General features: G+C 69.2%; 75 protein-coding genes. 61 read left to right on the forward strand and 14 right to left on the reverse strand.

What is annotated here, in order from left to right; translation table 11 throughout:
• Positions 1-1,130: thioesterase domain-containing protein (locus AC1DWC_RS17790; protein ID WP_477910137.1), on the forward strand; the 1,130-nt coding region annotated here is incomplete at its 5' end.
• A 62-nt stretch (positions 1,131-1,192) separates the two neighbouring features.
• Complete coding sequence (locus tag AC1DWC_RS17795; RefSeq protein WP_072845963.1) at positions 1,193-1,414, forward strand: MbtH family protein; 222 nt, start codon at positions 1,193-1,195, stop codon at positions 1,412-1,414.
• Positions 1,415-1,501: 87 nt separating this feature from the next.
• Here the strand turns inward: AC1DWC_RS17795 and AC1DWC_RS17800 are convergent, their stop codons facing one another.
• Both AC1DWC_RS17800 and AC1DWC_RS17805 read right to left on the reverse strand, forming a co-directional pair.
• Positions 1,502-2,203 (reverse strand): GntR family transcriptional regulator, encoded by a 702-nt coding sequence (locus tag AC1DWC_RS17800; RefSeq protein ID WP_477910139.1) that lies wholly within the window; start codon positions 2,201-2,203, stop codon positions 1,502-1,504.
• Between the two features lie 47 nt (positions 2,204-2,250).
• The gene (locus tag AC1DWC_RS17805) at positions 2,251-3,396 is read right to left on the reverse strand and encodes an acyl-CoA dehydrogenase family protein (RefSeq protein WP_477910141.1); all 1,146 of its coding nucleotides are present in this window, start codon (positions 3,394-3,396) and stop codon (positions 2,251-2,253) included.
• A 196-nt stretch (positions 3,397-3,592) separates the two neighbouring features.
• Here AC1DWC_RS17805 and AC1DWC_RS17810 point away from each other — a divergent pair, with 196 nt between their 5' ends.
• The 3 genes from AC1DWC_RS17810 (at position 3,593) to AC1DWC_RS17820 (ending at position 7,257) form a co-directional block, all read left to right on the forward strand.
• On the forward strand, positions 3,593-5,119 hold the full coding sequence (locus AC1DWC_RS17810) for an aldehyde dehydrogenase family protein (protein WP_477910143.1): 1,527 nt from the start codon (positions 3,593-3,595) through the stop codon (positions 5,117-5,119).
• A gap of 10 nt (positions 5,120-5,129) precedes the next feature.
• The gene (locus AC1DWC_RS17815; RefSeq protein WP_477910145.1) at positions 5,130-6,032 is read left to right on the forward strand and encodes an oxygenase MpaB family protein; all 903 of its coding nucleotides are present in this window, start codon (positions 5,130-5,132) and stop codon (positions 6,030-6,032) included.
• 103 nt (positions 6,033-6,135) lie between these two features.
• Positions 6,136-7,257, forward strand: a complete 1,122-nt coding sequence (locus AC1DWC_RS17820; protein WP_477910147.1) for a lipid II:glycine glycyltransferase FemX — start codon at positions 6,136-6,138, stop codon at positions 7,255-7,257.
• 127 nt (positions 7,258-7,384) lie between these two features.
• On the opposite strand, the gene AC1DWC_RS17825 is transcribed toward AC1DWC_RS17820, so the two are convergent.
• Positions 7,385-8,605, reverse strand: coding sequence for a TetR/AcrR family transcriptional regulator (locus AC1DWC_RS17825; protein ID WP_477910149.1), 1,221 nt, complete (start codon positions 8,603-8,605; stop codon positions 7,385-7,387).
• 564 nt (positions 8,606-9,169) lie between these two features.
• Here AC1DWC_RS17825 and fadD5 point away from each other — a divergent pair.
• The 14 genes from fadD5 (at position 9,170) to AC1DWC_RS17895 (ending at position 57,291) form a co-directional block, all read left to right on the forward strand.
• The gene (gene fadD5 / locus AC1DWC_RS17830) at positions 9,170-10,756 is read left to right on the forward strand and encodes a fatty-acid--CoA ligase FadD5 (RefSeq protein WP_477910151.1); all 1,587 of its coding nucleotides are present in this window, start codon (positions 9,170-9,172) and stop codon (positions 10,754-10,756) included.
• 175 nt (positions 10,757-10,931) lie between these two features.
• Positions 10,932-11,741 (forward strand): ABC transporter permease, encoded by an 810-nt coding sequence (locus AC1DWC_RS17835; protein WP_477910215.1) that lies wholly within the window; start codon positions 10,932-10,934, stop codon positions 11,739-11,741.
• Positions 11,741-12,598, forward strand: a complete 858-nt coding sequence (locus AC1DWC_RS17840; RefSeq protein WP_072845956.1) for an MlaE family ABC transporter permease — start codon at positions 11,741-11,743, stop codon at positions 12,596-12,598. The genes AC1DWC_RS17835 and AC1DWC_RS17840 overlap by 1 nt, the downstream gene beginning before the upstream one ends.
• Entirely contained in the window at positions 12,598-13,821 is a 1,224-nt protein-coding gene (locus tag AC1DWC_RS17845) for an MCE family protein (protein ID WP_477910153.1), read from the forward strand. Before AC1DWC_RS17840 ends, AC1DWC_RS17845 begins: the two co-directional genes overlap by 1 nt.
• The gene (locus AC1DWC_RS17850; RefSeq protein WP_477910155.1) at positions 13,818-14,864 is read left to right on the forward strand and encodes an MCE family protein; all 1,047 of its coding nucleotides are present in this window, start codon (positions 13,818-13,820) and stop codon (positions 14,862-14,864) included. The genes AC1DWC_RS17845 and AC1DWC_RS17850 overlap by 4 nt, the downstream gene beginning before the upstream one ends.
• A 39-nt stretch (positions 14,865-14,903) precedes the next feature.
• Positions 14,904-15,950 carry an MCE family protein gene (locus AC1DWC_RS17855; RefSeq protein WP_477910157.1) on the forward strand — a complete coding sequence of 349 codons (1,047 nt, stop codon included), beginning with the start codon at positions 14,904-14,906 and terminating at the stop codon, positions 15,948-15,950.
• Complete coding sequence (locus AC1DWC_RS17860) at positions 15,947-17,092, forward strand: MCE family protein (RefSeq protein ID WP_477910159.1); 1,146 nt, start codon at positions 15,947-15,949, stop codon at positions 17,090-17,092. The genes AC1DWC_RS17855 and AC1DWC_RS17860 overlap by 4 nt, the downstream gene beginning before the upstream one ends.
• Entirely contained in the window at positions 17,089-18,054 is a 966-nt protein-coding gene (locus tag AC1DWC_RS17865; protein ID WP_477910161.1) for an MCE family protein, read from the forward strand. The genes AC1DWC_RS17860 and AC1DWC_RS17865 overlap by 4 nt, the downstream gene beginning before the upstream one ends.
• Positions 18,051-19,268, forward strand: coding sequence for an MlaD family protein (locus tag AC1DWC_RS17870; protein ID WP_477910163.1), 1,218 nt, complete (start codon positions 18,051-18,053; stop codon positions 19,266-19,268). The genes AC1DWC_RS17865 and AC1DWC_RS17870 overlap by 4 nt, the downstream gene beginning before the upstream one ends.
• Complete coding sequence (locus tag AC1DWC_RS17875) at positions 19,258-19,851, forward strand: mce associated protein mas1a (RefSeq protein ID WP_477910165.1); 594 nt, start codon at positions 19,258-19,260, stop codon at positions 19,849-19,851. Before AC1DWC_RS17870 ends, AC1DWC_RS17875 begins: the two co-directional genes overlap by 11 nt.
• Positions 19,852-19,891: 40 nt before the next feature.
• A complete protein-coding gene (locus AC1DWC_RS17880; protein ID WP_477910167.1) occupies positions 19,892-20,773 on the forward strand; it encodes an oxygenase MpaB family protein in 882 nt (293 codons plus the stop codon).
• Between the two features lie 419 nt (positions 20,774-21,192).
• Positions 21,193-25,146 (forward strand): amino acid adenylation domain-containing protein, encoded by a 3,954-nt coding sequence (locus AC1DWC_RS17885; protein WP_477910169.1) that lies wholly within the window; start codon positions 21,193-21,195, stop codon positions 25,144-25,146.
• A complete protein-coding gene (locus tag AC1DWC_RS17890) occupies positions 25,119-30,707 on the forward strand; it encodes an amino acid adenylation domain-containing protein (protein WP_477910171.1) in 5,589 nt (1,862 codons plus the stop codon). Before AC1DWC_RS17885 ends, AC1DWC_RS17890 begins: the two co-directional genes overlap by 28 nt.
• A gap of 256 nt (positions 30,708-30,963) precedes the next feature.
• Positions 30,964-57,291 (forward strand): non-ribosomal peptide synthase/polyketide synthase, encoded by a 26,328-nt coding sequence (locus AC1DWC_RS17895; RefSeq protein WP_477910173.1) that lies wholly within the window; start codon positions 30,964-30,966, stop codon positions 57,289-57,291.
• Positions 57,292-57,891: 600 nt separating this feature from the next.
• Here AC1DWC_RS17895 and AC1DWC_RS17900 read toward each other — a convergent pair.
• Genes AC1DWC_RS17900 through AC1DWC_RS17910 form a run of 3 tightly spaced genes read right to left on the reverse strand, consistent with a single transcriptional unit; the run spans position 57,892 to position 60,577 of the window.
• Positions 57,892-58,758 carry an ABC transporter permease gene (locus AC1DWC_RS17900; protein WP_477910175.1) on the reverse strand — a complete coding sequence of 289 codons (867 nt, stop codon included), beginning with the start codon at positions 58,756-58,758 and terminating at the stop codon, positions 57,892-57,894.
• A complete protein-coding gene (locus AC1DWC_RS17905; RefSeq protein ID WP_477910177.1) occupies positions 58,755-59,612 on the reverse strand; it encodes an ABC transporter permease in 858 nt (285 codons plus the stop codon). The genes AC1DWC_RS17900 and AC1DWC_RS17905 overlap by 4 nt, the downstream gene beginning before the upstream one ends.
• On the reverse strand, positions 59,609-60,577 hold the full coding sequence (locus AC1DWC_RS17910) for an ATP-binding cassette domain-containing protein (protein ID WP_477838409.1): 969 nt from the start codon (positions 60,575-60,577) through the stop codon (positions 59,609-59,611). Before AC1DWC_RS17910 ends, AC1DWC_RS17905 begins: the two co-directional genes overlap by 4 nt.
• A gap of 533 nt (positions 60,578-61,110) precedes the next feature.
• Between AC1DWC_RS17910 and AC1DWC_RS17915 the strand changes: the two genes are divergently transcribed.
• On the forward strand, positions 61,111-61,902 hold the full coding sequence (locus tag AC1DWC_RS17915; protein WP_477910179.1) for an oxygenase MpaB family protein: 792 nt from the start codon (positions 61,111-61,113) through the stop codon (positions 61,900-61,902).
• 24 nt (positions 61,903-61,926) lie between these two features.
• Here the strand turns inward: AC1DWC_RS17915 and AC1DWC_RS17920 are convergent, their stop codons facing one another.
• Positions 61,927-62,415, reverse strand: a complete 489-nt coding sequence (locus AC1DWC_RS17920; RefSeq protein ID WP_477838405.1) for a hotdog fold domain-containing protein — start codon at positions 62,413-62,415, stop codon at positions 61,927-61,929.
• A gap of 521 nt (positions 62,416-62,936) precedes the next feature.
• On the opposite strand from AC1DWC_RS17920, the gene rpsJ reads away from it, so the two are divergent.
• From rpsJ to AC1DWC_RS18045, 25 genes are all read left to right on the forward strand, one after another.
• On the forward strand, positions 62,937-63,242 hold the full coding sequence (rpsJ, locus tag AC1DWC_RS17925; RefSeq protein ID WP_003938093.1) for a 30S ribosomal protein S10: 306 nt from the start codon (positions 62,937-62,939) through the stop codon (positions 63,240-63,242).
• A 20-nt stretch (positions 63,243-63,262) separates the two neighbouring features.
• On the forward strand, positions 63,263-63,919 hold the full coding sequence (gene rplC, locus AC1DWC_RS17930; RefSeq protein WP_072845943.1) for a 50S ribosomal protein L3: 657 nt from the start codon (positions 63,263-63,265) through the stop codon (positions 63,917-63,919).
• Entirely contained in the window at positions 63,916-64,596 is a 681-nt protein-coding gene (gene rplD, locus AC1DWC_RS17935) for a 50S ribosomal protein L4 (protein ID WP_072845942.1), read from the forward strand. The genes rplC and rplD overlap by 4 nt, the downstream gene beginning before the upstream one ends.
• On the forward strand, positions 64,593-64,898 hold the full coding sequence (rplW, locus tag AC1DWC_RS17940) for a 50S ribosomal protein L23 (RefSeq protein ID WP_072845941.1): 306 nt from the start codon (positions 64,593-64,595) through the stop codon (positions 64,896-64,898). Before rplD ends, rplW begins: the two co-directional genes overlap by 4 nt.
• Before the next feature lie 39 nt (positions 64,899-64,937).
• Entirely contained in the window at positions 64,938-65,777 is an 840-nt protein-coding gene (rplB, locus tag AC1DWC_RS17945; protein ID WP_072845940.1) for a 50S ribosomal protein L2, read from the forward strand.
• Positions 65,778-65,795: 18 nt separating this feature from the next.
• Complete coding sequence (rpsS, locus tag AC1DWC_RS17950; protein ID WP_003940820.1) at positions 65,796-66,077, forward strand: 30S ribosomal protein S19; 282 nt, start codon at positions 65,796-65,798, stop codon at positions 66,075-66,077.
• Entirely contained in the window at positions 66,074-66,478 is a 405-nt protein-coding gene (gene rplV, locus AC1DWC_RS17955) for a 50S ribosomal protein L22 (RefSeq protein WP_072845939.1), read from the forward strand. The genes rpsS and rplV overlap by 4 nt, the downstream gene beginning before the upstream one ends.
• Positions 66,478-67,284 (forward strand): 30S ribosomal protein S3, encoded by an 807-nt coding sequence (gene rpsC, locus AC1DWC_RS17960; protein WP_477838401.1) that lies wholly within the window; start codon positions 66,478-66,480, stop codon positions 67,282-67,284. Before rplV ends, rpsC begins: the two co-directional genes overlap by 1 nt.
• 4 nt (positions 67,285-67,288) lie before the next feature.
• Positions 67,289-67,705 (forward strand): 50S ribosomal protein L16, encoded by a 417-nt coding sequence (rplP, locus tag AC1DWC_RS17965; protein ID WP_072845937.1) that lies wholly within the window; start codon positions 67,289-67,291, stop codon positions 67,703-67,705.
• A complete protein-coding gene (gene rpmC, locus AC1DWC_RS17970; RefSeq protein ID WP_072845936.1) occupies positions 67,705-67,941 on the forward strand; it encodes a 50S ribosomal protein L29 in 237 nt (78 codons plus the stop codon). The genes rplP and rpmC overlap by 1 nt, the downstream gene beginning before the upstream one ends.
• Positions 67,938-68,225 carry a 30S ribosomal protein S17 gene (gene rpsQ / locus AC1DWC_RS17975; protein WP_072845935.1) on the forward strand — a complete coding sequence of 96 codons (288 nt, stop codon included), beginning with the start codon at positions 67,938-67,940 and terminating at the stop codon, positions 68,223-68,225. The genes rpmC and rpsQ overlap by 4 nt, the downstream gene beginning before the upstream one ends.
• Before the next feature lie 256 nt (positions 68,226-68,481).
• Positions 68,482-68,850 (forward strand): 50S ribosomal protein L14, encoded by a 369-nt coding sequence (gene rplN, locus AC1DWC_RS17980; RefSeq protein WP_072845934.1) that lies wholly within the window; start codon positions 68,482-68,484, stop codon positions 68,848-68,850.
• Complete coding sequence (gene rplX, locus AC1DWC_RS17985; RefSeq protein WP_072845933.1) at positions 68,850-69,164, forward strand: 50S ribosomal protein L24; 315 nt, start codon at positions 68,850-68,852, stop codon at positions 69,162-69,164. The genes rplN and rplX overlap by 1 nt, the downstream gene beginning before the upstream one ends.
• Before the next feature lies 1 nt (position 69,165).
• On the forward strand, positions 69,166-69,732 hold the full coding sequence (gene rplE / locus AC1DWC_RS17990) for a 50S ribosomal protein L5 (protein ID WP_072845932.1): 567 nt from the start codon (positions 69,166-69,168) through the stop codon (positions 69,730-69,732).
• 3 nt (positions 69,733-69,735) lie between these two features.
• On the forward strand, positions 69,736-69,921 hold the full coding sequence (locus tag AC1DWC_RS17995; RefSeq protein ID WP_072845931.1) for a type Z 30S ribosomal protein S14: 186 nt from the start codon (positions 69,736-69,738) through the stop codon (positions 69,919-69,921).
• Positions 69,922-70,023: 102 nt separating this feature from the next.
• The gene (rpsH, locus tag AC1DWC_RS18000; RefSeq protein ID WP_477910217.1) at positions 70,024-70,404 is read left to right on the forward strand and encodes a 30S ribosomal protein S8; all 381 of its coding nucleotides are present in this window, start codon (positions 70,024-70,026) and stop codon (positions 70,402-70,404) included.
• Between the two features lie 14 nt (positions 70,405-70,418).
• Positions 70,419-70,958, forward strand: coding sequence for a 50S ribosomal protein L6 (rplF, locus tag AC1DWC_RS18005; protein ID WP_477838397.1), 540 nt, complete (start codon positions 70,419-70,421; stop codon positions 70,956-70,958).
• Position 70,959: 1 nt separating this feature from the next.
• Positions 70,960-71,367, forward strand: a complete 408-nt coding sequence (rplR, locus tag AC1DWC_RS18010; protein ID WP_072845928.1) for a 50S ribosomal protein L18 — start codon at positions 70,960-70,962, stop codon at positions 71,365-71,367.
• A gap of 31 nt (positions 71,368-71,398) precedes the next feature.
• Positions 71,399-72,055, forward strand: a complete 657-nt coding sequence (rpsE, locus tag AC1DWC_RS18015; RefSeq protein WP_072845927.1) for a 30S ribosomal protein S5 — start codon at positions 71,399-71,401, stop codon at positions 72,053-72,055.
• Positions 72,055-72,234: a 50S ribosomal protein L30 gene (rpmD, locus tag AC1DWC_RS18020; RefSeq protein ID WP_072845926.1), complete on the forward strand. Its 180-nt coding sequence runs from the start codon at positions 72,055-72,057 to the stop codon at positions 72,232-72,234. The genes rpsE and rpmD overlap by 1 nt, the downstream gene beginning before the upstream one ends.
• Positions 72,235-72,236: 2 nt before the next feature.
• Positions 72,237-72,680, forward strand: a complete 444-nt coding sequence (gene rplO / locus AC1DWC_RS18025; RefSeq protein WP_072845925.1) for a 50S ribosomal protein L15 — start codon at positions 72,237-72,239, stop codon at positions 72,678-72,680.
• A 247-nt stretch (positions 72,681-72,927) separates the two neighbouring features.
• Positions 72,928-74,241 carry a preprotein translocase subunit SecY gene (secY, locus tag AC1DWC_RS18030; RefSeq protein WP_477910182.1) on the forward strand — a complete coding sequence of 438 codons (1,314 nt, stop codon included), beginning with the start codon at positions 72,928-72,930 and terminating at the stop codon, positions 74,239-74,241.
• Entirely contained in the window at positions 74,238-74,783 is a 546-nt protein-coding gene (locus AC1DWC_RS18035) for an adenylate kinase (RefSeq protein ID WP_072845923.1), read from the forward strand. The genes secY and AC1DWC_RS18035 overlap by 4 nt, the downstream gene beginning before the upstream one ends.
• 61 nt (positions 74,784-74,844) lie before the next feature.
• A complete protein-coding gene (gene map, locus AC1DWC_RS18040; protein ID WP_477910184.1) occupies positions 74,845-75,639 on the forward strand; it encodes a type I methionyl aminopeptidase in 795 nt (264 codons plus the stop codon).
• A 198-nt stretch (positions 75,640-75,837) separates the two neighbouring features.
• The gene (locus AC1DWC_RS18045; RefSeq protein ID WP_477910186.1) at positions 75,838-76,149 is read left to right on the forward strand and encodes a hypothetical protein; all 312 of its coding nucleotides are present in this window, start codon (positions 75,838-75,840) and stop codon (positions 76,147-76,149) included.
• Between the two features lie 32 nt (positions 76,150-76,181).
• Here the strand turns inward: AC1DWC_RS18045 and dtd are convergent, their stop codons facing one another.
• A complete protein-coding gene (dtd, locus tag AC1DWC_RS18050) occupies positions 76,182-76,613 on the reverse strand; it encodes a D-aminoacyl-tRNA deacylase (RefSeq protein ID WP_477910188.1) in 432 nt (143 codons plus the stop codon).
• Between the two features lie 202 nt (positions 76,614-76,815).
• Here dtd and infA point away from each other — a divergent pair, with 202 nt between their 5' ends.
• The 8 genes from infA to truA all read left to right on the forward strand — a co-directional run bounded on the left by infA (position 76,816) and on the right by truA (position 81,502).
• On the forward strand, positions 76,816-77,037 hold the full coding sequence (gene infA / locus AC1DWC_RS18055) for a translation initiation factor IF-1 (protein ID WP_003418601.1): 222 nt from the start codon (positions 76,816-76,818) through the stop codon (positions 77,035-77,037).
• 80 nt (positions 77,038-77,117) lie between these two features.
• Positions 77,118-77,231, forward strand: coding sequence for a 50S ribosomal protein L36 (gene rpmJ, locus AC1DWC_RS18060; protein WP_003938068.1), 114 nt, complete (start codon positions 77,118-77,120; stop codon positions 77,229-77,231).
• A 226-nt stretch (positions 77,232-77,457) separates the two neighbouring features.
• A complete protein-coding gene (rpsM, locus tag AC1DWC_RS18065; RefSeq protein WP_072845919.1) occupies positions 77,458-77,832 on the forward strand; it encodes a 30S ribosomal protein S13 in 375 nt (124 codons plus the stop codon).
• On the forward strand, positions 77,832-78,245 hold the full coding sequence (gene rpsK / locus AC1DWC_RS18070; protein ID WP_072845918.1) for a 30S ribosomal protein S11: 414 nt from the start codon (positions 77,832-77,834) through the stop codon (positions 78,243-78,245). Before rpsM ends, rpsK begins: the two co-directional genes overlap by 1 nt.
• 21 nt (positions 78,246-78,266) lie before the next feature.
• The gene (gene rpsD / locus AC1DWC_RS18075) at positions 78,267-78,872 is read left to right on the forward strand and encodes a 30S ribosomal protein S4 (protein ID WP_072845917.1); all 606 of its coding nucleotides are present in this window, start codon (positions 78,267-78,269) and stop codon (positions 78,870-78,872) included.
• A gap of 115 nt (positions 78,873-78,987) precedes the next feature.
• The gene (locus tag AC1DWC_RS18080; protein ID WP_072845916.1) at positions 78,988-80,052 is read left to right on the forward strand and encodes a DNA-directed RNA polymerase subunit alpha; all 1,065 of its coding nucleotides are present in this window, start codon (positions 78,988-78,990) and stop codon (positions 80,050-80,052) included.
• A 35-nt stretch (positions 80,053-80,087) separates the two neighbouring features.
• Positions 80,088-80,591 (forward strand): 50S ribosomal protein L17, encoded by a 504-nt coding sequence (gene rplQ / locus AC1DWC_RS18085; protein WP_477838377.1) that lies wholly within the window; start codon positions 80,088-80,090, stop codon positions 80,589-80,591.
• Between the two features lie 23 nt (positions 80,592-80,614).
• Positions 80,615-81,502, forward strand: coding sequence for a tRNA pseudouridine(38-40) synthase TruA (gene truA / locus AC1DWC_RS18090; protein WP_477910219.1), 888 nt, complete (start codon positions 80,615-80,617; stop codon positions 81,500-81,502).
• Between the two features lie 39 nt (positions 81,503-81,541).
• Here the strand turns inward: truA and AC1DWC_RS18095 are convergent, their stop codons facing one another.
• Together AC1DWC_RS18095 and AC1DWC_RS18100 are read right to left on the reverse strand one after the other, a co-directional pair.
• Positions 81,542-81,907 (reverse strand): PAS domain S-box protein, encoded by a 366-nt coding sequence (locus AC1DWC_RS18095; RefSeq protein ID WP_477910191.1) that lies wholly within the window; start codon positions 81,905-81,907, stop codon positions 81,542-81,544.
• A gap of 172 nt (positions 81,908-82,079) precedes the next feature.
• Positions 82,080-83,222: an acyl-CoA dehydrogenase family protein gene (locus AC1DWC_RS18100; RefSeq protein WP_477910193.1), complete on the reverse strand. Its 1,143-nt coding sequence runs from the start codon at positions 83,220-83,222 to the stop codon at positions 82,080-82,082.
• Between the two features lie 57 nt (positions 83,223-83,279).
• Between AC1DWC_RS18100 and AC1DWC_RS18105 the strand changes: the two genes are divergently transcribed.
• From AC1DWC_RS18105 to AC1DWC_RS18115, 3 genes are all read left to right on the forward strand, one after another.
• On the forward strand, positions 83,280-83,855 hold the full coding sequence (locus AC1DWC_RS18105; RefSeq protein WP_477910195.1) for a TetR/AcrR family transcriptional regulator: 576 nt from the start codon (positions 83,280-83,282) through the stop codon (positions 83,853-83,855).
• 167 nt (positions 83,856-84,022) lie between these two features.
• A complete protein-coding gene (locus AC1DWC_RS18110; protein ID WP_477910197.1) occupies positions 84,023-84,931 on the forward strand; it encodes an Ig-like domain-containing protein in 909 nt (302 codons plus the stop codon).
• 106 nt (positions 84,932-85,037) lie between these two features.
• Entirely contained in the window at positions 85,038-85,598 is a 561-nt protein-coding gene (locus AC1DWC_RS18115; RefSeq protein ID WP_477910199.1) for an NADPH-dependent FMN reductase, read from the forward strand.
• Positions 85,599-85,629: 31 nt separating this feature from the next.
• Here AC1DWC_RS18115 and eccE read toward each other — a convergent pair whose 3' ends face one another.
• Entirely contained in the window at positions 85,630-87,258 is a 1,629-nt protein-coding gene (gene eccE, locus AC1DWC_RS18120) for a type VII secretion protein EccE (RefSeq protein WP_477910201.1), read from the reverse strand.
• A gap of 175 nt (positions 87,259-87,433) precedes the next feature.
• Here eccE and eccB point away from each other — a divergent pair, with 175 nt between their 5' ends.
• The gene (eccB, locus tag AC1DWC_RS18125; RefSeq protein ID WP_477910203.1) at positions 87,434-88,900 is read left to right on the forward strand and encodes a type VII secretion protein EccB; all 1,467 of its coding nucleotides are present in this window, start codon (positions 87,434-87,436) and stop codon (positions 88,898-88,900) included.
• On the opposite strand, the gene mycP is transcribed toward eccB, so the two are convergent.
• Positions 88,867-90,249, reverse strand: a complete 1,383-nt coding sequence (gene mycP, locus AC1DWC_RS18130) for a type VII secretion-associated serine protease mycosin (RefSeq protein WP_477910205.1) — start codon at positions 90,247-90,249, stop codon at positions 88,867-88,869. The genes eccB and mycP overlap by 34 nt on opposite strands.
• Positions 90,246-91,736: a type VII secretion integral membrane protein EccD gene (eccD, locus tag AC1DWC_RS18135; RefSeq protein ID WP_477910207.1), complete on the reverse strand. Its 1,491-nt coding sequence runs from the start codon at positions 91,734-91,736 to the stop codon at positions 90,246-90,248. The genes mycP and eccD overlap by 4 nt, the downstream gene beginning before the upstream one ends.
• A 197-nt stretch (positions 91,737-91,933) precedes the next feature.
• Here eccD and eccCa point away from each other — a divergent pair, with 197 nt between their 5' ends.
• From eccCa to AC1DWC_RS18155, 4 genes are all read left to right on the forward strand, one after another.
• Positions 91,934-95,929, forward strand: a complete 3,996-nt coding sequence (gene eccCa, locus AC1DWC_RS18140; RefSeq protein ID WP_477910209.1) for a type VII secretion protein EccCa — start codon at positions 91,934-91,936, stop codon at positions 95,927-95,929.
• Complete coding sequence (locus tag AC1DWC_RS18145; protein ID WP_477910211.1) at positions 95,911-97,389, forward strand: type VII secretion-associated protein; 1,479 nt, start codon at positions 95,911-95,913, stop codon at positions 97,387-97,389. Before eccCa ends, AC1DWC_RS18145 begins: the two co-directional genes overlap by 19 nt.
• 147 nt (positions 97,390-97,536) lie before the next feature.
• Entirely contained in the window at positions 97,537-97,851 is a 315-nt protein-coding gene (locus AC1DWC_RS18150; RefSeq protein WP_072845902.1) for a WXG100 family type VII secretion target, read from the forward strand.
• A gap of 57 nt (positions 97,852-97,908) precedes the next feature.
• Positions 97,909-98,199: a WXG100 family type VII secretion target gene (locus tag AC1DWC_RS18155; RefSeq protein ID WP_072845901.1), complete on the forward strand. Its 291-nt coding sequence runs from the start codon at positions 97,909-97,911 to the stop codon at positions 98,197-98,199.
• An 86-nt stretch (positions 98,200-98,285) separates the two neighbouring features.
• Here the strand turns inward: AC1DWC_RS18155 and AC1DWC_RS18160 are convergent, their stop codons facing one another.
• A complete protein-coding gene (locus AC1DWC_RS18160) occupies positions 98,286-99,431 on the reverse strand; it encodes an alkaline phosphatase family protein (protein ID WP_477910213.1) in 1,146 nt (381 codons plus the stop codon).
• Positions 99,432-99,690: the final 259 nt, after the last annotated feature.

Raw genomic sequence — 99,690 nt, forward strand, 5'->3', positions numbered from 1 at the left:
CGTTGCCGGCTCCGGTGTTCGAGGTGGCGGAGTTCCGTGCTCCGGTGACCGGGGTCGAGCGGGCGGTGGCGTCGGTGTTCGAGGAGTTGCTCGGGGTCGAGCGGGTGGGTCTGGACGATGATTTCTTCGCTCTGGGCGGCAACTCGCTGATGGCCACCCGGGTCGCCGTCCGTCTGGGCGTCGAACTCGGCCTGGCGATTCCGGTGTTGTGGCTGTTCACCAACTCGTCGGTCGACTCATTGGCCGGTCGGATCGACTCGGCTCGTTCCGGGCTGGAGAACCTCAGCGAAGACGCCGTCTTCGATGTCCTGATCCCGTTGCGGGAGGGTGGGACGAAGCCCCCGGTGTTCTGCGTCCATCCGGTGCTCGGAGTGTCGTGGGCCTTCGCGGGGCTGGGGCAGTTCGTCAACCGAGAGCGGGGGATCTACGGACTTCAGTCGCCTGCGTTGTCGGGCGCCGAGGTGCCGTCGACGATCGAGGCGTGGGCCCGGCTGTACGTCGAGAAGATTCGGGCCGTGCAGCCGGAAGGCCCGTACCACCTGATCGGCTGGTCGCTCGGCGGCGTGATTGCGCACGCGATGGCGGCGCAGTTGCAGGCGATGGGCCAAGAGGTCGCACTGGTCGGCCTGATGGACAGCTACGCGTACCAGGTGACCGACGGTTCGCTCCCGGAGCGTGCGATGACCGCTGGCGACCTGCTTGGCGGACTCTTGCCGGCGTTGGTTTCCGAAAACGGCGCTGCGGCCGGACTGTCGCTGGATTCGCTTGCCGCGGAGGAGCTGTCCGACGACCTGGTGGAAGGCATCATGGCGCACCTGCCCGCTCCGTTCAATGCGATGGGCGCTGATCGGATCTCGGCGGCCATTGCGGCAGTGGGTGAGGCCGGCGCGATGACCGATGGTCACGTGCCGTCCAAGTTCAAGGGTGACGTCTTCTACTTCGCCGCCCTCGCGGACGACCCCAGTGGCAACGCCGGTGCCGACACCTGGCAGGACTTCGTGGACGGCCGGGTCATCACCCACGGCATCGAGGAAACCCACTGGGGGATGGCCTCGTCGGCCGCTCTCGCCCGGATCGGGGAGGTGCTGAACGAGGCGTGGACCGTCGAAGAAGCCGGGGTTGACAAGTAGTTTCCCTGTTCGAAACGTGAAAACAATTGTGGGACAAGACAAATGTCGAGAAAGGTAGATCAATGAGCAATCCATTCGATGACGAGGACGGCCAGTTCCTGGTTCTGGTGAACAGCGAGGGGCAGCATTCGCTGTGGCCCATGTTTGCGCAGGTCCCGGCGGGCTGGGCCGAGGTGCACGGACCTACCTCGCGCCCGGACTGCGTCGCCTACGTCGAGGCCAACTGGACCGACATGCGGCCCAAGAGCCTGATCGAGGCGATGGCCGCAGACGTCACGGAATAGTCCTGGACGCACCGCTCGGCCCCGGAATCGCTGTTCCGGGGCCGAGTCGAGGAGATGTAACGCAACCGGCGTCCCTGACAGCGCGCCTTACTCTCGGTCCCAGATTCCGGTCTGCTCGAGGTGTGCGAGCAGCCGCTTGGCGCCGTCGGTGAAGTGCCGACGGGTCTCGCGTCCCGCCTCGTCGGCGTCACCGGACGCCATCGCCGCGATCAGCCGGTCGTGGCTGGCGGTCGCGGACTCGCCCCACTCCCTGTCGCCGGAGTAGAAATGCACGGGCGTGTAGCGGATGGCGTTGAACAGGAACCACGACAGCTTGGTGGCGCCGGCGAGGCGGTTGACCTCCCGGTGGAAGCCGAACTCGAGGTCCTCGATCCGGGTGGCGTCGCCCGCCACGACGGCCGCGGCGAGGTCGGTGTTGATCGCGCGCAGTTCGTCGAGCGTATCCGGGGTCACCGCGGCGGTGGCGCGGACCGCGAGCTGCTCGGCGATCTGACCCTGCAGCCAGAACACGTCGTTGATGTCGCCGCGGGTCAACGGCGCGACCACGTACCCGCGATGCGGAACCAGCTCGACGAGACCCTCGCCGCGCAGGGTCAGCAGGGCCTCCCGCACCGGGGTCACGCTGACCCCGAGCTCGGCGGCGGTCTCGTCGAGCCGGATGAACTCTCCCGGCCGCACACCCCCGGACATGATCAGTCCACGCACGTGCGCCGCGACGTCGTCGGACAGCTGCGGCCTGCGGCGAAGCGCGGGACCGGCAGTGTTACGAGACGTGGCGGACGAGGTCATCGGGGCTCCTTCGGGCAAGACCGTCAGCATAGACACTCAGCGCGCGGTCACAGCCCGTACGTCTTGCCGATGATGTCGCGCTGGATCTCGCTGGTCCCGCCGAAAATGGTCGACACCAGCGTCGCCCGCACATGGCGTTCCATGTCGAACTCGGTCGCGTATCCGTACCCGCCCATCATCTGCATGCCCTCGAGCGCCACCCGCTTGGCGGTCTCGGTGGCCTTCAGCTTGGCCATCGAGGCCTCACGGGCCAGCATCTTGTCCGGGTTGGCATCGGCCTCCCGCGCCACCGAGTAGACCAGCAGTCGGGTGCATTCGATCTCGGTGGCCAGGTCGGCCATCCGGTGCCGCAGGGACTGGAAGCTGCCGATCGGCCGGCCGAACTGCTTGCGCGTGGTGATGAACTCGAGGGTGTCGGCGAACGCGCGCTCGGCGGTGCCGAGGATCATCGCCGCGAGGATCAGCCGCTCGAAGTTCAGCCCGGTCATCAGCTGACGCCAGCCGTTGCCGACCTCGCCGACCACCGCGTCCGCCGGCAGCAGGCAGTCCGTGAAGTAGAGGTCGTTGGTCTCCTTCTGCCCGCCCATCAGCTCGATCGGGTTGATCTTCAGTCCTGGGGTGTCTGCAGGCACGTGGAACATGGTCAGGCCCTCGTGCTTGCTCTCGCCGCGTCCGGTGCGGGCGACGAGCAGGATGTTCTCGGAGATGTGCGCGTTCGAGCACCACGTCTTCTGGCCGTTGACCAGCCAGCCGTCGTCGGCCCGCTCGGCCTTGGTGCTGAGGTTGGCGACGTCGGAGCCGGCCTCCGGCTCGGACATCGAGATCGACTGCGACACACCGCGGACGATGCCGCGCAGCACGTTCTCCTTCTGTGCCTCGGTGCCGAACCTGGCGTAGGCACCGCCGGTGATCAGGGTCGGTCCGATCGCGCCGATCGGCGCCATCCCGAGATGCGACTGCTCGAGCAGGATGCACATGTCGACCATCGTGGCGTCGGAACCGCCGTACTCCTCGGGCACGGTCAGGCCGAGCCAGCCCAGGTCGGCCATCTTCTCGTAGAGCGCCTGGTTGTGGTTGTGCCGGCCATGCCCGGTCAGCTGGTCGCGCTTCTCGCGGGTGCCGGCCTCCCGCTTGCAGAAATCGGCCACTGCCTGGGCGAATGCCTTCTGCTCGGTGCTGAACTCGACGCTCATCTTCGAATCTCCCTCATCGTGGTGGGGACTGCTCACGCGCGTTGCCGGGTCCTTGTCCGACCGGACGGGTCCGCCTAGTGTGATGCACACGACAGTACTTCACATCAAATATATTTGATGTGATCTGCGTCGGAATCGCGGCGACTGCGCCAAGGTTCATGCGACGGATCTGCCACGCCAACGGAGGGAAGCAGCCATGCCCCAGCAGGTCGACCAGGAACCGAGCGGCGTCACGGGCGACGAGGTTGGCGCGACCGCGGTGTTCGCGTCCCGAGATCCGCGGAACGCGGCCGTGCTCGCCGAGTACCGGGTCGACGGCGTCGCCGAGGTGAACCGGGCGGTCGAGCGGGCGCGGGGCGCCGCGCAGTGGTGGGAGGGGCTCGGCTTCGACGGCCGCAAGCGCTGGCTGCTGAGCTGGAAGAGTGCCATCGCCGCCGACGCCCAGTCGCTGGCCGAGGTGATCGCCGCCGAGACCGGAAAGCCCGCCGGCGACGCGCTGCTCGAGGTGATGCTCGCCGTCGAACACCTGGACTGGGCGGCCCGCAACGCAGGCAAGGTGCTGGGCCGGAGGAAGGTGCCGTCCGGCCTGGTCAGTGCGAACCAGGAGGCCACCGTCCGGTACCAGCCGCTCGGTGTGGTCGGGGTGATCGGTCCGTGGAACTATCCGCTGTACACGCCGATGGGTTCGATCTCCTACGCGCTCGCGGCCGGCAATGCGGTGGTGTTCAAGCCGAGCGAGCTGACGCCGGGGGTGGCGGTGTGGATCGCCGAGAAGTGGAACTCGCTGGTGCCGAACCAGCCGGTGCTGCAGGTGGTCACCGGCTTCGGCGACACCGGCACCGCCCTGGTCCGTTCCGGCGTCGACAAGATCGCGTTCACCGGTTCCACCCCGACGGCGAAGAAGGTGATGGCCACCTGCGCCGAGACGCTGACCCCGCTGGTCGCGGAGTGCGGCGGCAAGGACGCGATGCTGGTGTGCGCCGACGCCGACCTCGACCAGGCGGCCGACTTCGCGGTCTTCGGGGCGTTCGGCAACGCCGGCCAGACCTGCGTCGGTGTCGAGCGAATCTACGTGGCGGACACGGTGTTCGACACCTTCGTGCAGAAGGTCGTGGCCAAGACCCGACGACTGCGTCCGGGCGGCGGGGCGGACGCGTCGTACGGCCCGATGACCATGGAGCGGCAGACCGAGGTGGTACGCGGGCAGATCGCCGACGCGCTCGGCCGCGGCGCCACCGCGGCGCTCGGCGGCCCGGACTCGATCCGAGAGCCGTACATCGAGCCGGTCGTCCTCACCGACGTGCCCGAGGACAGCAGCGCGACGTGCGAGGAGACCTTCGGCCCCACCGTGGTGATCAACCGGATGGCCGACCTCGACGACGGGGTCGCCAAGGCCAATGCCGTCGGCTACGGGTTGGGCGCCTCGATCTTCACCCGTGACCAGCGTCGGGCGCTCGACGCCGCGGAGCGCCTGCGCTCCGGCGTGGTGACCGTCAACTCCGTGCTCGGCTTCGCGGCCGTGCCCTCGCTGCCCTTCGGTGGGGTGGGGGAGTCCGGCTTCGGGCGGATCCACGGCGCCGACGGACTGCGCGAGTTCAGCCGTGCGAAGTCGGTGACCCGGCAGAAGTACCGAGCGCCGATGAACCTGCTGACCATGGAACGCAAGGCCCGTGACATGAAGATCGCGGCCTGGTTGCTCAAGACCCGGCATGGACGAGGCTGAGGAGCACACCATGCTACTTGTGAAGGACACCGACTCGGCGCCCCGCGGCCGCCGCGGCTGGCTCCGCCGGATCGAGCAACTGGATCCGGAGGCGGACTGCCAGGAGATCCACCGGATCACAGCCGGCTACGAATTCCCTTGGGACTACCAGCGTTCGCTCGAGCTTGCGCTCTTCCGTACCTACTGCGTCCCGACCATCTCGGGGCTGCTCCGCAAGACCGGCGAGTTCGAGAAGCGGCCGCAGAAGCGCTACGACGACACTGCACTGTTGATGGCGGAGCTGCTCGAGCACGGCTACGACTCGCCCCGCGGTCGCGAGTCGCTGCGCACCGTCAACCGCATGCACGGCAAGTACGACATCGACAACGCGGACATGCTGTACGTGCTGTGCACGTTCATCTACGACCCGCTGGACTGGATCGACCGGTACGGCTGGCGGCCGTTGCACCCGCACGAACGGCTCGCCTGCTTCCACTTCTACCGGCAGGTGGGCATCCGAATGGGGATCCGGGACATCCCGGAGGACTTCCAGGTTCTGCACCGGTTCAAGATGGACTTCGAGCGCGAGCACTTCCACTACACCGACGACAATCACGCGATCGGCGTGTACACCCGAGACCTGTTCTGTGCGTGGTTCCCCCGCCCGCTGCGGCCCGCGGTGAAGGTGGGCGTCAATGCAATGCTCGACCCGATGATGCTTTCCGCCTTCGGTTTCCGGACCGCACCTGCCTGGATGACGTCGGTGGGGCAGGGTGCGCTGCGCGGGCGGGCCCGGCTGGTGCGACTGCTGCCGCCGCGCCGTAGGTCGAAAGCCGCCCGCGATCCCCGTAACCGCACCTACCCGGGCTACCCGGCCGGCTACCGGCCCAGTGACCTGGGCGCGGACCAGGACGGTGGATGCCCCCGGCGCTGAACTGATATGCCCGTCGTCACGTAATTGGCTAGCTGTGACCGGCGCCGCATCCCGCCGGTTACTCTCTTTCCGAAACACCTGAACTGGATGGATGGGGGATCCGATGGCCGAATCAGGGCAGGGGCAGTGGGGTGGCGATCTCAGGATGTCGGAGCGGGTCCGCCGCGCGACACCGCTCGAGGTCGAGGGCTGGAACGATCTGATCGGGGCGAACCCCGACGGCGGCGACGTGTGGCGAAGTTACGATTTCGCGGAGCACAAGCGGGAGCATGTGCGCTACCACAGCGTGTACCTCATGGTCGACGGCATCGCCGTCACCGTCCACGAGAAGCGGGTTCCGTTGCTCGGCAAGCTCTGGTATCTACCGGCGGGTCCGCCGGCCGCCGATGCGGAGGAGCTGCTCCGAACGCTACGGGCGATCGCGGACTTCGCACGCGGGCAGGGCGTGTTCATGATCAGAATCGAGCCCACGCTGGTGGCCGGCGAGGCGACCATGCGGACGCTGACCGAGGCGGGGCTGCGACGGGTACCCCACGAGATGCTCCCCAACAACTACACCGTCGTCGTCGACATCGAGGGTGAACCGGAGCAGGTGATGGCGCGCTTCAGCACCCGTGCCCGCCGCTGGATCAAGCGCGCCGCCCGCGACGGGGTCACGGTCGAGCGGGTCCCGGCAACGGACGAGAACTGCACCCTCATGTACGACCTGCTCTCCAAGACTGCGGACGGCCGCTTCGGGGTCCGGAGCTTTCGGTACATGTCCGCGATCTGGAAACGCTACGACGCCTCCGGCAGCGGCCAGCTTTTCTTCGCGCGGTTCGAGGGCGAGGTGGTCGCCGGCGCATTCGCGATGAAGCTCGGGACCCACAGCCTGTACAAGGACGGTGCGTCCGTGCGCAAGAGCGCCGAGTCGTCGAAGGAGAACGGTCTCGGCGCTCACGGTGTGGGCCACGCCGTGCAGTGGGAGATCATCCGTTGGGCCAAGGAGCACGGCTGCGTGCGTTACGACATGTGCGGCACCACGCCCGCCGCGTCGGCCGACGATCCCACCCACGAGTACCGGGGCATCACCGAGTTCAAGCAGAGTTTCAACAAGGAGATCACCGACCACATCGGTGCTTACGACCTTCCGCTTGTCGGCTGGAAGCACGACGTCTGGCGGTCATGGCTCGAGCGGGAGATGAACCGCTTGTCACTGGTTGTTCGCCGCGACTTCTACTACTGAGTCCCAGTCTCGCCAGTCGGGCAGCAGGTGTGGCACTCGGCCCGATATCTGGGAGTGCAAGCATGATTCAGTTGACCCAGCACGACGCACAGTTCCTGCATGTCCTCGGTTGGCTTCGCGTCGATCGTCAGCCGAGCAGCACCGCGAGCATCACGGCCTGCATCTGCCCGCGGGCCCGCGCGTCGGTGTCGAAACGCATCAGCCGGCCGACGTCGAGTGCCTGGCCGAGTGCCGCATGCACCACGAACCGGGCCTCGACGGGGGACAGTTCGGGGCGGACCGCGCCGAGCAGGTGGACCCATTCCTCGACGTGCAGTCGCTGCACGTTGCGCAGATTCGTCCGCTCGCCACTGGGCAGGTTGCCGATCTCGGCGAAGTACACCGAGAGCACCTCCGGGCGGGCGAACGCCAGGTCGATGTAGGCGGCGGAGAGTCGGCGCAGCGCCTCCTCCGGATCGGCGGAGGCGCCGAGAGCATCGTCCGTCGCCACGGCCAGCCGGTCGGCCGCACGGTGGAAACCGGCCGCGAGCAGGTCTGCCTTGCTCGGGAAGTGCCGGTAGACGCTCGACGCGTTGATCCCGGCGGCGGCGCCGATCTCCTCGATGCTCGACTCGTGGTAGCCCTGCGCGTGGAAGATCTTCATCGCCTCGCCGAGCAGGAGTTCGCGCTTGGAGGTCACCGCGAGCCCCCGGGCGGCCGGGTCCTCGATGGTGGATTCGGCAGGCGGGGCCGCCGCGAGGTCGCAGCGCAGCACGCCCCACGCCGTCGCGAGCAGCAGCTTCTCGATCCGACGGTTCGCCAGCGCACTGCGGTGGGCGGTGATGCTGCCGACGACGCTCAGGGCGGCGGCGGCCAGGATCGTGGCGTCGCGTCGGCCCAGGTCCGGGCGGAGTCTGCCGAGCGGCTTCGCGAGACGCTCGTTCAGCGCGCGGAAGTCCGCGCGCATCAGCTCCCGGTCGGCCGGCTGCAGGTACCGGCCCTCCCAGCGGTAGAGGCCGCCGGTCCGGCGGTGCTCGACGGTGGTCGCGATCAGGGCGCGAAGGACCCGGTCCAGCTGGTCCTCGGGACTTGCATCCGGGGCGTCCGCGGCATCCGCGGCCGCCCGCAACGAGCCCACCGTGCTCAGTGCCGCCTGCAGCAGCAGTGCGTACTTGTTGGGAAAGTGGCGATAGAGCGCGGGTCCGGAAATCCCCAGGGCCGCGGCAATCTCGTCGACGCCGACCGCGTGGTAACCGCGTTCGCTGAAGGCCTGGGCGGCCGTCAGGGCGATCTGCGCCTTGCGGTCCTTCGGTCGCCGCCGCACCGGTGCGTCGGTCGGAACCGGCCGGCTCCGGGTTGTCTGGGCCATGGCCGCCTCCTGACTTCGATGCCGCAAACCATATCCGAGTGTCCGCGGCGCTCCGGACGAATGCGAATCGGGCCGTCGGCAGGTGCGGCCATTTGTCTGTGTCGGCGAGTACACGCAAACTGTTGATCTGCAACAGTGTTCGCTCTCGGTCGCCCGGCGGATCCGGCCTGCAAGTTAACAGTAATTCACCCGCACCGAGCGCGGTCCCGGCGGTGTGGGCGGCTCGCTGCCGGGCTGTTCGGTCGGTTTTCCTGGGTGGATCCGGCGTGCGCTGCCCGGGCGCCCGTGTGCGTCCAGTGTTGCCGGGCGGACCGGGCGACATCAATTCGGTCAGCGGTGCAACGGAATTCGCCGCCGTCCGCTCGGTCGCGAGGCCGGAACCCGGCGGAGTCTCCGGGCTGCTCGGGGGCTCGCCCATGTTCCATGGTGTCGGACGGGATCAGATGCGAATAACTGTTAACAAAATTGGCCCCGCGGCGCCTTCGGAATTGCCATACTGGGCGCGCCCCACGAGGTGCGCCCGCCGTGCCGACCACATCATCGTGACAGGGAAGGACCTACAGGATGTCATCTAGCGACAATCTTCTCGCGCAACCGCTCCGGGCCCGTCGGAACAATTGGAACAACCAGGTCGCGACCCATGCCCTCATGCGACCGGAGGAGGTCGCACTCCGCTTCCAGGGGGCGAGTACCACCTGGTCCGGGCTGCACGCGAGGTCGGAGGCCTTCGCCGACGCGCTGGCCCGGCGGGGTGTCGGATTCGGGGACCGGGTGCTGCTGGTCATGCTCAACCGCCCGGAGTTCCTGGAGGCGGTGCTCGCGGTCAACGCGCTCGGTGCGATCGCGGTGCCCGTGAACTTCCGTCTGACGCCGCCGGAGATGGCCTTCATCGTCGGTGACAGCGGCGCCACCGCGGTGGTCACCGACGTCCCGCTCGCCCCGCTGGTTTCCGCGGTCCGTCAGCAGGTGCCGGAGCTGGCCACCTGTGTGGTGGTCGGGCAACCGGGGGACGGCGGCACGCTCGGCTACGAGGAGCTGCTCGCCGAACCGGGCGAGGCGCACCGTCCGGTGGACCTGCCGGACGACCTCGCGGCGCTGATCATGTACACCTCCGGTACCACCGGCAGGCCCAAGGGGGCGGTGCTCTCGCATGCGAACCTGCAGGCGCAGGCGTTGACCTGCATCCGGGCCCTGCGCATGGATCGCGGCGACGACGTCGGGTTCTGTGCGTCTCCGATGTTCCACATCGCCGCCCTCGGCAGCATGGCGCCGTCGATCGTGCTCGGTGTCCGCACGGTCATCCACCCGCTCGGCGCGTTCAACCCGGTCGAGCTGCTCGACGTGTGGGAGGCCGAGCGCGTCACCACCGCGTTCCTGGTCCCCGTCCAGTGGCAGGCGGTCTGTGCGGAACCGACCGTGCGTCAGCGGGATCTCGCCCTCCGGGTGATCAGTTGGGGCGCCGCGCCCGCCTCCGACGTGGTGCTGCGCGCGATGTCGGAGACCTTTCCCGACGCGATGAACGTGGCGGTGTTCGGGCAGACGGAGATGTCGCCGATCACCTGTGTGCTCGACGGTGAGGATGCGCTGCGCAAGCTGGGCTCGGTCGGCAAGGTGATCCCGACGATCCAGGCGCGGGTCGTCGACGACGAGATGAACGACGTCCCGGTCGGGCAGGTCGGTGAGATCGTCTACCGGGGCCCGACGATGATGCGTGGGTACTGGGGTAACGACGCCGCCACCGCCGATTCCTTCGCCGGCGGGTGGTTCCACTCCGGCGACCTGGTCCGCCAGGACGAGGAGGGTTTCGTCTTCGTCGTCGACCGGAAGAAGGACATGATCATCTCGGGCGGTGAGAACATCTACTGCGCCGAGGTGGAGAACGTGCTCTTCGGTCACCCGAAGGTGTTGGAGGCGGCGGTGATCGGACGGCCGGATCAGAAGTGGGGTGAGGTCCCGGTGGCCGTCGTGGCGCTGCGCGAGGGGGACCTCACCCTCGACGAACTCGTGGCGTTCCTGGAGGACCGGCTCGCCCGGTACAAGCATCCCAAGGAACTGGTGATCGTGGACGCGCTGCCGCGCAATGCCAGCGGCAAGGTGGTCAAGGGGGAGCTGCGCAAGAACCAGGGGGCACTCGCGGCCAACGCGAGCTGACGCGACCTGGTTGCCCGATCGTGATGCCGGCCGGGTCGCACCCGCGGCTCGGCCGGCGGCATCGGCGGTGAGTCACGATGAGAATAGCGGTTCACATAACTGTTGATCCGTGACACCCGTTGTGACACGCTTCACCGACAGGGGAGGGGTGGGAGATGCGAAGGGGATCGCGGAGATGACCTACGAACTGCCCACGGCCAAGGGGCCCGCGCGCGACGTCGCGACCCAGGGGGGCTACCTGATCGGGTTCTCGGTCCAGGCCCTGGTCGCGCTGCTCCGCGCGCTGCTGCGACGCCGACTCTCGTTGAGCGAGACGGTGACCCAGATCCTGTTCATCGGCCGGGTCAGCACCGGTCCGTCCCTGCTGCTGATGATCCCGATCGGGGTGTTCATCGCGGTCTCGGTGGGCGAGCTCGCCGGCCGCATCGGGGCCGGTGGGTATTCGGGGGCGGTGGTCGCGTTCATCGTCGTCGGGCAGGCCGCCGCGTTGGTCTGTGCGCTGATGATGGCCGGTGTGGCCGGTTCGGCGATCTGCACCGACCTGGGGTCGAGGAAGATCCGCGAGGAGGTGGACGCACTCGAGGTGATGGGCATCGACGTCGTCGAGCGCCTGGTGGCCCCGAGACTGGTCGCCGCCGTGGTGGTCTCGCTGGCGCTGTGCTCGATGGTGACCTTCGGCGGCGTCCTGGCCTGCTACCTCTATCACATCTACGTCCAACATCTTCCGGCCGGAACGTTCATGGCCACGTTCAGTCAGTACGGCAGGATGTCGGACTTCGTCATGGCCCTCGTGAAGGCCGCGGTCTTCGGTCTCACCTCCACGCTCGTGGCCACCTTCAAGGGCCTGCACACCAAGGGCGGCCCGCGGGGCGTCGCGGACTCGGTCAACGAGGCGGTGGTGATCGCCTTCGCGTTGGTGTTCGTCGTCAACGCCGCGCTCTCGGCGCTGTACACGGTCATCGTGCCGGCCGTGGGGTCGTACTGATGGCGGTGGTCGACGCCGTACACCGGCTGCAGCGCGCCGCGCGCCCGGTCCGGTCGGCCTACGGCGGCCTGGTGGACGTCGGCCGCCACGTCACCTTCTTCTACCGGACGCTGGCGTCCGTCCCCTTCGCCCTGCTCAAGTACCGCAAGCACGTGCTCGCACAGATCAGCGAGATCAGCTTCGGGACCAACTCACTGCTCTCGGGCGGCGGCACCATCGGCATCGTGTTCGCGATGTCACTGGCCGCGGCGATGATGCTCGGCGTCGAGACCCAGCGCGGCCTGGAACTGGTCGGGATGACCACCATGTCCGGCATGCTGTCGGCGATCGCGAACACCCGCGAGCTCGCCCCCGTCGTCGTCGCAATCGCGCTGGCCGCCAAGGTCGGCACCGGATTCACCGCCCAGATCGGCGCCATGCGGATCTCGGACGAGATCGACGCGCTCGATGCGATGGCAATCCGGTCCATTCCGTTCCTGGCCGGCACCCGCGTCCTCGCGGCCATGGTGTGCGTGCTGCCGATCTTCATGATCGGTCTGCTCGCCAGCTACCTGTCGACGCGGCTGGTGATCGTGTTCTTCGGCGGCGCCTCGGCCGGCACCTACGACTACTTCTTCCACCTGGCACTCGCCCCGCAGGACCTGCTGTACTCCGCGCTCAAGGCCGTCGTCTTCGCGGCGGTGGTGTCCCTCGTGCACTGCTCCTACGGCTACTTCGCCGCCGGTGGGCCCGCCGGGGTGGGCCAGGCCGCAGGCCGGGCGCTGCGGACGGCGATCCTGGCGATCGGTGTGCTGGACGTGCTGATGACCTTTGCGTTGTGGGGCCTGGTCCCGCAGATCCCGGGAACGGGATTCTGATGGACCAGTTCACCGGGCGCAGCCGGGGCGCCCTCGCGCTGCGGGGGTTGCTCGCGGCGATCGCCGTCACGGCGATCGCGGCGGCGATGGTGATGCGCGGATCGGGTTCGCTGCACCGCGACCCTGAGGTCTTCGTGGCCATTCCCGCGACCGCCGGACTGATCAGCGGCGAGGCGCCCGTGCGCTACTCCGGCGTCAACGTCGGACGGATCTCCGGGATCGACTCGGGCACCACTTCGTCCACGGTGCGCCTGCAGATCGACTCGGATTCGATCTCGCTGATCCCCGCCACGGTGCTGGCCCGGGTGGTTCCGCGAACGTTCTTCGGGGACATCTACATCCAGCTCGTCGACGACCCGACCGCGACCGGCTCGTCGAGCCTGTCGGACGGTGCCGAGATCAGGGTGGACGCCGGCCCCGAGGCGGTGGCGCTCTACGGCGTCTACACCAAGGTCATCGACGTGCTCGACCACATGAAGCCACAGAAGATGCAGACCGCGCTCACCGAGCTCGGCAAGGCTCTCGACGGGCGCGGCGAGACGATCGGCCGGATCGTCGACCGGCTCGACTCCGCGTCCCGGACCCTGACGCCGGCGGCGCAGCGGTTTCTCGACGCCACACCGGAGTTCAGGTCGGTGATGCAGGCTCTCGAGGCCGCCACCCCCGATGTGATCGCGACGCTGTCCGCGGCGACCTCGGTGTCGCAGAACCTGGTCACCCACCGCGACGGCGTGGCGGCCACGTTCGGGTCCGCCGCCGGGTTCGCCTCCGTGGCAACCGCGTTCGTCGGTGAGCAGCGTGAGCGGATCACCACCGTGCTGAACTCGACGGGAACGATCCTGGCGACAACCGCGGCCAACCCCGCGGGGCTGGTAAACACGTTGGCCAAGGCGAACTCGTTCGGGGCGGCCGGCGCCCGGGTGTTCTCCACGGGGAAGTTCGACATCACCACGGTCGCGACCTTCTCCGACCCGCTGCCCTACGACGCGTCGGACTGCCCGCGGTACGGCGCCGAGACCAGCACGGGGTGCGTGGGCAGCGCGGCGGCGCCCGCCGCACCGGGCCCGAGCGACGTGGTCGACGGGGTACGGGAGGCGTCGGTGCTCGAGTACCTGCAGGACCAGATGCTCGGTGCGACGGCAGATCCGGACGCGGCCCCGAACCCGGCCACCGTCGTCATGCTCGGTCCGCTGGTACGGGGGAACGAGGTGACGGTCCGGTGAAGCTCGGGTGGGTGCCGATCGTGAAGGCGGTGGGGTTCTGCGTGGTGGGCGGGGTGTGTGCCGTGCTCGTCGCGAACACGTTGTCGGTCCCGGTGCGCGGCGACACGGAGAGGTACACGGTGGAGTTCACCGACGTCGAGGGTCTGGGCCCCGGCAACGCGGTGACACTGGCCGGCGTCCGTGTCGGCCGGGTCGACTCCATCGCGTTCGCCGACGCCGGCGGCGGTACCAGCAAGGCGGTGGTCGACATCGAGGTCGAGTCCGGCTACGCGCTCTCGCGCGAGGTGACCGCCGCGGTCCGGTACGGCGACATGCTCGGCGCGCGGTACATCGCGCTCACGCCCCCGCTCGGCGCCGCCAACGACAACGCGGCCGGCGACCCGGCACGGACACTGCGGCCCGGGGAGGTCGTCCCGCTCGCCCGGACCACGCCCCCGGTGGACCTGACCGCGCTCATGAACGGCTTCAGGCCGCTCTTCGACGCGCTGGACCCGGTCCAGGTCAACGCGCTCACCCGGACTTTCGCCCTGACCTTCGACGGTCAGGGCGAGGCCGTCGCGACCCTGCTGACCCAGATCGGTGCGGTGAGTTCGAGCCTGGACGACCGGAAGGACGTGATGGCGCAGCTCGTCACCAACCTGGGGTCGCTGCTCGGCTCCGTCGACGCCCGGCAGCCTCAGCTCGAGGAGCTGATGGCCGGCCTGAGCGGGCTCAGCACCTCGATCGTCGGGAGCAACGACCAGTTCGTCGCGCTGCTGGGCGACGGCAACCAGGCCCTGGCGTCGCTGGCGGCGGCGATGGCCCGGTCCAACGGGGCATTCGGCCGGTCGGTGAGCGACCTGAAGTCGGTCACCGACAGCTGGGTCGCCAGCACCGACGAGTTCGACGCCTTCGTCGCCAAGATGCCGGAGTTCGCCAACTCGATCAACCGGATCGGCAGCTACGGCGGATTCGTCAATCTCTACCTCTGCAACTTCACCCTGAAGGCGGGCGATCTGGAAGCGAACATCTTCGGCCCCACGCATTCTCCGGTGTGCTCGTGAGGTGCCGGGTGGTTCGGGTCGCGGGGGTGAGGGGCTGAGATGTTCCTGGTCAAGCTGATCGACATCGGCGTCGGGATCTACCTGTTCCTGTTCCGGGGCGAGCGACGCGCCAACAGCGGTACGCCGCTGGCACTGGGCACGCTGGGCATAGTGCTGCTGGTCACCGGCCTCGCGGTGGCCATCGGGGTCCCGAAGGTCTGGTACCAGATGCGAACCAGCCCCTACGTGGCCGAACTCGACAATGCGAGTGGCCTTTCCGGCGGTGACCCGGTGTACGTCGCGGGGGTGCCCGCCGGCCGCGTCGAAGCCGTCGTGCTGGCCGACGACCGCGTGCGCGTCGACTTCCGGCTCGACAACCGGCAGCCGCTCGGCAACCAGACCACCGCCACCGTCCGACTGAAGACGGTGCTCGGCAAGCGCTACCTGGAGGTGGTCCCCGGCGGCGTCGACGACGGCGCGAATCTCGTCCCGCTCGCCCGGACCACCGTGCCCTACAGCCTGGACGACGTCGGCCGCGACGTGACCGCGGCGGCCCAGGGTGTCGACGCCGAGGCGATGAGGGCGATGTTGTCGTCACTGCAGCAGGTGATCCCGCGTGACTCGGACCAACTCGGCGAGACGCTGGCGGGCCTGAGCGGGGCGTCCGCCGCCTTCGCTCGCAACGGCGAGCAGGTGGACCATCTGCTCACCGTGTCGCGGTCGATCTCGGACCTCGTTGTCCGCCAAGGTGACTCGCTGACAACGACACTGTCGAACGCGCAGACTCTGGTCGAGATCCTGGCCGTGCGCAAGCAGGCCCTGACGGAGCTGGTGGACAACCTCAGCTACATCCTCGCCACCGCGTCGACCTCCTTCGCCGAGCACGACACCGAGTTCGACCAGCTGGTGGTGAACCTGACCGAGGTCACCGGCACGCTGAAGGCCAACGCCGGCAACATCGACCAGATCATGAAGCGGCTGCCGCCGGCGTTGCGCTCGGCTACGGACGCGACCGGCAACGGGCCGTGGACCGACGTCACCGCGCCGTCTGCGGTCATCCCGGACAACATGCTGTGCGCCATCGGAGTGATGCAGGGGTGCAAATGAACACGGCTGCCCAGACCGACTCCACCCAGACCGGGTCCGGCGGCCGGCGGTGGCCGAAGGTCGCGACCTCGCTCCTGCTCGTCGCGGCCGTGGCGGCCGCCGGCTGGTTCGTCTTCGGCCGTACAGACAATGAGAAGACCGTCACCGCGGATTTCGGTTACGTCAACGGGATCTTCGCCGGCAGCACGGTCACCGTCCTCGGGGTCCCGGTCGGGACGGTGACCGAGGTGGCGCCCCGCGGCACCACGGTGCGTGTGACGCTGTCCATGCCCGACGACGTCCAACTGCCCGCCGACGCCAATGCGTACGTGCTCAACCCGTCAGTCATCAGCGATCGGCACGTCGAACTCGGCCCCACCTACCGGGGTGGCCCGCTGCTCGAGGACGGCGCGCAGATCCCGGTCGAGCGCACCCACGCACCGATCGACTTCGACGGGCTGATGGGCAGCATCAGCACCCTCACCGACGCGCTCGGTGGCAAGGACGGGCAGACAGGGGACCTGGTCACCGACGCGGCGAACGGCTGGAGGGGCCGGGGCGAGCAGTTCAACACGGCGATCACGAACCTCAGTACCGCAACGGGTGTGGTCGGCGCGCGCGCCGAGGACATCGGTGCCCTCGTCGAGAACCTGAACACTCTGATGACCGCGCTCGACGCCCGTCAGGTGAGCCTGGACAGCCTCGTCAGGGGCCTCGGCGAGCTCGGTGACGAGTGGTCGGCCCAGCAGATCGACATCGGCGCCCCGCTGCGGGACCTGCGCGTCGTCCTGGACCAGATGAACACGTTCGTGGCCGGCCACGGCGACGACGTCGGGGCGATCGCAGGCAACGCCGCGGCGCTCGGCGACGTGCTGGCGGCCAACCAGTCGGGCCTCGCGGAGTTCATGGACGTCGTCCCGCTGCTGATGCAGAACCTGTCCCGGTCCGTCGGCGACGACGACCGGGGCCGGATCCGGCTCAACGTCTCCACCGCGTTGACCCAGTTCGCGGTCGCCGAGCCGCTGTGCAGGCGGTACCCGATGCCGTTGTGCACCGGCGCCGGGCTGACCAACCCGATCTCGTTCCCGGTCAGCGCATCCGACCCGCTCGGCATCGTCTCGGCGATCACCGGCGGCGCCCTCCCGACTGAGGGGAACCGATGAGTCGGCAATCGCCCGCGCCCGCCCGTGGCCACCGGTGGCGGCGCCTGGCCGCCCCCCGGGCCCGGTGGCGGGGCGCGGACGTGCGCAACGGCCAGCAGGTGATCGGCCGGGTGGCCAACCTGGCGACCGACACCGTCGGCGCGAACGTCCGCCTGAGCCTGGCGGCCGCCGCCGAGCTGCCCGACAACGTCGACGCGTCGGTGGAGCTGCCGTCCGCGCTGGGCAGCCCCTTCGTCCGGCTCGTCGTCCCCGACCGGCCGTCCTCGCGGACCCTGCGGGACGGGGACGTGATCTCCGTGTCCCACGCCGAGATCGGGCCCCAGATCGAGAGCGCGCTGGCGACGATGGGCACCGTCCTGAACGGCAGCGGGATCAGCCAGATGCGGACCGTCGTGGTCGAACTCGACAAGGCGTTCGGCGGCCGCTCCGGTGAGGTGCGCGGGCTGACGGCCACGATGAGCGCCCTGCTCGGGACGGCCACGGCGAACCAGCAGGACTTCGAGGACGCACTCGACCTCGCGGCGCGGGTGTCAGGGCAGCTGGCCGCGCAGCAGGGCGTCATCGACGGTTACCTCGACGCGCTGCCGGGGGCAGTACGGGTGCTCGGCGAGCAGCGGGACACGATCGCCGCGCTGCTCGACTCGAGCGCAAAGCTGTCGGCCAGTGCCAACGCGATCCTGGCGGACTCGCCGCAGGGCCTGGACGGGCTCCTGCAGGACGCGTCCACCGTCCTCGGCTCGCTCGCCTCGTTCAACTCCGAGATCGGCTCGACGCTGACCAACATGAACACCTTCCTGGGCAACTTCGGCCGCGCGGTGAAGGGCGACTACCTGGTGTTCAACGGCGCGCTCGACGTCCCCGGCGTGATCGACACGCTCCTGACCGGGGGAGCGCTGCCGGCGGGCCCGGCCACGCAGCCTCCGGGCACCCTGCAGGCCCTGCTCTCCGGAGGCCCGCGATGAGGCGCCTGACGCTGGTCCAGTTGATCCTGTTCGCGATCACCTCGGCGATCGTGATCCCGTTCGGCATCAACTACGTGCTCGGTCCGCAGGCATTCGGCACCCCGATCCGGGTGCACGCCCGGATGGCGGACGCCCTCGGCGTGACGGCCGGCACCAGCGTCACCTATCGCGGCGTCATGGTCGGCCGGGTGGCGGGCGTCTCGCTGGACCCGGAGAGCCGCGGGGCCCGAGTCGAGTTCGACCTGGACCCGGGCACCGAGATCCCGCGCGACAGCATCGCGAAGATCGGGATGGGGACCGCCGCCGGCATTCAGAACGTGGACATCTTCCCCAACACCGGTGACGGGCCCTTCCTCGCCACCGGTGACGAACTCGCGGTGCCGCAGGACCGGCAGCCGGTGCAGATGGGTGAGCTGATGCTGCAGGCGAACCGACTGCTCGAGGGCATCGACCCGCAGGCGATCAGCGACATCGGGACCGAACTCGGGGCGTCGTTCGACGGACTCGGGCCCAGCATGGCGAGCTTGATCGCCAACGGCGACGCACTGTCCGCGCAGCTCGACGACCAGGCCCCGATGCTGCGGTCGCTGGTCGAACGGACCGCGGACCTGGTGGATTCGATGGCCGGACAGTCGGACTCGTTGGTGCGCGGCATGGGTGCGGCCCGGAACTTCACCGAGCAACTCGACTCCAACGCGCCGGTGCTGGTGTACCTCACCGACACCGCGCCACCGGCGCTGCGCAACGCGCGGCAACTCTTCGACCGCTACCACGACACCTTCGGGTCGGTGCTGGCGAATCTGGTCACGGTGGCCCCGGTGATCTCCGACCGCAGTGACTCCCTGGCCGCCGGCCTCGTCGCGTTGCCCGACGGCCTCGGCAAGCTCGAGTCGATCGTCAAGGGCAACCGTGCGGACTTCTCCCTCGTCGCCACCCAGGGCCCGGTGTGCAACTACGACACGACGCGCCGGGCGCTCGGCGACATGACGCCCGTGGAACCGAACCTCACCTACTACTGCCCGCCAGGTGAGAACCTGTCGACCCGCGGCGCCCGAAATGCGCCCCGCCCCAACGGTCTCGGCCTGCAGAATGCGACCACGCCGGGCACCGAGATCGGTCCGCCGGTGGTCGACGACCCGATTCTCGTCCCGACCGGGGTCGAGGCACTGAATTACTGGAAACAGCTCTTGGAGGATCTCGGAAATGGCAAGTGAGCACACCGACCCCGCCACGACCAGCGTGATGGAGGCGATCCCGGCCGACGACGACCCGATGGCGACCACCCCCGACGAGGCCGGCGTCGCGGGGCCCAGGGCGGCGGCGATGCGGCGGCCCCGAATGCTGGTGGCCCTGCTGCTGGTGTGCGCGCTGGTCGCCGTCTCGGTCGCGTTGGTGATTCAGGCGCTGGCGGCCCGCCACACCGACGCCTTGCGCGGCGAGGCGGTCGACATCGCCCGTGACTACTCGGTGGCGTTGTCCTCGTTCGACTTCCAGAGCCTGGACGCCAACCGGGACAGGGTGGTCGGCATGTCCACCCCGGCCTTCGCGGGCAAGTACAACGAGATGGTCGACGCGCTGCGCCAGATCGTCACCGAGGGCAAGGGGCAGGCGACCGCGACCGCGGACCACGTCGGCATCGAGAGCCTCGACGACTCGTCGGCGGTGGTGCTGGTGTTCGTGGACCAGCAGGCGAAGAACGTCCTCTCGCCGGAGGGCAACTCCCAGAAGTACCGAATGGTGGTCAGCCTCGTACGCGACGGCGACCGGTGGGTGGTCGACAACGTCGACACCAAGTAGTCGACACCAGACAGTCGATACGAACGTAAGGACAGCAACCATGGACACCGAGCCGACGCTCACCACCGCGTACACCCGGATCGCGATCGGCTCGCAGGTGCGGCGCCGGAACCGCCGGGAGGTGCTGATCACCGACGCCCTCGACTTCTGGGCGTTCGCGGGCGGCGCCGCCAACGTCATCATGCAGTTGGGGTGGCCCGGGGTCGCGTACGGCGTGATGGAGAGCAGGGTCGAGTCCGGCAGCCTGGTCCGGCATCCCTGGAAACGCGCCCGCACCACCTTCCAGTACCTCGCGGTCGCCATCCTGGGAAGCGAGGAGGAACGCCTCGCCTACCGGCAGGCGGTCAACGGCGTGCACCGGCACGTGCGCTCGGACGAGAACAGCCCCGTCGAGTACAACGCCTTCGACCGTGACCTGCAGATGTACGTGGCGGCGTGCCTCTACGTCGGGTTCGAGGACAGTCACCAGCTGCTGCACGGCAAGCTGACCGAGGAGCAGGCCGAGGCGTTCTACCAGTCGTCGTCCACGCTCGGCACCACCCTGCAGGTCACCGAGGACATGTGGCCGCCCACCCGCGCCGACTTCGACCGGTACTGGAACCTGGCCTGCGAGCAGGTGACCATCGACGAGCGGACCCGTCGGTACCTGGACGACCTGGTGAACCTGAGGATGATCGCCTGGCCGCTGCGGGCCGTCTTCGGGAACCTGCTTCGGTTCCTGACCGCAGGATTCCTGCCGCCCCTGTTCCGGGACCTGCTCGACATCGAGTGGACCGAGACCGATCGCCGACGGTTCGAGAACCTGTTCGTGTTCGTCTCGTTCGTCAACAGGTTCCTGCCGCGGTTCGTCAGGCACGGTGCCAACCATGTGTTGTTGCGGGATGTCCGCCGGCGAATGCGCGCCGGGGCGAAGTTGGTGTAGCGGCGGTGCGAGTTGCCCGTGACCACGTCGATCGGCGCCTCGGCGCGGGTCCCGATCATCCGGAACCGAACGTCAACTTACCGTCGAGTAACCCTGTGGGAGAGTGGGGGAGACGCTGCGCACAGAATTTGTCGTGCGGCGGGGGAACTGATAACAACTACGGGTGCTCCGCCGCGGTGTGGTGTGCTGTCGTCCCGTTTGCATGTGACATGATTCCGGGCGGTTGTCTCGCACGCCGGACGATGGCCGCTCGCCACGAGTGGGTGGCCGATCGACCGGCGTTCGTCTGTGATTGCCGACATAATGTCGGCAACGTGAGGCTGCTGACGTGGTCGTGGTGGTTTCCTGAGGAGGCGTGAGCTAACAAAGGGTGATGCCGGAGCGATGACAACTGTGGATCGGCAGGGAACTGTCGTGCCATGAGCGAGACCACGACGAGACACAGCGACGGAACTTCGTCGAGATGGGGGAGCGAAACCTTGGACACCCTGGGTGCAGTCGGATCTGGTGGAGCCCCGGAGGAGGCGTCGCAGGCACCGGCAGCGCACACCTCCGGGCAGTTTCCACTGTCGTCCGCTCAGCGGGGTATGTGGTTCGCTCAGCAGGCCGCCGGGGATGTCCCGCTCACCATCGCCCAGTACATCGAGGTCGACGGACTCCTCGACGTCGACATCCTGACCATGACGAACCGGATCGCCGGCAAGGAATTCGGTTCCGCATACCTCCGCCTGGTCCCCGCGGACGGGATCCCCGAGCAGGTCGTCGACCGCTCGATCGACGACCACGTCCGGTTCCTCGACTTCTCCGACCGGGACGACCCGGTCGCCGCGGCGCAGGCCTGGATGCGCCAGGACTACGGGTCGCCCCTCGACCTGTTCGAGGACCGGCTGATCGTCTCCACCGTGCTCAAGCTCAGCGAGACCCACAGCTACTGGTACTGCCGGATCCACCACATCGCGCTCGACGGCTTCGGCGCAATGGCGATCCTCAACCGTGCCGCCGAGCTGTACACGGCCGTCGTGCAGGGCCGCGACATCGAGGCCGGCCACGCCGAAGAGCTCGTCAAGATCTACAACAACGAACTGGCGTACCGCAGTTCGCCCCGATTCCAGCGAGACCGGGAGTACTGGTCCGGGCGGGTTGCGGACCTACCCGCCCCGTTGAGCCTGAGTGGCCGCACCGCGCCGGTGGACTCGCATGCCACGGTTGCGGGCGAGCTGGTTCCGGACGCAACCTCGGAGCTGCTCGCGGCCACCGCGGACAGCAGTGTCGCCGGCGAGACCCCCGCCATCGTGGCGGCCTTCGCCGCCTACCTGGCCGGCATGACCGGTAGCAATGACGTGGTGCTCAGCCTGCCGGTCTCCGCGCGTGCCACCGCGGTGCTGCGCCGTTCCGGAGGCATGGTCTCCAACGTCGTCCCGCTGCGGCTGCGGATCGACTCGGACACCACCGTGGACGAATTGATCGCCGCGGCGAACCTCGAGCTGACCGGGGCACTGCGTCGGCAGATGTACCGGCACGAGGACATGCGTCGCGATGCAGGTGCCGTCACCGGCGAGCGGGGTTTCTTCGGCCCGTCGATCAACATCATGATGTTTCACCGTGAGCTCCGGTTCGGCGACTTCACCGGCCGGTTCAAGGTGCTCAGCACGGGCCCGGTCGAGGATCTCGCGGTCAACCTCTACCCGAGTGTCGCGGGCAAGAGTGTCCAGATCGACTTCGAGGGCAACCCGAACCTGTACTCCGAGGGCGAGCTCGGTGGCTACCACCACCGGTTCCTGAACTACCTGCGGACCTTTCTCTCGGCCGACCGCGGCAGTGCGGTCAACCGGCTCGACCTGCTCGAGGCAGGCGAGGCTCAGCAGCTGCTGGCTGCCGGCACCGGGGCTCCGGTGTCCTTCGGCGTCGACATCACCGACCGTTGGGACCGCTCGGTCGCGGCGGACCCGGCCGCGGTGGCCGCGGTGGCGGGCGAGCTGACCGTCACCCGTGGCGAACTCGACCGTCGTGCGAACCGGCTGGCCCGTGAACTGGCCGGTCGTGGTGTGGGTGTCGACGACGTCGTCGCGCTGATCGTGCCTCGGTCGATCGACTGGCTCGTCAGCATGCTGGCGGTGTGGAAGGTCGGCGCCGCGTACGCGCCCGTCGACGTCGTTGCTCCCGTCGAGCGGGCGCAGGCACTCCTCGAGGACTGCGACGTGCGATGTCTCGTCGCGACCAGCGCCTGGGCCGGCGCCGCCGGCTACGACGGCCCGATGATCCTGCTCGACGACCCGATCGCGCAGGCCCGCATCGCGGACCTCGACGACTTGCCCGTACCGAACTCCTGGGGAAGCGAGGCCGACGCCCGGCTCGCGTACGTCATCTCGACCTCCGGCTCGACCGGGCGCCCCAAGCCGACCCTGGTCCCGATGCGCGGATTCGCGAACATCGTCGAGTGGTACCGCGGCGAACTCGGTCTGACCGAGGGCGACGGCGTTCTGGTGGGCAACGCCCCGGTGTTCGACCAGACGCAGAAGAACGTGTGGGTCGCGCTGACCGAGGGGGCGGTGCTGCACCTGCCCGACGAGGGCTTCGATCCCGTGGAGATCCTGGGGATCGTCGAGCGCGGCGACGTCGCCATCGCGAACATGTCCCCGAGCGCGTTCAACGTGCTGCTCGACCACGACACCCGGGCCGCGCTGCCGCGCCTGCGCGCGGTGTTGCTCGGCGGCGAGGCAGTGCGTCCGCACCGCCTGCACCAGCTCGAGGCCGGCGGGGTACGGCTGTACAACAACTACGGTCCCACCGAGGCGACCGACATGGTCACCTCGCATCGGATCGCCGCCGTCGACACCGCGTACCGGGAGGGCCGGATCCCGATCGGCGGGCCGATCGGCAACCTCGGCGTGTACGTCCTGGACTCGCAGCTGCGGCTGGTGGCGCCCGGCGTCACCGGCGAACTGTACGTCGGCGGCGAGGGCGTGGCGCGCGGCTACGGCAGCCGGTTCGCCCTGACCTCGTCGATGTTCGTGGCCGACCCGTTCGCCGCCGACGGCGGGCGCATGTACCGCACCGGCGACGTGGTGTGGTGGAACGCCGACGGTGAGCTCGAGTACCAGGGCCGCAGTGACTTCCAGGTCCAGATCCGCGGGCTCCGTGTCGAGCTCGGCGAGATCGAGGCCGTGCTGCTCGGCCACCCCGACGTGGTCCGGGTCGCGGTGCTGGTGCACGAGGGCGAGCTCGGTCAACGTCTGATCGCGTACGCGGTCCCCGCACCCGGTGCCGAGCTGGACGTCCCCGCACTCATCGAGTACGCCGGGCTGCACCTGCCGAGCTACATGGTGCCGTCGGCGGTCGTCACGCTCGACGACCTGCCGCTCAACGCGAACGGCAAGATCGACCGGAAGTCGTTGCCGGAACCCGACTTCAAGGCTCGGACGGTGGAGTACGTCGCCCCGGTCACGGAGCTCGAGAAGACCATCGCGACGGTGTTCGGCGACGTGCTCGGGCTCGCCGAGGTCAGCATCGAGGACAGCTTCTTCGCGCTCGGCGGCGACAGCATCATGTCGATCCAGCTGGTGTCCCGGTCGAAGGAGGCCGGCGTCGCCTTCACCACCCGCGACGTGTTCGACTGCAAGACTGTCGCCCGGCTCGCCGAACTCGTCGCGCAGCGCGCCCTCAGCAACGAGATCGCGTCGGTGCTCGAGGAGCTGCCCGGTGGCGGTGTCGGAGAGGTGCCGCTGCTGCCCGTCGGACGCTGGATGCTGGACCAGGGCCCCTTTGCCCGCCGGTCCCAGGGGATCCTGCTCAACCTGGGAGCAGACCTGACCGAGGACGTCCTCGGCGGCGCGCTGCAGTCGGTCCTGGACCACCACGACGCACTGCGCTCGCGGCTCTCCCGGACCGACGGCGGCGACTGGGCCCTCGAGGTTCGCGAGGTCGGCTCGGTGCGGGCCGTCGACGTGATCTCCCGACAGGACGTCACCGCCGAACCTGGCACCGAAGAGTTCGAGTCGGTAGTGGCGGAGCAGCTCGACGCGGCCGCCGACCGCCTCGACCTGGCCGCCGGCCTGCTGGTCGCGGCCGTGTGGCTGCGCGCACCGTCGGGCGCCGCCCGGCTGCTTCTGGTGATCCACCACCTCGCAATCGACGGTGTGTCCTGGCGGGTCGTGCTGCCGGACCTGGCCATCGCGGCAACCGGGCTCGCGGTGGGTCAGCCCGCGCGGCTCGAGCCGGTCGGCACCTCTGTGCGGCGGTGGGCACACGCGCTGCGTGACGAGGCCCTGAGCGATTCTCGGGCAAGCGAATTCGACCACTGGCAGCGCGCACTCGAGGGTCCGGACCCGACGCTCGGGTCGACGGTTTGCTCGCGGCGCTGCTGCTCGCGGTGACCCGCTGGCGTCGCGACCGTGGGGTCGACGAGTCCTCGGTCCTGGTGGCGCTCGAGAGCCACGGCCGCGACGACGACGTGATCGTCGGGGCGGACCTGTCCCGGACGGTCGGCTGGTTCACCAACATCTTCCCGGTGCGGTTGGACCACGGTGGGCTCGATGTCGACGATGCCCTTGACGGCGGGGCCGCGGCAGGCGCCGTGGTCAAGGCCGTCAAGGAGCAGTTGCTGGCGGTGCCGGACGGCGGCCTCGGCTTCGGGCTGCTGCGGCACCTGCGCAAGGACACCGGCGGCACGCTCGCCGAGTTCGCGTCGCCGCAGATCATGTTCAACTACCTCGGGCGGACGTCGGCGGCGTTGGGCGAGGACCTTGCGGGTGCGCCGTGGACGCCGGACGACTCCGTCGGCATCGGCGGCTTCCTGTCGGCACACGACGCCGGCGCGGCACTCTCGGCCACTGTCGAGATCAACGCCGGTATCGAAGGCGAGGGCGCGGGCGCGCACCTCGCGGCGTCGTTCACCTACGCGTCCGAGCTGCTCTCCGCGGACGAGGCCGAGCACCTCGCGCACTGGTGGGTCCGGGCACTCGAGGCCGTCGCGGCCTATGCCTCCGACGAGTCGGCCGGCGGCCTCACCCCGTCGGACCTGGACCTGGTGACGCTGTCGCAGAAGCAGATCGAGCGGTTCGAGCAGCGCTACCCGGCGCTGGTCGACGTGTGGCCGCCCGCGCCGCTGCAGCACGGCATGTACTTCCACTCGCTGCTTGCCGAGGACGTCGACGTCTACACCGCGCAGATCGTGCTCGAACTCGGCGGCGAGGTCGATCCGGACCGGATGCGCACGGCGGGGCAGGCCCTGATCACCCGGAACGAGGTCTTCCGCACCGTTTTCGTGCAGGAGGAGGACAGCGGCGAGGTCCTGCAGGTGCTGCTCGACGACGTGACGCTGCCGTGGACGCAGACCGACCTGTCGGTGCTCGACGTCGACGTCCGGTCCGCCGAGCTGACCCGGCTGATGCAGGCGGATCGGGCTTCCCGGTTCGACCTCACTGCCGCTCCGCTGACCCGGTTCCACCTGATCCGCACGGACGCGGACCGGTGGATCCTCACGGTCACCAACCACCACATCCTGGCCGACGGCTGGTCGACGCCGCTGATCGTGCGTGACCTGCTCACCCTGTACGCCGCGGGCGGCTCGTCGGACATGCTGCCGCGGGTGCGGACCTACAAGGACTTCCTGGCGTGGCTCGCGGCGCAGGACGCCGAGGCCAGCCGCGCGCAGTGGCACCGCCTCCTCGCCGACGTGGAGGAGCCGACCATGTTGGCCGCCCGGACCGGCGCGGAGCCGGCGGTTGCCGCGGCTGACGACGTCTCCGTGGTGCTCGACGACGACCTCGACGGTCGGCTGAAGCAGCTCGCCCGGAGGCTCGAGGTCACCACCAACACGCTGCTGCAGGCCGCGTGGGGTCTGGTGCTCGCACGGCTCACCGCGCGTGAGGACGTGCTCTTCGGCGCCACCGTCTCGGGTCGGCCGGCGGAGCTGGCCGACGTCGAGTCCATGGTCGGTCTGTTCATCAACACCGTGCCTGTCCGGGTGAGCGTGGACCCCGACGAGTCGGTGGCGCAGTTGCTGACCCGGGTACAGCAGGAACAGACGCAGCTGCTCGGCCACCAGTACGTGGGCCTGAGTGAGATCATCACCGCCGAGGGCAAGGGCAACCTGTTCGACACCCTGTTGGTGCTCGAGTCGTACCCGGTGGACCGACAGGGCGTCACCGACGAGTCGGACATCGCCGGCCTGCGACTGCTCGACGTCGACGTGAAGGACGGCTCGCACTACCCGCTGGCTGTCGTCGGAATCCTCGGCGCCACACTGGAACTGAACTTCAAGTACATGTCGACCGCGTTCTCCCGCGAGGATGTCGAGGGCTTCGCGCACCGGCTGCTGACGGTGCTGGAGGCCTTCGCCTCCGACAGCGAGGCGACGGTCGGCGCGATCGACCTGCTCGACGCCGCCGAGCACGAGCGACTGGTCCCGGTCCGCGGCGAGGCCGCCGCGGCGGGCACCCCGCTGCCGGAGTTGATGGCCGCAGCCGTCGCCGTGAACCCGGCCGCACCCGCGCTGGTCGCCGGTGCCCGGGAACTGAGCTACGCCGAACTCGACGAGCGGTCGAACCGGGTGGCGCGGGCGCTGATCGCCGCGGGCGTCGGTCCGGAGGCCTTCGTGGCGCTGGCACTGCCGCGGTCGGTGGAGTCGGTGCTCGGCGTGTGGGCGGTGACCAAGGCCGGAGGTGCCTTCCTGCCGATCGACCCGGCGTACCCGGCCGACCGCATCGAGCACATGGTCTCCGACTCCGGGGTCCGATTCGGTCTGACGCTCGCCGCACATCGCGAAGCGCTGCCCGACTCGGTGGACTGGGTGGTCCTCGACGACCCGGCCTTCGAGGTGCGGTGCGCGCAGTTGCGCGCGGACGCGATCGTCGACGCGGATCGGCTCGCGCCGCTGCGCCCCGAGCACACCGCGTACGTCATCTACACCTCTGGCTCGACAGGTCTGCCGAAGGGCGTCGTGGTGACCCACGCCGGCCTGGAGAACTTCGCGATCGAGCAGCGCGAGCGCTACTCGGTGACGAGTTCGTCTCGTACCCTGCACTTCTCGTCGCCGAGCTTTGACGCATCGGTGCTCGAACTGCTGCTCGCTGTCGGTGCGGGCGCGACCATGGTGATCGCGCCGACCGAGATCTACGGTGGCGACGAACTGCGTGTCCTGCTGGAGTCGCAGCGGGTGACGCATGCGTTCGTGACCCCCGCGGCACTGTCCACGGTGGACCCGGCGGGTCTGGACGAAGTCACCGCCGTGATCGTCGGTGGCGACGCCTGTGGACCGGAACTGGTCTCGCGGTGGGCCGTCGGCAGGGCCATGTTCAACGCCTACGGTCCCTCCGAGGGCACCGTCGCGACCAACATCAGCAGCGCGCTGGTGCCGGGCGGCGCAGTGACCATCGGCGGCCCGATCCGCGGTGTCGCCGCGGTGATCCTGGACTCTCGGCTGCGGCCGGTGCCGGTCGGTGTCGCCGGTGAGCTGTACGTGTCCGGTCCGGCGGTGGCCCGTGGCTACCACGGTCGGCCAGCGCTCACGTCGGAACGTTTCGTCGCCGACCCGTACGGCGCACCCGGCGCGCGGATGTACCGGACCGGAGATGTGGTGCGCTGGGTGGAGGCCCCCGCCGGTCTCGAGGTCGAGTACGTGGGCCGCAGCGATTTCCAGGTGAAGGTCCGCGGATTCCGGATCGAGCTCGGCGAGATCGACGCCGCTCTCGACGCACACGATGCGGTGGACTTCGCGGTGACCGTCGGCCGTACCGGTCCGACCGGCGACGTCCTGCTCGCGTCGTACGTCGTGCCGGTGGCCGGCCAGTCGGTGGTGGTCACCGAGCTCAAGGAGCTCGTCAGCCGGACTCTGCCCGCCCACATGGTGCCGTCGGCGATCGTGTTGCTCGATGCGTTGCCGCTCACGGTCAACGGCAAGCTCGACCGAAAGGCATTGCCGGACCCGGACTTCGGTGCGGACTCGGGCGAGTACGTCGAGCCCGGCTCGCCGGTCGAGGTGGCCGTCGCCGGAGTCTTCGCCGACGTGCTCGGGATCGAGCGGGTCTCGGCAACGGAGTCGTTCTTCACATTGGGTGGCAACTCGCTCTCGGCGACTCGGGTGGTCGCCCGGGTCAACTCGGCGGTCGGTTCTGCGCTCGGCGTGCGGGACTTGTTCGAGGCGTCGACGGTCGCCGAGTTGGCCGCCCGCGCGGTCAGCGCCGAGGGGCGCGCCCCGCGGCCCGCGCTGGTCGCCGCGGAGCGCCCGGAGCAGGTGCCGCTCTCGCTTGCGCAGCAGCGTATGTGGCTGATCAACCGGCTCGACCCCGCGTCGCCCGCCTACAACATCGCGATCGCCGTCCGGCTCTACGGACGCCTCGACTTCGACGCGCTCGAGTTGGCGGTGGCCGACGTGCTCGGCCGCCACGAGTCCGTCCGGACGGTGTACCCGGACGACGAGGGGGTGCCGCGACAGGTCGTGCTGCCGGTCTCCTCGGTCCAGATCGACCTGTCCCCGGTGCGGGTCGACGGGGACGCGGTCCCTGCCGCGCTGGTGGAGTTCGCCTCGCAGGGCTTCGACGTCACCACGACGCCGCCGCTGCGCACCCGGCTGTTCCAGGCCGACGACCAGGAGTACGTGCTGGCGCTCGTCGTCCACCACATCAGTGCGGACGGTGCGTCGATGGGTCCGTTGGCCCGCGACGTGATGCTGGCGTACGGCCGGCGGGTCACCGGCGCGGCCCCCGAGTGGGCACCGCTGGTCGTGCAGTACGCAGACTACGCGCTGTGGCAGCGTGAGGTGCTCGGCGCCGAGGACGATTCCGAGTCGCTGGCGTGGCGTCAGCTCGACTTCTGGGAGGGCACCCTTGCGGGCATGCCCGGGCTGATCGAATTGCCCACCGACCGCCCGCGTCCGGCCCGGCAGTCGATGCGCGGCGGGAAGGTCGATTTCGAGATCGACGCCGACCTGGTGGCCGGTCTGCACGAGATTGCGCGCCGCGGCGGTGCCACGCTGTTCATGGTGATGCACGCAGCGCTCGCCACGTTGCTGTCCAGGCTGACCGCCAACGAGGACATCGCGATCTCGACCGCGGTGGCCGGTCGTGGTGAGGCCGAACTCGACGAGATGGTCGGCATGTTCGTCAACACCCTGGTGCTGCGCACCGCTGTGGACGGTGGGCGCGGTTTCGCCGAGATCGTCCAGCAGGCCAAGAAGACGGACCTGGAGGCGTACGCGCACGCCGATGTCCCCTTCGACAGCGTGGTGGAGCGGCTGAACCCGGTGCGGTCGCAGTCGTACTCGCCGCTGGCCCAGGTCATGCTCTCCTTCGAGAACCTCGGCAGGCCGACGCTGGAACTGCCCGAACTGACCGCCACCGAGTTCGACAGTGGACTCGTGATGGCCAAGACGGACCTGAAGCTCACCCTGGTCGAGAACCGGGACGCGACCGGTGCGGTGTCGAGCCTGTCTGCCTCGCTCTTCTACGCGGCCGACCTGTTCGACGAGGCGACCGTGATCGGGTTCGCGGACAGGTTCCTGCACCTCGTGCGGACCGTCGTGACCGACGCGGACGCCGTGGTCGGCGACATCGACATCTGGAACGCCCCTGAGGTCGTCGGGCGCTCCGCCGCCGCGCCGACCGTCGACGACCTGCCGCGACTCGTTGCCACGGTTGCCGAGTCCAGCTCGGACACGATCGCGCTCGAGCACGACGGCATCACGGTCACCTACGGTCAGATGGACGAGCGGCTGAAGCTGTTGACGGCCTCGCTGGCTGACCGCGGGATGGCGGTCGAGGCGATCGTCACCACGGCTCTGACCAGCCTGGTTCCTACGATTCTGCTGGCCGCGGGCGGCAGTGGGGCCGGCGACGGATTCGCCGACGTGGTCGACAAGCTGGTCGCGGATGCCCATGCCCGCGCCCGCGCCACGTCGCAGTCGGCCGACTCGAGCGGACTGGTCGCCGGCGGCTGATCCGATTTGCCGGCGGGTCGGTCCGGGACGGTCCCGTATCTTTGATCCAGTCGCGAGCGGTGCCGGCATGGGCTGCTCGCGACACATTGTCGTGCGATGCGTGATTGTGCGTCGTGCAACTGTCGATACGTAAACGAATAGATTTGGCTCGCGAGCTTTGGAGGACCTGTTGTCTGCTGCGGATCTGACTCGATCGATCTCTAGCCTCGCCTCGGACCGTCCGGACGTGATCGTGGTGTCCGTCGATGGAATGTCGGTGACGTACCGAGAGCTCGACGAGCGGCTGCAGATGCTGGCCGGGCCGCTTGCCGAGAGGGGCATGGACGCAGACGCCATCGTGTCGGTGGTGCTGACCGGGCTGGTCCCCACGATCGTCGCGGCAGAGGGCGGGATCGGTGCGGTCCTCGACCGGATCGCACAGGACGCGACGTCGCTCGCCCCCGCCGAGGACGTGGGTGAGGAGTCTGCCCCGGCAACGCTGGTGGATGCGTTCGAGGCGCAGGTCGCACGCACCCCGGACGCCGTCGCGATCGAGAGTGACGGTGTGGTCTGGACCTACGCGGAGTTCGCCGCGCATGTCAACCGGTTGGCACGGCTGCTGATTGCGGAGGGGGTGGGTCCCGAGTCCCTGGTCGCGCTGGGCTTCCGTCGTTCGCTCCAGATGATGGTGGCGATGTACGCCGTCGTCAAGGCTGGTGGCGCCTACGTCCCGATCGATCCGGATCACCCGGCGGAGCGCATCAAGGACGTGCTTGCCACAGCGGGGGCTGTCTGTGTGCTGACCCGCTCGAGCGAGGCAATGCCCTGGCCGGAGGACGCTGTCGTCCTCGACCTCGATGCGCTCGACACCACGGCTTACGCAGCAGGGCCGGTCACCGACCACGAGCGGTTGCGGCCCTTGCGCGCCGCGAACCCCGCGTACGTCATCTTCACCTCCGGCTCGACGGGGCACCCCAAGGGTGTGGCAGTCCCGCACTCCAACGTGGTTGGTCTGATCGCACGTCGCCAGGGCCTGTACTCCCTCGGCACCGACGACCGCGTGCTGCAGAAGACACCGGTCACCTTCGACGCATCCGTCCGCGAGCTGTGGTGGCCGCTCGCTACCGGCGCCCGACTGGTGCTGGCTTCGCACGACGGTCATCGTGATCCCAGGTACCTCGCGGAGGCGATCGACAGGCACGGCATCACTGTGATGCATTTTGTCCCTTCGATGCTCGAGCTGTTTGTGGCGTCACTCCGGCCGGGCGAGTGCGGTTCCCTGCGCGAGATCTTCAGCGGTGGCGAGGAGATGTCGCCGCAGCTGCTGGCACAGTTGCACGCTGCACTGACTGCCCGCGTCAACAATGAGTACGGCCCGACCGAGTTCACCGTCTCGGGTACTCGACACGGCACCACCACGCAGGACGAGACGTCCGTCCGGGTTCCGATCGGTACGCCCTACGAGGGCCTGCAGGGCTACGTCCTGGACCGGCGTCTGAGGGAGGTACCGGTCGGAATCGCCGGCGAGCTGTACCTTGCCGGACCTCAGGTTGCCCGCGGTTACGTCGGCCGGGCCGATCTGACGGCCGCCAGGTTCGTTGCCAACCCGTTCGGTGATGCCGGTTCGGTCATGTACCGCACCGGCGACGAGGTACGCCGCCGCAGTGACGACAACCTCGAATACATGGGCCGCACCGACTTCCAGGTCAAGGTCCGGGGCTTCCGAATCGAGCTCGGCGAGATCGAGGCCGCGCTTCTACGCGACCGGCGGGTACGCCGCGCGGTCGCGCTGGTCGACACGGACAGAGTCGGCTTCGACCGGATCGTGGCGTACGTGGTGCCCGCGGACGGTGACGAGGTGGATCCGGGCGAGGCACGCGTGCAGGTCGCAGGAGTGCTGCCCGAGTACATGGTGCCCGCGACTGTGATGGTGCTCGACGAGCTGCCGATCACTTCGCACGGCAAGTTGGACCGCAGGGCGCTGCCGAAGCCGGACTTCGGAGCCAATGCACAGGTCTATCGCGAACCTGCCACGCATGCCGAGACAGTGGTGGCTCAGATCTTCGCCGAGATCCTCGGTGCGGATCGGGTCGGTGCCGACGACTCGTTCTTCGAGAGCGGCGGCAACTCCCTGTCGGCAACCCGGGTGGTGGCCCGCGTCAACGCCGAGATGGGGTCCGACGCGACCCTGCGTGACCTCTTCGACACCCCCACCGTGTCAGGATTTGCGGCACTGGCGGAATCCACGGCCGGAACCGGCCACGCCCGGCCGGAGTTGCGTGCTGTCGAGCGTCCGGAGCGACTTCCGCTGTCCCTCGCGCAGGCCCGGATGTGGTTCATCAACCAGTTCGACACCACTTCGCCCGCATACAACGTGCCGTTGGGTATTCGCCTGGTCGGCGACTTGGACGTCGACGCACTGCGCGCCTCGGTGGCGAGTGTGCTCGAGCGGCACGAGTCGTTGCGAACGGTGTTCCCCGACGACGGCCACGGACCCAGCCAGGTGATCCTGCCCGCGGCCGCCCTCGATCTCGGCCTCGAGCCCGTCGCGGTGACGAGTGAGCAGGACCTGGCGGCACAGGTTTCGGAGTTGGCCTCGCGTGGGTTCGACGTGACCACCGAGATCCCGGTCCGGCCGCGCCTGTTCCGTCTGGGCGACACCGAGCACGTGCTCTTGTTCCTGGTGCATCACATCTCCTCGGACGGTGCCTCGATGGCGCCGCTGGCGCGCGACGTGATGGCGGCGTACACGAGCTGGACTCACGGGAAGGCTCCCGACTGGGAACCTCTGGCGGTGCAGTACGCGGATTACGCGATCTGGCAGCGCGAACTGCTGGGTAGCGAGGACGACTCGGAGTCGTTGGTAGCCGCCCAGGTTCGGTACTGGGTCGATGAGCTTGCCGGGATCCCCGATGTGCTGCCGTTGCCGACGGACCGGAAGCGGCCCGCCGTGACGTCCATGAGTGGCGGTCGCGTCGAGTTCGATGTCGATGCGGAGTTGCACAGGCGTTTGCTGGAACTCTCGCGCGAGTACGGGGCAACCCTGTTCACGACGGTCCACGCCGCGTTCGCGCTGCTGCTCTCGAAGATCTCCGGTACGGACGACATCGTCATCGGCACCCCGATCGCGGGTCGTGGCGAGCGTGAGCTCGACGACATGGTCGGCATGTTCATCAACACCCTGGCCCTGCGAACCGTGGTGGACCCGTCCGCGACCTTCGCGGACATGCTGACGTCGACCAGGGAATCCGACCTGGGGGCGCTGGGGCACGCGGAGGTTCCCTTCGAGCGGCTGGTGGAGATTCTCGCGCCGGAGCGGTCGACCGCGCACGCGCCGATCTTCCAGGTTGTGATTGCGCTCGAGAACACGGAGCCGGCCGTCCTGGAACTGCCGGGGCTGACAGTCAGCGCGGTCGACCCCGGGGTCACCTTCGCCAAGTTCGACCTGCAGCTCTCGATCGGCGAGAACACCGACGGGTCGGGCATGACCGGTTCCTTCGTCTACGCCACCGACCTTTTCGACGAGGCCAGCGTCCGTGTTCTCGGCGAGCGGTTCGTCCGACTGCTCGGCGAGGTGGTCGTGGATCCGTCCGTCGTGGTGGGTGACGTGACGATCACCGACCCCGCCGAGCATGCAGCGCTGGTGCCGGTGACCGGTCCGGCTGCCGTCGCGCCGGTGACCCTGCCCGAGCTGTTGGGTGCAGCCGTCGCAGACCGCGACGCGACTGCCCTGGTCTTCGGCGACCGCACGATGTCCTACGGCGAGCTCGACGATCGCTCGAACGCCCTGTCTCGCATGCTGATTGCACGCGGCGTCGGCCCCGAGTCCTTCGTGGCCCTGGCGATCTCCCGCTCGATCGAGTCACAGATCGCTCTGTGGGCGGTGGCGAAGTCCGGAGCCGCGTTCGTGCCGATGGATCCGGCGTACCCGTTCGACAGGCTCGAGCACATGGTCACCGACTCGGGGGCAGCGGTCGGCCTGACGGTGGCCGAGCACGTCGGCGACCTGCCCGAGACCACCTGGCTGGTGCTCGACGACGACCACTTTGTCGCAGAGTGGGAGAGCACGTCGACCGCGCCGCTCACCGATGCGCATCGCAACGCACCGATCCTGGTCGACAACACGGCGTACGTCATCTACACGTCGGGGTCGACGGGTCTGCCCAAGGGCGTCGTGGTCACCCACCGTGGCCTGGTGAACTTCGTGGCCGAGCAGGTGAGACGGTACGAGCTGTCCAGCTCGGCCCGGGTACTTCACTCGTCGTCACCGAGCTTCGACGCATCACTTCTCGAGCTGCTCATGGCGGTCGGCTCGAGCGCCGTCCTGGTGATCGTGCCGTCCGGGGTGTTCGGCGGCAGTGAGCTCGCCGAGATCATCGCCCGCCACCGGGTCACGCATGCCTTCATCACTCCGTCCGCTGCGTCCGCGCTTTCCCCGCAGGGACTCGACTCGTTGCGGTACCTCGTCATGGGTGGCGAGGCGTTGACCACGGAGCTCGTCGAGCGGTGGGCACCCGGGCACCGGCTGCACAACGCCTACGGCCCCACCGAGGCGACGATCATGGTGACCACCGGCGATGCGATCGCCGCCGGAGACCCGTTGACCATCGGCGAGCCCATCCAGGGTGTGTCCGCCGTGGTCCTCGACGGCCGGCTGCGGCCGGTGCCGCTCGGCGTCGCCGGTGAGCTCTACGTATCGGGGACCCAGACCGCGCGCGGTTACCACGACCGTCCGGCTCTCACGTCGGACCGCTTCGTCGCCGACCCGTTCGGTGCGCCCGGAAGTCGGATGTACAGGACCGGCGACGTGGTCCGCTGGGTGGACCGCTCCGAGGCGGGTGACCTTTCCCGACTCGAGGTCGAGTACATGGGTCGCAGCGACTTCCAGGTGAAGGTGCGTGGTTTCCGGATCGAGCTCGGCGAGATCGACGCCGCACTGTCCGCACACGAGTCGGTCGACTTCGCGGCCACCATCGGCCGCAGCGGGCCGTCGGGTGCGACGGTCCTGGTGGCCTACGTGGTGCCGGCGCCCGGCACGACCGTCGACCCCGCCGCGCTGACCGCGTACGTGGCGGAGGCACTGCCGGCGCACATGGTCCCCGCAGCAATCGTCGTGCTGGAGTCGGTGCCGCTGACAGTCAACGGCAAGCTGGACCGCAAGGCGTTGCCGGAGCCGGTCTTCGGCTCTGCCGTGGATTCGTACGTCGCGCCGTCCACGCCGGTCGAGACGATCCTCGCCGGTCTGTTCGCCGAGGTGCTCGGCGTCGACAGGGTGGGCGTGACGGACTCGTTCTTCGCGCTCGGCGGTGACTCCATCGTGTCCATCCAGCTGGTGTCCCGAGCGAAGGCCGCGGGCGTGCTGATCAAGGCCCGGGACGTCTTCGAGCGCAAGACCGTCGGCGGGCTGGCACAGGTCGCCACCCTCAGCGCCGACGGCGACGGACCGGTGGTCCTCGCCGAACTGCCCGGCGGCGGTGTCGGCGACATGCCGCTGCTGCCGGTGGCCCGTTGGGCCCACGACCGCGGGGCGGGCTCGCGCTTCTCGCAGGCAGTGCTGCTCACCGCGCCGATCGGCCTGCACCGCGCCCGGCTCGCCGAGACCCTCGCGGCCGTGCTCGACCAGCACGACGTTCTCCGTGCCCGGCTGATTCCCGCCGACGGCGACGGCGACGCGGTTCTGCGCACCGGCCCGGCCGGGTCGGTCGAGGCGGACCCGCTGCTCGTCCGCGTCGAGTTCGATGCCGACTCCCTGCCCGGCACACCGGGATTCGAGGCCCTCGCTGCGGCAGGCCTCGACGCGGCCGCGGACCGGCTGGACCCGGTCGGCGGTGTGATGGTGCAGGTGGTGTGGTTCGAGCCGGCCGCCTCGCTCGACGGTGTCAACGGCCGACTGTTGATCGTGGTGCACCACCTCGCGGTGGACGGAGTGTCGTGGCGACTGCTGGTGCCCGCGTTGGCCGCCGCATGGGGTCAGCTCGAGGCCGATGAGGTGCCCACGGCCGAGCCCACGGTCACGTCCGCCCGACGCTGGGCGCACGCACTGGTGGAGCAGGCCCAGGCCCCGGCGCGTGTTGCCGAGCTCGAATACTGGCGTGGGCTTGTCGCCGAACCCGAGGCGCCGCTCGGCTCCCGAGCGCTGGACCCGGCGGTGGACACGATTGCCACCGTCGAGTCGGTGACCACCGAACTGCCTGCCGACATCACGGACGCCTTGCTGACCGCGGTGCCGGCGAAGTTCCGCGGCGGCGTGCAGGACGGACTGCTGGCAGCACTGGCGCTCGCGGTCGCGCTCTGGAAGCGGGACCGCGGGACCACGGACGCCTCGACGCTGATCACCCTCGAGGGCCACGGACGTGAGGAACAGGTCGCACTCGGCGCCGATCTCTCGCACACCGTCGGCTGGTTCACCAGCGTCTACCCGGCCCGTCTCGACCTCACCGGGATCAACCTCGACGACGCTCTCGCCGCCGGCCCGGCGGCGGGGCAGGCAGTCAAGGCTGTCAAGGAGCAGCTGCTCTCCGCCCCCGACCACGGGATCGGCTACGGCCTGCTTCGGTACCTGAACCCGGAGACCGCGGCGGAGCTGGGCGAAGGTGCCCAGCCGCAGATCACCTTCAACTATCTGGGCCGGTTCGGCACCGACGAGTTGTCCGACGAGGTCCGTGCCCTCGGCTGGATCCCGGTCACCGACGGCGGCCGACTCGGCGGCGCCGCCGACCCGACGATGGCCGCCGCCGCGGCGCTGGACGTGAACTCGTCCATCCAGGCAGGGGGCGGACTGTCGACGACCTTCAGCTTCCCCCGCGCGCTGCTGACCCGCGCCGAGATCGCCGAGCTGGTAGAGCTGTGGCGACAGGCGGTGACGGCGATCGCCGAGCACGCCCGCACCGAGGGATCGGGCGGGCTCACCCCGTCCGACCTGACGCTGGTCGACCTGACTCAGGACCAGATCGACGGCCTCGAGACCCGGTACCCGGAGCTCGAGGACGTCTGGTCGCTGTCCCCGCTGCAGCAGGGGATGCTCTTCCACGCCCTGCTGGCGGCCGGGTCGACCGACGACGTCGACGTGTACACCGCCCAGTTCGTCATGAACCTGGCGGGCGAGGTGGACCTGGCCCGGCKCGGCCGGGCCGCCGACAGGCTTGTCCTGCGGTACCCGAACCTGCGGACCGCCTTCGTGATCGACGAGACCGCCGGTGCACTGCAGCTGGTGACGAACGGCGTGTCGGTCCCGATCGGCACGGTCGACCTGAGCGGGTTCAGTGGCGCCGCCCTCGAGGCAGAGCGGCTGCGGGTGCTCGACGCCGATCGGACCACCGGATTCGACATGGCCGCAGCACCGTTGCTGCGTCTGACCCTGCTCGAGTTGGCACCCGGACGCTCACAGCTGGTGTTCACCAACCATCACGTGGTCGTCGACGGTTGGTCGACGCCGATGGCCATCCGCGAGCTGATGACGCTGTACGCCCTGGACGGGGACGACTCGGCGCTCCCGCGACCGCGGTCCTACCGGGACTACCTGGACTGGCTCGCTGCCCAGGACCGGGCGCAGTCGCTGCAGACCTGGCGTCAGGCGCTGGCCGGACTCGAGGATCCGACCCTGCTCGCGCCGGCTACCCGGGGCGGCAAGCACGAGTCCGTCCCGGCGCAGATCGAACGAGCGCTGACCGCCGAGCAGACGGTCGCGGCCGAGGCACTGGCCGCCGAACTCGGTGTCACCCTGAACACCCTCGTCCAGGCCGCCTGGGCGGTGGTGCTGGGCACACTGACCGGGCAGGACTCGGTGGTCTTCGGAGCGACGGTCTCTGGCCGGCCGCCGGCGCTGGCCGGGGTGGAGTCGATGATCGGTCTGTTCATCAACACCATTCCCGTCGCGGTACGCCTCGACCCCGGTACCACCGTGCGCTCGTTCCTGACGGGCCTGCAGGCCGAGCAGGCGGGACTGCTCGAGCACCACTTCCTGGGTCTGGCGGACATCAACAAGGCGGCGGGTCCGGGCGCGCAGTTCGACACCGCGCTGCTGTACGAGTCGTATCCGGTCGACACCGCGGGGTCCGGTGGCGATGTCGACATCGCCGGGGTCCGGTTGCTCGGCGTGGAATCCGCAGCGGCCAGCCACTTCCCGCTCTCGATCGCGGTGGCACCGTCGCAGGGGCGACTGCACTTCGCTGCCAAGTTCCAGCGTGAGGTGTTCGACGAGGACGTTGTCGCCGCGCACCTGGACCGGGTGCTGCGGGTGCTCGGTGAGTTCACGGCGCGGCCCGACACCCAGCTCGGCGCGCTTGCGCTGCTGTCCCCGGCGGAGTCGGTCCAGATGGCCGGGTGGAACGAGACGGTCGGCAACGCGGTCGAGGGGACGCTGGTCGACCTGTTCGACGCACAGGTCCGTGCCACCCCGGACGCCCCGGCGCTCGTCTCCGAGACCGAGACGGTGACCTACGCCGAATTCGACGCGCGGGTCAACCGACTGGCTCGCTACCTGATCGAGCAGGGTGTGGGCCCGGAGTCGTTGGTGGGTCTGGGTATTCGCCGATCCGTGCACCTCATGGTCGGCATGTACGCGGTCGCCAAGACCGGTGCGGCCTACGTCCCGGTCGACCCGGATGCACCTGCCGAGCGTATCGAGCACGTCGTCGCGGCCGCCGGCCTGCAGATGCTGCTGAGCACCTGCGCGGATGCGGTCTCCGCACCCGCCGGCGTCCGGGTGATCGATGTCGACACGGTCGAGGTGTCCGGGCGGGCCGCCGGGCCGATCTCCGATGCAGAGCGGATCGCACCGCTGCATCCGGAGAACCCCGCCTACGTCATCTTCACCTCGGGCTCGACCGGACTCCCGAAGGGTGTTGCGGTCGCGCACAGTTCGGTGGTCAACATGCTGCGTTGGCGGCAGGACACCTACCGATTGACCGCCGCCGACACGCTGATGCAGAAGACGCCGTTCACCTTCGATGCTTCCGTGCGTGAGTTCTGGTGGCCGCTGACCTCCGGCGCCCGCCTGGTGATCGCGACGCCGGACGGGCACCGCGACCCGCGGTACCTCGCTCAGGCCGTGGTGGAGCACGGCATCACCGCGATGCACTTCGTGCCCAGCATGCTCGAGGTGTTCGTCTCGGCGATCGAGCCCGGTGAGTGCGACTCGCTGCGCATGGTGTTCTGCGGTGGCGAGTCCCTGCCGCCGCGTCTGCTCGCCGACTTCTCCGCGGTCTGCTCCGCGGAGGTGCACAACGAGTACGGCCCCACCGAGTCGACGGTCACGGCAACCCGGTGGGGGACCGGGCCGGCGGACGTGTCCGGTCAGCGAGTGTCCATCGGCACCCCGCAGGCGAACGTCACTGCCTACGTGCTCGACGCTGCGCTCCGACAGGTTCCGGTCGGGGTGACAGGTGAGCTCTATCTGGGCGGCGCACAGGTCGCCCGTGGGTACGTCGGGCGGCCCGACCTGAGTGCGGAACGGTTCGTCGCAGATCCCTTCGGTCCGTCCGGCGGACGGGTGTACCGGACCGGGGACCTGGTGTCCCGGCGCGCGGACGGCACCCTCGAGTACGTCGGTCGCGGCGACTTCCAGGTCAAGCTGCGTGGTATCCGCATCGAGCTCGGCGAGATCGAGGGCGTGATCGCAGCAGACCCCCGGGTGGGTCGGTGCGCGGTGCTGTTGCGTACGAGCGAGCAGGGGGTCGACCGCCTGGTCGCCTACGTGGTGGCGGAGCCGGACGCGGCACTCGATCCGGCCGCGGTCCTCGAGATCGCGGCGCGGGCGCTGCCGGACTACATGGTGCCGGCGGCGGCACTGGTGCTCGACGAGTTGCCGCTGACGGTCAACGGCAAGCTCGACCGGCGGGCTCTACCGGATCCGGACTTCGGTTCGGGCGGTGAGGACTACCGGGCGCCGGCCACCGCCGCCGAGGAGATGGTGGCGACGGTCTTCGGTGACCTGTTGTCGGTTTCGCGAGTCTCCGCCACCGACAGCTTCTTCGCACTCGGTGGCGATTCGCTGGTGGCGACCCGTGCGGTGGCCCGGGTGAATGCGGCCTCCGGCGGCACGGTGAACCTGCGGGACCTGTTCGAGGATCCGACCGTGGCCGGCCTCGCACGCCGGGTGGAACGGTCCGGCGCCGCAATCGGCAACCGTCCCGCGCTGGTACGGCGGCCGCGACCGAGCCAGATCCCGCTGTCGTTGGCGCAGCAGAGGATGTGGTTCATCAATCAGTTCGACACCGATTCTCCCGCCTACAACATTCCCCGGGCGATCCGGTTGTCGGGGCCGCTCGACCTCGGCGCGATGCGGACCGCGCTCACCGACGTGCTGGACCGTCACGAGTCGCTGCGCACGGTGTTCCCGGACAGCGAGTCCGGTCCGCACCAGGTGGTCCTCGGCCTCGACGACCTCGATCTCGGGGTCGAGGTGGTCCCCGTCGCCGAGCGTGACGTGATGGACAAGATGCGCGCGTTCGCCACCCTCGGATTCGACGTAGCGGCCGAGATTCCTTGGCGAGTGCGAATTTTCGCGATCTCCGACACCGAGCATGTGCTGCTCGTCTCGATGCATCACATCTCGTCCGACGGCGCCTCGGTGGCACCGATGGCGCGCGATCTCATCACGGCCTATCTCGCTCGGGCCGCCGGTACGGCGCCGGCGTGGGCGCCGCTGGAGATCCAGTACGCGGACTTCAGCATCTGGCAGCGCGAAGCGCTCGGCGACGAGTCCGATCCGGACTCGACGGTGTCCCGTCAGATCGGGTACTGGCGCGACCGGCTCGAGGGTATTCCGGAGGTGCTCGAGCTGCCCACCGACCGGGTTCGTCCGGCCGAACCGTCCTACCGAGGCAAGGCTGTCGAATTCCGCCTCGACGCGGACCTGCATCGGGAGCTCCGGGACCTGGCCCGTACCCACGGGGCGAGCCTCTTCATGGTGCTGCACGCGGCGTACGCGGTGCTGCTCGAGCGCCTCAGCGGTCAGCACGACATTGTCATCGGCACCCCCGTTGCCGGCCGTGGTGAGAAGGCGCTCGACGACCTCGTCGGCATGTTCGTCAACACGCTGGTGCTGCGCACGACGCTCGATTCGGATCAGAGCTTCGCCGATCTGCTCGGTGCTGTCCGCTCTGCAGACGTCGATGCCTTCAGCAACGCCGAGGTCCCGTTCGAGCGGCTTGTCGAGGTGCTCGACGTGCCGCGCTCGAGGGCCCACACGCCGCTGTTCCAGGTCGGGCTGTCGCTGGCCAACAACGAGCGCGCCACCTTTGCGCTGCCGGGTCTCGAGGTCAGCATCGTCGACTCGCCGCTGACCGTTGCCAAGAGTGACCTGCAGCTCAGCCTCGGCGAGGACCCGGACGTCGACGGCGGGGCAGCAGGCATCTCCGCCCTGCTCGACTACGCCACCGACCTGTTCGACGAGTCCACCGCCCAGTCGTTCGTGGATCGATTCGTGAGGATCCTGCGTGCGGTGGTGGCGGCCCCGAGCACCGCGATCGGCGCGCTCGAGGTGCTCTCGGCGGAGGAACGTCGCGAGCTGACCACGCCCGCGCCTGTGGAGACCGCGCCGTACACCATGGCCGCGCTGTTCGGCGAGGCCGTTCAGCTGGACCCGGAAGCCGATGCGCTGGTCTACGGCGAGACGGTCTGGACCTACCGCGAGCTCGATGAACGCTCGAACCGACTGGCCCGCGAACTGATCGAATGCGGCGCCGGCCCCGAGACCGTCGTCGGCTTCGTACTGAGGCGTTCGCTCGAGTCGGTGCTGGCGATCTGGGCGATCGCCAAGACCGGGGCCGCCTACATGCCGGTCGACCCGCGCTACCCGCTCGATCGGATCGCGGAGATGGTGCAGGACTCGCGCGCGGTCGCCGTGGTGACCGTCGGCGAGCACACGGACCGGTTGCCGGCCGGTGTGCAGGCGGTGGTCCTCGATGACGCCCTGACCGCGGCCGCAGTGGCAGGTCGGTCCGCCGGCCGTATCGAGGCGGGCGAGCTGGCCGGCCCGGTGCACGTCGACAACACTGCATACGTCATCTACACGTCGGGTTCGACCGGTAAGCCGAAGGGCGTGCTGGTGACGCACCGCGGCTTCGCGACCTTCCTGGCCGACATCGTGCAGCGGTACGGCGCCACCAACGAGTCGCGGTTGCTGCACGTGTGCGCGCCGAACTTCGACGCCTCCGTGGCGGAGTTGCTCTCCGCGTTCCGTGTCGGCGCCACCCTGGTTGTTGCCCCCGCGGACGTCTTCGGCGGTGAGGAACTTGCCGAACTGGTCCGCGCGGAGCGGGTGACCGGGATGATCATGACCCCGACGGCGTTGGCCACCGTGGATCCCACGGGTCTCGAGAGCGTGCGTGCCGTCATGGTCGGCGGTGACGTGTGCACCCCCGAGCTGACCTCGCGGTGGGCGCCGGGGAGGACCTTCCACAACGCGTACGGTCCCACCGAGACGACCATGGTCGTGACCTGCACCGAGCCGCTGGTGGCCGGTGAGCCCGTCACGATCGGCGCGCCGATGGCCGGGGTCTCCGCACTGGTGCTCGACGCGAGGCTACGGCCGGTGCCGGTCGGGGTGCTCGGCGAGCTGTATCTCGCCGGGCCGGACCTGGCCCGTGGCTACCACGACCGGTTCGCCCAGACCGCCGACCGGTTCGTCGCCCACCCGTTCGGCGGCACCGGTGACCGCATGTACCGCACCGGTGACGTGGTGCGCTGGACGCCGGCCGGTGAACTGGAATACATCGGTCGCAGTGACTTCCAGGTGAAGGTGCGCGGCCTGCGCGTCGAGCTCGGCGAGATCGACAACGTGCTCGGCGAACTGCCCGAGGTGGACTTCGTCGCCACCATCGCGCACACCCTGCCGAGCGGTACCGCGGTGCTGGTGGCGTACGTGCTGCCGACGGCGGGCCACGAACTGGACCGCACGCGGCTCCTCGGCCATGCGGCAGGGAACCTGCCCGCACACATGGTGCCGTCCACCCTCGTCGAACTCGACGAGATCCCGATGACCACCAACGGCAAGTTCGACCGTAAGGGATTGCCGGAGCCGGTATTTGAGCTGTCAGGCGAGTTCGTCGCGCCGCGGAATCCGGTCGAGGAGGTCATCGCGGCCGTCTTCGCGGACGTCCTCGGAGTCGATCGGGTCTCGGTCGACCAGAACTTCTTCGACCTGGGTGGCAACTCGCTGGTGGCCACCCGGGTGGCAGCCCGGGTCGGAGCCGCGCTCGGTGTCCGAGTCGGTGTCCGGATGCTCTTCGACGCCCCCACCGTGGTGGCGCTCGCCGCACGCGTGTCGGTGCTCGCCGGGGCCACGGACCGGCCGGAGCTGACGGCTCGGCCGCGGGGCGAGCGGATCCCGCTCTCGCTCGCGCAGCAGCGGATGTGGTTCCTCAACCAGTACGACACCGCGGCGGCCACCTACAACATCCCGCTCGGCGTCCGGCTGACCGGCGCGCTGGACGTGGTGGCCATGGAGGCGGCGCTGCGGGACGTGGTGGAACGACACGAGTCCCTGCGTACCGTGTTCCCCGCCGACGCCGCCGGTCACCCGCAGCAGGTGGTTCTGGGGGTTGCCGAGTCGGGCGTGCGGCTGGAACAGCTCTCGGTCACCGAGGCCGAGCTGACCGCGCGGGCGTTGGAGTTCGGCGCCCGCGGTTTCGACGTCACCACCGAGGTGCCGGCACGGGCCGCGCTGTTGGCACTGGCGCCGGACCAGCATGTGCTGCTGATGGTGGTGCACCACATCAGCGCCGACGGTGCGTCGATGGCACCGCTGGCTCGTGACGTGATGATGGCCTACCTCTCCCGCACCGCCGGCACCGCGCCGCAGTGGGAGCCGCTCGCGGTCCAGTACGCGGACTTCGCGCTCTGGCAGCGCGAGGTGTTCGGGTCCGAGTCGGACCCGCAGTCGGTGCTGTCCCAGCAGATCGCGCACTGGCGCGACGCACTGGCCGGTCTGCCGGACCTGCTCGAGCTGCCGCTGGACCGGCCCCGCCCGGCCCGCACGACGGCCGGCGGCAGGGTGGCCTTCGAGGTGCCGGCGGAGCTGGCCACGCAGGTCGACGCATTGGCCAGGTCGGCCGCCGCGACTCCGTTCATGGTGCTGCACGCCGTGTTCGCGGTGCTGCTGCAGCGGCTGACCGGGGCCGAGGACATCGCGGTGGGCACCGCGGTCGCCGGTCGCGGCGAGGAGGCGCTCGACCCGATCGTCGGCATGTTCGTCAACACGCTGGTGCTGCGCACCCCGATCGCCCCGGCGGCCACGTTCGCGGAGGTGCTGGCCACCACCCGCGAGGCGGACCTGCAGGCCTTCTCGCACACCGACGTGCCCTTCGAGAGGCTGGTCGAGGTGCTCAACCCGCCACGGTCGACCTCCTACGCGCCGCTGGTGCAGGTCTCGTTCGGCGTGGAGAACATGGAGTCCGCGACCTTCGAGCTGCCGGGCCTGACGGTCGAGGCGCTGGCGTCCGACCTGGGCGAGGCCAAGGACGACCTGGAGCTGGCGCTGTCGCCGCGGGTGACCGCGGACGGCACGCCGGACGGCTACGCGGGCGTCTTCCGTTACGTGAGTGACCTGTTCGACCGCGCGAGCGTCGAGTCCATGGCGCGGTGGTACGTCCGGATCCTCGCCGAGGTCGTGGCGGATCCGCAGCGGGCGATCGGTGACGTCGAGGTGCTCGACACCGCCGACCTGGAGCGGTCGCTGCACGCACCGAACCGCACCACCGTGCCGCTGCCCGCCGTCACGCTGACACAGCTGATCGACGAGGCGGCCGCCCGCACCCCGCAGGCGCCGGCGTTCACCTTCGAGGACCGGACGCTGAGCTTCGCGGAGTTCGACGACCGGGCGAACCGCCTGGCCCGGCACCTGATCTCGATGGGTGTCGGCCCGGAGCAGCGGGTCGTCCTCGCGGCCCGGCGGTCGATGGAACTGCTGGTGGGCATGTACGCGGTGCTCAAGGCCGGCGGCGCCTACGTGCCCGTGGACCCGGAGCAGCCGGCCGAGCGACTGGCCGCGGTGTTTGCCCTCGCCGAGCCGGTGTGTGTGCTGAGCACCCGTGCCGACGCCACCGGTCTGCCCGCGGGCGTGCCGGTACTCGAGTTGGACGCGGTCGAACTCGACGGGTACGCCGGTACGCCGGTCACCGACGCCGAGCGGCGCGCGCCGCTGCGGCCGGAGAACGCGGCCTACCTGATCTTCACCTCGGGCTCGACGGGCACCCCGAAGGGCGTGACCATCGAGCACCGTGCCGTCGTGAACTTCCTGCTGTGGATGCAGGGGGAGTACGGGTTCGGTTCCGACGACGTCGGTCTGCACAAGACCCCGGTGGTCTTCGACGCCTCGGTGTGGGAGCTGTACCTGCCCTTCATCTCCGGCGCCCGCCTGGTGATCGCGCGCCCCGACGGGCATCGTGATCCCGAGTACCTGGTCGAGACGATTCGGCGCTGGGGCGTGACCTCCCTGGACTTCGTGCCGTCGATGCTGGCGCTGTTGGTCGGCGAGGGCGGGCAGGGGCTGCCGGAGTCGGTGCGGATGCTCTCCGTCGGCGGCGAGGCGCTGCCGCCGGAGCTGTCCGCACGCACCCACCGGGTCTCGGACGCGGTGCTGGACAACCAGTACGGCCCGACCGAGGTCACCGTCGTCTCTACCGTCTTCCGTACCGACGGCACCGAGACCGGCACCGTCCCGATCGGTGGTCCGGTCTGGAACACCCAGGCCTACGTGCTCGACACCCGCCTGCGTCCGGTGGTCGGCGGTGCCGCCGGTGAGCTGTACCTGGCCGGCGCGCAGCTGGCCCGCGGTTACCACGGGCGCCCCGATCTGTCCGCCGAGCGGTTCGTCGCGAACCCGTTCGGCGCGCCCGGTGCGGCCATGTACCGCACCGGCGACCTGGCCCGCTGGAACGCGGCCGGCGAGTTGGAGTACCTGGGCCGCACCGACTTCCAGGTGAAGGTGCGTGGTCTGCGCATCGAGCTCGGGGAGATCGAGTCGGTCCTGCTCGGTGACGAGGCCGTCGACCAGGCCGTCGTTCTGGCCGTGGACACCGATCGAGGCCAGCGGCTGGCAGGCTACGTGGTGCCGGTCGCCGGAGCGATTGTCGACGTCGCCGAGCTGACCGCCCGGGCCGCTCGAGTGCTGCCCGCGTACATGGTCCCCGACGCGCTTGTGGTGCTCGCGGCGATGCCGCTGACCGTCAACGGCAAGCTGGACCGGCGGGCACTGCCGGAACCGGAGTTCACCGCCGCGACGGCCGAGTACGTGGCGCCCGCCAACCCCACCGAGAACACCCTCGCCCGGGTGTTCGCAGAGGTGCTCGGCGTGGACCGGGTCGGTGCCGACGAGTCGTTCTTCGCGCTCGGTGGCGACAGCATCATGTCGATCCAGTTGGTCTCGCGTGCCAAGGCAGCGGGGCTGGTGCTCACCGCCAAGCAGGTGTTCGAGCACAAGACCGTCGCGGCGCTGGCGCGGGTTGCCGCGTCCGCGGCCACCGCGACGGTGCTGGCCGAGCTGCCCGGCGGCGGCATGGGCCAGGCCCCGTTGACGCCGATCATGCATCACATGGCCGAGCAGGCCGGCGGGCACTCGCGGTTCTCCCAGACGGCGTACGTGACCCTTCCGGTGGGCATCGACGCGGCCACGGTGGCTGCGACTGTCGAAGCCGTGGTCGACCGGCACGACGCGCTGCGGATGCGGTGGGTCGCCGACACGGATGGCGCACCGGTTCTCGAGTTCGCCGCTCCCGGCTCCGTCGAGGCGGCCGGGCTCATCCGTCGCGTCGAGTTCGCGGCCACCGGGTCCGACGACTTCGCCGAGCTGGTCCGGGCCGAGTTCGACGCCGCCGCGGATCGGCTTGCCCCGGAGGCCGGCGTGGTTGCCCAGTTCGTGTGGTTCGACCCGGCGGACGCCACCGCCAACGGCCGGCTGCTCATGATGGTCCACCACCTGGCGGTCGACGGTGTCTCCTGGCGGATCCTGTTGCCGGACTTCGCCACTGCCTGGGGCCGGCTGGTCTCCGGTCAGCAGCCCGAGCTGACCGGGCCGGTCACCTCGGTGCGCCGCTGGGCGCACGGCCTGGTCGAGGCCGCGGCGTCCCCGCAGCGGGTCGCGGAGCTCGATCACTGGCGCGGCGTGCTCGCCGGGCCGGACCCGGTACTCGGCGCACGTCCGGTCGACCCCGCGGTCGACGTAGTCGCGACCGTCGAGACGGTCCGGTTGACGGTGTCCGCGGAGACCACCGCGGCACTGTTGACCACGGTGCCGGAGGTCTTCGGCGGTGGTGTCAACGACGGACTGCTCGCGGCGCTGGCGCTTGCCATGGCCCGGTGGCGTGCACGTCGCGGCATCACCGAATCCGCGACGCTGATCGGGCTCGAGGGTCACGGCCGCGAGGAGGACGCCGTCCCCGGTGCCGACCTCTCCGGCACCGTCGGCTGGTTCACTTCGCTCTTCCCGGTACGCCTGGATCTTGCCGACGTCGACATCGACGCGGCGTTCGCCGGCGGGCCCGCGACGGGGGCGGCGGTCAAGCTGATCAAGGAGCAGTTGCGCGCCGTGCCGGACAAGGGCATCGGCTACGGGCTGCTGCGCTACCTCAACTCGGCAACCGCCGAGGAGCTGGCCGGATACGCGGCTCCGCAGATCGGGTTCAACTACCTGGGCCGCACCGGCGCAGTCGAGATCACCGACGAACTGCGGGCGGTGGGCTGGGTGCCCGCCGACGACGGCTTCCACCTCGGCTCCGCGCTGGACGCCGACATGGAGACGACCGCGCTCGACATCAACGCCGTCGCCGCGCAGGTCGACAACGAGGAACGGCTGACGGCCGGGTTCACGTTCCCGACCGGGGTGCTCGGCACCGCCGAGGTCACCGAGTTGGCCGAGCTCTGGCGCGACGCCCTGACCGCGGTGGCAACCTGTGCCGCCGAACCCGGTGCGGGTGGGCTCACCCCGTCCGACCTGCCGCTGGTCTCGCTGACCCAGCGCCAGATCGAATGGTTCGAGCAGCGCTTCCCGGAACTTTCCGACGTGTGGTCGCTGTCCCCGCTGCAGTACGGCATGTTCTTCCATGCGGAGCTTTCCGAGGAGGCCGTCGACGTCTACACGGCACAGATGTCGCTGCGGCTGGGCGGTGTGGTGGACGCGGAGCGGATGCGCCGTGCCGGCCAGGCACTGATCGACCGGCACGCGAGCTTCCGTACCGCGTTCGTCGCCGACGAGTCCGGGGCCGTGGTCCAGGTGGTGCTCGACCGGGTCGAGCTGCCGATGACCGTCGTAGACCTGTCGGCACTGGCGCCGGCGGAGCGTGCGGCCGAACAGGCCCGGATCCTCGAGGCCGACGCGCTGGCCAAGTTCGACCTCGCCCAGCCGCCGCTGATCCGGTTCACGTTCTTCACCCTCGGTGAGGGGAACTACGAGCTGGTGATGACCAATCACCACATCGTGATCGACGGATGGTCCACTCCGTTGCTGCTCAAGGAACTGCTGGTGCTGTACGCCGCCGACGGCGACGGCTCCGTGCTGCCGTCGGTCCGGAGCTACCGGGACTTCCTGACCTGGCTGGACGAGCAGGACCTCGGCCGCTCCCGGCAGGCCTGGGCGGACTCGTTGTCCGGCGTGGACGGTCCGACCCTGCTGGTCTCGGGCGACCGGGGCCGGCAGCAGGACAGCATTGCCGGCCAGTTCCACACCGAACTGTCCGAGGAGAAGACAGCACGGCTGGTCGAGCGGGCACGTGAGCTGGGCGTGACGCCGAACACCGTGGTGCAGAGCGCGTGGGCGATCCTGCTCGGCGCACTCACCGGCCGCGAGGACGTGGTCTTCGGTGCCACCGTGTCGGGTCGGCCGCCGGAGATCGCCGGCGTGGAGTCGATGATCGGACTGTTCATCAACACGGTCCCGGTGCGGGTGCACCTCGACCCGGCGGAGACCGTGGCCGAGCTGCTGGTGCGGCTGCAGGGCGAGCAGATGTCGCTGCTCGACCACCACTACGTGGGCCTGACCGACATCCAGCGCGCCGCGGGCGAGGCCGCGATGTTCGACACCCTCGCGGTGTTCGAGTCGTTCCCCGTCGACATGGCGGGCGCGACTGCGGAGACCGACATCGCCGGTATGCGGGTGACCGGGTTCGGCGGCGCCGACGCCGCCCACTACCCGGTCACGCTCACCGCCGGCCTGGGTGCGACGTTGCGGCTCAAGCTGATCCACGCCCCCGAACTCGTCGATGCGGACGCGGTCCGGGTGCTCTCCGAACGCCTGCTCCGAGTGCTCGACGCGATCGCGTCGGATCCGGTCGTCGCGGTTGGCGACGTCGAGGTCACCGACGGGGCGGAGCGGGCGGCACTGGCGCCTGTTTCCGGGCCGGCGGGCACGTCGGCAGTGACGCTGCCCGCGATGCTGGCCGAGGCCGCTGTCGACCGGGACGCCGTCGCCCTGGTGTTCGGCGACCGCACGCTCAGCTACGGCGAGCTCGACGACCGCTCGAACGCCCTGGCACGGCTGCTGATCGAGCGGGGTGTCGGTGCCGAGTCGTTCGTCGCGCTGGCGTTGCCGCGCTCGATCGAGTCGCAGGTGGCGTTGTGGGCGGTGGTCAAGTCCGGGGCGGCCTTCGTGCCCATGGACCCGGCGTACCCGCCGGAGCGGATCGAGCACATGGTCACCGACTCGGGTGCGGTGCTGGGTCTGACCGACTCCGAGAACGTCCGGGGTCTGCCGGCCGCCGAGTGGCTGGTACTCGACGACCCCGACTTCCTCGAACTGTGGGGACGGCAGTCCGTCGCCGAGGTCACCGACGCCGACCGCCGCATTCCGGTGTCGGTGGACCATGCGGCGTACGTCATCTACACGTCCGGATCGACCGGTCTGCCGAAGGGCGTGGTGGTCAGCCACGAGGGCCTGAACAACTTTGCAACCGAGCAGCGTGAGCGCTACTCGGTGACCGCGAAGTCCCGCGCACTGCACTTCTCGTCGCCGAGCTTCGACGCGTCCATGCTCGAGTTGCTGCTCGCGGTGAGCGCGGGTGCCGCGCTGGTGATCGTGCCGCCGGGTGTGTACGGAGGCGGCGAACTGGCCGAGGTCATCACCGCAGGCGGCGCGACCCACGCGTTCATCACGCCCGGCGCGTTGGCATCGCTCTCGCCCGACGGACTCGACTGCCTGCAGCACCTTGTCGCCGGAGGCGAGGCGGTCCCCGACAGCCTGGTCGAGGTCTGGGCGCCGGGGCGCAACTTCTACAACGGGTACGGCCCCACCGAGACGATCATCATGGTCGCGATCAGCCGGGCCTTGACCACCGCGGGCAGGCTCACCATCGGTGGTCCGATCCGCGGCATGTCCGCGATGGTCCTGGACCGGCGTCTGCACCCGGTGCCGGTGGGCGTGGCCGGGGAGCTCTACGTCTCCGGAGTTCAGATGGCCCGCGGCTACCTGAACCGTCCGTCACTCACGTCGGACCGCTTCGTGGCCAACCCGTTCGGGGAGCCCGGTGACCGGATGTACCGGACCGGCGACGTGGTGCGCTGGGTGGAGGGCGCCGGGGCGAGCGCAGCGACGGGGGATGCGACCGCCGGACTCGAGATCGAGTACGTGGGCCGCAGCGACTTCCAGGTGAAGGTGCGCGGATTCCGTATCGAACTCGGCGAGATCGACGCGGCGCTGTCGGCACACGAGTCGGTGGAGTTCGCCGTCACGGTGGGCCGAACGGGACCGTCCGGTGCGACGGTTCTGGCTGCCTACGTGGTGCCGGTGTCCGGTCGAACGGTCGATCCGATTGCACTGACCGAATTCGTGGGGCGGACGCTGCCCTCGCACATGGTGCCGTCGGCGATCGTCGTACTCGACGCGATCCCGCTGACCGTCAACGGCAAGGTCGACCGGAAGGCGTTGCCGGAGCCGGACTTCGGCTCTTCGGTGACCACCTATGTCGCGCCTTCCACCCCGGCCGAGGAGCTTCTCGCCGGTCTGTTCGCCGAGGTCCTCGGGGTCGACCGGGTCAGCGTGGCGGACTCCTTCTTCGCGCTCGGCGGCGACTCCATCGTGTCCATCCAGTTGGTGGCGCGGGCCAAGGCTGCGGGTCTGGTGATCCGCACACGGGACGTCTTCGAGCGCAAGAACGTGGCGGCCCTCGCGCAGGTCGCGACCCTCGTCTCGGAGGGCGCCGAGATCGTCACGCTGGCCGAGCTGCCGGGTGGCGGCGTCGGCGACCTGCCGCTGACCCCGATCATGCGCTGGATGACCGAGCGGTCGGGCCGGCACGACCGGCTGCTGATGCCGGCCTACCTGGCACTGCCCGACGGTGTCGACCGTGCCCGACTGATTGCCACGCTGGCCGCGGTCACCGCGCGGCACGACATGCTGCGTGCGTCGATTCCCGTTGTCGACGGCCCGCCGGTGGCGCGGGTGAGCGCGTCCGTGGACGTCGACGCACTGGTCGAGCGGGTCGAGTTCGACGACTCCGCGCTGCCCGGCACCCCGGGCTTCGACGCCCTCGCCGCGCCTGCCATGGAGGCGGCCGCGGCCGCGCTGGACCTGACATCGGGTTCGGTGATCCGGTACGTCTGGTTCGATCCGGCGCCCGGCACTTCGGGAACCGGCCGACTGCTGCTCGTCGCGCACCACCTCGTGGTGGACGGCGTGTCCTGGCGGATCCTGGTCGGTGACCTCATCACGGCCTGGCAGTCCGTGGTGGCCGGCGCGGAGCCCGCACTGGCCCCCGTCGGGACCTCGATGCGCCGCTGGGCCCACGGCCTCGCGGAGGAGGCGGTCAGTCCCCGGCGCGAGGCGGAGGCGGACTACTGGCGTTCGGTGGTGGGGACTGCGGACCCGCTGCTGACGCAGCGTCCGCTGGACCCGACGGTCGACCTGTTCTCGGAGGTCGCCCAGGTTCGGGTGACGCTGTCCGAACGGACCACCGACGCGCTGCTCACCGCAGTGCCCGCGGCCGTTCGCGGCGGGGTCAACGACGGCCTGCTCGCGGCCCTGGCGCTGGCCACCGCGGCCTGGCGTCGGACTCGCGGTCAGGAGGACGTGGCGTCCACGTTGATCAAGCTCGAGGGCCACGGCCGCGAGGACGACCTGCTGCCCGGCGCGGACCTCTCCCGCACCGTCGGGTGGTTCACCAGCATGTTCCCGCTGCGCCTGGACCTGGCGGGCGTCGACGTCGACGACGCGCTCGCCGGTGGCGACTCGGTGGCTGCCGCGCTCAAGACGGTCAAGGAGCAGTTGCTGGCCGTGCCGGACAAGGGCATGGGATACGGCCTGCTGCGATACCTGAACCCGCGGACGGCACCGGAGTTGTCCGTGCACCAGCTGCCGCAGATCGGTTTCAACTACCTCGGGAAGATGTCGGGTGGCGAGGAGACCGGCGGGGGCCTGCCGATCGGTTGGCTGCCCGCACCCGCGGGTGAGCTGTCGGCAACGGCCGTGGCGGACGACGACATGCCGGCCGCGGCCGCGGTCGACATCAACGCCGAGGTGGCAGGGACCCGTTTGACGGCGTCGTTCGCGTACCCGTCGAGCCTGCTCACCGAGGCCGAGGTCTCGGAGTTCGCGGACCTGTGGGTCCGTGCACTCGAGGCCTTGGCGCAGTGGGCAACGCCGGACGACCGTCCGCGGACGCCCGCGTTCACGCCGTCCGACCTGCCGCTGGTCTCGATCAGCCAGGGCGAGATCGACAAGCTGGAGGCGCGCTACCCGACGCTGGCAGACGTCTGGTCGTTGACCTCGTTGCAGCAGGGCATGCTCTTCCACGCGGTGCTGGCGGAGAGTTCGACGTCGCTGGACGTGTACACCTCGCAGTTGGCGATCGGGCTCGGTGGCGTCGTGGACGCAGATCGGATGCGGGCCGCCGCGCAGGCGCTGGTGGACCGGTACCCGAACCTGCGGGCCGGCTTCGTCCACGACGAGCACGGCAATGCCCTGCAGGTGGTCGTGGAGGACGCGCCGGTGCAGTTCCGCCGCGTCGACCTGACTGGCTTCGGCGCCGACGAGATGCAGGCCCGGAGGCAGGAACTGCTGGAGCAGGACCGGGTCGCCCGGTTCGACCTGACGGCGCCGCCGCTGATGCGGTTCACGCTGATCGGGAAGCCGGACGGCAACTACGACCTCGTGATGACCACCCACCACATCCTGGTGGACGGCTGGTCGATGCCGCTGATCCTCAAGGACCTGGTGGTGCTCTACGCGACGCACGGCGACGGCTCGATGCTGCCGCCGGTCCGCTCCTACCGGGACTTCCTGGAGTGGCTGTCGGAGCGGGACGCCGATGCCTCCCTGGAGGCGTGGGCCGGCTCGCTCGAGGGCGCCGAGGATCCGACGCTGCTCGCCTCTGCGGACCGCGGCCGTTCGCAGTCCGTGATGCCGGACGTGGTCCAGCTCGAACTCGCTGCCGACCGCACCGCCGAGCTCTCGGCCCTCGCGCGGGACCTGGGGGTCACGCTGAACACCGTCGTGCAGACGGTGTGGGGCCTGGTCCTCTCGCGGCTGATCGGCCGGGACGACGTGGTGTTCGGCGCCACGGTGTCGGGCCGTCCGGCGGCACTGTCCGGTGTCGAGTCGATGGTCGGCATGTTCATCAACACGCTGCCTGTACGGGTGCGGCTCGACCGGGGCGAGACCCTGACTCAGCTGCTCTCCCGGGTGCAGGTCGAGCAGGCGGACCTGCTCGACCACCACTTCGTGGGGCTTCCCACCATCCAGCAGCGCGCGGGTGCCGGCGCGGTGTTCGACACCATCACGGTGTTCGAGTCCTACCCGGTGGATGCCGCGGGAGCAGATGTCACGGACATCGACGGCATGCGGCTGCTGGGTGTGGAGGGCGAAGACGCCAACACGTTCCCGCTGTCGCTGTTCGTCGAGGTCAACGACGGCATTCGGATGGACGCCAAGTTCCTGCCGGACGTGTTCACCCGTGCGGACATGCAGTCCGTGGTGGACCGGATCGACCGGGTGCTGGCCACCCTGGTGGCGGCGCCGCAGAGCACGGTCGCCGAACTCGAGGTGCTCTCGGACTCCGAGTTGCGTCAGCTCGACGAGTGGAACGCCACCGATCACCCCGTTCCGGCGGCCACCCTGGCCGACCTGTTCGACGCCCAGGTTCGCCGGACGCCGGACGCGGTGGCGTTGGTGTTCGAGGGCGAGGAGCTGACCTACGCCGAGTTCGACGCGCGGGCCAACAGGCTGGCCCGGCACCTGATCGACCTCGGCGTCGGTCCGGAGTCGATGGTGGGTCTGGGCATCAGGCGTTCGCTGGAGCTGATGGTCGGCATGTACGCGATCGTCAAGGCCGGCGGTGCCTACGTGCCGATCGACCCGGACCATCCGGCGGATCGCACCGACTACGTGCTGGCGACGGCTGATCCGGTGTGCGTGCTGACCACCACGCGGGACCGGTTCGAGGTTGACCCGGGGCTGACTGTGCTCGAGATCGACAGTCTGGACACTTCGGGCTACGACCCGGCGCCGATTGTCGACGCGGACCGGCGGGCGCCGCTGCACCTGGACAACGCGGCTTACGTGATGTTCACGTCGGGGTCGACCGGCAAACCGAAGGGCGTCGAGCTGACGCATCGGGCGATCGTCAACCAGCTGGTGTGGAAGCAGTCCGAGTACGGTCTCGGCACCGACGACGTCGTGCTCCAGCAGATCGCGATGACCTTCGACGTGTCGGTCTGGGAGTTCTTCTGGGGCCTGCAGAACGGTGCCCGGCTGGTCATCGCCAAGCCGGACGGACACAAGGACCCGACGTACCTGGCGAAGCTGATCGCCGAGTACTCGGTGACCACGGCGACCTTCGTGCCGTCACCGCTCGGTGTGTTCGTCGCGATGGTGGAGGCCGAGGCACTGCGCACGCTGCGGCGGGCGTTCGTGATCGGCGAGGCGCTGCCGCCGGAGACCGTGGCGCGGTGGTACCAGCTCACACCTGCCGGCCTGCACAACATGTACGGGCCGACCGAGGCGGCGGTCTCGGTGACCAACTGGCGCTCGCGCGCCGAGGACACCGTCACCACGCCGATCGGTCTGCCGCAGTGGAACGTGCAGGCGTACGTGCTCGATGCCGGGCTGCGTCCGACCCCGGAGGGTGTCGCGGGCGAGCTCTACATCGGTGGCCCGCAGCTGGCCCGCGGTTACCTGACCCGACCGGACCTGACCTCGGACCGCTTCGTCGCCAACCCCTTCGGAGCGGCGCCCGGCGGGGAGCGGATGTACCGGACCGGTGACTTGGTGCGGCGCCGATCGGACGGGGTGCTCGAGTACATCGGGCGCACCGACTTCCAGGTCAAGCTGCGGGGTCAGCGGATCGAGCTCGAGGAGATCGAGTCGGCGGTGCTCGCACATCCGGCGGTCCTGCAGACCGCGGTGCTGGTGGTCCAGGACAAGCGGACGGGCGATCAGCTGGTGGCCTACGTGGTGCCGGAGGGTGGACAGTCGGTGCAGTCGGACGAGCTCAAGACGTTCGTCGGCGCCGCCCTGCCCGTCTACATGGTTCCGAACGCGGTAGTCGTCCTCGACGAGTTCCCGCTCAACGCGAGCGGCAAGCTCGACCGGAAGCAGTTGCCGGTTCCGGAGTTCGGAGACACCGGTGAGTACCGGGCCCCGACGACGGAGACGGAGATCGCGGTGGCCGAGGTACTGGCCGAGGTGCTCGGGCTCGAACAGGTGTCGGTCGACGCGTCGTTCTTCGACCTCGGCGGAAACTCGCTGACCGCGACCCGGGTGATGTCCCGGCTCACCGAGGTCCTCGGAGTGCCGGTGCCGTTGCGGGCTGTGTTCCTCGACCCGACCCCGGCAGGTATCGCGGCCGCGGTCGACGCCGAGCGGACCGGCACCGCGCCCGCCGTGGACATGTTCGACGTGCTGCTGCCGATCCGTCCGGTGGCCGGGACCCCGGCCGGTCGCGTGCCCGTGTTCGCGGTGCACCCGGTGCTCGGATTGTCGTGGGCGTACTCGGGGCTCGCGACCGCGCTCGGTGGCAACGTCCCGGTCTACGGACTGCAGTCGCCGGCCGCATCGGGCGACACCGCCGTGCCGTCCTCGATCGAGGAGATCGCGGCACGCTACGTCGCCGAGATCCGCACCGTGCAGCCGGAGGGACCGTACCGGCTGGTGGGCTGGTCGCTCGGCGGCGTCATCGCGCATGCGATGGCAGCACAGTTGCAGGACGCGGGGCAGCGGGTGGACCTGCTCGCCATGCTGGACAGTTTCGCCGGCGGGTCGGCGGACGCGCTCGGCACGGGCACCGTCAGCACCGGGGAGATCCTCGGCGGGTTCGGCATCGAGGCAGTGGGCGGACTGGATCCGGAGACCGCCGGCATCGAGGATCTGCTCGAGTTGCTGCGTGGCACGGGCGACGGCCCGCTGGCCGGGGTCACTGAGCAGTGGCTGACGTCGATGGTGGCCACGGCGACCGTCTCGACGGAGCTGATGCGGGCATACGTGCCCACGCCGGTCGACGCCGACCTGCTGCTGTTCACGGCGGCCCGGGACCGGGCTGATGACACAGTGGGACCGCAGTCGTGGGCGGGCGCAGTGACCGGGGAGATCGTGCACACCCCGGTGCCGGTCACGCACTGGTCGATGCTCAGCCCCGACGCTCTCGCGGTGATCGGTCCGCGGTTGCGGGAGGCGCTCGGCTGACCCGACAGGTCGAGGTGGTGAGCCCCGGTCCTTCCGGGCGGGGGCTCACCACAGTCGGACTTCGTCAACAGCTTGGCTTGCCGCTCGGTCGCCGTGGAAAGAGCGGTACGCGGTGTGAGTGAACGACGCTGCGACATGCCCAGCGGAGGCCGTCGCTCGCGCAGTGGTGAACGTCAGCAGCGCGGCGAGCGCCGTCCGGCAAGCCTCGACGCAGGGCAGGCCCGAAAAGTACCCGCGGAGTCCACGGCGGGCGGCGCAGGTCCAGCGGCACGCGGTGCGGACGCCGCCGGAACAACGAATCGGCCCGGACCCGCGGCTCCAGCCGCGCCAGGAACTCATCGACACCGGCACCGTCGACGCAGCGCGGGTCCACTTCTCGGCGCAGACATGCGCGCCGACCGTCACCGCCCCGGCCCTCGCGAATCCGGCTGTCTCTCGGCGCTGCGCGCGAAGTCTGCCGGGGCGGTTACCCGACCTCCGGCGGGGGCGCAGCCGCCGTCCGGGCGGCCTCAGCGCGGATCGGTGAACATACCGCGGCAACCGGCCGTTCTCCCGGGCCCGGTGTCACCCACATCCGAGGGGACGGGGCGTCTCACTGGATCAGATGGGCGTTCCGGCGGCGCGCTTGTAACCGTTGATTGCGGGCCAGGCGAAGATGGCGATCGCGCCGAGCGACCACAGCGTGGTCTTGATCAGCGGCTCGGCTACCGGCCCGCCGAGACTGAGGCCACGCATCGCGTCGATGGCGGTGGACATCGGTTGGTTCTCGACGAAACCCTGCAGCCAGACCGGATAGGCGGCGGTCGGCACGAAGCCCGAGTTGAAGAACATGAGCAGGGTGCAGACCAGGGACAGCAGTTCCACCAGCGGCAGCTTGGCGAAGTTCACCGACAGCGCGGTGACCATGGTCGCGAACCCCACACCCATCAGCAGCGGGACCAGCAGCAGCAGCACACCTGCCAGGAATCCCTGGCCGAATCGGAAGCCGAGAAGTACGCCGACCAACATGATCAGCACGGTGGTCAACACGATCCGCACGGCCTCGGAGATCAGCCGGCTGACCATGCCCGCGGCCCGGTGGGTGGGCAGGATCCAGAACCGAGCCAACAGGCCCTTGCGCCATTCCTCCTTGAGATGGAGGCCGCTGGCCATCGACCCGAACATCGCGCCGACCAGGGCAAGCATTGGTGCGTACCCGTAGACGCTGTTGACGCCGGTGGCCTTGGTGACCGAGATCCCCAGCACCGCCCAGAACATCACCAGCATGACCGACGGGTAGACGATGGCCTGCAGCATGGTGAACGGGTCCTTGGCCGATCTGAGGAGCAGTCGCCAGGTCTGGATCTTGCTGTGGGTGACGAGCGCGTTCCACGACGTCTCGGGGTACACCTCGGTGGGCACCGGGAAACGGAGCGCCACCGACTCAGGCGCTACTACCGGCGCGGGGGCGGAGTGGAGGTCGGTCATCCTCGCCTCACACTCGCCCACACCGTCAGCGGAGCAAACACCAGTGCCAGCCCTGCACACCACAGCAGGGCCGGTGTGAGCACGTGCATGGTGATCGTGCCGGCGGCGATGTCCCGCATGGAGATGGCGAACTGGGAGATCGGCTGGTTTCGGACGAACCACTGCGACCAGCTCGGGAACTGTGCGACGGGCACGAAGCCGGCCGAGAACATGCCGAGGATCAGCTGCGGCAGCGTCAGCGCCTGACTGGTCATTGCCGGGCTCTTGCTCAGGGTGCCGATCAGGTCACCCATCAAAGACAACGTCATCGCGATCGCCAGGGACATTGCGAGGAACAGCACGGTGTTGCTGGTGCCGCCATCGAATCGGAAGCCGATCATGTGGCCGTACGCGAGCGCGGCGATCAACGAGACCGTGCAGTGCACCAGCGCGGCGGTCATCCTGGACATCAGTGGCACGGCGGCGAAGATCGGCATCGTCTGGAACCGGTCGTTCATGCCGTTCGATGCTTCGAGGGCCGCCCGGCCGGCGGCCGAGATGGCGGTGAAGGCCATTGCCTGCAGGACGATGATCGGCATCACGAACTGTGCGTAGTCGATGCCCTGGAATCGCATCACCAGCCTCAGTGGCAGGTAGAAGCCGATGGTGAAGATGGCGGGGGCCAGCACGGCGATGAGGAACTGCCCGGTGGTCCACATGCTGCGCAGGCTTCGGCCGGACAGCGCCAGCCATTGCTGCACGCTCGACAGTTCGGGCCGACGGTGGCGGCCGGTCCGCGCGACAGCCCTCGAACGCGGCTCCGGCGGTCGGCCCTCGTCCGAGGTTCTGGTGGTGCCGGCCGTGATCGCGGTCATGACTCCTCGTCCTCGGAGACCTGGGGTTTGCCCGTCAGGGCCAGGAAGACGTCGTCGAGCGACGGTCGGCGCAGTGCGATGTCCGCCAGTGGGATCCTGGCGATGTCGAGCCGACGCAGCGCCTCGGCCAGCGTCTGGGCGCCGTACTGCGCGGGAATCGACAGCCGGTCGTGAGCGGTCTCGGTGATGTACTCCGGGGGGGCGAGGCTGGTGAGGACCGCGTAGACCCTCGGCAGGTCCTCGAGTCGCATCGGGACGACCTCGCAGAAGCTGCCGCCGGTCCGTTCCTTGAGTTGGTCCGCCGTGCCCTCGGCGATCACGGTGCCCTTGTCGATCACGACGATGTTGTCGCTGAGGACGTCGGCTTCCTCGAGGTACTGGGTGGTGAGGAGGACGGTGATGCCCTCGTTCTTGAGGTCTTGCACCAGCGTCCACACTCCCTGGCGGCTGCGCGGGTCCAGGCCGGTGGTCGGCTCGTCGAGGAACACCACCTCGGGGCGGGTCACCAGCCCGCAGGCGATGTCCACTCGCCGGCGCATGCCGCCGGAGTAGCCGGACACCTTGCGTTCCGCGGCATAGACGAGGTCGAACTGATTCAGCAGCTCTTCGGCCCGAGTCTTGGCGGCCTGCCGATTCAGGCCCATCAGTCGGCCGAAGAGAATCAGGTTCTCCCGGCCGTTGAGCGATTCGTCGAGGGCGGCGTACTGGCCAGTCATCATGATCGAACGCCGAACCGACGCGCCCTGGGTCGCCACGTCGTGGCCGGCGACCAGCGCGCGTCCGGAATCGGGGCGCAGCAAGGTGGAGAGCACGTTGACCGTGGTCGTCTTACCAGCGCCGTTCGGCCCGAGAATCCCGAGCACAGTGCCGCGCGGCACCTCGAAGCTGACCCCCTGAAGCGCTTTCACGTCACCGAAGGACTTGCGGATTCCCTCGACGAGGACCGCAGAGTGGGGTGAAGGCATGCCCGCGAGTATGTCATGGGTAGCTGTATGCGGAGGCTGTCCGGGCTGTGAATCCGGCGGGTTCGGCTGGTGGCGAACAGGTTGGTAACACTCGGCGGGTACAGATCGATAGGCACTGAATGTCCTGTACGCGGCCGGCCGGCTGGCACGCGCAATCTCGCCGAATGGCAGGAATCACTGCGGGTGGTGGGCAAGGACACCGTCGGTCGATCGGACCCGGTCCGAGTGTCACTCCGTGACGCTGCTTGCCCGATTCCTGGTCGGCGCCGGCGCCACCGATTCGAGTCACCTGAGGTGGTCAAGTCGTGGCGGGGGTGTCGTCCGGGGCCCCGCACGCACCCGATCCCGAACCCCCGAGGGAACCCCTCGCAGGCGTCCGCCTCCGACGACTGACCGTGTCGGATGTCGGAAGTTAACGGAGAATCTCGTCGGTGCGCGGTGGAGATGATCGTGTTGCTGCAGTTGAGAGTATTGGTGCGGCGGTTTCGTCCGGATGCTGGTGAACCGTGAACTGCTGTGGTTTCATCAATCGCATGAGCCGTCGCGCCGTACACATCGAGGATCTCGCCGGCGAGGGCGTCATGCTCGCCGCCGGCGGCCGGGCGATCCTGCTGCAGATTGCCAACGAGGGCGTCGGGCACGGCGTCGCGGACCACAGCGACTTCGCCTACCGCTCGGTCGACCGGCTGCGGACCACGATGACGTACATCTATGCCGTGGTCTACGGGACCGAGGCCGAGCGCGCCGCGGTGGTGCGGATGGTGAACAAGGCGCACGCGAAGGTTCGTGCGGAGAACTACAACGCCTTCGACCCCGAACTGCAGCTGTGGGTGGCGGCGACGCTCTACGAGAGTGCGGTGAGCCTCTACGAGCGGCTCTTCGGCCCGCTCGACGACGCGAATGCGGACGCGCTGTACCGGGAGTACGCGGTGCTCGGGACCGCGCTGCAGGTGCCGGCCGGGATGTGGCCGCGTGACCGCGCCGCGTTTGCCGCCTATTGGAAGGAAGAACTCGACCGCGTCGAGGTGGACGCACAGGTGCGGGCGACCTCCCGGGACCTGTTCCATCCGGTGAAGGCGCCGATGCTGATCCGCTGGAACCTGCCGGCGTACCGCTGGCTCACCACCGGGTTGTTGCCGGCACAGCTGCGCGAGAAGTTCGAGTTGCCGTGGACAGTGCGGGACCAGCGCCGGTTCGAGCGGGTGATGACGCTGCTCTCGTGGGTGTACCCGCGGATCCCCGCCGCGGTGCGGCATGCGCCCAAGACGGTCTACCTGTGGGACATGCGCCGCCGGCTGCGTACCCGCGGCGGTATCGAGGCCTGACCGCGGGTGCCGGCGGCCGCCGGGTCAGGCGGGCGTCAGCCAGATGGTGATGTCGGCGTGCACCACCTCGGTGCCGGACTTGTCGTAGATCGCGACCGGCACGGTGAGCTCGGTGCCCGAGGTGATCTCATCGAACCGGGGCAGTGCCGGCAACGACGCGACCGCGCGCAGCCCGGACTCGGCCTTGGCCAGGTACCGGGTGTTCATCGCCTTCGGGATCCAGCGGTGCGTGGTGGGGACGGTCGCCTCGGCGAGCATGCCCATGGCGGCCTCGGCGAGATTGCAGGCGGCGATCGCGTGGAACGTCCCGATGTGGTTGTGGACGCCCCACCATTTCGGGGCCCGCACCTCGCACCGCCCCGGCTCGAGCGCGGTGACGCGGGGGAGCACGGTTGCGAAGTACGGCACCCGGGCGCACATGCCCAGTGAGAACAGTGCGGGGCGAAGTGCGTTGTCCGGCAGTCGGAGCCAGCTGCGGTACGTCGGGCTGGGTGAGGGGGTCTGGGTGGCCATGCCACCAATCTTACTCTGGAGTAAGATTGACGTGACCCAGTCGGCGTCGGCGAGGAGTTGAACTCGCTGCCGGTCTGCGGCATACTGTTCAGGTTGCCTTGACCCGGGACGTGCTGTTTTGCGGCCTGCGTCGGGCGAGTGAGGGTCATGCACCCGGCGTGCCAGGGATGAAAGTCCCGGGAGGCCTGGTCAGAACCAGTGCAAGACGGAAGCAGTACCACCAGGTGCTCATTACGAGCGCATCCGGTGCACATTCTTCAGATCGGTGCGAAAGCGCGGATCGGAGAATGAGTGGGAGGGCGACACGCCCGACCGCGTGTGTCGGAGATCCATGACAGATGAACAGCGGCAGCGGATCGGATTCTTTCGATCGGGATCGGATTCTTTTGCGATCGCCAACGTTCGGACACTCATGGGCTGGGCAGGAACTGTGCAGACGAGGTAGCCCCAGCCGGGTCTACGTGAACGAAGTAGCCCCCCGGGTCTACAAGGGCCTATTCGGCAAGGAAGAGGACACAAGCGTGGCGGGACAGAAGATCCGCATCAGGCTCAAGGCCTACGACCATGAGGCGATCGATGCGTCAGCGCGCAAGATCGTCGAGACGGTGACCCGTACCGGGGCCCGTGTCGTTGGACCGGTGCCGTTGCCGACCGAAAAGAATGTGTACTGCGTCATCCGCTCGCCGCACAAGTACAAGGACTCGCGCGAGCACTTCGAGATGCGTACCCACAAGCGGCTGATTGACATCCTCGACCCGACGCCCAAGACAGTCGATGCCCTCATGCGCATCGATCTGCCGGCCAGCGTTGATGTCAACATCCAGTGAGCGCGGCGGAGACAAAAACAATGACTGAGAACAAGATCAAGGGAATCCTGGGCACGAAGCTCGGCATGACCCAGGTCTTCGACGAGAACAACCGGGTCGTCCCGGTGACCGTCGTCAAGGCTGGGCCCAACGTCGTCACCCAGATCCGTACCGAAGAGCGTGACGGCTACAGCGCCGTGCAGCTCGCGTTCGGCGCCATCGACCCGCGCAAGGTGAACAAGCCGGAGGCCGGCCAGTTCGCCAAGGCCGGCGTCACCCCGCGTCGCCACGTCGTCGAGCTCCGCGTTGCCGACACCTCCGAGTACGAGGTCGGCCAGGAGCTCACCGCCGAGCTGTTCGAGGACGGCGGCTACGTCGACGTCACCGGCACCAGCAAGGGCAAGGGCTACGCCGGTGTCATGAAGCGTCACGGCTTCAAGGGTCAGGGCGCCTCGCACGGCACCCAGGCCGTGCACCGTCGCCCCGGTTCCATCGGTGGTTGCGCCACCCCCGGCCGCGTGTTCAAGGGCATGCGCATGGCGGGTCGCATGGGTAGCGACCGCATCACGACGCAGAACCTCTCGGTCCACAAGGTGGATGCCGAGAACGGTCTGCTGCTCATCAAGGGTGCGATCCCGGGCCGCAAGGGTGGCCTCGTGATCGTCAAGACCGCAGTGAAGGGTGGTGCGTCCGCATGACCGAGACCGCAACCAAGCTGACCCTCGACGTCCGCACCGCCGACGGCGGCACCAACGGGACCGTCGACCTTCCCGCCGAGCTCTTCGACGTGACGGCCAACATCTCGCTGATGCACCAGGTCGTCGTCGCGCAGCTCGCTGCGGCACGTCAGGGCACGCACTCCACCAAGACCCGCGGCGAGGTTCGCGGTGGTGGCAAGAAGCCGTACCGCCAGAAGGGCACCGGCCGCGCCCGTCAGGGTTCGACCCGCGCTCCGCAGTTCGCCGGTGGTGGCATCGTGCACGGCCCGCAGCCGCGCAACTACGCGCAGCGCACGCCCAAGAAGATGATTGCCGCCGCCCTGCGCGGTGCACTCTCCGACCGGGCACGCAACGAGCGCATCCACGTGATCACCGAGCTCGTCGCCGGGCAGACTCCGTCCACCAAGGGCGCGAAGAAGTTCCTCGGCGAGATCTCCGATCGCAAGAAGGTCCTGCTCGTCGTGGGCCGCGAGGACATCGCAGCCTGGAAGAGCGTGCACAACCTGGAAGGCGTGCACCCCATCGCACCCGACCAGCTGAACACGTACGACGTGCTCAACAGCGACGATGTCGTGTTCAGCGTCGAGGCGCTCAACGCGTTCATCCACGGGCCGGCCGAGTCCGCCCAGGCAGACAGCAAGGAGGAGAGCAAGTGAGCACCATCGCTGACCCCCGCGACATCTTGCTGGCCCCGGTGATCTCCGAGAAGTCCTACGGACTGATCGAGGAGGGTACTTACACCTTCCTGGTGCACCCGGACTCGAACAAGACGCAGATCAAGATTGCCGTCGAGAAGGTCTTCGGCGTCAAGGTGACCAGCGTCAACACGGCCAACCGTCAGGGCAAGCGCAAGCGGACGAAGTTCGGTTTCGGCAAGCGCAAGGACACCAAGCGCGCGCTCGTGACCCTCTCGGCCGACAGCAAGCCCATCGAGATCTTCGGAGGACCGGTCGCGTAAGCGCCGGGACTTGACGAGACATAGAGGACGAGAAGACTCATGGCAATCCGTAAGTACAAGCCGACTACCCCGGGCCGTCGTGGCTCGAGCGTCTCGGACTTCGCCGAGATCACTCGGTCGACTCCCGAGAAGTCGCTTATTCGCCCGCTGCATGGTCGCGGTGGTCGTAACGCCCACGGTCGAATCACCACTCGACACAAGGGTGGCGGCCACAAGCGCGCCTACCGGCTGATCGATTTCCGTCGTAACGACAAGGACGGCGTGCCGGCCAAGGTCGCTCACATCGAGTACGACCCCAACCGCACGGCGAACATCGCCCTGCTGCACTACGCCGACGGTGAGAAGCGCTACATCATCGCGCCGAAGGACCTCAAGCAGGGTGCGAAGGTCGAGTCCGGTGTCGGAGCCGACATCAAGCCGGGCAACAACCTGCCGCTGCGCAACATCCCGACCGGTACCACCGTGCATGCGGTGGAGCTGCGTCCGGGTGGCGGCGCCAAGATGGCCCGCTCCGCCGGTGCCAGCATCCAGCTGCTGGGCAAGGAGGGCGCGTACGCGACCCTGCGTATGCCGTCCGGTGAGATCCGTCGCGTCGACGTGCGTTGCCGCGCGTCGGTCGGCGAGGTCGGCAACGCCGAGCAGTCGAACATCAACTGGGGCAAGGCCGGCCGTATGCGCTGGAAGGGCAAGCGCCCGACCGTCCGTGGTGTCGTGATGAACCCGGTCGACCACCCGCACGGTGGTGGCGAGGGCAAGACCTCCGGTGGTCGCCACCCGGTCAGCCCGTGGGGACAGCCTGAGGGCCGTACCCGCAAGCCCAACAAGCCGAGCGACAAGCTCATCGTCCGTCGCCGCCGTTCCGGCAAGAACAAGCGCTAGTCAAGGAGGGAGTGAAGGATGCCACGCAGCCTTAAGAAGGGCCCGTTCGTCGATGACCACCTCCTTGCGAAGGTGGACGTGCAGAACGAAAAGGGAACCAAGCAGGTCATCAAGACCTGGTCCCGTCGTTCCACGATCATCCCGGATTTCATCGGGCACACGTTCGCGGTGCACGACGGCCGTAAGCACGTTCCCGTGTTTGTCTCCGACTCGATGGTTGGACACAAGCTCGGAGAGTTCGCACCGACCCGCACGTTCAAGGGTCACATCAAGGATGATCGGAAGGCGAAGAGGCGATGAGTAACACCGAAACCGCCAACCCGACCGCCAAGGCAATCGCGCGCCACGTGCGCGTGACGCCGATGAAGGCGCGTCGTGTCGTGGACCTGGTTCGCGGGCGCTCGGTCGAGGACGCGCTGAACATCCTGCGGTTCGCGCCGCAGGCCGCCAGCGAGCCGGTTGCGAAGGTGATCGCCAGCGCAGCTGCGAACGCCGAGAACAACCTGGACCTGGACCCCAGCACGCTCGTCGTTGCGACGGCGTACGTGGACGAGGGCGCGACCCTCAAGCGGTTCCAGCCGCGTGCACAGGGACGTGCGTTCCGGATCCGCAAGCGCACCAGCCACATCACGGTCATCGTGGAGAGCCTGCCCAAGGCCGGCGCCGCGACCCGTAATCGCCGGAAGGGAAGTGCTCGATAGTGGGCCAGAAAATCAACCCGCACGGCTTCCGCCTCGGCATTACGACCGACTGGAAGTCTCGCTGGTACGCAGACAAGCAGTACGCGGAGTACGTCAAGGAAGATGTCGCCATCCGCAAGCTCCTCGCCACGGGCATGGAGCGGGCCGGCATCGCGAAGGTGGAGATCGAGCGCACCCGTGACCGGGTTCGCGTCGACATCCACACCGCTCGTCCGGGCATCGTCATCGGCCGCCGCGGCGCCGAGGCCGATCGCATCCGCGCCGAGCTGGAGAAGCTGACCGGCAAGCAGGTTCAGCTGAACATCCTCGAGGTCAAGAACGCCGAGGCCGAGGCCCAGCTCGTGGCCCAGGGTGTCGCCGAGCAGCTGTCGAACCGTGTCGCGTTCCGTCGCGCCATGCGTAAGGCAATCCAGTCTGCGATGCGTCAGCCCAACGTCAAGGGCATCCGGGTGCAGTGCTCGGGTCGTCTCGGCGGTGCCGAGATGTCCCGCTCGGAGTTCTACCGCGAGGGTCGGGTTCCGCTGCACACGCTGCGTGCGGACATCGACTACGGGCTCTACGAGGCCAAGACCACCTTCGGCCGCATCGGCGTGAAGGTCTGGATCTACAAGGGCGACATCGTCGGCGGCAAGCGTGAGGTCACCGCCAGCGCAGCCCCGGCCGGCGACCGCCCGCGCCGCGAGCGTCCCTCGCGTCCGCGTCGCTCCGGTGCCTCGGGCACCACCGCGACCAGCACCGAGGCCGGCCGCGCCGCAACCGCGACCGCCGAGGCTCCGGTTTCCACCGACACGAATCAGGAGGGCTGACGCTATGTTGATCCCCCGTCGGGTCAAGCACCGCAAGCAGCACCACCCGAGCCGTACCGGTGCCGCCAAGGGTGGCACCCAGGTGACCTTCGGTGACTACGGCATCCAGGCTCTCGAGCCCGCCTACATCACCAACCGTCAGATCGAGTCCGCTCGTATCGCGATGACGCGCCACATCAAGCGTGGCGGCAAGATCTGGATCAACATCTTCCCGGATCGCCCGCTCACGAAGAAGCCTGCCGAGACCCGAATGGGTTCCGGTAAGGGTTCGCCCGAGTGGTGGATCGCGAACGTCAAGCCGGGCCGCGTCATGTTCGAGATGACGTACCCCAACGAGGAGACTGCTCGCGAGGCCCTGACCCGCGCGATGCACAAGCTCCCCTGCAAGTGCCGGATCGTCACGAGGGAGGAGCAGTTCTGATGGCTACTGGAACCCCAGCCGCAGAGCTCCGCGAGCTCACGGAAGAGGAGCTGGTCACCCGGCTCCGCGAGTCGAAGGAAGAGCTGTTCAACCTGCGCTTCCAGATGGCGACCGGTCAGTTGGACAACAACCGTCGTCTGCGGACCGTCCGCCACGAGATCGCGCGTGTCTACACCGTCATGCGTGAGCGTGAGCTCGGTCTCGCCGCCGGACCCGATGCGGGTGACGCGGCATGAGTGAGAACCAGAAGGACAGCGCAGTGAGTGAAGAGCGCGGCATGCGCAAGACCCGCATCGGCTACGTGGTCTCCGACAAGATGGAGAAGACCATCGTGGTCGAGCTCGAGGACCGGGTCAAGCACCCGCTCTACGGCAAGATCATCCGCCGTACCACCAAGGTCAAGGCGCACGACGAGAACAGCGTCGCCGGCGTCGGCGACCGCGTCCAGCTGATGGAGACCCGACCGCTGTCGGCGACCAAGCGCTGGCGTCTGGTCGAGGTGCTCGAGAAGGCCAAGTAGGAACAGCAGTACCGTGCAGCGGCCCGCTCCCCGTCGGGGGCGGGCCGCTGCCATTTCAGAGTGGTTTACCGTCGCCGGTGCCAGGTCAGCTCGGGTGCGGGGGAGTGGGGTCGATTTGGCATCGGCCCTGCAGTTCCCTACACTAGAGCGGTTGCCTGTGCCTCCGCGTGTCCGCATGCGGGTGGGTGGGGCAACAGGCCGCGCGCATCGGGTCGGTATCCGCTGCGTAAGAAAATCCAGGTCTTAGGAGAGATCAGTGATCCAGCAGGAGTCGCGACTGCGTGTCGCCGACAACACGGGTGCCAAGGAGATTCTCTGCATCCGCGTTCTCGGCGGATCGTCTCGTCGCTACGCCGGGATCGGCGACATCATCGTCGGAACCGTCAAGGACGCCATCCCCGGTGGCAACATCAAGAAGGGCGAGATCGTCAAGGCGGTCATCGTTCGCACCACCAAGGAGCGTCGCCGTCCGGACGGTTCGTACATCAAGTTCGATGAGAACGCTGCCGTTCTCATCAAGCCTGACCACGATCCCCGCGGTACCCGCATCTTCGGCCCCGTCGGCCGCGAGCTGCGCGACAAGAAGTTCATGAAGATCGTCTCGCTCGCCCCGGAGGTGCTGTGATGAAGGTGCACAAGGGTGACACCGTTCTGGTCATCGCCGGCAAGGACAAGGGCGCGAAGGGCAAGGTCATCAAGGCCTTCCCCGCGACCGACAAGGTCCTCGTCGAGGGCGTGAACCGGATCAAGAAGCACACCGCGGTCTCCGCGAACGAGCGTGGCGCCTCCGTCGGCGGCATCGTCACGCAGGAGGCCCCGATCCACGTCTCGAACGTGCAGGTCGTGGACTCGGACGGCAACGCCACTCGCGTGGGTTACCGGACCGATGACAACGGCAAGCGGGTTCGGATCTCCCGTAAGAACGGGAAGGACATCTGAGATGACTAGCACTGAGAACAAGATCCAGCCGCGTCTGAAGGCCCGCTACCGTGCGGAGATCAAGGACGCGCTGAACGCGGAGTTCGCCTACGCGAACGTCATGCAGATCCCCGGCGTCGTCAAGGTCGTCGTCAACATGGGTGTCGGCGACGCCGCCCGTGACGCGAAGCTCATCAACGGTGCGGTCACCGACCTCGAGCTGATCACCGGCCAGAAGCCGGAGATCCGCAAGGCTCGCAAGTCCATCGCGCAGTTCAAGCTCCGCGAGGGCATGCCCATCGGCGCGCGCGTCACCCTCCGTGGCGACCGCATGTGGGAGTTCCTGGACCGTCTCGTGTCCATCGCGCTGCCCCGTATCAGGGACTTCCGCGGCCTGTCGGGCACGCAGTTCGACGGCAACGGCAACTACACCTTCGGTCTCAACGAGCAGTCGATGTTCCACGAGATCGATGTGGACAAGATCGATCGCCCGCGCGGTATGGACATCACCGTCGTGACGACCGCCACCAACAACGAAGAAGGCCGTGCCCTGCTCAAGCACCTCGGCTTCCCGTTCAAGGAGAACTGAGCCATGGCGAAGAAGGCACTGGTCAACAAGGCCAACAAGAAGCCGAAGTTCGCGGTGCGCGCCTACACCCGCTGCCAGCGGTGCGGCCGGCCCCACTCGGTGTTCCGCAAGTTCGGCCTGTGCCGAATCTGCCTGCGCGAGATGGCCCACGCGGGCGAGCTGCCCGGCGTTCACAAGAGCTCCTGGTAGCACAGACTTCTGGCTCGCAGCCGTGAGCCAGTTCAATAGGAAAACCCCTTCGCGGTAGGCCCACGGCCGGCCCGGGGGGGGGGGGGGGGGGGGACCGATCCGATCGCAGACTTCTTGACTCGTCTGCGCAACGCCAACACGGCGTTTCACGACGAGGTGAAGCTTCCCCACTCGAAGATCAAGGCGAACATCGCCGAGATCCTCAAGCGCGAGGGTTACATCTCCGACTTCCGTACCGAGGACGCCGAGGTGGGCAAGACCCTCATCGTCGACCTGAAGTACGGACCCAGCCGAGAGCGCAGCCTCGCGGGCGTCCGGCGCGTTTCCAAGCCCGGTCTCCGGGTTTACGCGAAGTCCACCAACCTGCCCAAGGTCCTGGGCGGCCTCGGCGTGGCGATCATCTCCACGTCATCCGGCCTGCTCACGGATCGTCAGGCGGCCAAGCAGGGCGTGGGCGGCGAAGTCCTCGCCTACGTCTGGTAAGGGAGGCCACCACAATGTCGCGTATTGGAAAGATTCCGGTCACCGTCCCCGCGGGCGTTGACGTCACCATCGATGGTCAGGACATCTCGGTGAAGGGCCCCAAGGGCGCCCTCTCGCTGACGGTCTCCGAGCCGATCGCCATCACCAAGGGCGAGGACGGTGCCGTTCTGGTCACCCGTCCGGACGACGAGCGTCGCAGCCGCGCGCTGCACGGCCTCTCGCGCACCCTGGTCGCGAACCTCATCACCGGTGTCACCGAGGGTTACACCACCAAGATGGAGATTCACGGCGTCGGCTACCGCGTCGCACTGAAGGGCAAGGACCTCGAGTTCGCCCTGGGCTACAGCCACCCCGTGCCGATCGAGGCGCCGGAGGGCATCACCTTCGTGGTCGAGTCGCCCACCCGGTTCTCGGTGTCCGGCATCGACAAGCAGAAGGTCGGCCAGATCTCGGCCAACATCCGTCGTCTGCGTCGCCCCGACCCCTACAAGGGCAAGGGCGTTCGCTACGAGGGTGAGCAGATCCGCCGCAAGGTCGGAAAGACGGGTAAGTGATATGAGCCAGACTGCAAACCAGAAAGCCAAGCGGATTCCGCTGGGCAAGGATGCGTCCACCACGCGTCGTCTCGCGAAGACGCGTCGTCACTTCCGTCTTCGCAAGAAGATCTCCGGCACGCCCGAGCGTCCTCGCCTGGTCGTCAACCGGTCTTCTCGCCACATCCACGTGCAGCTCGTGGACGACCTCGCCGGCCACACGCTGGCGGCGGCGTCGACCATCGAGGCCGACATCCGTGGCGCGGAGGGCGACAAGAAGGCCCTCAGCGCCAAGGTGGGTCAGCTGATCGCCGAGCGCGCCAAGGCCGCCGGCATCGAAGCTGTGGTCTTCGACCACGGTGGACACGGCTACCACGGTCGCATCGCGGCACTCGCGGATGCAGCCCGCGAAAGCGGGTTGAAGTTCTGATGACCAACATTTCGAACGGAAGGACAGTCTGATGCCGGGACGTCAGAGGCGTGACGGCGGCAGCGGACCCGCCGGACAGAATGGCCCCAACACCGGGGACAACCGTGGCGGCGGCGACCGTCGTGGCGGCGGCCGTGACGATCGTCGCGGTGGCCAGTCGGCCGAGAAGTCGAACTTCATCGAGCGCGTTGTCACCATCAACCGTGTCTCCAAGGTCGTCAAGGGTGGTCGTCGCTTCAGCTTCACCGCTCTGGTGATCGTGGGCGACGGCAACGGACTCGTCGGCGTCGGCTACGGCAAGGCCAAGGAAGTTCCCGCGGCCATCCAGAAGGGTGTCGAGGAGGCTCGCAAGAGCTTCTTCCGCGTCCCGATGATCGGCTCCACCATCACCCACCCGATCCAGGGTGAGGCGGCGGCCGGTGTGGTCATGCTCCGTCCGGCCAGCCCGGGTACCGGTGTCATTGCCGGTGGCGCGGTGCGTGCCGTGCTGGAGTGCGCGGGTATCGCGGACATCCTGTCGAAGTCGCTCGGTAGCGACAACGCCATCAACGTCGTTCACGCGACCGTTGCTGCGCTCAAGGGTCTGCAGCGTCCCGAGGAAGTTGCGGCTCGCCGCGGCCTGACCCTCGAAGAGGTTGCCCCCGCCGGCATGCTGCGCGCTCGCGCACAGGCTGGGAGCGTGAAGTAATGGCAGATCTCAAGGTCACCCAGATCAAGAGCACCATCGGGACCAAGCAGAACCAGAAGGATTCTCTGCGCACGCTCGGTCTCAAGGGCATCCGTCAGACCGTTGTTCGTGAGGACAACGCACAGAACCGCGGTCTGATCAACGTGGTGCGCCACCTCGTAACCGTTGAGGAGGTCTAACCATGACCATCAAACTGCACCACCTGCGCCCCGCACCGGGATCCAAGTCCGACAAGATTCGCGTCGGTCGTGGTGAGGGCGGCAAGCGTGGCAAGACCGCGGGTCGCGGTACCAAGGGCACCAAGGCTCGTAAGAACGTGCCGGCCGCCTTCGAGGGTGGACAGATGCCGCTGCACATGCGTCTGCCCAAGCTCAAGGGCTTCAAGAACCCGTTCCGCACCGAGTACCAGGTCGTGAACGTCGGCGACATCGCCCGGCTGTTCCCGAACGGCGGCACGATCGGTGTTCAGGAGCTCGTCGAGGCCGGCGCCGTTCGCAAGAACGAGCTCGTCAAGGTCCTCGGCGACGGAGAGCTCACGGTTGCCGTTCAGGTCACCGTGAACAAGTTCACCGGTTCCGCCAAGGAGAAGATCGCTGCTGCAGGTGGGACCACCACCGAGCTGTGATCGGTCTCTGACCGAGTATCCGATGGCCGCAGTCACTGTCCGCAAGGGCAGTGCTGCGGCCATCGGCGTTCTGTATAGTCCGTACTTCGGGCCGCGTTGCCAGAGGCACACGCCCGAGGTACGGCGCTGACGGCAGACCAATCTGTGTATGCCGGGCTGCTCGCCGTGCCCTCACTGCTAGTGTTCTAGAGTTCATCTAGCCAGCCGAGCAAATCGCTCGCGACAACCCGTCGTGCCAGGAGGATCTTTGCTTTCCGCCTTTGTCTCGGCCTTCAGGACTCCCGACCTGAGGCGGAAGATCCTCTTCACCCTGGGCCTGATCGCCTTGTACCGCTTCGGTGCCACCCTGCCGTCGCCCGGTGTCAACTATGCGAACGTCACGGCCTGTATCGACCAGATCTCCGGCGGTGAGTCTGCGGGTATCTACTCGCTGATCAACCTGTTCTCCGGTGGCGCGTTGCTGCAGCTGTCGGTGTTCGCGATCGGCATCATGCCGTACATCACGGCAAGCATCATCGTGCAGCTGCTGACCGTTGTCATCCCGAGGTTCGAAGAACTCCGCAAGGAGGGGGAATCGGGCCAGGTCAAGATGACGCAGTACACGCGTTACCTCTCGATCGCGCTCGCCGTCCTCCAGTCGACCGGCATCGTCGCGCTCGCGGCGCGGGGTCAGCTGTTGCAGGGTTGCCAGCAGGAGATCATCGACGACCAGTCGATCTTCGGTCTGGTCATCATCGTGCTGGTGATGACGGCCGGTGCGGCCCTGGTGATGTGGTTCGGCGAGCTGATCACCGAGCGCGGCGTCGGCAACGGCATGTCGCTGCTGATCTTCTCGGGCATCGCCTCGCGACTTCCCTCGGAGGGTGGTGCCATCCTCGACAGCCGTGGCGGCCTCATCTTCGCCCTGGTGCTGGTGGCGGTCCTCGCACTGATCGCGGGCGTGGTGTTCGTCGAGCAGGGCCAGCGCCGTATCCCGGTGCAGTACGCGAAGCGCATGGTCGGCCGGAAGATGTACGGCGGCTCGTCGACGTACCTGCCGCTGAAGGTCAACCAGGCCGGCGTCATCCCGGTGATCTTCGCGTCCTCGCTGTTGTACCTGCCGAACCTCATCGCACAGCTCACCGGTTCGAGCACGGCCGCGGATCCGAGTTGGTGGCAGCGGATCATCCAGGAGTACCTGGTGAACCCGTCGAACCCGGTCTACATCCTCATCTACTTCCTGCTCATCGTCTTCTTCACCTACTTCTATGTCGCGATCACCTTCAACCCTGAAGAGCGCGCGGACGAGATGAAGAAGTACGGCGGCTTCATCCCGGGCATCCGCCCGGGCCGCCCGACGGCGGACTACCTCAACTACGTGCTCAGCCGCATCACACTGCCGGGCGCGATCTATCTCGGTCTCATCGCAGTGCTGCCGAACCTCTTCCTCTCCCAGGGGGCGTCGGGTAGCAGCATCTTCGGTGGTGCGGCGGTCCTGATTCTGGTCAGTGTCGGCCTCGACACCGTCAAGCAGATCGAGAGCCAACTCATGCAGCGCAACTACGAAGGGTTCCTCAAGTGAGACTTGTCCTCCTTGGTCCTCCCGGTGCCGGTAAGGGCACTCAGGCCGCCATCCTGTCGGAGAAGCTCGGCGTTCCGGCCATCTCGACGGGCGATCTGTTCCGCGCGAACATCGGTCAGCAGACCGCGCTCGGCCTCGAGGCGAAGAAGTACATGGACGCCGGCGACCTGGTGCCCAGCGAGATCACCAACAACATGGTCAAGGCGCGCGTGGCCGAGCCGGACGCGGTCAACGGGTTCCTGCTCGACGGCTTCCCGCGCACGGTCGACCAGGCGCTCGCGCTCGAGAAGATCCTCGCCGACCTGGATGCCAAGCTGGACGGGGTGCTGGCCTTCGACGTCGCCGACGACGTCGTGGTCGAGCGCATGCTCGCCCGGGGCCGCGCCGACGACACCGAGGACGTCATCCGCAACCGGATGCGCGTCTACCGCGAGGAGACCGCACCGCTGCTCGACCACTACGCGGGTACCGTCGTCACGGTGGACGCGGTCGGCGAGGTCGACGAGGTCAACGCCCGCGCGCTCGCCGCACTGGGCAAGTAGCCACCGCTCGTCCAGGTTCGACAAGACTCCAAGCTCGACAAGTACAAGGTAAGAGGTTTTCGTGGGGTTCCGTCGCAAGAAGGTCGTCCCGTTCCGCACCGCCGGTGAGCTCGATGCCATGGCCGCGGCCGGGGCCATCGTCGGCGCGACCCTGGTCGCGGTCCGGGATGCCGCCAAGCCCGGCGTGAGCACGCTGGAACTGGACCGGCTCGCCGAGCAGACCATCCGGGACGCGGGGGCGGTGCCCTCGTTCCTCGGGTACCACGGCTTCAGCGGGTCGATCTGTTCGTCGGTCAACGACCGTGTGGTGCACGGCATCCCGTCCGCCGAGGACATCCTCGTCGAGGGCGACCTCGTGTCGATCGACTGCGGGGCCATCCTCGACGGCTGGCACGGCGACTCGGCGTGGACCTTCGCGGTGGGGGAGTACCTCGACGCGGACCGCGATCTCAGCGAGGCCACCCGGCTGTCGATGGAGGCGGGTATCGCGGCGATGCTGGCCGGTAACCGCTTGACCGACGTCTCGCACGCGATCGAGTTGGGCACCCTGGCCGCGGAGCAGGCGCATGGTCGTCGCTACGGCATTGTCGACGGCTACGGCGGTCACGGCATCGGGCGCGAGATGCACATGGACCCGTTCCTCGCGAACGAGGGCAAGCCGGGCAAGGGACCGGAACTGGTCGTCGGCTCCGTGCTGGCCATCGAGCCGATGCTGACCCTCGGCACCACCGAGACCGAGGTGCTCGACGACGACTGGACCGTCGTCACCACCGACGGCTCCCGGGCGGCGCACTGGGAGCACACCGTCGCGGTGACCGAGGACGGCCCACGGATCCTCACCCTGCGCCCCGAGTAGCGGGCGCACGCGCAGCAGGCAAGGCACCCACGGCCGTTCCCGGCCGTGGGTGCCTTGTCCTTTGTCGTGTCAACCACTCCGCGGGGGGAATTCCGGCACCGGCGGGGGCAGGGGACTCCGACCGCGGGGGACTGGCTGCGAGGGAGGCCGTCGACCACTGTCGAAGGTGTCCAGTCCCGACCAGTGAGGATCTCGATCATGTCCGTCAACCGACTCGTCGCCGCCGCGCCGTTCGCCCTGTTCCTGTGTCTCGGCGCCGCCCAACCGGCGTTCGCCTCCGCCCCCGACGCGCCCTCCCAGCCACCCGTCGAACTCGAAACGGGGGCGGACCCCAGCGGTCCGCCGCTGCAGTGCCGCGGCATCGTCGTCAACCTCGGTCCCGAGTGCGACCTGCCGGCGGAGGACTCGGCCCGTCCGCAGTGGTGCGACTACGAGACCCTCGCGTACGACCCGCGGTGCGACCGCCCGGCGGTCGCCATCGCCCCTGACCCGGAGGTCGGCATCGGCTGAGGCGACGGCCCGGCTCGTCGTGGCGGGCGGTGTCAGGACTCGAGCAGCAGCGTGACCGGCCCGTCGTTGACCGAGGCCACCTTCATGTGTGCGCCGAAGGGACCGGTCGCGACGTCGGCGCCCAGCCCGCGCAGTGCGTCGGCGAACGCGTCGACCAGTGGTTCCGCGACGGCGCGGGGCGCGGCCGCCGACCAGGACGGTCGCCGGCTCTTGCGGGTGTCGGCGAGCAGCGTGAACTGGCTGACGACCAGGATCGGTGCCGCCACGTCGGAGGCGGAGCGTTCACCGTCCAGAATGCGTAGCTTCCACACCTTCGCGGCGAGGGCTGCGGCCGCTGCCGGGTCGTCGCCGTGTCCCACCCCCAGCAGGACCAGCAGTCCCTGGGTGTCGGGGTCGATCGTGGCGACGATCTGGCCGTCGACCTCGACCGAGGCGGAGGTCACTCGTTGCACGACGGCACGCACGGGTCGGTCCTTTCACCGGCTGCGGTTCCGCGGGGCGCATTTGGCCTGGTGAGGGAACTCCGGTAAGCTAGATCAATGGTGCGTCCTGCGTGCCGGTCGAATGGGCTCAGCGCTTGCGTGCGAGGCCTGTGTTCGTCCGGTTCAGTAACGCTTGGGCACCACCGTAACGGAGAACGATGCCCACCAACGGATCGCGGAGGATATGGCTAAGAAAGACGGGGCCATCGAGGTCGAGGGTCGCGTGGTCGAACCGCTGCCCAATGCAATGTTTCGCATTGAGCTCGAGAACGGCCACAAGGTGCTCGCGCACATCAGCGGCAAGATGCGTCAGCACTACATTCGCATCCTGCCGGAAGACCGTGTCGTCGTAGAGCTGTCGCCCTACGACCTTTCTCGCGGTCGCATCGTCTACCGGTACAAGTAACGAAAGCTCCCCGGGCCACACCTGGCCCGGGAAGAACTATGTCCACCCCCGGTGGGCGACACACAGGAGATTAGACAGACGTGAAGGTTCAGCCGAGCGTCAAGAAGATCTGCGAGAAGTGCAAGGTGATCCGTCGTAACGGCCGGGTCATGGTGATCTGCGAGAACCTGCGTCACAAGCAGCGTCAGGGATAACCACCTGCACGACTTGCGATCGGCTTGCCCGACGCAACTGACAAGAAGACCTCCCAGTACCAGCCGGTGCGACGGCCCTCGGGTTCCGACCCAACAGGCACGCAACGGTAGACCCCCGGCACGGAGGCCGGGGCCCCACTGAGTTAGTTGAAAGACGCTCTGAGCAATCAGAGGACACAGGGGACGGGCTGGGAGCAGACCTCCGCACACCGATAGGAAATGCCTCATGGCACGTCTCGCAGGTGTTGATCTTCCTCGCGAAAAGCGTATGGAGATCGCACTGACTTACATCTACGGCGTCGGCCGTACCCGCTCCAAGGAGATCCTTGCCGCGACCGGTGTCAACCCGGATCTGCGCAGCAAGGATCTGGGCGACGAGGACCTGGCCAAGCTCCGCGAGTACATCGAGGAGTCGCTGAAGGTCGAGGGTGACCTTCGCCGCGAGGTTCAGGCGGACATCCGTCGCAAGATCGAGATCGGCTGCTACCAGGGCCTGCGCCACCGTCGTGGTCTGCCCGTGCGTGGTCAGCGCACCAAGACCAACGCCCGTACCCGCAAGGGCCCGAAGCGCACCATTGCCGGCAAGAAGAAGGCGAAGTAATGCCCCCCAAGTCTCGTAGCACCGGTCCCAAGAAGACCCAGAAGGCGCGTCGCAGGGACAAGAAGAACGTCCCGCACGGTGCCGCTCACATCAAGAGCACCTTCAACAACACCATCGTGTCCATCACGGACCCGGCCGGAAACGTCATCTCGTGGGCGTCCTCGGGACACGTCGGTTTCAAGGGCTCGCGTAAGTCCACCCCGTTCGCCGCGCAGCTGGCCGCCGAGAGCGCTGCCCGCAAGGCGCAGGAGCACGGTGTGAAGAAGGTCGACGTGTTCGTCAAGGGCCCCGGCTCGGGACGCGAGACCGCAATCCGCTCGCTGCAGGCCGCAGGCCTCGAGGTCGGCACCATCTCTGACGTCACCCCCCAGCCGCACAACGGCTGCCGTCCGCCCAAGCGGCGTCGGGTCTAGCGGGAAGGAAAGGTTTAGAAAATGGCACGTTATACCGGCCCCATGACCCGCAAGTCGCGTCGTCTGCGCGTCGACCTCGTTGGAGGCGACCAGGCATTCGAGCGCCGCCCCTACCCGCCGGGCCAGCACGGCCGCGCGCGGATCAAGGAGAGCGAGTACCTGCTCCAGCTGCAGGAGAAGCAGAAGGCTCGCTTCACCTACGGCGTCATGGAGAAGCAGTTCGTCCGCTACTACAAGGAAGCGGTTCGTCGCCCGGGCAAGACCGGCGAGAACCTGCTCCGCATCCTCGAGACCCGTCTCGACAACGTCGTGTACCGCGCCGGCCTGGCCCGGACCCGTCGTCAGGCCCGTCAGCTCGTGAGCCACGGCCACCTTCTCGTGAACAACAAGAAGGTTGACATCCCGAGCTACCGCGTCTCCCAGTACGACATCATCGATGTCAAGGAGAAGTCGCTGAGCACCCTGCCTTTCCAGGTTGCCCGCGAGACCGTCGGCGACCGTCCGGTCCCCGGTTGGCTGCAGGTTGTCCCGGGTCGCCTCCGCGTCCTGGTCCACCAGGAGCCCGAGCGCGCACAGATCGACGTTCCGCTGCAGGAGCAGCTGATCGTGGAGCTGTACTCGAAGTAATGCCTTCCATTCGTGCGCCTTTCCGGTGGCTGCGGTCACCGGGGAGGCGCACGAGTGCCCCAGGCACCATCCATCGCGGCGTCAAATAGCGGACGCCCGTACAGGAGGAAAACGAATGCTCATTTCTCAGCGACCCACGCTGACCGAAGAGGTCATCGCTGACAACCGCTCGAAGTTCGTCATCGAGCCCCTTGAGCCCGGCTTCGGGTACACCCTCGGCAACTCGCTTCGCCGCACCCTGCTGTCGTCGATCCCCGGCGCTGCTGTCACCAGCATCCGTATCGACGGCGTCCTGCACGAGTTCACCACCGTCCCGGGTGTGAAGGAAGACGTCACCGACATCATCCTGAACCTCAAGGGCCTCGTCGTGAGCTCCGAAGAGGACGAGCCGGTCACCATGTACGTCCGCAAGCAGGGCCCCGGCGCTGTGACCGCAGGCGACATCGTGCCCCCGGCCGGCGTCACGGTGAACAACCCGGATCTGCACATCGCCACCCTGAACGACAAGGGAAAGCTGGAGATCGAGCTCGTTGTCGAGCGCGGTCGCGGCTACGTCCCCGCCGTCCAGAACAAGGCGTCCGGCGCCGAGATCGGCCGTATCCCGGTCGACTCGATCTACTCGCCCGTGCTCAAGGTCACCTACAAGGTGGAGGCCACCCGCGTCGAGCAGCGCACCGACTTCGATCGGCTCGTGCTGGACGTGGAGACCAAGAACTCCATCACCGCGCGGGACGCGCTCGCCTCGGCGGGCAAGACCCTGGTTGAGCTCTTCGGCCTGGCCCGTGAGCTGAACGTCGAAGCAGAAGGCATCGAGATCGGACCCTCGCCCGCCGAGGCCGATCACATCGCTTCCTTCGGACTGCCGATCGAGGACCTGGACCTGACGGTCCGTTCCTACAACTGCCTCAAGCGCGAGGGTGTTCACACCGTCGGCGAGCTGGTTGGTCGCACCGAGTCCGATCTGCTGGACATCCGCAACTTCGGTCAGAAGTCCATCGACGAGGTGAAGGTCAAGCTGCATTCGCTCGGCCTGGCCCTGAAGGACAGCCCGGCCTCGTTCGACCCCAGTACCGTTGCCGGCTATGACGCCGCCACCGGTACGTGGAGCGACACGGATGCGGGTGCCTTCAACGACACCGACGGCAACGACCAGGATTACGCCGAGACCGAACAGCTGTAGACCAGCTCTTTAGGTTCTTCACTAGGAGATTCATCATGCCCAAGCCCAAGAAGGGTGCTCGCTTCGGCGGGTCGGCTTCCCACCAGAAGGCGATCTACGCCAACCTGGCCACCGCGCTCTTCGAGCACGGCCGCATCACCACCACCGAGGCCAAGGCGAAGGCCGTGCGGCCTTACGCCGAGAAGCTCATCACGCACGCGAAGGCCGGCACGCTGGCTCACCGTCGTGAGGTGCTGAAGGTCATCCGCAACAAGGATGTCGTGCACACCCTGTTCGCGGAGATCGGTCCGTTCTACGCGGAGCGCAACGGCGGCTACACCCGCATCATCAAGACGGTCCCCCGCAAGGGTGACAACGCGCCGATGGCAATCATCGAGCTCGTCAAGGAGCAGACCGTGACCTCCGAGGCAGACCGCGCACGTCGCGTGCAGGCTTCGCAGGCAGCTCCGGCCGTCGAGGAGCAGGCCGTCGAGGCCGAGGTCGAGACCCCCGAGGTCGAGGCCGAGGTCGTCGAGGCCGACGAGGCCAAGAAGGACTAACGCTGAACGCGTCAGAACCCTCGATCGAACCCGCCGCCCCTTCCAGGGACGGCGGGTTCGTTCGCTTTCGCCTCGACATCACCTACGACGGGACCGACTTCTCCGGCTGGGCCCGACAGCCCGGCCTGCGGACGGTCTGCGGCGTGCTCGAGCAGGCGCTCTCGACGATCCTGCGCGAGCCCGTGCAGCTGACCGTCGCCGGCCGCACCGACGCGGGCGTACACGCCAGCGGCCAGGTCGCGCACCTGGACGTGTCCGCGGACGCCGCGCCCGCCGAACCGGAGCGCCTGGTGCGCAGGCTCGCGCGCTTCCTGCCGCCGGACGTGCGGGTCAAGGCGGTCACCGAGGTGCCGGCCGAGTTCGACGCCCGATTCTCCGCCATCCGCCGGCACTACGAGTACCGGATCACCACCGCGCGCTACGGCGCCGAACCGCTGCGTGCCCGCGACACCGTGTCGGTGCCCAAGACGCTCGACCTCGACGCGATGCGTGAGGCGTCCCGCGGGCTGCTCGGACTGCACGACTTCGCCGCCTTCTGCCGGCGCAAGGAGAACGCGACGACCGTCCGCGAGTTGCAGCGCTTCGACTGGTCACGGCTCGAGCAGCCGGGTCGCTCCGCAGGCTCCGCTCCTGGTGACATCGTCACGGCCTACGTCAGTGCCGATGCGTTCTGCTGGTCGATGGTGCGCAGCCTCGTCGGCGCGATGATCGCGGTCGGCGAGGGCCGCCGCACCCCGGAATGGACGATTGCCCTGCTGCAGGAGCGGTCCCGGTCGAGTTCGGTGCTGGTGGCACCCGCGCACGGGCTCAGCCTGGTGGCCGTCGACTACCCGCCGAACGAGGAACTGGCCGCGCGCAACGCGGCGACCCGAGAGGTGCGCACGGTGCCGGGCGGGTGCTGCGGGGACTGAGTCCTCGTCCCAGCCGGGGACGGAGCCGCCGAGCGGGGGTCACAGCGACAGCGGAGTTCCCTCGATCACCGTCATCACCACGGTCTCCGCGTTGTGCCGCGCGACCGACTTCTTCACCCGGGCCCGGATGACGCCGCCGTCCTTGCGGACGAGGTCGTAGTCGGCGGCGAGGTCCAGTTGCGCCCCCGAGATCAACCGGTGCTGCCCCCGGTCGTGTTCGGCCATCAGCCGCGGGTGCACGAACTCTCGCGGGCCGAGCGTGCGGGCCTCGGGCAGCGTGTATCCGAGCAGTTCCGCGAAGGCGCGGTTGACGTCGACCACGTGGTCGTCGCTCTGGTGCACGATGACCGGCATGTCGACGTTCTGGATCAGAGAGCGATAGTGGGCGCCACTGATCGCACTCACGGAATTCGATGACACCCGCGACCTCCCGACTGGCCTGAGTCTTGGCTCGGCCCAGCGTCGTGAGCCTTGCAGGACAATGTGTCAGCGGGCGATGTGGGCGCGCAACGTGATGCGCGACACATGACACTTGCCGCGCCGGTGTGCGACCGGCGCGGCAAGAGTGGCGAACTGGTCAGCCGGCGAGCGACCGCGCGATCACCAGGCGCTGGATCTGGTTGGTGCCCTCGAAGATCTGGGTGATCTTGGCTTCGCGCATGTACCGCTCGACCGGGAAGTCCTGGGTGTAGCCGTAGCCGCCGAAGACCTGGACCGCGTCGGTCGTGACCTTCATGGCGGCGTCGGTGGCGATCAGCTTGGCCACACTCGCCTGGCGTGAGTACGGCAACCCGGCGTCGCGTCGCCGCGCGGCGTCGAGGTAGGTGGCGCGCGCAGAGTCCACGGCGGCGGCCATGTCGGCAAGCAGGAAGCCGAGCCCCTGGTGGTCGATGATGCGCTTGCCGAATGCCTTGCGCTCCTTGGCATATGCAACCGCGTCGTCGAGTGCGCCCTGGGCGAGCCCGACCGCGACGGCGGCGATGCCGAGTCGGCCCGAGTCGAGCGCGCTGAACGCGATCGGCAGGCCCTGGCCGGTCTGTCCGATGAGGCGCTCGGCGTCGACGAAGGCGTCGTCGTAGTGCGCGGAGGTGGTCGGCACCGCCCGCAGTCCCATCTTCTCCTCGGGCTTGCCGAAGCTCAGGCCCTCGGTCGCGGAATCGACCAGGAAGCAGGAGATCCCGCGCGGTCCGTCGTCGCTGGTGCGCGCGAAGAGCGTGTAGAAGTCGGCGCGACCGCCGTTGGTGATCCACGCTTTCGAGCCGTTGATCCGGAACCCGCCGTCGACGGCGGTGGCCTTGCAGATGAGCGCGGCGGCGTCGGAGCCGGCCTGCGGCTCGGAGAGGCTGTAGGCGCCGATGGTGTTGCCGCTCAACATGTCCGGCAGCCACTTGGCCTGCTGCTCGGTGGTGCCGTGAGTGGCGAGCGCGAAGCAGGACAGGCTGTGGACGCTGGTTGCCACGGCCACGGCCGCCCAGCGCGCCGCCAGCTCCTCGAGTACCTGGAGGTACACCTCGTAGGGCTGGCCGCCGCCGCCGAACTCCTCGGGATACGGCAGGCTCAGCAGCCCCGCGCGACCGAGTGCGGGGAACACCCCGTCGGGGAAGGTCTCGGACTTCTCGTGTGCGTCGACCTTGGGGCGCAGCACCTTGTCTGCCACGTCGCGGGTCAGCTCGATCAGGTCGTGAGCTTCCTGGCTGGGCAGCAGTCGTTCGACGGGCATGCGCTCTCCTCGGGTCAGTAACGGTACTGGCATCGATACTGCAGTACTGTTATATGTATGGCAACCCAGGTGCGTGGCGCGGCCCGCAAGGCACAGCTGCTCGACCAGCTCGTCGAGCTGCTGTTGGCGGAGGGTTTCGCCCACCTCACCCTCGACGAGTTGGCGACCAGGCTGCGGTGCTCGAAGTCCACGCTCTACGGACTGGCGGACAGCAAGGAACAGCTCGTCCGCGCCGCGACCGTCCACTTCTTCCGAGGTGCGACCGAACGGGTCGAGGAGCGCCTGGCCGGGGCGAGCGGCGCCCGCGACCGCATTCGGACCTACCTGGAAGCGGTCGGCGAGCAGCTGCGACCGGCGTCGACACAGTTCATGGAGGACCTCGCCGCGAACGCGGCCGCCCGGGAGGTCTACGAGCAGAACACCCGCTACGCGGCGGGTCGAGTGCAGGACCTCATCACCGAGGGGGTCCGGGCCGGCGAGTTCCGGGACGTCCACGCGGCGTTCGTCGCCGAGGTGACGGCGTCGACGATGGTGCGGATCCAGCGCAGGCAGGTCGCCGAGTCGACCGGTCTCGGCGACGCGCAGGCGTACGAGGAGCTGGCCGCGCTGCTCACCCACGGTCTTGCGATCTGACAGGTCTTGCAATCTGACGGCGAGTGAACCCTGAACAGGGGAAACGATGTCTGCAGCTGTACAACTGTATGAACACTGGCAGCTGTCGCTCGCCGCGCCGCCCGGCAGCAGTCGTCGCGATGCGACCTTCGTGCGGCAGGCCCCGTCTGAACCATGGAGGAACCCCCATGCCCCAAACCGTGATTCGTCGGGTAGCGGCGGTCGTCAGCGCCGCTGCGGTGGTGGCAGTCGGACTCGTCGCCGGCAGCGGGGCCGCGTCCGCGGCGCCGACCTCGGCGACCAAGACGACCGACAACGTCAAGGTCACCAAGAGCGTCTCGCCGGGCAGCGCGGAGCGCGGCGCCACGGTGACGTACAAGACGGTGTTCGAGGTGACCAGTGCCGTGGACCGGTACCTCGAGACCATCACCGACGTGCATCCGGCCGGGTTCGAGTACGTGGCGGGCAGTGCGAAGGTCACGGCCTCGGGGCTGACCTCGGGCTCGTCGACGAACCCGGTGACGCCGTCGTTGGACAACGCGAACAACAGTCTGTCGGTGTCGGGTTCGTGGCTGGTCTCGGACTGTTGGCTGAGCGAGAACAAGGACGTGACGTTCGAGGTCACCTACAGGGTTCCGGATGCCGCGCGGGCCGGGACGTTCGACAGTGGGCTCTCGTTCCAGGTGGGCGCCTGGCTCGGGGCGACGACCTTCAACCCCATCGGTGTGAACGTCACCGTCAAGGCGCGGGACATCGCCACCACCACCGGGTTGGACGTGCCCGGCGCCGCAACCGTGGGCTCCGCGGTCGACCTCACGGCCACGGTGGCCCCGACGCCCGCCGGCGGCACCGTGCAGTTCACCGACGGCGAGGTCCCGCTCGGTGAGCCGGTCGGCGTCGTCGACGGCAAGGCAACGCTCTCGCACAGCTTCGGCTCGGTGGGCGCCCACCGGATCTCGGCCCGCTTCTCCGGTTCGGACCGGCACGCCGCATCCGTCTCGCCGACTCTGACCACGCAGGTGTCCGTGGCTGACGACGGCGACGGCGACGGCGGCACCGGGTCCGCCGGTTCGCTGGGCCGGTTGTTCGGCTCGTAACAGCACCATCGCGTAGCGCCAGGTCGTGACGAGGCCCCCTGACCCGCCCGGGCAGGGGGCCTCGTCGTGTCCGGCCGTCGCCCGTCCCGTGGTTCGATGGGGTGTGGTGACAGAACCTATTCGGCTGGAAGTGATTGTCGGCAGTGTCCGGGAGGGCAGATTCGCCCCCGTCGTCGCCGAGTGGTTCGTCCGGCGGGCCCGGCATCATCCGGCCTTCGACACCGAGGTCCTGGATCTCGCCGACGTCGAGTTGCCGCACGATCTCTCGGCCACTGCCGAGTCGGACCGGTTCCGCGAGCGGATCGCCTCGGCGGAGGCGTTCGTGATGGTGACGCCGGAGTACAACCACGGCTACCCGGCTGCCCTCAAGAACGCGGTGGACAGCGCCAAGCAGGAGTGGCGGGCGAAGCCGGTCGGGTTCGTCTCGTACGGCGGCCTGTCCGGCGGGCTACGCGCGACCGAGCAACTGCGTCAGGTGCTGGCCGAGGTGCACATGGTCACGGTCCGGCAGACGGTGAGTTTCCACCAGGCCCGTAAGAGATTCGGCCCGGACGGGGAGACAGAGGACGGCGCGGCGATCGACGGCGCCGCCCGACTGCTCGACCAGCTGGCCTGGTGGGCGGACGCCGCGCGGTCGGCGCGCGCGGCCCGGCCGTACCCGGGCTGACGTCGCGGCCGGGCTGAGGACGCGGCCGGGCTCAGGACGCGGGAACGAGGGCACCGGGCACCGCCGCTGCGGGTTGCGGGCTCCCCAGGAACGCGGTCTCCTCCGCAATGGTGACCAGGGTCAGCTCACGACGAGTCTCCTTGGTCCGTAACACGATTCGATCTCCCCGCGAGCCGGGCTGGACGACGGTGACGTCCGGCGGCGCGAGCGCCGGGGGCCCTGGCCGTTCCAGCAGTCGGATCGCGGTGACGCCGGGACCGAGCTCCACCGGCTCGATGCCGTCGAAGAGCACCGCGGTGAAACGCGGGTCGATCCGCGTCTCGTTGGTCAGGCGTACCCGGTCCGGACCGGCGATGGCGTCGACCAGTTGAGCCCAGTCCTGCGGGCGGGCCGAGCAGACGAGTACCCGTGCGCCGGTGGCGATCGCGCGCAGGACCAGCTGTCGGGCGAGGTACAGCTCGCCGATCACCTCGACCGCGCCGATCTCCGGACCGACGATGCGGGTGGTGACCGCCCGCCCGTCGTCGGCGGATCCGATCAGCTGCCCGCACCCCGCGGTCGGCAGCACCAGGGCATCGAGGCGGTTCGCGTCGATTTCTGCGAAGCCGGTCAGCGAGTCGAGATGGTCGTGCGCGGCGGGCAGGACCGACGCGAGTGCGTCGGCGTGCCGGCCCGACATGGTCACCAGCCCCGGCGTCTCGAGCCGGTCGGGGCGGGTCCGGGTGGTCAGCCGGCACGACGCGCCGATCCGCACCGCGCCCGGCCGGCGGCCCGGGCGCAGCCGCAGCGCGACGGTGGTGCCGAGGCCGGGCTGTGCCCAGAGTTCGGCCAGCAGGTCCTCGGACAATGCCTGTGGGTTGATTCCGTAGCCGGTGTTGCAGGCGCCGGGCAGGGGTACCTGGCTCCAGGCGCGGGCGAAGGACCAGGGCCGCACGCCACGGGTGACCTGCATTGCCGCCGCGTCGATCTCGGCGGCGTCGAGGACTCGTGCCGGGCAGCCCGCGGCCTCCAGGGTGCGGACCATCCGGCGGGCGGCGACGGATGCCGCTCGCGCGGCGCCCGTCGCGCCACCGCCCCGACGGGCGACCGCCTCGGACTCGGCGGCGGCGTCGAACCGGAGCACCAACCAGACCGTGCGGCTAGCGGTAGCCGGCAGCGGTCCGATCAACTGGTCGTACACCTCGGCGGCGGTAGTGCCCTCACACACCCGGGCGCCGTGGCTGACGATGTCGATGCCGCTGAGACAGAGGTCGTGGTGGTTCAACGATTCCGCGATTGCGGCCACCGGCAGCCGGTGAGACGGCTCGCAACCCTCCCGGGACATCTCGGTGTGGCTTCCCGGGAGCGGCAGCATCTCGACGACCGCGGCGACGGCGGCGCCTCGGCCGGACGGGTCGAGGTCCCATCCGAGCCCGACGACGGGACCGTCAGGGGACCGGAAGTTCGTGGCGGCGACCGCCGTCCGGTCCCGCCGCATCGGGAAGGCGCAGGCGGTGGCGCACCACGACGGCAGGCTGCGTCCCCGGAACGGCGTCATCGCGGCGGCCGCGACCGCGGCGCCCAGCAGCAGAGACTGCCACCAGCGCAGCCCGGTCACCGCGGCCGCCAATGCCGCAGCCACCCCCAGCAACTGAGCGCACACCAGTACCAGGAACGTCATGTCCGGCTGCGCCGGCCGACGTCGCCCCAAGCGTCGAAACACGATCATCCCCGATTCCCCCCCACCACGCATCCCCATGCGATGTGTTCCCCACGGCCGGGCATTCCCCCATGCACCGGCCGACGGCCACTGTACTGTGTGCCCCCGTAATGTGCGCCGTTACGGGGGAGGGACCATGGCTGCACAGCCGACTACGCGTGTCCAGGTGAGCGGATACCGCTTTCTGGTGCGACGGATGGAGCACGCGCTGGTGCGTCGGGACGTGCGAATGCTGCACGACCCGATGCGATCCCAGTCGAGGGCGATGACGGTGGGGGCCGTCCTCGCGGTACTGGGACTGGCCGGGTGTGCCGCACTCGCGCTGATCCGGCCGCAGGACAAGATCGGCGACGCCTCGATTGTCGTCGGCAAGGACTCGGGTGCCATGTTCGTCGTGGTCGAGGACGTGCTGCACCCCGTCCTCAACCTGGCGTCCGCGCGACTGGTCACCGGCAGCGCCGCGACCCCGGCGATCGTGAAGGAATCCGAGCTCGGCAGCCGGCCACGGGGCGCCCTGATGGGCATTCCCGGTGCGCCGTCGGCACTTCCGGACGGGGATGCGGTCGCCTGGACGGTCTGTGACGCCGTCGCCGCAGGCGGCAACAGGGCCGTGAGCACCGCGGTGCTGGCCGGTGACCCGGTGCTCGGCGAGCGGGTGTCCACACTCACCGACTCGCAGGCGCTGCTGGTGCGCGCAGGCGACGGTACGTTCCTTGTCCACGCCGGTACCCGGGCTCGGATCGACCCGGCGGATCACGCGGTCGCGTTGGCCTTCGGTCTCGACGGGATCGAGCCGCGGCCGGTCAGCGCAGGGTTGCTCGAGGCCATCCCGGAGGCGCCGGGGCTGACGACGCCCGTCATCGAGGGTGCGGGGGAGCAGCCGCCGTACTCGCTGCCGGGCAAGACCATCGGATCGGTCGTGCAGGTGCAGGACGCGCAGGAGACCCGGTTCTACGTCCTGTTGCGCGGCGGGCTGCAACCGATCAGTCAGGCCACCGCGGGCCTCATCCGGTACTCCGATTCGCAGGGCGCCGCCGGCACGGACTCGGTCACTCCCGACGTCGTGTCCAGGTTGCCGCAGGCCAACGACCTTGCCGTGTCGACCTTTCCGGCGATGCCGCCGGAGTTGGTCGGGGTGGCCGGCAGTCCCGTCAGCTGCCTGTCGTGGAATCCGGTGCCGGGCGCCGCCGCGGCGCCGGGCGGGCTGCGCGCGACGGTCAGCGTGATCGCCGGGAACACGCTTCCGCTGCCCGACGGTGCTCGTCCCGTCATGCTGGCCCAGGCCGACGGAGCCGGGGACAACGCCGATGCCGTCTACCTGCGTCCGGGCAACGGTGGTCTGGTCCACTCCACGGGCATCGCGGCGTCCAGTGAGCGCCGTGGCGCACTGTTCTTCGTGGCCGACACCGGGGTGCGCTACGGAGTCGAGAACGACGACGCGGCAAAGGCTCTCGGTCTGACCGCCCCCGGCGCGCCGGCGCCGTGGCCCATCCTGTCGCTGCTGGCGCCGGGGCCCACGCTGGGGCGAGAGGCCGCGTTCCTCGCTCATGACGGGGTGGCGCCGGACGATCACCCGGTGGTGGTACCCGACCCCGCTCGCTGACGGACGCGGCGGAGCGGCAGCGACGCGAGCAGCCCGATCCCGAGCACCGCGCCCACCGCGGTCGCGCCGATCATCGAGGCGTCGCGTGCGCGGTGGTCGGGAGGCGGCGGCGCCTCGGGGGCCGCCACCGCTGTCGACCGCGGCTCGCGCCCGGTCGGGGTCAGTGTCGTCTCCGCGGTCACCGCGGCCATCGGGTCGACCACGCCGTGACCGATGTACGGGTCCCAGCCGGTGGCGGGCGCGTGGGCGGTGGCCTCGATCCGGTCCATCACCTGCCGCGCGGTGAGATGCGGATGGCGGGCCCGGACCAGCGCGGCGGTGCCCGCGGCATACGGTGCGGCAAAACTGGTGCCCTGCACCGCGCCGCCGTCGGTGGAGTCGGTGACCCCGTCGGGTCCCGTCCGGCGTGGGTCCAGCGAGGTGATGCCGGTGCCCGGCGCCGCGACGTCCACCCAGGGGCCCGGCACGGTGAAGGCAGACGCGGCCCCGCCCGGGTCGACGGAGCCGACGGCGAGGACCTGGTCGTCGTACCAGGCGGGGGTGGCGACAGTGGTGACCGCGTCCCACGGGTCTGCGTGCGGCCGGGCGGGATCCGGCGGCGTGTTCGACGCCCGGCATGCCTCGGTGTCGAGGTTTCCCGCGGCCGCGACGATCACGGCGTCCTTGACCCGCGCCGCGTAGTCCACCGCGGCCCCGAGGACTCCGCCGTCCCCCGAGCCTGCGGGGAGGCAGGCGACCTCCGAGATGTTGATGACGGTGGCACCCAGGTCCGCGGCGCGTCGGATCGCGCTCGCGAGGGTGCCGATGGTGCCGACGCCGCGGGCATTGCGGCCCTCGGCATCCCGGGCGCCGCCGGTCTCCCGGTAGAGGTTGCTGGACTGGCGGATGCTCAGGATGCGGGCGTCCGGGGCCACCCCGGCGAACCCGGTCGCGGCGTCGCGGGTCGCCGCGACGATCCCGGCGACAAGTGTGCCGTGGGCGTCGCAGTCCTCGGTGCCGTCTCCGGTGGAGACATAGTCGCCTCCGGGGACCAGACCTGGCAGCCGTTGGTGCGGTGATACGCCGGTGTCGATGACGGCGACGAGCTGCCCGCGACCGGTTGTCAACGGCCACACGGATTCCAGGTCGAGGGCGCGTTGCGGGACGGGGACCTGCGCCAGGTCGGCCGCCGCGGAGGTTGCCGTGCAGGGGTCGCGGAGCTCGGTCGCGGGCGCGGTGGGTGCCGAGTTCGGTGGCAGTCGGCCCGGGTCGACAACGGGTGGCAGTACGGCGCCTGCGGTGGCGGGACCGAGCGCGACCGCCCCGGCGACCGCGGCGACGGTCGCGAGTCGGTGGACGCGGGCGGTCACAGCCCGCGCATCGTCGCGAACAGGCCGGACACCCAGCAGGCCAACGGGACCACCGCCGCGATGGCCGCGTAGTCGACGATCTCGACGCTGCGGCGCGTCACCGGCGAGAAGGCGTGTTCGGGGGCGAGCATGCCGAGCGTGAGTGCGGCACCCGCGCCGAGCACCGCCAGCGCGAACAGGGCGAGCGACGGGCCGGTGCCGGCGACCGCCGCGCCGGTGACGAGCAGCGCGAGCGTCGCGGCGCCCGACCCGATGAGGGCGGCGGCCGGGGCGAGACTGGAGTGGCCGCGTCCGCGCAGCATCAGCACCACCGCACAGACGGATGCGAACATCGTTCCGGGCCAGTAGATCTCGTCGTCGGCGAACAGTCGCGCGGACATCAGCGCGCCGGCGACTGTCGTCAGGGCCATCGCGCAGACCAGACCGGTGAGGTGCCGGTGCGCCCGCCGGGCACGGGTCTGCAGGCCCTCGAACGCGGCGGGCACACCACCCGCGTCCGAGTCGGGCTCGTCCTGGTCCTGGTCCAACGGCGTCCCGGGCGAGGGGACCGGTGGTAGCGGCAGCGTCGCCAGCAGAATCGACAGGCGTGGCGCGATCGCCAGTCCGGCGAGGGCCGCGGCACCGAGCACCGAGCCGATCACGTGACGGGGCTGGTCGGTCAGCATCCCGGCGGCGGCCGCCGCGCCCGCCAGGACCGCGCCCGTCGCGGTCGCGGTGCACAACGCGAGTCCCACCCCGCCGGCCCGGACGGCCAGCACCGCGAAGACCCCGCAGGCCACCGACCCGAGGAACAGGTGGGCGGCCCCGAGGTGGCCGGGCACCATCAGCGCACCGGCGGTGAAGGCAAGCGGCAGCGCGCACCCGACGAGTGCGGTCGCGGCGTACCGGTCCCGGTACACCCGGCTGACCAGGGCGCCCGCGGTGAGCGCGAGCACCGCGACTACCAGCGCGGCCAGGGCCCCGGCGACGCTGTCGGTGGTGGACCTCGCCGTCAACAGCGTCGCGGAACCGACGACGGCGGCCGCGGCGGCGACCACCGCGCCCATGACCCGCGCCGGCCCCGGCCCCCATCGCCGGTAGCGGTCCGCGTCGACGGCCGCGACGTTGTGCATGAGATCGTCGAACAGTGGCGGTGGCGCGGCGCGCTCCGTGGGCGTCAGGACGAGGAGTTCGCCGTCGCGCACCCCGTGCTCGGCGAGGGTCCGCGCGGCATCCAGGGGCGCCTGACCCAGCCGGGACAACGCCCACTGGATTGCCTCCGTGCGGCCCTCGCCGACGCCGAAAAGGTCTGCGGTGTCGTGTTGTCCGAACGGGGCGTGCTGGTCGATCAGGTCGACGATGCCGGGGACGATCATCGCCACCGACACGGCGTGCGGCACCGCGAGGTCGACCTGAGTGTGCTCGGTGCGCACCGACAGCCGGCACAGGTCGGACTGCGCGGTGCCGGACCCGTTCGTCGGCCGCCCGGCCACGTCAATGTTGTTCATCCCCGGAAATTCCCCCCTGCCACGCAGGTCCCCACCTGCGGCGTTCCTCGACGGAACACGGACGCACTCTACGACAACCGGATTCGACGGTTCTCCGCGTTGCGGGAATTCGATCGGTTACCGTTCGTCGTCGATGCATCGTCCCGGGGGGCGGGACGGGCATCGGGGCAACGCGACGACCATGGGGGTGAACGCGCGTGAGCACTGTGCGTTTCGTACGCAAGGCGCGGCGGGAGGTGCCGCGCGTTCCCGGCGGCGAACTCAGCCTGCAGTCGCCTCCCGAGGTCCCGAAGGTGGTGCCCGGGAACCTGCTCGCCAAGATGCTGCCCCTGGTGATGGTCGTCGCCGTGCTCGGCATGGTGGCGCTGATGTTCACCTCGGGGATGGCGGCGAACCCGATGTCGCTGCTGTTCCCGGTGATGATGGTCGTCTCGATGCTGGGCATGCTCGGCGGCGGCCGCGGCGGTGGCACCAGGGCGGCGGAGATCGACGAGGACCGCAAGGACTACCTGCGGTACCTGGACCAGTTGCGGCGCGACGTCTACGACACCGGCCACCAGCAGCGCCGTGCACTCGAGTGGACTCACCCCGACCCGGACCTGCTGTGGACGCTGGCCGGCACCGACCGGATGTGGGAGCGCCGGGTCAACGACGTCGACTACTGCCATGTCCGCGTCGGGGTGGGCAGCCAGCGACTGGCCACCAGGCTGATCGCACCCGAGACCGGGCCGGTGGAGGACCTCGAGCCGGTCGCGGCCGTGTCGCTGCGCCGGTTCGTCCGCACCCACTCCGTGGTGCCCGCGCTGCCGACGTCGGTGTCCCTGCGTGGCTTCGCGGCGATCGGCGTGAGCGGCGACAGGTCCGCCGGCCGTGACCTGGTTCGCTCGATGCTGCTGCAGCTGTGCACTTTTCACGGTCCCGACCAGGTCAGGGTCGCGATCCTGTGCGGGCCGGACACCGCGACCGAGTGGGAGTGGGCCAAGTGGCTCCCGCACGCCGCGAACCCGGAGGTGGTCGACGGCGCCGGCGTGAGCCGGATGGTGTTCGGCTCGCTGACGGAACTCGACGCCACGCTGTACTCGCAGTTCTCGATGCGTGCCGGGTACTCCCGTGGTGCGCCGGCGGCGGCGGGTGTCGCCCAACTGGTGGTCGTGGTCGACGGCGGCATCCTCGACGGCGAGAGCCGGTTGGCCGACGGGTTGGACTCGGTCACGGTGGTGGACCTGACGGGATTCTGCCCGTCGCTCGTGGCCGCCCGCGGGATCGAACTGGTCCTGGACCGCACCTCACCCGGCGAAGTGTCTCTCGGCGCCCGAACCGGATCCGGGGTGGAGACCTTTGCCGTCGCCGACCGGCACAGCGTCGAGCAGGCCGAGACGGCGGCGAGGCGACTTGCCCCGTACCGGGCTGTCGCGGCGGCGGGCACCGAGGCCGACGCCGAGGACGGCCCGCCGACCGCGAGTTGGCAGCAACTGCTCGGGATCTCAGACGTGGCGGCCTTCGACCCCCAGATCGCATGGGCTCCCCGCACGCCCCGCGAGAGGCTGCGGGTGCCGATCGGGGTCGGGGCCGACGGCTCGACGGTGGAGATCGACCTCAAGGAGGCTGCCGAGAACGGGATGGGTCCGCACGGGTTGTGTATCGGGGCAACCGGATCTGGGAAGTCGGAGTTCCTCCGCACCCTGGTGCTGGGACTGATCGCCACCCACTCGCCCGCGGCGCTGAACCTGGTGCTGGTCGACTTCAAGGGCGGTGCGACCTTTCTGGGCCTCGACCGGGCGCCACACGTCGCGGCTGTGATCACCAACCTGGCCGAGGAACTGGCGATGGTCGACCGGATGCGTGACGCCCTGGCGGGCGAGATGAACCGCCGCCAGGAACTGCTGCGTTCGGCGGGCAATTTCGCCAACGTGTCCGACTACGAGAAGGCCCGGGCCGCGGGCGCGGACCTGGCGCCGCTGCCCGCGTTGTTCATCGTCGTCGACGAGTTCTCCGAACTGCTCAGTCAGCAACCGGAGTTCGCGGACCTGTTCGTGGCGATCGGCCGGTTGGGCCGCTCGCTGCACATGCACCTGCTGCTCGCGAGCCAGCGACTGGAGGAGGGCAAGCTCCGCGGACTCGACAGCCACCTGTCGTACCGCATCGGTCTCAAGACGTTCTCCGCCAACGAGTCCCGGACCGTGCTCGGCGTGCCGGATGCATACCACCTGCCCGCGACGCCGGGCTCGGGCTATCTCAAGTGCGACTCGGCGGAGATCATGCGCTTCGCGGCCGCGTACGTCTCGGGCCCGTGCCCGGCCGGCCGCCCCGGGGCTCCGCCCGGGGCGTCGTCGGCGGCGACGGACCTGCTGCCACGACCGTTCACCGCGGCTCCGGTTCCGTTGGCGGCCTGGGTGACCGAGCGGCCCGCGCAGTCGCCCCCAGAACCGGCACCGGCCGAGGCGTCCGGGCGGACCGTGCTCGAGGCCGTCGTCGAGGGGGTCCGGGGCTGCGGTCCCGCGGCGCACGAGGTGTGGCTGCCGCCGCTGACCGATCCGCCGACACTTGACCAGATCCTGCCGGGGCTACTCGAACCCGCGTCCCCGTCGGCGGGCCTGCGGGCGACGGTCGGCGTGGTGGACCGCCCCTTCGACCAGCGCCGCGCCCCACTGGTGGTGGACCTGTCGGGTTCGCAGGGCAATGTCGCCGTGGTCGGGGGTCCGCAGTCCGGCAAGTCCACCGCGCTGCGAACGCTGATCCTGTCACTGGCACTGACACATTCGCCGCGGCAGGTGCAGTTCTACTGCCTCGACTTCGGCGGCGGCACGCTGGCCGGGCTGGCCGGGGTGCCGCACGTCGGCTCGGTCGCCAACCGCCTCGACGTGGACCGGGTCCGGCGTACCGTCGCGGAGGTGAGCGCCGTGCTCCGGCGGCGCGAACAGCGGTTCCGCGGGCTCGGTATCGACTCGATGGCCGAGTTCCGGCGGCTGCGTGGAGCTGGCGGGCCCGACGCCGACGCGGTCGCGGCGGACCCCTTCGGCGACGTGTTCCTGGTGATCGACGGCTGGCCGGGCATCCGGCAGGACTTCGAGCCGCTGGAGGCTCAGATCGGTGCGCTCGCCGGCCAGGGCCTGTCCTTCGGCGTCCACGTGGTGGTCACGGCCTCCCGCTGGGGCGAGATCCGTCCGGCCCTCAAGGACCAGCTGGGGACCAGGATCGAGCTCCGGCTCGGCGACCCGTCGGACTCTGACATGGGACGGGCCAAGGCATCCCGAGTGCCGGAGGGCAGGCCGGGACGGGGCATGACCCGCGACGGCCTGCACCTGCTGACAGCGTTGCCCCGGGTGGACGGCGTCGCGCGCAGCGCCGACCTCACCGCAGGGGTCGCAGACACGGTGGCGCGGGTGGTCGCGGCGGCGGCCGGAGAGACGGCCCCGCCGGTCCGGATGCTGCCGGAGCGGTGTGCGCGGACGGCGATGCTGGCCGCAGCCCAGTGGCCCCCGGCCGACCGGGAGGCGCCGTGCCGACGGGTCCCGATCGGCATCGGTGAGGCGGACCTGGCCCCGGCCTACGTCGACCTCGCCGACCAGCCGCACCTGCTGGTGTTCGGGGACGGCGCGAGCGGCAAGACCACCCTGCTCCGCGGGATCTGTGCGGGCATCGTCGAGTCGAACACCCCGGGGCAGGCGAAGATCATCGTGGCCGACTACCGGCGGACCATGCTCGGCGCCGTCGAGGGTGACCACCTCGCGGGGTACGCCGCATCGGCGGCGACGCTCTCCACGATGATCACCGAGCTCGCCGGGATCCTGGCCGGACGGATGCCGGGTCCGGAGGTGACCCAGCGGCAACTGCGGGAACGTTCCTGGTGGCGCGGCCCGGAGATCTACGTCGTCGTCGACGACTACGACCTCGTGGCCACCTCCAGCGGAAACCCGTTGGCGCCGCTGCTGGACTACCTGCCGCATGCGCGGGACATCGGTCTGCACCTGCTGGTCGCCCGGCGGACCGGTGGAGCCGCCCGCGCACTGTACGAGCCGGTGCTCGCCCGGTTGCGGGAACTGGTGCCCGTCGGGGTGGTGATGAGCGGCAGCCGCGACGAGGGCGCGCTGGTCGGCGCGGTCCGGGCGAGCGAGATGCCCGCCGGTCGCGGCACGTTCGTCACCCGGTCCGCCACCGCCCTCATACAGGTCGCGTGGCTGGACCCGCTGTGACGGCGGCGCGGGTGCTGGCGATCCACCTCACCGAGTCGGCCATGTGGGCTCGATCCGGCGCGACGGAATTCTTCTGCCCCGCAACGGTGTCCGCATCCGCGGCGGGACTGGTGTTCGGCCTGTCGGATTCCGCGGTGTTCGAGCGACACCCGATCCGGTACGTGGACGACCGCTACCTCGCGCTCGGTGAGGGCGTCTTCCCGATGACGGAGGTGCTGGCCGGACTGGTCGCGCACGCGGCGGCCGGTTGTGGACTGGACCGACCGGCGGACCTCGTGGTCCTCACCCACCCCGCGAACTGGGGGCGCGGTCGGCGCGGAGTGCTGTCCGCGGCCGGTCGCACCGTGGGACGGGAGGTCACCCTGGTCCCGGTGCCGGACGCGGTGCGCCGGGCGGCGGGTGCCGACAGCGAGGTGGCGGTCCTCGAAGTGGGCTTGCTCGCCTCGACGGCCAGCGCGTCGGGGTCCCCGGACTGCGTCCACCTCGGGGAGTGGGGGTCGGCGGACCTGTGTCTCGGTGGAGGGGAAGGGGACCCGACGGACAGTGCCACGGCGACGGGTGCGCCCGGGCGGGCGGGGGAGTGGGTGGCGGCACTGGTCGCCGCGTGCCCGCGCTGGCCGGCGCGGGTGCTGGTGACCGGTGAAGTGCCCGCCGGGACGGGGCAGGTCCTGCTGCGCGCCCTGGAATCGGGTGGGCGCACCGCGACAGTGGCGACCGAGGTCTCCGGCGCCGAGGTGGTCGCGGGTGCCTTGGCGCTCGTGTCGGCGACGCCGCCGACGGCGCTACCCGAGGCTGCCTGGCGGGAGCCGGCAGACCCGGCTCCGTCGCGCGGTGGCAGTCCCGGTCGCCGGAGGGTGGCCGCGGCGTTGGCTGCGGTGGCCGTGGTCACGGGACTGGCCGTGGTGGGTGCCGGCGTCCTCCACTCGCAGGACGGGACTTCGACGGCGGGTTCCACGGCGGCGTGGCCGGTGCCGGACGCCGGTCCGGCCGAATCCGTTGCCGCCGAACCCCCTGTGGCCCAGCAGGTTGCCCCGACGACCGAGCGCGGCGCGGTGGGCCGGGTCGAACTGGCCGTGCCGCCGGGCTGGGGTGAGCGCGTGGCCGGCCGCCGTCCGGATCGGCTCGAGCTGGTGCGTGACGACGGCGGTCCGGCGCGAATCCTGTTGGTGCAGAAGGAACTCACGCCCGGTGTGGATCTGGACGCGGTGGCGCGGACGTTGCGGCAGCGCATTGCCGAGCGGCCCGGGGTGTTCCGGTCCCTCGAACGGGCGCCGGCGGACGGGCGAGAGGCATTGACGTACCGGGAGATCCCCGACCCGGACTCGGAGGTGCGGTGGCACGTGTACGTCGCGGACGGCCTGCAGGTGAGCGTCGGCTGCCAGTCGCTCGCCGACCGCTGGGAGGACCTCGCGGGGGCCTGCGACCAGGCGATTCGGTCGACCTCGGTGACGCTCGGATGAGGAGGGTCGGTTCCTGGGGAAATTGCCCGGGGTCGGGCGGAACCGAACCGCCCCTGGCTCGCGTCCAACTGGGTGTAGGCGCGGTCCGACCGAGGTCCACCCGGACCCGAAGTCGTTGGACACCGGGACGAGAAGTGAGGAGTGGGCATGAGCGGTCAGATGAGGACCACCACCGAAACGATGGAGTCCGCGTCGCGGCACGTCGGCGACGTGAATGCGGACATCCAGGGACAGCTGTCGTCGCTGCAGGGCCGGCTCGCCGCCGTCAACGGCGCCTGGGAGGGCGCGGCCAAGGTCGCCTTCGACAACCTGATGGCGCGCTGGGATTCGAGCGCCAAGCGGCTCAACGAGTCGTTGCTCGCGATCAGCGAGAACATCCGGGCCAACGGCGTCGCCTATGCGGCGGCCCAGGACGACCACACCAGCGCGATCAACGGCGCCGGCGGCAGCCTGAACATCTGAATCCGCGTCCACGCGGGGGTAGGCGATCTTCGATCCACTTGATGTAGGGGGAGACATATGAGCGGGACCATGCGTTACACGTTCGGGGCCATCGACGGTGCTCGCGCGGACATCGCCGCCACCAGCGGCAACATCAACGGCAAGCTTGCCGACCTGAAGAGCTACCTCGCGCCGCTCGTCGCGGACTGGGAGGGCTCCGCGTCGGAGGCGTATCAGGCGCAGCAGGCGAAGTGGGATGCCGCGGCCAACGACCTGAACCTGGTGCTGGAGGCCATCGGCCGCGCGGTCGGCGCCGGCAACGACGACATGAACGCGACGAACAACAGCGCGGCGGCCAGCTGGAGCTGACGCCGACGCGCAGGGCGCGTACATGAGCGGGTGAACCCCCGGCGGAGGAGAGCCGCCGGGGGTTCACCCGTGTTCCGGACCCGTCGTCAGCTCCGGAACACCAGCAGGGGAACGTGCAGTTCGGCGGAGGTCAGTGAGCCGTGATGCCCGATCAACCGGGACTGCAGCGGCTCCGCACCCGTGCGGATCAGTGCCCCGGAGCCGCGGGCCAGTGCGATCACGTCACCGATCCGCCGCCGCGACGACGCGGTCACGGTCGGGCCGAACCAGCCCAGGCCGATCACCTCCTCGCGGCTGAGCACCTCGTAGTCCTCGCCGAGGCGGTCCCGCCACCGGGCCTGGACGTCCGACGCGGCGCCGGCGTCGGTGTACACGTGTCGGGCGCGGGGCTCGCCGCCGATCAGCCGCACCCCCTCGCGCAGCTCGGGCAGGGCATCGAGGTCGACGGGGGACTGGACGTCCACCATGCCGTGGTCGGCGGTGACGATCAGCGCGGTGTCGGCGGGGAGCCGGTCCGCGAGCTGTCGGACCAGCAGGTCCACCTGCGCGAGCTCGAGTGCCCAGGCCTCCGATCCGGCGCCGCGCGCGTGCCCGGTCAGGTCGAGTTCACCGTGGTAGGCGTAGACGAGGGCGCGATCGGACGCCCGCAGCGCGGTCGCGGCGCCGTCCACCAGGTCGCCCATCGAGAAGCTGGGGACGAAGGTTCCGCCGCGCAGCACGGCGCGGGTCAGCCCGGACTCGTACTGGTAGGGCGGCCCGACCCGGGTCACGGTGACCCCGTGGTCGGCGGCGCGCTCGAACGCGGTCGGGGTGGGCTGGAACTGTTCGGGCACCAACTCCTTCAGCAGGTCCACCCGGGGGCCGTCGCCGTGCAGTCGCCACTTGAGCGGGTTCATCAGGCGGTCCTGGCCGTCGGCCGCGAAGAGGTAGCCGACCACGCCGTGTTCACCGGACGGCAACCCGGTCCCCAACGAGGAGAGACTGGTCGCGGTGGTGGTGGGGAACCCGGCGGTCAGGACGGGCCCGGCCAGGCTGGACAGGAAGGGGGCCGCGTCGGGATGTGCCGCGAGCAGTTCCGCGCCGAGGCCGTCGATCAGCAGCACGCAGATGCGGGAGACGCCGGCCAGGGGTAGACCGATCCGGTCGGTCTCGCCGGGCACGGCCAAGTGGGACAGTGCGGAGGGGACCAGATCCGACAGCGTCGCCTGGCCGTACCGGGGTGCAAGGAGCATGCGGCCCAGCGTATCGCCGTCGGAATGGTCGCCGGATGAAGTCGAGGCGAATTGCACCGGCTCTGACCAGGCGATTTGCCTATCGGTTCACGGTCACGTAACTTTTGTCGAGTCAGAGCGACACGGACACCGACCCGGACCGAGAGGCCCGGGACACGAGGTTGGACGTAAGAGCCTGGTAAATCCGAAGTCACACCGTCGTGTATGGTTGTGCTTCAGCCCCCGATCAACCGGAGTTCATCTCCTGTTCGTGAGGGTG

It is taken from the genome of Rhodococcus sp. P4_C10, assembly GCF_056402135.1.

What these genes read in the sequence shown, in the direction of transcription:
- AC1DWC_RS17835 (WP_477910215.1), top strand. Translation starts at nt 10,932, where the DNA reads ATGACCTACGAACTGCCCACGGCCAAGGGGCCCGCGCGCGACGTCGCG.
- AC1DWC_RS17880 (WP_477910167.1), top strand. Translation starts at nt 19,892, where the DNA reads ATGGACACCGAGCCGACGCTCACCACCGCGTACACCCGGATCGCGATC.
- AC1DWC_RS17915 (WP_477910179.1), top strand. Translation starts at nt 61,111, where the DNA reads ATGAGCCGTCGCGCCGTACACATCGAGGATCTCGCCGGCGAGGGCGTC.
- infA (WP_003418601.1), top strand. Translation starts at nt 76,816, where the DNA reads ATGGCTAAGAAAGACGGGGCCATCGAGGTCGAGGGTCGCGTGGTCGAA.
- rplD (WP_072845942.1), top strand. Translation starts at nt 63,916, where the DNA reads ATGACCGAGACCGCAACCAAGCTGACCCTCGACGTCCGCACCGCCGAC.
- AC1DWC_RS18110 (WP_477910197.1), top strand. Translation starts at nt 84,023, where the DNA reads ATGCCCCAAACCGTGATTCGTCGGGTAGCGGCGGTCGTCAGCGCCGCT.
- AC1DWC_RS17840 (WP_072845956.1), top strand. Translation starts at nt 11,741, where the DNA reads ATGGCGGTGGTCGACGCCGTACACCGGCTGCAGCGCGCCGCGCGCCCG.
- rplP (WP_072845937.1), top strand. Translation starts at nt 67,289, where the DNA reads ATGTTGATCCCCCGTCGGGTCAAGCACCGCAAGCAGCACCACCCGAGC.
- AC1DWC_RS18100 (WP_477910193.1), bottom strand. Translation starts at nt 83,222, where the DNA reads ATGCCCGTCGAACGACTGCTGCCCAGCCAGGAAGCTCACGACCTGATC.
- AC1DWC_RS17845 (WP_477910153.1), top strand. Translation starts at nt 12,598, where the DNA reads ATGGACCAGTTCACCGGGCGCAGCCGGGGCGCCCTCGCGCTGCGGGGG.
- rplO (WP_072845925.1), top strand. Translation starts at nt 72,237, where the DNA reads ATGACCATCAAACTGCACCACCTGCGCCCCGCACCGGGATCCAAGTCC.
- rpsD (WP_072845917.1), top strand. Translation starts at nt 78,267, where the DNA reads ATGGCACGTTATACCGGCCCCATGACCCGCAAGTCGCGTCGTCTGCGC.
- AC1DWC_RS18105 (WP_477910195.1), top strand. Translation starts at nt 83,280, where the DNA reads ATGGCAACCCAGGTGCGTGGCGCGGCCCGCAAGGCACAGCTGCTCGAC.
- AC1DWC_RS17855 (WP_477910157.1), top strand. Translation starts at nt 14,904, where the DNA reads ATGTTCCTGGTCAAGCTGATCGACATCGGCGTCGGGATCTACCTGTTC.
- AC1DWC_RS17870 (WP_477910163.1), top strand. Translation starts at nt 18,051, where the DNA reads ATGAGGCGCCTGACGCTGGTCCAGTTGATCCTGTTCGCGATCACCTCG.
- rpsM (WP_072845919.1), top strand. Translation starts at nt 77,458, where the DNA reads ATGGCACGTCTCGCAGGTGTTGATCTTCCTCGCGAAAAGCGTATGGAG.
- rplB (WP_072845940.1), top strand. Translation starts at nt 64,938, where the DNA reads ATGGCAATCCGTAAGTACAAGCCGACTACCCCGGGCCGTCGTGGCTCG.
- AC1DWC_RS17885 (WP_477910169.1), top strand. Translation starts at nt 21,193, where the DNA reads ATGAGCGAGACCACGACGAGACACAGCGACGGAACTTCGTCGAGATGG.
- rpsK (WP_072845918.1), top strand. Translation starts at nt 77,832, where the DNA reads ATGCCCCCCAAGTCTCGTAGCACCGGTCCCAAGAAGACCCAGAAGGCG.
- AC1DWC_RS17875 (WP_477910165.1), top strand. Translation starts at nt 19,258, where the DNA reads ATGGCAAGTGAGCACACCGACCCCGCCACGACCAGCGTGATGGAGGCG.
- AC1DWC_RS17860 (WP_477910159.1), top strand. Translation starts at nt 15,947, where the DNA reads ATGAACACGGCTGCCCAGACCGACTCCACCCAGACCGGGTCCGGCGGC.
- rplF (WP_477838397.1), top strand. Translation starts at nt 70,419, where the DNA reads ATGTCGCGTATTGGAAAGATTCCGGTCACCGTCCCCGCGGGCGTTGAC.
- AC1DWC_RS17865 (WP_477910161.1), top strand. Translation starts at nt 17,089, where the DNA reads ATGAGTCGGCAATCGCCCGCGCCCGCCCGTGGCCACCGGTGGCGGCGC.
- AC1DWC_RS17805 (WP_477910141.1), bottom strand. Translation starts at nt 3,396, where the DNA reads ATGAGCGTCGAGTTCAGCACCGAGCAGAAGGCATTCGCCCAGGCAGTG.
- rplE (WP_072845932.1), top strand. Translation starts at nt 69,166, where the DNA reads ATGACTAGCACTGAGAACAAGATCCAGCCGCGTCTGAAGGCCCGCTAC.
- AC1DWC_RS17810 (WP_477910143.1), top strand. Translation starts at nt 3,593, where the DNA reads ATGCCCCAGCAGGTCGACCAGGAACCGAGCGGCGTCACGGGCGACGAG.
- AC1DWC_RS18160 (WP_477910213.1), bottom strand. Translation starts at nt 99,431, where the DNA reads ATGCTCCTTGCACCCCGGTACGGCCAGGCGACGCTGTCGGATCTGGTC.
- AC1DWC_RS18045 (WP_477910186.1), top strand. Translation starts at nt 75,838, where the DNA reads ATGTCCGTCAACCGACTCGTCGCCGCCGCGCCGTTCGCCCTGTTCCTG.
- AC1DWC_RS17910 (WP_477838409.1), bottom strand. Translation starts at nt 60,577, where the DNA reads ATGCCTTCACCCCACTCTGCGGTCCTCGTCGAGGGAATCCGCAAGTCC.
- AC1DWC_RS17795 (WP_072845963.1), top strand. Translation starts at nt 1,193, where the DNA reads ATGAGCAATCCATTCGATGACGAGGACGGCCAGTTCCTGGTTCTGGTG.
- rplV (WP_072845939.1), top strand. Translation starts at nt 66,074, where the DNA reads ATGAGTAACACCGAAACCGCCAACCCGACCGCCAAGGCAATCGCGCGC.
- rplQ (WP_477838377.1), top strand. Translation starts at nt 80,088, where the DNA reads ATGCCCAAGCCCAAGAAGGGTGCTCGCTTCGGCGGGTCGGCTTCCCAC.
- rplX (WP_072845933.1), top strand. Translation starts at nt 68,850, where the DNA reads ATGAAGGTGCACAAGGGTGACACCGTTCTGGTCATCGCCGGCAAGGAC.
- AC1DWC_RS17905 (WP_477910177.1), bottom strand. Translation starts at nt 59,612, where the DNA reads ATGACCGCGATCACGGCCGGCACCACCAGAACCTCGGACGAGGGCCGA.
- rplR (WP_072845928.1), top strand. Translation starts at nt 70,960, where the DNA reads ATGAGCCAGACTGCAAACCAGAAAGCCAAGCGGATTCCGCTGGGCAAG.
- AC1DWC_RS17820 (WP_477910147.1), top strand. Translation starts at nt 6,136, where the DNA reads ATGGCCGAATCAGGGCAGGGGCAGTGGGGTGGCGATCTCAGGATGTCG.
- eccB (WP_477910203.1), top strand. Translation starts at nt 87,434, where the DNA reads ATGGCTGCACAGCCGACTACGCGTGTCCAGGTGAGCGGATACCGCTTT.
- rpmD (WP_072845926.1), top strand. Translation starts at nt 72,055, where the DNA reads ATGGCAGATCTCAAGGTCACCCAGATCAAGAGCACCATCGGGACCAAG.
- AC1DWC_RS18155 (WP_072845901.1), top strand. Translation starts at nt 97,909, where the DNA reads ATGAGCGGGACCATGCGTTACACGTTCGGGGCCATCGACGGTGCTCGC.
- fadD5 (WP_477910151.1), top strand. Translation starts at nt 9,170, where the DNA reads ATGTCATCTAGCGACAATCTTCTCGCGCAACCGCTCCGGGCCCGTCGG.
- rpmC (WP_072845936.1), top strand. Translation starts at nt 67,705, where the DNA reads ATGGCTACTGGAACCCCAGCCGCAGAGCTCCGCGAGCTCACGGAAGAG.
- AC1DWC_RS17800 (WP_477910139.1), bottom strand. Translation starts at nt 2,203, where the DNA reads ATGACCTCGTCCGCCACGTCTCGTAACACTGCCGGTCCCGCGCTTCGC.
- rplC (WP_072845943.1), top strand. Translation starts at nt 63,263, where the DNA reads ATGACTGAGAACAAGATCAAGGGAATCCTGGGCACGAAGCTCGGCATG.
- eccE (WP_477910201.1), bottom strand. Translation starts at nt 87,258, where the DNA reads ATGACGTTCCTGGTACTGGTGTGCGCTCAGTTGCTGGGGGTGGCTGCG.
- AC1DWC_RS17825 (WP_477910149.1), bottom strand. Translation starts at nt 8,605, where the DNA reads ATGGCCCAGACAACCCGGAGCCGGCCGGTTCCGACCGACGCACCGGTG.
- AC1DWC_RS17995 (WP_072845931.1), top strand. Translation starts at nt 69,736, where the DNA reads ATGGCGAAGAAGGCACTGGTCAACAAGGCCAACAAGAAGCCGAAGTTC.
- rpsQ (WP_072845935.1), top strand. Translation starts at nt 67,938, where the DNA reads ATGAGTGAGAACCAGAAGGACAGCGCAGTGAGTGAAGAGCGCGGCATG.
- rpsS (WP_003940820.1), top strand. Translation starts at nt 65,796, where the DNA reads ATGCCACGCAGCCTTAAGAAGGGCCCGTTCGTCGATGACCACCTCCTT.
- AC1DWC_RS17920 (WP_477838405.1), bottom strand. Translation starts at nt 62,415, where the DNA reads ATGGCCACCCAGACCCCCTCACCCAGCCCGACGTACCGCAGCTGGCTC.
- eccD (WP_477910207.1), bottom strand. Translation starts at nt 91,736, where the DNA reads ATGAACAACATTGACGTGGCCGGGCGGCCGACGAACGGGTCCGGCACC.
- AC1DWC_RS18150 (WP_072845902.1), top strand. Translation starts at nt 97,537, where the DNA reads ATGAGCGGTCAGATGAGGACCACCACCGAAACGATGGAGTCCGCGTCG.
- AC1DWC_RS17900 (WP_477910175.1), bottom strand. Translation starts at nt 58,758, where the DNA reads ATGACCGACCTCCACTCCGCCCCCGCGCCGGTAGTAGCGCCTGAGTCG.
- AC1DWC_RS18080 (WP_072845916.1), top strand. Translation starts at nt 78,988, where the DNA reads ATGCTCATTTCTCAGCGACCCACGCTGACCGAAGAGGTCATCGCTGAC.
- AC1DWC_RS17815 (WP_477910145.1), top strand. Translation starts at nt 5,130, where the DNA reads ATGCTACTTGTGAAGGACACCGACTCGGCGCCCCGCGGCCGCCGCGGC.
- rpsE (WP_072845927.1), top strand. Translation starts at nt 71,399, where the DNA reads ATGCCGGGACGTCAGAGGCGTGACGGCGGCAGCGGACCCGCCGGACAG.